The following is a 111468-nucleotide window of genomic DNA, read 5'->3' as shown; positions in this document are numbered from 1 at the left end:
GCACGACACGCCGGTCTATGCGCGCGAGAGGCTGCCGCTCGACGCAGCAATCGAGGGACCGGCGATCCTCGAGCAGATGGACGCCACCACCGTGCTTGAGCCCGGCGATCATGCGCGTTCGGACGACGACGGCAACATTATCATCGACATCGGCGAGGCCTAACATGGCAAAGCTCGACACGATCACGCTTTCGGTGCTGCAGGCCGCCTTGCAGCAAGTTTGCGACGAGATGGATTTGACGTTTTCCCGCGCCGCCTTCTCGCCGGTCATCGCCGAGGCCAATGACCGCTCCGACGGCATCTATTCCGCCGCCGACGGCTCGCTCATCGCGCAAGGCAGCCAGGGCCTGCCGGTATTCGTCGGCGTCATGCAGTATTCGACCAAGACGGTGATCGAGATGATCGCCGACGGGCGCTGCCTGGCCCCCGAGCCCGGCGACATCTACATCGTCAACGACCCCTATCTCGGCGGCACGCATCTGATGGACGTGCGCTTCGTCATGCCGGTCTACCGCGACGGCAAAATCTTCTGCTGGCTGTCCAACACCGGCCATTGGCCGGATATCGGCGGCGCGGTGCCTGGCGGCTTCTCGGCCTCGGCCACCGCCGTCGAGCAGGAAGGTCTGCGGCTGCCACCGGTGAAGCTGTTCAAGAGGGGCGTGCTCGATCCCGAGATCTACGCTATCATCTGCTCCAACATTCGCGTCGCCGACCAGCGCATCGGCGACATCCGCGCCCAGGCTGCGGCGCTGCTGATCGGCCAGGACAGGCTCAATGAAATACTGGATCGTTACGGCGACGAAACCGTCGTCGAGGCGATCGCCGAATTGCGCCGCCGCGCCGCCGAACAGATGCGCGCCTCGATCGCCGTTATCCCGGACGGCGTCTACCGCTCGCAGGCTTTTGTCGATTCCGACGGCGTGGTGAACGAGCCGCTGACCATCAATCTCGCCGTCGAGAAGAAGGGCGACAGCCTGACCTTCGATTTCGCCGGCTCGTCAAAGCCCTGCGCAGGCCCGATGAACAGCGTGCTGGCGACGACGCTGTCGTCGGTCTATCTCGCCATGCGCCACATCTTCCCCGAAGTGCCGATCAGCGCCGGCGCGTTCGAGCCGCTCAATGTCAAGCGGCCGGAAGATACCTTCCTCGACGCCAAGTATCCGCGGCCGGTCTCGGGCTGCGCGGCGGAGGTTTCGCAGCGTATTGCGGAGGCCGTGTTCGCGGCGATGGTGCAGGCATTGCCGGAGAAAGTGACGGCAGCGCCCGCCGGTTCCAGCGGCAATTTCGCGCTCGGCGGCAACGACCCGGCACGCGGCCGCGACTATGTCATGTACCAGATTTCGGGCGGCGGCTATGGCGGCAATGCGGGCCATGACGGCTTGAGCAATGGCTGCTCGACGATCGGCATTTCGAAGTCGCCGCCGGTCGAGATCATGGAGCAGGCGTTCCCGGTGCTCTACCGCCATTACGCGCTGCGCGAAGGCTCCGGCGGTGCCGGCAAACATCGCGGCGGCTTCGGGCTCGCCTATGAAGTCGAGATCCTGCGCGGCGAGGCGCGCGCGTCCTTCGTTATGGACCATGGCCGTTTCGGGCCGCAAGGCGCGCTTGGCGGCAGGGACGGCGCGCCGAACAGCGTGACCGTGTTTCGGGGCGGCGAAGCGCATGTGCCGCCGCATCTGTCGAAGGAGCAGGATATCGCGCTCAAGGCCGGCGACCGCGTGCGCGTCGGCACGCCCGGCGGCGGCGGCTATGGCGATCCGCGCGAGCGCGATCCGAAACAGATCGCCGAGGATGTCCGGCTCGGCTATTATACGCCTGAGCAGGCCAAGGAGATGTTCGGGGTCGATCCGGAGGTTTGATCAGGCCAGCTTCGCCAGCAGCCGCAAGAAGGTCGCGGCCTCCTTGGCCGTGAGCGGCGCCAGCGTTTCCTCGGTGATGGTGCGCGCAAGCGGGATCAACCGCTCGATCGCCTCGCGGCCTTCAGCCGTCAGATTGACCAGCAGCCGCCTCTTGTCGATCTCGTGCTTGGAAAGCTCGACCAGCCCGCGCGCCTTCAGCCGGTCGATGACGCCCTTTACGGTCGCGGCATCCATGGCGATCAGCGTGCCGAGCTGGTTCTGCGAGGTCTCGCCGATGTCGTAGAGCTTGGCGAGAGCGGCGAATTGCGGCGGCGTCAGATCGCCAATGTGGGAGGCGAAGATCGCCACATGGCGCTGATGCGCCTTGCGCAGGATGAAGCCGACCTGGTCCTGCAGATGGTAGTTGTTCTCGTCCAGCTCTTCGGCCTCGACCAGCCGCAGCAGATTGTCCTCGCCGCTCATCTCAAGCCGTCCCAAGCCTTGATGTCTCCGGCCGCAAGGCCGCCCATGCGGTTGTGGACGCGCGGGCCGCAGGTCATGGCGAGGCAGAACAAGATCTCGTCGAGACGCGGGCCGTCGCTGATGCCGACTTCCATCGCGTCGAAATGGCTGCGCACATAGGCAGCGTTGATGTGGCCGAGCGGAACATCGAGCCGTGCGCCGAAGGCGCCGACCTTCTTCGCCGACGGCACGATCGCCTTGGCGTCGCCGAGCCGCTCGCGCATGGCGTAGCCGCCGGGCACGTGCCAGAGCGCGCCGTGCTCCAGTTCGCCGGCACTGCCGACGATGGCGCCCTTGCCGTAACCGTCGATCTTTTTCACATCGCCGCCAAGCGCGGCGATCAGCCTGTCGGAAAGCAACAGCCCGAGCGGCTTCAGGTCCTCCATCGCGCCCTGCAGGTCCTCGACATAGCGACCGGCAAACGGGTTCTTGACCACGGCGAGAGCCGCGGCGCGCAGGCGCGGCTCCTTCGCCGCTGGGCCGCCGTCGTGGAAGATCTCTTCGGTCAGCACCGCGACCTTGCGGATCGGGAATTCAGGCATGGGCAGTTTCCTTCGCTTTATGCTTGTTGGGCGCAGCGAGCGCCACGGAGCCACTGATGCGGGTTTGGCCGGCAAGGAACAGCGCCGACGCGGCGATCAGGCCGCGCCGACGAAAATCTTCGGCGACGGCAAGGCCGTTATCCAGCGCCCGGGCCGCCTCGCCGGGCGCTAGCCCGCCGACGTCCTGCGTCACCAGCCGTTCGCCGAGATCGCTGTCGGGCGAAAGGTCCCGCGCGGGCACGCGATGAACCGCTGGATGCCCAGGCAGGTCGACCGCGTTGGCAATCAGCGTCGCCGCGGCATCCGCCTCGGCGCCGGTCCGCGCCAGCACGGTTACCGCGTCGGCGATGCCCAGCGAAAAGGAGCGGCCGCGCCAGCCACTGGTGGCGACACCGCGCACGCCGTCTTCGGCGCGGATCGTGATGCGGTCGGCCATGCCGTGCCCGGTGCCGGCGATCGCCAGCGTTATCGTGCCGCCCTTGCCGAGATGAATGGCGCTGTCGCCGCCATTGTTGACGTAGGCGCGCTCGAGCCGGCGTCCGGCGAGAAGCGCGGCCAGAACTTCGTCGGCTACCGAACCCGCAACGGCGGCCATCGGCGTGATGAAGCTTTCCGCGAGCGGTGAGACCGCGGCCTCCATGCGCCGCGCGGTCGGACCTGCAAAAACGCTCGGCGTCAAAGACGCCGGACGGCGCAATTCGGGAAGCTCCTCGACCAGTTCGGTCAGGATCGTCTGGAAGCGCGCGACGGCCTGCACGCAGCCGGCGCGGCGTTCAGCTGCATCGCCAAAGGCCTCGACGATGAGGTCGATCGGCCCGTGATTGAGATGAAGCCGCCTGCCGTCGGCGAGCCAATGCGCCTGCGGGCCGTTCATCAGTCGGCCCCATTGGCCGGGGTGCGGCGCAATTGCGCCAACGGCGGCCAGGGATTGCCGGCCGGCGCGCCGACATTGCTGCGCGGATTAAGGTATTCGCCGCCTTTGGCAAGAATGTCCTCGACGCTGCGGATCTCGTCCTCGTAACCGCCGAGCCGGACGTAGTCGTCGCGGCGCATGGTGAATTCGATCGGCGCGACCAGCGCCGGCGTCGGCACATAACCGAATGCGCCTTCCGGCACGCGGGTGACATCGACCATCAGGGTGATGCCGCCGCCCGGCCAGACATAGACCGGCGCGCCGCCGACCGTGACATAGGTCTTCAGGCCCTGAACCGAGCGGGTGAGATTGACCGGGTTTTCGGTGACGCCGGCGCGCAGCGAGCCGCCCGCGCCGCCGATGAAGAGCACAGTGCACAGGGCCGGCTCGCAATTGTCCTCGATCAGGCCGACGGATTTCTGCAGCCGCTCCGGGAACGGTTTCTCGACCGGTTTCAACTGATCGTCCAGTTCGTAGTAAGCGAACTGTTCGCCCGTGGTCGAGACCATCAGCAGCGACAGGCCGGGGCGAGCACCCTTCTTGGCGTTCCAATCGCCCAGGATCGACAGCGGATCGGAGATCGTCGTGCCGCCCCAGCCGAGACCGGGCTCCGAAACCTTGAAGTAGCGGCCGGGCGTCGAGCGGCGGCCGATGATCTTTATCCCGGTATCCTCCCAGCCCAATACCTTGCCGGCCTGATGTTCCGACACGACGCCGGTGATATGGTCGTCAACCACCACAACCTCGTCGACGAGCCCGCGCCATTGCGTGGCGAACATGCCGATGGTGGCCGAACCGCAGCCGACGCGCATGCGATGCTCGATCTTGCCGTCGATGACCGGCGCCTTGCCAGCCTCGACAATGACCGTCGCACCGCCGTCGATGGTGAGCTCGACCGGCTTCCTGTTGCAGAGGTTGAGAAGCGCGTCGCAAGTCGCGCGGCCTTCAGCCTTGGAGCCGCCGGTCAAGTGATGCACGCCGCCAAGCGACAGCATCTGCGAGCCATATTCGCCAGTGGTGACGTGGCCGATCGCCTCGCCTTCCGAGCGCACGGTCGCCGTCTCGTCGCCGATGTGGCGGTCCGTATCGATCTTCACCTTGACGCCGCAATAGGAGAAGATGCCCTCGGTGACGACGGTGACGAGATCGACGCCCTCGACCTCCTGGCTGACGATGAAAGGTGCGGGCTTGTAATCCGGGTAGGTGGTGCCGGCCCCGATCGCGGTGACGAAGCGGCGGCCGGTGTTGACCAGCTCACCACCCCACTCCTCGCCCTCGGCGACGAATGGCACGACCGCGCCGCCGGTCTCGGCCGCGTGGTCGAGGATGGTCAGGGGATCCATGCGCACGATGCGCCCGCCGACATTGCCGTAGCGGTCGCAGGCGCCGGTGCGGCCGTCGGCGATGTAGCACATCACCGGACAGGCATCGCAGCGGATCTTCTCCGCCACCTGCTTCTCACCGGGATCGTGGGTTTCGAAACGTTCGGCAAGCTCGCTCATCGGCGCGCCTCCTTTTCGCGGATCGCCGCCAGGATGCGGCTCGGCGTCGCCGGGACTTTAGTGACCAGCACGCCGGTGGCATGTCGGATGGCGTTGAGGATCGCGGGCGCGGTCGGGATCAGCACATGCTCCCCCAAACCCTTGGCGCCGAAAGGTCCTTCCGGGTCCGGAACTTCCACCAATATGTGCTCGACCGGCGGCACGTCGCCGATGGTCGGGATGAGGTAGTCGTGCAGGTTCTCGGTGCGGCCGGGGATATATTCCTCCGTCAGTGCCATGCCGATGCCTTGCGCGATGCCGCCCTCGATCTGCCCCTCGACCAGTACCGGGTTGATGGCCTTGCCGACATCATGCGCGGCGGTGATCTTGAGCAGCTTCACCGTGCCCAGCTTGAGATCGACCTCGAGCTCGGCGATCTGAGCGCCATAGCCATAGACGGCGTAGGGCTTGCCCTGGCCCTTGGCGTCGAGCGGCAGCGTGGGCGGATCGTAGGTCTCTTCGGCGACGAACACCAAGCCATCGGCATCGACCTTCAGTGTTGACAGATCGATGCGCCGCGTCGCGTCCCCCTCGCGGATTGAGATGCTTGCGCCGTCGAGCGCGATCGTCGCCTTCTCGGAAACATTGGCGAAACGCAGGATCTTTTCGCGCAGCGCTCGGCCTGCCTTTTCGGCCGCCTTGCCGGTCACAAAAGTCTGGCGCGAGGCGGATGTTTTGCCGGCGTCCGGCGTGATGGCGGTGTCGGCGCTCTTCAGCCGGAATTTCGCCAACGGCAAGCCGAGCGCATCGGCACAGATCTGGGTGATGACCGTGTTCGAGCCTTGGCCGATGTCGACGGCGCCCTGGTGGAGCACGACATCTCCGGAGGCAGAGATGCCGACCTTGATCGTCGAAGGATTGGGCAGCGAAGTGTTGCCGCAGCCATACCAGCAAGAGGCGACGCCGACGCCGCGCTTGCTTGCCGTGTTGACGGCGTTGAAGGCTTCCGCCTCGCCAAGCGCGCGCGCCCAATGCGGTTGAAGCAACTCCAGGCATTCACCGATGCCCACGCCCGATTCCAGGCGCTGGCCTGTGACCGTTTCGCACCCGTTCCGAAGGCAGTTCTTTAGCCGGAAATCGAGCCGATCCATGCCAAGCTTGCCGGCGAGCTCGTCGTAGAGGGTTTCCTGCATGATGGTCGCTTGCGGCACGCCGAAGCCGCGGAAGGCGCCGGCGATCGGGCCGTTGGTGTGGATGGCCCTGCCCGTCGCCCGGTAGTGCGGCGTCTGATAGGGACCGGAGGCGTGCACCGGCACGCGGTTGGCGACCGTCGGGCCCCAGCTTGCATAGGGGCCGGTGTTGAAGTCGCCCTCAAAGATCATGCCGGTCACGCGGCCCTCGGAATCGGCACCGATGGTCGCCTCCATTTCGGCCGGATGGCGCTTGGTGGTCGACATCATGGATTCGTTGCGCGTGTAGGCGAGTGCCGCCGGCCTGCCGGTCTTCATCGCCACAAGGCCGATCAGAGGCTGCAGCGAGACATCGAGCTTCGAGCCGAAGCCGCCGCCGGTGGCGGTCGGCACGATGCGCACCTTTTCGACCGGGAGGCCGAGCACCTTGGCCGTGTCGTCGCGATCCATGTAAGGCGCCTGCGTGCAGGCGACGATGACGAGCGTGTCGCCATCCATGTAAGCGAAGCCCGCCTCCGGCTCGATATAGGCATGCTCGACGAAGGAAGTCTCGATGGCGCCGGAGACGGTGACAGCAGCGGCGGCAAGGGCACCGTCGGGATCGCCACGCTCGACATAGCCGGAGGTGAGCAGGTTCGCCGGGCGATGCCGGTGGATCAGCGCCGCGCCGTCGGCTTTCGCCTCACGGGGCTGCAGCACATGCGGCAGCTCCGTCCAGGCGATCGGAAAATCCGTCAGGTCGAGGTCGAGGATGGCTTCGCGCTCGCCCGCCACCAGCGCGACCGCCTCGCCGCGCAGCCGGGCGAAACCTTCGGCAAGGGCCGGCTGATCGGCAAAGGGGCCGATGACCCCGAAGCAGTTCCTGCCCGGAATGTCGGCGGCGGTGAAGACGCCGGCAATGCCGGGAAGCGCGTTGGCCCAGGCGTCGAGATCCCCGAAGCTGAAACCGGCATGATAGTAGGGCGAGCGGACGACCAGCACCGACAGCGCGTCGTGCGGAAAGGAATCGCCGCCGAATTTTTCGTCGCCGGTAACCTTCGGCACGCCGTCGAGCCGGATCGGCGAGGCGCCGACGGCGCGGCCGACCTCCGGCAGGCGACGGTCGAAACCGTCCATATGCTGCGAGGCATGCATCACCGCCGCGACGATTTTCCGGTACCCCGTGCAGCGGCAGAGCACGCCGCCCAGCGCATCCTGCGTCTCGGCCTCACTCGGCGTTGGGTTGCGCTCCAGCAGCGCGGTAGCCGCCACCAGCAGGCCCGGCGTGCAGATGCCGCATTGCGCGGCGCCGTGTTCGAGGAAGGACGCCTGCAAGGCCGACAGCCTGCCGTTGGCGAGGCCCTCGACCGTCGTGACGGCCGCGCCGGAGACCGAGGCCGCCGGCACAAGGCAGGCGCAGACGGGATTGCCGTCGACCAGCACGGTGCAGGCGCCGCAATCGCCGGCGTCGCAGCCGACCTTGGTGCCGGTCAGCCGCAACTCGTCGCGCAGAACCTGCGAGAGCCGCCGCACCGGCGGCACCGACACGCTGACAGCCGCGTCGTTGACCTCGAAGGCAATGTCGGTGCGCTCCATTGTCATGCGGCCACCTTGCCTTCGCCAAGGCTGGTCGCAGCGCACACCGCTCGGACAACGATCTCACGCGCCGCATGCTCCCGGTATTCGGCGCTGCCGCGCACATCGGCGATTGGCGACAGCTCGTCGGTCGGCGCGGACAGCACCGCATCGGCGAGCGCGGCGGTAACCGGCTGGCCGCGCAGGGCCGCCTCGACGCCGGCAAGACGACGGGCGACGGCGGAGCAGGCGCCGACAGCGATAGCAGCATCGGCGACCACGCCATCTTCGATCACGAGACGCGCCGCCGCCATGGCGATCGAGATCACGAGATAGCGCCGCGCGCCAAGCTTGACGAAGGCGGACGAGCCGACAGCCGAACGTTTCGGCACACGAATGGCGGTAACCATCTCGTCTGGCTGCAGCGCCGTGCGGCGATTGCCGAGAATGAACCCGCCAAGCGGCAGGTAGCGCGTGGCTTTCGCCGACCGCAATTCGACTTCGGCATCGACCACCTGCAGCGCCGGCACGCCGTCGGCGGCGGGCGAAGCGTTGCAGAGATTACCGGCGACCGACGCGACGTTCTGGATCTGGACCGAGCCGACTTCGCACGCGGCCGCCTTCAGCGCATCGAACGCCCTGGGCAGGTTGTGGCGCACAACGTCGGTCCAGGTGGTGCGGGCGCCGATCCGCCAATAGTCGTCCGTCTCGGCGATGCCGCGCAGCGCGGCGAGACCATTGATGTCGAGAATGTTGTCGCGGAAAGGTTTCGCGCCCTGCGCCGGATAGAAATCGGTGCCGCCGGCCAGAATGCGCCAGCGGTCCTCGCCAAGCAGAGCGAGCGCCTCGTCGACCGTGGTGGGTTTCGCGTAACGGATCACGCTTTGCCTTCCCAGAAAGGGGCCTTTCCGAGGGAATCTGCCGCCGTCCAGCCGGGCAAATTCATTCGTATGCAAATGATATCAACTTCGCCGCGATTGTCAAAGCGAAGTGGTCGGCCACGGCTTTGTTATGCCTGTGGAGGTTGACGCAGCCGGCCATCTGGTCAAGGTTCCGTGTCCGGTCGCGTCAACTGGAGCCCAAGCCGAGAAAGAAGGGAGGCCGCATGGCCGACGAAGCGCTCATCGTCATCGACCTGCAGAACGACTTTTGCCCCGGCGGCGCGTTGGCCGTGGCCGGCGGCGACGAGATCGTGCCGCTGGTCAACGACCTGATCCGGCGGACCGATCACGTGATCCTGACGCAGGACTGGCATCCGGCCGGCCATTCGAGCTTCGCTTCCAGCCATCCAGGCAAGCAGCCCTTCGAAGCGATCGAGATGCCCTACGGGCCGCAGACGCTTTGGCCGGATCACTGCATCCAGGGCAGCCTTGGGTCCGATTTCCATTCCGGGCTCGCCTGGACCAAAGCGGAACTGGTCATCCGCAAGGGTTTCCGCACCGCGATCGACTCGTATTCGGCTTTCTTCGAGAACGACCACACGACCCCAACCGGCCTTGCCGGCTATCTCAAGGAGCGCGGCATCGACACCATCACCTTGGCCGGCCTGGCCACAGACTTCTGCGTCGCCTTTTCGGCACTCGATGCCGCCAAGCAAGGCTTCAAGACGACGGTGCGGCTGGATGCCTGCCGCGGCATCGATCTCAACGGCTCGGTCGGCACGATGCTGAAACGGATGCGCGAGGCCGGGGTGGTGCTCGAAGATCACCTTTCGGACTGACCGCGCCGTGAGGCATCGAGGGGGCTTTGCGACATTGGCGAAGGCGCTGGCGGCAACCATGACGGCCGCACTCCTTCTCGCCTTTCCAAAACCGGTTTTCGCAGCCGAGGCGCATGAGCTGCCCGGCGCGGCGATGTCGCTCTGGTGGGCGCTGCCCTTTGCCGGCTTGTTGCTGTCGATCGCGACCGGGCCGCTCCTGTTCCATCATGTCTGGGAGCATCATTACGGCAAGATCGCCGCCGCGTGGGCGGCACTTGCAGTGGTTCCGCTGGCGATCGCTTTCGGCATGCCGGCGGCAAGCGAGGCGGTGCTGCACACGTTGCTCACAGAATATCTGTCCTTCATCATCCTTTTGTTCGCGCTGTTCACCATTTCGGGCGGCATCCTGGTCGCCGGCAACATCCACGGCACGCCGCTGGTCAATTCCGGCTTGCTGCTGATCGGCGCAATCCTCGCCTCGGTCATCGGCACGACGGGCGCCTCGATGATCCTGATCCGGCCGGTGCTGCGCGCCAATGACAACCGCCCGTTCAACGCGCATGTGGTGATCTTCTTCATCTTCCTGGTTTCGAACATCGGCGGCTCGCTGACCCCGCTCGGCGACCCGCCGCTCTTCGTCGGCTTCCTGCGGGGGGTCGACTTCTTCTGGACGACCGCGAACCTCTGGCGCGAGACGCTGTTCACCGGCGGGCTGGTGCTCATCATCTTCCTGGCGCTCGACATCGTGCTGCATCGCCGCGAGGGCGGCTTGCCGAAGATCAAGGACCCGACACCGGACACGAAGGTGCGCCTGCGCGGCCTCGCCAACCTGCCGCTGCTGGCCGGCGTGATCGGTGCGATCCTGCTTTCCGCCAGCTGGAAGCCGGGCATCAGCATCCCGATCCTCGGCATCGGCCTGGAACTGCAGAACCTGGTCCGCGACGCGATCATCCTGGCGCTGGCCTTTCTGTCGCTCAAAGTCTCGTACAAAAACCACAGGGAAGCGAACGGCTTCAGTTGGGGGCCCATCGCCGAGGTGGCGAAACTGTTTGCCGGCATCTTCATCTGTATCGTGCCGGTTATCGCCATCCTGAGAGCCGGGCACGATGGCGCGCTGGCGCCGCTGGTTTCGCTGGTCACCTCGGCGGACGGCCAGCCCGACGATCTCGCCTATTTCTGGCTGACCGGAGCGCTGTCGTCCTTCCTCGACAACGCGCCGACCTATCTGGTGTTCTTCGAGCTTGCCGGCGGCGACGCCAGGCACCTGATGACGGAGGCGGCCTCCACGCTCGCCGCGATCTCGGCCGGCGCCGTGTTCATGGGCGCCAACACTTATATCGGCAATGCGCCGAACTTCATGGTCTTTGCTATCGCCAGACATCGCGGCTTCAAGGTGCCGGGCTTCTTCGGCTACATGGCGTGGTCCGGCCTGGTGCTGATCCCGACGTTTTTGATCGCGGGGTTTTTGTTTTTTAGGTGAAGCGGTGCAGAGCTTTACCTCCCCTTGTGGGGAGGTCGGGCCAGGTCCGGGTGGGGGTCGGCGCCAGCTCCCGCTGCTTCGCAGTGACCTTCAGCCCACGCCCACATAGCGCCGAACCGCGGAGGGGTCGGCGCGCAGTTCCTCGACATCGACGGTCTCGCGGTTGCGGCCGTTCTCGATGAATGAGATGCGGTCGGCGACCGACAGCACGGCGTCGACGCGCTGCTCGACCAGGATCGTCGAGACGCCCAGATCGCGCAGCTTCGCCACCGTCTCGCGGATCTTGGCGATCATCGAGGGCATCAGCCCTTCGGTGGGCTCGTCGAGAAGAAGCACCTGCGGCTCGAGGCAGAGCGCACGCGCCATGGCAAGCATTTGCTGCTCGCCTCCGGAAAGCGTGCCGGAGCGTTGCTTCAAGCGCTCTCGCAACAGCGGGAAAAGGTCGAGGACGCGTTCCCGCGTCGCCTTGCCCTTGCCGCGGGTCATCAGGCCGATCTCGACGTTTTCCGCCACCGTCATGTCGGCGAATAATCGCCGGCCCTGCGGCACATAAGCGACGCCCGTCTTCGGCACGTCATGTGCGGCAAGTCCGGTCAGCTCCTTGCCGGCCAGTCTGATCGAACCGGCAGCGGCCGGAACCAGCCCCATGATCGCCTTCAGCGTCGTCGTCTTGCCGGCGCCGTTGCGGCCGAATAGGCAAAGCACTTCGCCCTTGTTGAGGACAAGGTCGAGCCCGTAGAGCACCTGCACCTCGCCGTAAAAACAGTCGAGGCCGGAAATGGCGAGCAGCCCGCTCTCGGTGCCGGGGAGATCAGCCATGGGTCGCTCCGAGATAGGCATCCTGCACCTCGGCATTGGCGCGGATCTGCTCGGGCGTGCCCTCAGCGAGAATCTTTCCCGAATTGAAGACGGTGATGCGGTCGGCAAGCTGCATGACCACCGGCATGTTGTGCTCGATGAGCAGCACGGTGGCATGCTTGGCGATCTCGCGCACCAGTAGGACGAAATTGTCGATCTCGCTGTCGGCCAGCCCTTGCGTCGGCTCGTCGAGGATCAGCAGGCGCGGCCTCAGCGCCAGGCCCATTGCCACCTCCAGCAGGCGCTGGTGGCCGTAGGAAAGCTGGCCGGCCGGGGTGCCGGCGCGGTCGGCGAGGCCGGTGCGTTCCAGCGCCGCCATGACGCCGCTCCTCACCTGCCCCTTCGAGCGGCCGTCGGTCAGCGTGCGCTGCACCGGCAACGCGACATTGTCGTAGGCCGTGAGATTGGCGAAGACGCTGGTGATCTGGAAGGTGTAGGCAACGCCGAGGCGAACCCTTTTGTAAGCCGGCATGGTCGTGATGTCGGCGCCGTCGAAGACGATCATGCCGGAGGAGGGTTGGATGCGGCCGCTGAGCAGACTGACGAAAGTTGTCTTACCGGCGCCATTGGGGCCGATGATGGCGCGGATTTCGCCCGGCATCAGCGCGAAATCGACGCCGTCGACGGCGCGCAAGCCCCCGAAACGGCGCGAAAGACCCTTGGTGGTGAGCAGCGGCATCACGGCAACCATCCGAGCCAGCGCTGGCGGACGCTGCCCAGGACGCCCTTCGGAAAGAAGAGCACCAGCAGGATCAGCGCCACGCCGACGATCAAAAGATAGGCGGAGGTGAAGCCGCTGGTGATGTCGGTGACATAATACATGAACAGCGTGCCGATGAGCGGCCCGAGAATGGTCGCGGCGCCGCCGAGCAGCACCCAGAGCAGTGGCAGGATCGAATACTGCACCGACGCGAAGCTCGATCCAATATAGCCGAACAGCAGCGCATAAGCCGCACCGGACGCGGCGCAGATGGCGCCTGAGGCAATGACGGCGACGAGCTTGTTGGCGACGGTGTCGTAGCCCAGCATCTTCGTGCGCTCCTCATTCTCGCGAATGGCGACCAGCACGCGGCCGAAGCGGGAGCGAACGATAACAAGCGTGATGAGCAGCACGACCGAGAACAGCGCCAGAGCGCTCATGTAGCGCACAGTCGGATTGGTCAGGTCGAGCGATGCGCCGCCGATCGCGATTATTCTCGACGGCTGCTGGATGACAAGGCCCTGGTCGCCGCCGGTCCAGGCGGCGAAATAAAGGATGAGCAGATAGAAGACCTGCGCGAACATCATGGTGACGATCATGAAGGCCACACCCGATGTGCGCAGCGCGAGCAGGCCGATGACCAAGGCAAGCAGGGCGCCGCAGGCAACCCCGGCGACGAAGGCTTCCGGCACGCCCCAGCCCAATTGATAGACAGCCAGCCCGGCACCATAGAGGCCGGCCGAGAAGAACATGGCGTGACCGAGGCTGAGCAGGCCGACATAGCCGAAGAGCAGGTTGTAGCCCATGGCGAAGACGGCAAGCGCCATGATGCGCGCGAACAGGCCCTGATGATAATCGGGCAGGACGAAATTCAGCGCGAACAGGAGCGCGATGACGCCGATATGCAGCGCGTAGGTCTTCGCGGGGGAAGCATCCTTCATCGCGCCGCCGTCCCGAACAGGCCTTGCGGCCGGGACACCAGCACCATGGCGACCACCAGCGTGGCGATGATCTTGGCCAAGGTCGGCGAGAAGAACACCGAGACGATGCCGTCGGAGAGGCCGATCAGGATGGCGGCGACCACCGTGCCGCGCAATGAGCCGAGGCCGCCGATGATGACGACGATGAAGGACAACAGCAGCGGGTCCTGCCCCATCAGGTAATGCGCCTGGCTGATCGGCACGATCAGCACCGCCGCGATTGCCGCCAGCATGGCGCCGATGGCGAACACGCCGGCATAGACGCGCTCGACCGGGATGCCGAAGGCCTGCGCCGTCTCGCGGTCATACTGGGTGGCGCGCATGATCAGGCCGATTTTCGTCCGTGTCAGCACCAGCCAGGTGATCACCAGCAGAACCGCGGAGGCGGCAATGACCGAGAGCTTGTAGCCTGAATAGCCGAACCACGGCAGCAGGATGCGGTAGTTGAAGGGCGGCTCGACCGGGCGCGCTTCCGGGCCGTAGAAGGTCAGCGCCAGCTGCTGGATGATATAGAGCATGCCGATGGTGGCGACGATGGTGCCTTCTGGATTGTAGTTCAGCCGGCGCAGCACCAGCCATTCGGCAAGAAACGCGACCAGCCCGACCAGCAAGGGCGCAATCACCAGCGCGACGACGAAGCCGACCGCGGGATGGCCGGAAATCGCCGTCGAGATCGCCCAGGCAAGCACGGCGCCCAACATGAAGAACTCGCCATGCGCGACATTGACGATGCGCATGACGCCGAACACCAGCGACAGGCCAAGCGCCGTCAGCGCCAGCACGGCGGACGTGACGAGGCCTTCCAGGGCGGCAAGCAGGAGGTGGGGTCCGAAGTGCATGGGCTAGCCACCGGCGGATGCGCGAGGCACCCCCCACTGCCCTGCCGGACTGTCCGGCAGGACAGAGGGGGGTGGCTTGGCGCTCACGCTCGGTGAAACGTCGAAGCTCACAGCGCTTGCTTCGTGTAATCCCCTTCCGGCTCGTAGAGGCCGTCCTCGATCTTGGTCTTGTGGACGACCTTCAGCTTGCCGCCTTCGACCTTGGAGATGTTCTGGATGCCGAAGCATTGGTGGATCTTGCCGTTAAAGGTTTTCGGACCCTGCGGATGCTCCGGCCCTTCGGCGAATTCCTTCAGCGCTTCGGTTGCCTCGACCAGCTTGGCGCGGTCTTCCGGCCCCTTGTAGCCGGCATCCTCCATCGCCTTCTTGACGACATAGAGCGTCTCCCAGCAGCCGAACATGTGGGCAGCGGTGGAGACGTCCTTGGGGTCGCCGACGGCGGCGCCATTGTCGTCGATGCCGACGGCGGCGCGATAGGCCTTCTGCGCGGCCGAGTCATCGGGCTGCGCGTAGCGCGGCGAGCCTTCCCAGAAATGGCTGCCGTCGAGGAATTCGAGGCCGGGGCTGTTGATGTCGACGGCCTCGAGGGAGTCGATGAAGCCGAAGAGCTGCGGCCTTTGCGAGCCGTAGAACTCGCCGAGTTCCTTGACGAAGGTGAGCACGGCCGGACCGACCATGACGTGGTAGATCACCTCGGTCTCGGCCGGGATCTGCGGGAAGTATTTGGTGAAGGACGACTCCGTCGGGGGGATGGCGATCTGCGCGATCACGTCGGCGCCTTGCGCCTTCAACGCCGGCGGCAGGTAGTCGCGATGGTCGTAGCCGAAGGCGAAGTCGGGGAAGATCTGCGTCACCTTCTTGCCGGCATTCGCCGCGATCCACGGCGCCATCGACTGGATCTGGCTCTTCACGTCGGTGATGCCGGGCTGGAAGACGTAGCGGTTGAGCTTGGTCGAGGCGACGTGGTGGCCTTCGCTGACCACGAAATAGGGGATCTTGTTTTCGCCGGCGGCGGGCGCCGAGCCGATCACCACATGCGAGAACAGCGTGCCGAAAACGATGTCGGTCTTATGCTGCGTGGCGAACTTGCCGACCACCTCGGCGCCGCGGGCAGGATCGGTGCCATCATCTTCGATCACCAGCTCGACCTTGCGGCCGCTGATACCGCCGGCATCGTTGATCGCCTTGACGGCGGCAGCGCTCGTCTTCTCGTACCAGCGGCCGTAGGCGGCGCCGATGCCGGTGCGGTGCGACTGGAAGCCGATCTTGATCGGCGCCGAACTCTGCGCCTGGCTGTAGCGAACGAAGCCGGGCGCGAGCGCCAGGCCGGCGCCGGCGGCGATGCCTTTCAGCGCTGTGCGGCGGGAAAGCGTGCTTTTGGAGAGGTCGAAAAATCCGTTCTTGTCAGCCATGTCCGTTCCCCTGTTTTCAGTTTTTTGACCAGCAATAAGGCGGCTCGATCCTCCGCGCTCGGAGGACGCGAAAATTGCATGTGTACAAACTAAATCACCAAAGCTGTGACGTGGCAAGCGAGCTTCCACTCCAGCGCCGCCGCGCGTCCTCTAGGGGACGCGCAAAGGACGCTGGAGCACTTTCATTTTGCGCATGATCCTTTCCGAAAATCGAACCCGATTTTCGGGGTCATGCGCGCGTCATGACGGGCCCTTGTCTCATCCCGCCGTCGGCGTAGCAAGCAGCCATAGGCCGAATATGGTGTAGGCGATCATCAGAAGCGCATGCGGCAGCTGGCTGAGCGCCGCGCGCGACGGCTGCGGGTGGAGTCGCCAGGCTAGGCCGTGTGCGATCAAGACCGCCAGCACATGGCCGACGATGATGACGCCGGCCTGCAGATTCCAGAGCCACCAGGCCGACTCGGCGCCGGCGACAACGCCCGCCTCGACCATCCTGTCGGCGGTGCCGAACAGGTTCCAGCCGAGCGCGAACGGGTCGGACAAAGCGACCAGCGCGTATTGGCCGTCGACGAGCAGCGCCGTGAGGTAGTGGGCGATGTGGTAGGCGAGCGCGATCGGCACGATCGACCAAACCAGGAGGCCGGCGGCTTTCTCGAAGGCTTGCCCGTCGCCGGCAAGGCGCTGGCCGAGTGAAACGGCAAGCGCGAACACGGCCGCCAACAAGATGAATGTCAGCACCAAGCCAAAGCTGCCGATGCCAATCAACGCGGTGCGGCCGGGAAATTCCAGCGGATTGACGCCGAACAGGCCGAGCCAGAAGAAGGTTTTGGAAAGACCGTCGAAGGATACGGACGAGAGCGCCAGCAGCAGGAACGCCGTGCCGCTTGCCGGCAGCGACGAGGCGGAAAGCAGCTTCGCACCGGGCCAGCCGAGGTCGAGCCGGCCTTTTTCGCGCTGGACCGGCGCGAAGCGGGCGACGATGGAGAAAAAGACGGTCAGGAATTCGCCGCGCCGACTCCAGTCTTCGTAGCCGAAGACGCATATGGCGGCGAAACTGAGCAGCCAGTAGATGCCGGCGGCGAAGGCCAGGCGCGACGGATCGTCGGGCGCGGGATCGATGAGCTCGAACCAGGCGAAGCCGAAGAACAGGACGAACGCCGGCCAGTAGCCGAGCCATTTGGGAAGGCGCGATGGCTCGGCTTCGTCAGTGCGAAGGTTGAAGACGCGAGATGCAACGCGCCAGGGGCCGTACCACGGGTTGAGCCAGGACCAGAGATCGCCGAATACCCCCTGCAGCAGCGTGAAACCGGCCCAGAGCAGCGTCCAGATCACCAGAGGCAAGGGGTTGGAGAGTGGATCACGGCTGCCGAACAGGCCGGTGGCGATGAGAAGCACGAAGCCGGCAAAGGAAAGCAAGCTGAGGACGGTGCGCGGGTGGTCGCTGACAGTGAACAAAGAGAGGCGTCGGCGCCAGAAGCGGTCAAGAGCGGCGGGCGGCAGCAGCGCCAGCGTCAGAAAGCTGACAGCCACCGCAAGCGCGCCACCAGCGATGTAGTAGCCCGTGGGAAGAAGCAGGACATGGCCGCGGTCAGAGGCGTGGGCGAAGGCGGGGGTGGGGAGGAGAGGTATGAATGAGGCCGCCATTGCGAAGGACGTATTTCGAAGCCGTCGATTTCCACCGACGTGCTCCTTCGCACCCCCCTCTGTCCTGCCGGACATCTCCCCCGCAAGGGGGGAGTTCGGATGTCGCGCGCGATTTCGCCAATTTTGACCGCCGCAGAAAGAGGCAGATTGCGCGAAACTGCCAATCTCCCTCCTTGCGGGGGAGATGTCCGGCAGGACAGAGGGGGGTGGGCGGGAACTCAAGTTATCCGGTTATCCGAAATTCTATTCGAGCAGTCCTCACACCTTGACCAGCTGCTCCACCCGCCCCTTCTCGCCGAAGATGCGCAAATAACGCTTGATCTCCTTCTCATCGCCGGTCGACTTGGCGGGGTTGTCGGAGAGCTTGACCGCCGGCCGGCCATTGGCTTCGCTGACCTTGCAGACCAGCGAGATGGCGTCGAGGCTGTTGGTCTCGGTCGGCGCGCAGCCTTCGAAATCATTGGTGAGGTTGGTGCCCCAGCCGAAGGACATGCGCACCTTGCCGCGGAAATGCTTGTAGGTCTCCTCGATGGTCTCGACCTCGAGCCCGTCGGAGAAGATGAGCAGCTTCTGTTTCGGATCCTTGCCCTTCTCGCGCCACCAGGCGAGGATCTTCTCGCCGCCTTCGATGGGCGGCGCGCTGTCGGGGCGGAAGCCGGTCCAGTCGGCGATCCAGTCCGGCGCGTCGCGCAGGAAAGCGGACGTGCCGAACGTGTCGGGCAGCACGATCAGCAGATTGCCGCCATAATAGCGCTGCCAGTCCTGCAGCACCTTGTAGGGCGCCTGCCTCAGCTCCTCAACGGAGTTGGCGAGTGCCGCAAACACCATAGGCAGTTCGTGCGCATTGGTGCCGAGCGCCTCGAGGTCGTTGTCCATGGCCAGAAGCACGTTCGACGTGCCGGTGAAAGCCTCGCCGATGCCTTCCTTCAGCGCCTCGACGCACCAGCGCTGCCACAGGAAGGAGTGGCGGCGGCGGGTGCCGAAATCGGAAATGCGGATGCCGGGCAGTGCCTTCAGCCGCTCGGTCTTGGCCCACATCTTGGCCTTGGCGCGGGCGTAGAGCACGTCGAGCGCAAACTGGCCGAAGGAGCGCATGGCGGCGCGCGAGCGCAGCTCGTTGATGATGGCGAGCGCCGGTATCTCCCACAGCGTGGTGTACATCCAGGGACCGGGGAAGGACAGTTCGTACTGGCCGTCGCGCTTGGTGAGTTCATAGTCGGGAAGGCGGAAATCCTCCAGCCAGGCGAGGAATTCCGGCTCGAAGATCTGCTTACGGCCATAGAAGGTGTTGCCGCCGAGCCAGATCATCTCCTTCTTGGTGAAGCGCAAGGTGCGAGCGTGGTCGAGCTGCTCGCGCAGTTCGCCTTCGTCGATCTCGTCGGCGAGCCGCACCGAGGTCGTGCGATTGATCAGCGTGAAGGTGGCGTCGACCTTGGGGTACATGCCCCAGATCATCTGCAGCATCAGCAGCTTGTAGAAATCGGTGTCCAGCAGGCTGCGGACGATGGGGTCCAGCTTCCAGGTGTGGTTGTAGACGCGCCGCGCTATATCGGTTCGTGCCATATCTGCTCACCCAAAAAGCGCGTCGCGCTTGCGTGATTCCAAGCGCGGCGCCTCAAGTCCCTGTTATGAAGCACTCCGGACGGAAAACCGCCGCGCAGCTCCCAGAATTGTTAACCAGCTGCGGTCTTAGCATTGTATTTTTGAAAGCGCTTCCTGCTTTGCAAGCTGGCCCGACAAAAACCAGCTATGCAAGTCCAGCGATCATGACGCTGCGCCAGAGCATTCCACCGTTGCACGGCAACCGCGAAATGCTCTTGGCTTTTTTTGACGGGAATTTCCGGACGGAAAACCGCTCACACTTTTCCTGGAATCGCTCCAGCCCCGATCACCTTGAGCGCCGGGCGCTTCCTGCGGCTCGGCACACGGCCGGCGACCGGCGCATCGGCGCGGCCCTCGTCCTGCTCCTTTTCGGCAAAGAGCCAGTCGATGAAAAGCTGGACGATCGGCGCCGAGCGCATCTCGTTGCGGCAGACGACATAGAAGTCATCGACCGCCGGCACCGACAAAGCGAAGGGCGCGACGAGCATGCCCCTGGCGAGCAGGGCGCGCGCGGTCACGGAATCGCCGAGCGCCACGCCGTGGCCGTGGACGGCGGCCTCCACCGCTATGCGCGCGTCGCCGAGGTGATGGCGGCGGCCGCGCTCCAGATCGAGCGCGTCGGCGGCGGCCAGCCAGGTGTGCCACTCGCGGCCGTCGTCGCCATGCAGGAAAACGTGGTCGGCAAGGTCGCGCACGCTGCGGATCGGGCGGTTGTTGATCAGCGTCGGGCTGACCACCGGAAACAGCTCGAGACCCGACCATTTGCGTATCCAGCAGTCGCTCCAGCTGCCATCGCCATAATGCACGCAGACGTCGATGTGCGGCGCGCGGATGTCCCTGGCGTCGTTGGAGGGGATCAGCGTCAGCTGGATGTCGGGATATTGCGCGGTGAAGGAGCCGAGCCGCGGCGTCATCCACAACAAGAGCAGCGCCGGCACGCAGGACACCGACAGCACACCGGTGCTTGCGGGGCGTGTCATGCGCTGCGTGGCCGCGGCGATGCCGTCGAAGGCCGCCGAAACCGCCGGCAGGAACTCAGCGCCGTGCGGCGAAAGCTTCACGCGCTGACCCGCGCGCTGGAAAAGCTTTACGCCGAGCGATTGCTCGAGCGCCTTGATCTGGTGGCTGACCGCGCCATGCGTGACATTGAGCTCGCCCGCCGCCTTGGTCAACGAGGCATGTCGCGCCGTCGCCTCGAAGGCGCGCAGCGGGTTCAACGGCGGCAAGCGCTTGGCCAAGGACAGCTCCCGACTTTGTGAGATTTTCTCACAGCAAAGACCCTAACAATATCAATTGATTTTTCAATACAGTTGCCCGACACTTTTGGCCGGAACAGCTCAACAGACGTAGATTTCGCAGGCGCCAGCGGGCAACGATCAGCCGGATGACTGCTGGCTTGGCAGCCGTCGGTGCAGCCGCCGCGCTGCAAGCAGTCTCGGAGGAGTACCGGACATGGGTTACGATCGCGGCAAGCTCGAAGCGTTGCGCCGCAAATATGGCGAGAGCCATGGCGGCGAGATGTTCGACCCGAAATTCCGCAAGGTCGCCGACAAGATCTTCAGTAAAAGCGGCACCCGGCTGGCGCCCTATTCCGGCATCCCGACCTTCCTTGCCGCGCCGTACCGGCAGGTGGCGGCCGACAATCCGGATTTCGGCGACTTGCAAGTGGCGATGATCGGCGTGCCGATGGACCTTGGCGTCACCAACCGGCCGGGCTCACGCTTCGGGCCGCGGGCGCTGCGCGCCATCGAGCGCATCGGCCCCTACAATCACGTGCTGGAATGCGCGCCGACGCATGAGCTGCGCGTTGCCGACATCGGCGACACGCCGTTCCGCAGCCGTTACCGGCTGGAGATCAGCCACGAGGACATCGAAAAGCGCACCAACCAGATCGTCGACGCCGGTGTGCTGCCGCTTTCGGTCGGCGGCGACCACTCGATCAGCCATCCGATCCTGAAAGCGGTCGGTAAGCAGGCTCCGGTCGGCATGATCCATATCGACGCCCATTGCGACACCAGCGGGCTGTTCGACATGACCAAGTTCCATCACGGCGGACCGTTCCGCAACGCGGTCCTGGACGGCGTGCTCGATCCCACCCGCACGATCCAGATCGGCATTCGCGGCTCGGCCGAGTATCTGTGGGAGTTCACTTATGAATCCGGCATGACGGTGGTCCATGCCGAGGAGGTGACCGGCGTCGGCATACCCGCCATCATCGAGAAGGCGCGGAAGATCGTCGGCGACGGCCCGACCTACATCTCCTTCGACGTCGACAGCATCGATCCGGCCTTCGCCCCGGGCACCGGCACGCCTGAGGTCGGCGGGCTGACGACGCGCGAGGTGCTCGAGCTGCTGCGCGGCCTGAAGGGCCTCAACATCGTCGGCGGCGACGTCGTCGAGGTGGCGCCGCAATATGACGCGACCACCAACACCGCCCATGTCGGCGCGCAAGTCCTGTTCGAGATCCTGAGCCTGATGGTGTTCAGCCCGGCAATCAAGAAGGGCTGACACGAGAGCGTTTCACCGCTTCATGGAAACGGCGAACCGCTTCGTTTTTACGCAATTCCGGACGGAAGCTATGCGAAGTCGCCAAGCGTAGACCGCTTCCCGCTTTTCCTGGAATTGCTAACCAGTACGGCCGTCGCGCTGGAGCCGGCGGCCGGTTTCAACAACAAGCTTCCAGCAGGGGAACTAAAATGACTCTTCGCAACACACTGAAATCCGCACTTGCGGCACTCATCATGCTCGGCGCCGCCGGTCTTGCCTCGCAGGCCAAGGCCGACGCCATCGACGACATCACCAAGGCCGGGGCCATCAATGTCGGCATCTTCTCCGACTTCCCGCCTTTTTCCTCGGCCAGCGCCGACATGAGCATCAAGGGCTATGACATCGACGTCGCGCAGGCGATCGCCGATTCCTTGAAGGTGAAGCTGAACCTCGTCAGCGTCACCGGCCAGAATCGCATCCCGTATCTCACCGACAAGCGCGTCGATATCTTGATGAGCGTCGGCTATTCGAAGGAGCGCGAGCAGGTGATCGATTTCGCCGCCGCCTACGCGCCCTATTACATCGCCGTCATCGGCCCGGCCGAGCTTGCCGTCAAAGGCAAGGACGACCTTGCCGACAAGTCGATCGCCGTCAATCGCGGCACGCTGGAGGATACCTCGCTCACCCAGGCGGCGCCCGCCTCGGCCGACATCCGCCGCTTCGACAACTACAATTCCGTCATCCAGGCCTTCATCTCCGGACAGACGCAGCTCATGGTGGTCGGCAATGATGTCGGCGCGCAGGTGCTGGCCAAGCAGGTTGCATTGAAGCCCGAGCAGAAGTTCCAGCTGCTGACCTCGCCCTCGCATATCGGCCTCAACAAGAACGAGGACAGGCTGAAGAAGGCGGTGAACGATGCGGTCGCCAAGATGCTGGCGGACGGCAAGCTGGACGAGAGCTCGAAGGCCTGGCTGAAGACGCCGCTCAATCCCGACAACCTCAAGGATTGATCCCCGGAGCGGTTCAGCGCGCATGAAGCGCTGAACCGCTCCCGTACTTGCTTCTTGCGCTACACGCTTTCCAACAGGGCCAATCGCGATGGGCTACAGCCTCGACTTCGGCTGGCTTGCGGGTGCAGCGGGCGCGATCGCGCGCGGCGCGGCGATGACGCTGCTTCTGATCGTCGTCACCACGCTCGCCGGCACTTTCCTCAGCATCCTGGGCGCCGCCGGCCGCCGGAACGGCCCGAGGCCGCTCAAGCTGGCGATCGGCTGGTATGTCGAGGTGATGCGCAACACGCCGTTCCTGGTGCAGCTGTTCTTCATCTTCTTCGGCCTGCCCAGCCTCGGCATCCGACTCGATCCGATCCTGGCCGCCATGCTGGCGATGACGCTCAACATGGCGGCCTACACGATCGAGATCGTCGGCGCGGGTCTGGACGCGGTGCCGCGCGGGCAGACGGAGGCAGCGCTTGCGCTCGGGCTCAGGCCCAGACAGGTGTTCATCAAGATCGTGCTGCCGCAGGCGCTGACAGTGATCTATCCGGCGCTGACCAGCCAGATCGTCATCATGATGCTGGAATCGGCGGTGGTGTCGCAGATCGCGGTGCGTGAACTGACCTACGAGGCCGACATGCTGCAGGCGCGCACCTTCCGCGCCTTTGAAACCTATCTGGTGGTGACCATGGTCTATCTCGGCCTGTCGATGGGGCTGCGCCGGCTGCTGGTCAGCGGCGGACGCCGCGCACTCGGAGCCGGCGTGTCATGATCGAATTCACCCTCTGGGACATATTGCGCAACCTTCTGCTCGCCGCGCGCTGGACAGTGCTGCTGTCGCTTGCGGCCTTCGTCGGCGGCGCGCTGGTCGGGCTGGTCGTGCTGTTCTTCCGCATAGCCAAGAACAAATGGATCAAGCGGATCGCTTCCGGCTATATCGCGCTGTTCCAGGGCACGCCGCTCCTCATGCAGCTTTTCCTGATGTTCTTCGGCCTGCCGATGTTGGGGCTGCGTATCGAGCCATGGACCGCCGCGGCGCTCGGCCTCACCTTCTTTGCCAGCGCCTATCTCGCCGAGATCTGGCGCAGCGGTGTCGATGCGCTGCCGCGCGGCCAGTGGGACGCCGGCGCCAGTCTCGGACTGCATTATCTGCAGGAACTCAGGCTGATCATCCTGCCGCAGGCCTTCGCCATCACGCGCGCCCCGACCGTCGGCTTCCTGGTGCAGCTGATCAAATCGACGGCGCTGACCTCGATCATCGGTTTCGAGGAGTTGGTCAGGACCTCCAACGCCATCAACAACGCGACCTTCGAGCCGTTCACCGTCTACGGGCTAGTGGCGCTGATCTTCTTCGTCATGTGCTTCCCGCTGACGCAATATGCGCGGCGGCTCGAGCGTGTCGCCGCACACTGAAGGTTGACGAGGGCCGCGCCTGACCGGCGGCCGCTCGTCTCAATGGCTGAACGACAGCGCCGGCGCGATGCGATCGCGCCGCAGCCAACGGACGAGCAGGAGGACCGCCACCACCGCCAGGCCTGACGACAGGCCGATCCAGATGCCGACGCCGTCAAAGCCGAAATGGAAGGCGAGCAGAACGCCGAGCGGCAGGCCGACCCCCCAATAGCCGATCGCGGCATAGATCATCGGCACCTTGGTATCGTGCAGGCCGCGCAGCATGCCGGCGGCCACCGCCTGCGCGCCGTCGAAGATCTGGAACAGCGCGGCAAACACCAGGAAGGACACGGCAAGCGTGATCACCCTGGCATTGGCCGGATCGGCGAGATCGATGAAGGCGCTGATCAAAAGATGCGGCCACAGGATCATCACCAGCCCCATCAGCGCCATGAAGGAGACGCCGATGACAAAGCTGGTCCAGCCGGCGCGCGAGACGCCCTCGGGATTGCCGGCGCCATGTGCCAGGCCGACGCGCACGGTGACCGCCTGGTTGAGGCCGAGCGGCACCATGAAGGAGATCGAGGCGATCTGGATGGCAATCGCGTGGGCTGCCAGCGAATCCGCGTCGATCAGACCCATCAGCAGGGCTGCCGCATTGAAGATCGTCACCTCGAAGGCGAGGATGCCGGCGATCGGCAGGCCGAGCCTCAGCAGGCCGCGGAAGCGCGGCCAGTCGGAGCGCCAGAAGCGGCCGAAGAGGTGATAGCGGCGGAATTTTTTCTCCAGCACCACCACGGCCGCCAAGCCGACGAACATCAGCATGCTGGAAAGCGAGGTGGCGAGGCCCGAGCCGGCGATGCCCATCGGGCGGACGCCGAGGTTGCCGAACATGAAGACCCAGTTGAAGAAGGCGTTGCAGGCGACTGCGACGAAAACGATGATCAGCGCCCAGCCGGGCCGCTCCAGCGCCGAGATGAAGGAGCGCAGCACGATATAACCGTAAAAAGGCAGCACCGCCCATTGCAGCCAGTGCAGGTAGATGCCTGCCTGGTGCGCGAGGTCCGGCTTCTGCCCCATGGCCAAAAGCACTTCTTCGCCATGCCAGAGGAACAGCCAGATCGGGATCGAGACGAGGACCGCCAGCCAGAGTCCCTGGCGCACGGTGCGGCGCAGGTCGCGCACCGAATGGCGGCGGCGGCCGAGCTCGGTCGCCATCATCGGCGAGGTGGCGAGCATCAGGCCAAGCCCGAAGATCAGCGGCATGAAATAGAGGTTGGAGCCGAGCGCGCCGGCGGCCAGCGTGTCGGGTCCCAAACGGCCCATCATCATGACGTCGGTCGCGGTCATGGCGGTCTGGCCGAGATTGGTGAGCACCATCGGCCAGGCAAGCGACAATGTCGCCCTGATTTCCTGACGCCAAAAATTTTCCGGCGCGCGAGCGCCGGCTTCGATCGCAGACATTTTCCGCTCTTCAGACCACGGCGCGTCGGGACAACGCCCGGAAGCCGCACGCAAACGGCGCAAAATGGCGCCGTTTGCGCCGTCTTGTGAACGAAATGCGACATATTGGCAAGGAGGAGGAGCGGCGACCTATTGAGCCAGCGGGAAGCGCAGGAGCCGGGCCTTCTATTGGATGGCGTCGAGCGCCTGCCGCTGGCGGTGCATTTCGAGGAAGATGCGATAGTCGCGGTCGAAGCGAGCGCCGGCGGCCGGATTTGGGGGCCGCGTCCTGCCGCCCTGCTGCATGGCCACGCAAGCGGCGTTGAGGTCGGCGTAAAGCCCAGCGGCGGTCGCCGCGACCATGGCGGTGCCGAGCAGCACTGCCTCGTCGGCCAGCGGCTCGATGACGGTGCAGCCGGTGGCATCGGCATAGAGTTCCATCAAGAGCGGGTTCTTGGTGTGGCCGCCGGTGACGTGCAGCGTGTCGATCAAATAGCCGTTCTCGTTCAGCGCCTCGAGCACATGGCGCACGCCGAGCGCGATGCCGACGGCGGTGCGCCAGTAGAGCTTGCACAGGCTGTCGAAGGAGGAATCGAGTGTCAGCCCGCTGACGACGCCAACCGCGTGCGGGTCGGCGAGCGGCGAGCGATTGCCGTGGAAATCCGGCAGCACATGCAGCCGCGCCGCCAGCGCGTCGCCCTCGGCGGCGCGCAGTTCGGCGACGCGCTTGGCGATCCTGGCATGCATTGCCGCATCCGGCTCGCCGCCGGCGCCGTGCCAGCGGATGATGTGGTCGAGCAGAGCGCCGGTCGCCGACTGACCGCCTTCGGACAGCCAGAGCTTTGGCAACGCCGCGCCATAATACGGTCCCCAGACGCCGGCGAGGGGCTGCGGATCCTGCGACATCGCCATGACGCAGGACGAGGTGCCGGCAATCAGCGCCAGGTGCCGGCTGATGTCCTTCTCGTCGCCGGCAAAGCCGCCGAGCACGCCGAGCGCGCCGGCATAGGCGTCGATGACCCCGGCGCCGACCCGGCATTTCTGCGTCAGGCCGAGATCTGCCGCTGCATCGGCCGTGAGTTGCCCGATATCGGTGCCGACGGGGCTCGCCTTGTCCGGGAGATTGCCATGCTCGAAGAGATCGCCGATGCCGACGAGCTTGAAGAAATCGCGCCGCCAGCCCGTCTCCTCATGCGCGAGATAGGTCCATTTGGCCGTCAGCGTGCATTGCGAGCGGGCGAGCGATCCGGTCGCTTTCCAGGTCAGGAAATCGGCGAGATCGAACAGATAGCCGGCTTCATTCCAGGTTGCGGGCAGGTTGCGCTTCAGCCACATCAGCTTCGGCGTTTCCATTTCCGGCGACATCACCCCGCCGATATAGTCGAGCACCGCATGGCCGCTTCTGGTGCATTCGTCAGCTTCGGCGATGGCGCGATGGTCGAGCCAGACAATGGTGTCCCAGCGCTTCTCGCCGGTGACCGAGACGCTCAGCTGATCGCCCCGCCTGCCGCGCACCACCAGCGAGCAGGTGGCGTCAAAAGAGATGCCGACAATATCCGATGCGGCGACGTTCGTCTTCTCGCGCGCGGCCCGCACGGCGGCGCAGACTGCCGACCAGATATTTTCCGAGTCGTGCTCCGCGTGATCGGGCTTAGGCTGGTGCATGGCGATAGGCCGCTCGGCGCGGCCGAGCAGGTTGCCATGCGAGTCGAGAATGCCCGCGCGAGCGCTACCGGTGCCGACATCGACCGCGCAAACGAAACTCGTCAAGATGCTTTTACTCTCGCTCCCAGGTCTGCAATCAGGTCGGGCAATTGCAGCATGTCAGCGAATATAAAGTCCGGTTCGGTCGACGCAAGCCGCGCCTTGAGCGCAGGGTTGTTTGCATGCGATCCGCCGGTGAAGGCAAAGACACGCATCCCCGCCGCTCGCGCCGCGGCGATGCCGGCCGGGCTGTCCTCGATGACAAGGCATTTGCCCGGATCAGCGCGCATCGCGGCGGCGGCATGGAGAAACAGGTCCGGCGCCGGCTTGCCGCGCTTGACCATGGCGGCGCTGAAGAGGTGCGGCTCCAGCAGGCCCAGCAGGCCGGTGACCTCGAGCGCGTAGCGGATGCGCTCCAGCGTGCTGGAAGAGGCGACGCAATGGGGCAGGCCAAGCTTCGGCAGGATCTCCTTGATGCCGGGGATCGGCTTCAGCTCCTCGCGGAACTTGCGCATCAGCTCGACGCGCATGGCGGTGAGATGCTGGTCGCTGATCTCCAGGCCGAAATCGCTGCCGAGGATCTCGCGCACGCTCTTCATGCTCTTGCCGAGGAAATGCTCGTAGGCGGCGTCCTCCGAAACCGTGCCGCCGGCGAGCTCGATCGTGCCCAGCAACGCGGAAACCGAAAGCGCCTCGCTGTCGACCAGCACGCCGTCACAGTCGAAGATGACCAGCTCGGGCGTCATTGCGGCTGCGTCCAAAGAGCTTCAGAGCTTGCCGGCGAGATAGCGCGTCAAGGTTTCGCGCGCGCCGTTCGCCCACAATTCGTTCAGCGCATGGGCGAAAGCTTCGGCAAAGACGGCGGAGCGGCCGACATCGCCATAGATGTCGTCCATCGCCAGCCAGGCCTCGGGCGAATTCTTCGCGGCTTTGGCGGTCGCCTGCATCCGGTCCCAGCTCGGATCGTTCGGCTCGATGACGGCGCCGCTGTCGGTGGTGCCGAAGCAGTAGCGGCACCAGAGCGCGGACTCCAGAGCCAGGCCGGCAACACCTTTCCCCGCCATCAGCCGGTCCGCAGCGGTCGGAATGATGAATTTCGGCTGGCGGTTGGAACCGTCGAGGCAAAGCCTTCGGATGGTGTCGCCGATCTTGGGGTTGGAGAAGCGGCGCTCGATGAGCTGGTAGTAATCCTCGAGCACCGTGTCCGGCACCGGCGGCACGGTCGGGATGATCTCGTCGCGCTCCAGCTTAGCGAGGAAGCCGCGCACCAGCGGCTCCTGCATCGCCTCATGCACGAAATGGATGTCCATCAGGCCCGCCGGATAGGCGATCGCTGCGTGGCCGCCGTTCAAGATGCGGATCTTCATCAGCTCGTAAGGCGAGACATCCTTGACGAACTGGACGCCGGCCCGTTCCAGCGGCGGCCGGCCGGCGGTGAAATGATCTTCCAGCACCCACTGTTTGAACGGTTCGCAGAAGACCGGCCAATTGTCCTCCAGCCCGAAATCATTGGCCAGAATGCTGCGCTCGCGATCGGTGGTGGCCGGCGTGATGCGGTCGACCATGCCGTTCGGGAAAGCGACGTTGTCCCTCACCCAGTTGGCCAGAGCCTCGTCGATCAGCCGGGCAAGGCCGATGACGCCGTCGGAGGTGACGTGGCCATTGTGGGGGATGTTGTCGCAGGACATGACCGTGAACGGCACGATGCCGTCGGCGCGCCGGCGCACCAGTCCGGCAAGAATGATGCCGAAGACCGTCTTCGGTGCCGCACCGGGCTGGGCATCGGCAACAATGTCGGGATGGGCCGGATTGAACTTTCCGGAGGCCGGATCGATGAAATAGCCGCCCTCGGTGATGGTCAGCGACACAATCTTGATCGCGGGGTCGGCGAGTTGCTCGACGATCGCCTCAGCATCGCCCGGCATCAGGAAATCGACCATGGCGCCGGTGACGCGGGCGCTCATATGGCCCTGGTCCTGCTCGACCACGGTGGTCAGCCAGCCCTGCTCCTGCAGCCTGGCGCGGCCGGCCTTCTCGCCCTCGAACACGCCGGCGCCGATCAGCGCCCAGTCATGGCCGAGGCCGGAATTGAACAGGTCGTCGAGATAGACAGCCTGGTGCGAGCGGTGGAAGTTGCCGACGCCGAAATGCACGATGCCGGCCTTCAGCGCGGCGCGATCGTATTTCGGACCGGAAACCTTCGACGGAAGCTTGGCGAGGTTCGAGAAAGAGAGTTTCACGGTCATCTTACTTACCCTTTGGCCGATATGCAGCCCGACAATCCAACCCCCAATTCACCCGCTTGGGGCGAGCGGTGAGGGGCAGCGTCCGTTTGCCGGTATGCGCCCCTCACCTGCCCCGCGACGCGTCCTCCCCGGAGGAAGAGAGGCGCGCTTCCCCCTCAACTCATCCATTGACCGCCATCGACGTTGTAGGTTTGGGCGACAATGTATTCGGCTTCGTCACTGGCGAGGAAAACCGCCATGCCAGTCAAATCTTCGGCTCGACCCATGCGGCCATAGGGCACGCTTTCGCCGACGAGCCTCTTCTTCTCGCCCTTCGGCCGGTTCTCATATTTGGCGAACAGCGAATCGACGTGATCCCAATGCTCGCCGTCGACGACACCCGGTGCGATGGCGTTGACGTTGATGCGGTGCTTGATCAGGTCGAGTCCGGCCGACTGGGTAAGCGAGATGACGGCGGCCTTGGTGGCGCAATAGACCGCGACCAGCGGCTCGCCGCGGCGCCCGGCTTGGCTCGCCATGTTGATGATCTTGCCGCCCCGGCCAGCAGCGATCATCGAGCGGGCCGCCGCCTGCAGCATGAACAGCGTGCCGGCGACATTGACGGAGAAGAGCTTGTCGTAGCTCGCGCGGCTGATCTCGACGATGGGCGCAAGGTCGAACAAGGCGGCATTGTTGATCAGGATGTCGAGGCCGCCGGCGTTCGCTTCGACGGCTTTCACGCCGGCCTCGATCGAGGACTGGTCGGTGACGTCGAGCCGGATCGCGTAAGCGGCAGAGCCGATATCCTTTGCCGTCGCTTCCGCCGCTTCGAGATTGATGTCGGCAATCGCCACCCTGGCGCCTTCGCGAACATAGGCTTCGGCGAAGGCCCTGCCGATGCCGCGCGCCGATCCGGTGATCAGCGCCGATTTGCCTTTGAGCCTCACTGCGCCAGCGCCTTGCCGTCGGCGCCGAAGCGATGGAGCTTGGCCTTGTCGGGCGTCAGGTAGACGGTGTCGCCGTGCTTGACGGCAACCTCGCCGTCGGCGCGCACATTGATCGTGCCGATGCCATCGGTCTGGACATGCAGGAAGGTGTCGGAGCCGAGATGCTCGGCAACGCCGACCGTCGCCTTCCAGTCGCCGGCCGTGGTCGAGATGTTGATGTGCTCGGGCCGGATGCCGATGGTCTTGGCGCCATATTTGTCGGCCGGCGCGCCTTCGATCAAGTTCATCTTCGGCGAGCCGATGAAGCCGGCGACGAACAGGTTCTTCGGCGTTTTGTAGAGTTCCATCGGCGAGCCGACCTGCTCGATGTTGCCGGCATTGAGCACGACGATCTTGTCGGCCATGGTCATGGCCTCGACCTGGTCGTGGGTGACATAGATCATCGTCGTCTTCAGCTGATGATGCAGTTCGCTGATCTCCAGCCGCATGGTGCCGCGAAGGGCTGCGTCGAGGTTGGACAGCGGCTCGTCGAACAGGAAGGCCGATGGCTGGCGCACGATGGCGCGGCCGATGGCGACGCGCTGGCGCTGGCCGCCGGAGAGCTGGCCCGGGCGCCGCTCGAGATAGTTGGTGAGGTTCAAGACGCGCGCCGCGTCCTTGACCTTCTTGTCGATGGTCGCCTGGTCCTCGCCGGCCATCTTCAGCGGGAAGGCGATGTTCTTGGCGACCGTCATATGCGGGTAGAGCGCGTAGGATTGGAAGACCATGGCAAGCTTGCGCTTGGCCGGCGCCTCGCGGGTGACGTCGCGGCCATCGATGCTGATGGTGCCGCCGCTGGTGTCCTCCAGCCCGGCGATCAGCCTGAGCAGCGTTGACTTGCCGCAACCCGAGGGGCCGACGAACACGACGAACTCGCCGTCCTCGATGGCGAGGTCGATGTTCGGAATGATCGTCGTCGACCCGAAGGACTTGGAGACGTTCTTGAGCGTGATGTTTCCCATGGTTTCCTCCCCGGATTTCGCCCGCCGCTTACGGTTTACTTCACGGCGCCAAAGGTCAGGCCGCGCACCAGCTGCTTCTGGCTGAACCAGCCCATGATCAGAATCGGCGCGATCGCCAATGTCGAGGCGGCCGAGAGCTTGGCCCAGAACAGGCCCTGCGGACTGGAGAAGGAGCTGATGAAGGCGGTGAGCGGTGCGGCCTCGGTGGTGGTCAGGCGGATCGTCCAGAACGCCTCGTTCCAGGCCAGGATGATGTTCAAGAGCATGGTCGAGGCAATGCCGGGAACGGCCATGGGCGTCAGCACATAGATGATCTCGTTCCACAGCGAGGCGCCGTCCATGCGCGCCGCTTCGAGGATCTCGCCCGGGATCTCGCGGAAATAGGTGTAGAGCATCCAGACCACGATCGGCAGGTTGATCAGCATCAGCATGATGGTGAGGCCGATGCGGCTGTCGAGCAGGCCGGTGTCGCGGAAGATCAGATAGATCGGGAACAGCACGGCGACGGCCGGCATCATCTTGGTGGAGAGCATCCACATCAGGATGTCCTTGGTCCGCTTGGTCGGCGAGAAGGCCATCGACCAGGCCGCCGGCACGGCGACGATGAGCGCAAGGACGGTCGAGCCGACCGACAGGATCACCGAATTGAGGAAGAACTTGAAATAGCCGCTCTGCGCCTGCACCTCGGAGTAGCTTTCGGTGGTGCCCGACGGGATCAGGGCGAAGCCCTGGATCGCCTCCTGCTCCGACTTGAAGGATGTGATGATCGTATAAAGGATCGGGAAGAAGATCAGCAGGGCGACGACCCAGGCCGCGACTGTTGCGATCGTCTTGTGCTGGGTGGTGACTGCGCGTGCCATGTCAGGTCCTCCCGTATCGGCGATGTTGGCGGCAGGGTCGACCCCCACTCCGGTTTGCTGCGCAAACCACCTCTCCCCCGATCGACGGGGTAGAGGAAGCGCGGGGCTTCGATGCAGGCGTTTCCTCTCCCCCGGGCAGGGGGAGAGGTGTCCCGCGCAGCGGGACGGAGTGGGGGTGGTTCAGCGCAAGTGGCATCGTCTTGCCCCTACTTGTCCAGGTTCCTGCCGACCGCGCGCATGACGAAGAAGGCGACGATGTTGGCGAGAATGACCGCGATGACGCCGCCTGCCGACGCCTGGCCGATTTTGAATTCCAAGAGCGCCTTCTGGTAGACGAGGAACGGCAGGTTGGTGGAGGCGTAGCCGGGACCGCCATTGGTGGTGACCAGGATCTCGGCATAGACCGAGAGCAGGAAGATGGTCTGGATCAGGATGACGACGGTGATGGCGCGCGACATGTGCGGCAGCGTCAGATACCAGAAGCGGCTGAGGAAGCCGGCGCCATCCATCTCGGCCGCCTCTTTCTGCTCACCGTCAAGCGATTGGAGCGAGGTGAGCAGGATCAGCGTCGCGAAGGGCAGCCATTGCCAGGCGACGATCAGGATGACGGCGGTCAGCGGGTGCTGACCGAACCAGTCGATCGGGTTGGCGCCGAAGAAGCGGGCAATATCGGCAAAGACGCCGTATTGCGGGTGCATGATCATGTTCTTCCAGACAAGCGCCGCCACCGGCGGCATGACGAAGAACGGCGAGATGACCAGGATGCGCACGAAGCCCTGACCCCAGATCGGCTGGTCGAGCAGCAGCGCCAAAAGGATGCCGCCAATCACGGTGATGGCCAGGACACTGACGACGATGGTCAGTGTGTTGATGATCGACTGCAGGAAGGCGGGGTTGGAGTAGAAGAGCTTGTAATTGGCGAACCAGACGAACCCATCGCGGATCGGATTGAGCGGGTTGTACTGGAGGAACGAGAACCACAGCGTAAAGACCAGTGGCACGATCATCCAGACGAACAACAGGATCACCGACGGCGCCATCATGAAACGGGCAAGCGAACGGGTTTGCTGAGTAGCCATGACGGTCACCCTCCCAAGGTCAGCCGGATTTAGACTTGTGCCAGAATTCCTGATTGCAGAGGTGGCCGCCCGAACTGGGTTTCGGGCGGCCTATGCCGGTCATGATCCGCTACCGGCGTTCGGCACCGGGAGGAGCCTTACTTGAGGTAGCCGCCTTCGGTCATCGCGGCAGTCGCCGCGTCCTGGGCCTGCTTCAGCGCATCATCGACGCTCGACTGGCCGGCAAGGGCGGCGGAGAAGAGCTGGCCGACGGTGGTGCCGAGGCCCTGGAATTCCGGAATGGCCACGAACTGCACGCCGACATAGGGCACCGGCTTGACGGTCGGATGCGTCGGGTCGGCGGCATTGATGGAGTCCAGCGTCATCTTCGCGAAGGGCGCTGCCTTCTGGTACTCCGGATTGTTGTAGAGCGAGGTCCGCGTTCCGGGCGGAACGTTGGCCCAGCCTTCCTTCGAAGCCACCAGTTCGAGGTAGTGTTTCGAGGTCGCCCAGGAGACGAACTTCTCGGCGGCGTCCGCCTTCTTGGTGCCGGCGGGGATAGCGAGAGACCATGCCCACAGCCAGTTGCCGCGCTTGCCGAGACCCTTGTCGGGCGCCAGCGCATAGCCGACCTTGTCGGCGACCTGCGAGGCCTTCGGGTCGGAGACGAAGGACGCGGCGACGGTGGCATCGATCCACATGCCGCACTTGCCCTGCTGGAAGAGCGCAAGATTCTCGTTGAAGCCGTTGGAGGACGCGCCCTCAGGACCGTCTGCCTTCATCAGGTCGACATAGAACTGCAGCGTGTTCTTCCATTCCGGCTGGTCGAATTGCGGCTTCCAGTTCTCATCGAACCAGCGGGCGCCGAAGGAGTTCGACATGGCGGTCAGGAAGGCCATGTTCTCGCCCCAGCCGGCCTTGCCGCGCAGGCAGATGCCGTTCACGCCATTGGCCCGATCGGTCATCTTGTCGGCGGCCTCCTTGATGAAGTCCCAGGTCGGCGCGTCGGGCATTTTGAGCCCCGCCTTCTCCATCAGGTCCTTGCGGTACATGACGAAGGAGCTCTCGCCGTAGAAGGGCGCGGCATAGAGCTTGCCGTCGACCGAAAGGCCGCCGGCAATGGCCGGGATGATGTCCTTGACGTCGTAGTCGTCGCCGAGCTTCTCGAGCGGCAAGAGCCAGCTCTGCTTGGCCCAGATCGGAACCTCGTAAGTGCCGATGGTCAAGACGTCGTACTGGCCACCCTTGGTGGCGATGTCGGTGGTGACGCGCTCGCGCAGCACGTTCTCTTCGAGCGTGACCCAGTTGAGCTGGATGTCGGGATTGGCCTTCGTGAAGTCGTCCGTCAGCTTCTGCATGCGGACCATGTCGCCATTGTTGACGGTGGCGATGGTGATGGATTCGGCATGCGCGGCGAATGCAAGGGCGCTGGCCGACAACAGGCCCAGGGTGAGCGTGCGAAGTTTCATCAATTCCTCCCTAAAACCAAGATGAGCATTTGCTTTGGCTGTGGGCAATTACTCACTAAGTGTGAATTATGTCAAGCCGGAATCGATGCTGCAGCGCAGCACAAATCGATGTCGCGCCCGTCTGGGCGATGCGTAGCGGAGGCGGCAGGTGTAATGCCGTCCTACCGACAGGCGATCTCGGCGAGAATCCAATCGCGGAAGGCGCGGATCTTCGGCACGTTGCGCCGGGCCGTGGGATAGACCAGCCAGTAGGCGTGGCCGTCGTCGCCGACGAGGTCGAAGGGCTGGATCAGCCTGCCGTCGGCAAGCTCGTTCTTGAACAGGGCGCTGGTGACGATCGCAACACCTTGCCCGGCCATCGCGGCATTGGCCTCATAGGCCTGCGCGCCCATGCTGGTGCCGGGACGGCTGGCGAGTTCCTCCGCGGGCAGGCCGGCGAGCGCGAACCATTCCTGCCACCAGATGTCGCCGGGATCGAGGATGGGGAGCTTGAGCAGGTCGGCGGGCTCCTTGACGCCGCCGATGCTCGCCGCAAGCCTGGGGCTGAGCACCGGGGTGAAGTCGGCCCTGAACAGCATATGCGTTTCCACGCCGGGCCATTTGCCGCCGCCGGAGCGGATGGCGATGTCGACGTCCTCACGCGCGAAATCGACGACTCGGTTCGAGGTGTCGACACGCACGGCAAGCGAGGGGTGCGCGACCTGAAAGGATCCCAGATGCTGCGCCAGCCAGTTCGAGGCGAAGGTGAGCAGGGTGGAAACGCAAAGCACGCCGTCGGCGCCGGCTCGGGCGGCCGCATAGGCGCCGCTCAGCAGCGCGAATGCCTCGCTGACAGCCGGCGCAAGACGCTGGCCGGGTTCGGTCAGCTCGATCTGCCGTGGACGGCGCAGGAACAGCGGCGCGCCGATGCGCTCTTCCAGAAGCTTGATCTGATAGCTCGCGGCGGCCTGGGTCATGCCGAGCTCCTCGGCAGCCTTGGTGAAGGAGAGGTGTCTGGCCACGGCCTCGAACACCCGAATCGCCTGCAGGGGCGGGAGCTGGACATTCTGCCGGGAGCTCAGATCGGGCATAAGGCCTCTTTATGGGTCATGATCGACGTTTGATTGGAAGCACGTGCCGATCAGCCCGATATTTGGGGTCGACGATCACTCCAGTTCAAGCATAGCGAAGGCTGACGATCATGACCCCGATGCAGGAAAAATTCGATTCGACCCCAATACATGGATGGATTTCGCTGCTGGCGCGGGAATTCTCGTGGTTCGCCAGCCGCAGGCGCGGCTATGTCGATGTGCGAGAACTGTCGGAGCACCTGCAGCGGGACATGGGCTTCCTCGATGGCAATGATCCGCATGGACGCTACAAATAGCCGGGTTTCTTTTTATCGCCAACGGCTCGTCGCGTCAGATTCGGCCCGAGCCCAGGATCACGATCACGCGCCGCCGAGCAGGGCGGTGGCTGTCCGTTCGTCGGTGATGAGGCCGTTGACCAAACGCCGGTTCACGGCGGCGAGGATGCCCGGCAGCTTGCGCTCGCCCATGGCAAGCGCGATGACCAAGGACTTCTCGCGTGACGGCAAGGCGGCGGACGAAACGCGGTCGTTGGTGATGCCTTCGATCATGCGGCCTTCGCGGTCGAAAACCCAGCCGACAATCTCGGCGACGCCGCCGGCTTTCTGCAGCGCCTTCAGTTCCCCTTCCGAGATGAAGCCGTCCTCGTAGAGCGGCGCCTTCGGGCCGAGATCGCCGATGCCGACGAAGGTGACGTCGGCTTCCGCGGCCAGCGCCAGCGTCGGCTGGATCATTGGCTGGCTGAGCAGCATGTCGCGCTCTTCCGGCGAGGAGGCGATGACCGGCAGCGGCATCGGGAAGGAGCGCGCCTTGACCCGATCGGCCATGGTGAAGATGACGTTGTAGAAGGCGGCCGAGCCGTCGGGCGAGATGTTGCCGGTCAAGGACACCACCTTGTGCTGCGGGCACTCCATCGGCGGCAACAGCTCGATCGCCGCCTTCAGGGTGCGCCCGGTGCCGATGGCCATGACGATGGGGGCGGCGGAGCGCAGCCGCCGCTCGATTTCGGCAGCCGCCGCCTCGGCGACACCGATCGTCGTCGAGGACGAGGTCGGATCGCTCGGCACCACCTCGACGAGATCGAGCGCGAAACGCGACTTCAGCCGCGCGGCAAGGTCGAGACAATTGGCGATCGGATGATCGACGCGGACCTTGATCAGCCCTTCCGACATCGCTAGCGAGACGAGCCGCTGCGCCGTCTGCCTGGAAATACCGAGCTTGGCGGCGATCTGATCCTGGGTATTGCCGGCAACATAGTAGAGCCAGCCGGCGCGCGCGGCGTCGTCCAACCTGGTGCTGCCGGTTTCCTGTCGCGCGTTCACATTCTGCCTCCCCAAGCCCGACAATAGCGGGCCCTCTAGATTACAGCGAAAGCGGCCCTGCGCAATTGTCAATTGAAAGAGCAATTGCTTGCGCCCCTGCCGACCAAGGATGGCACCATTCGCGCTCGCCTCAACCATTTGCCGGGAGAGCGGTTTATCTCTGACCGGAAACCCATTAAGGGATCGGCAAAAGGAGCCTTGCATGACGCCGAAAGCGGTTTTCTGGGACATGGACGGCACGCTGGTCAACAGCGAGCCGCTGCACGAGGCAGCACTTGTGGCGGCTTTGCGCAGCGTCGGCATCACGCCGCCGACCGACCTGCACGAACGGGTGCTGGGCGTCGCGGCATGGCCGGTCTACGAAATGCTGCGCGACCAGTTCGGCCTCGACCTGCACTTCGATGACTGGATCGTGCGCAAATACGACCACTATCTGCCGATGGCCGAGACGCTCAAGCCGCGGCCCGGCGCGATCGAGGTGTTCAACGAATTGCGCGCGCTAGGCGTCGAGCAGGCGGTGGTGTCCAATTCGGACCGGCTGATCGTCGACGCCAATCTCGGCGCGGTCGGTCTCGTCTATCCCGGCATGCACACGGTGAGCCGAAACGACGTACGCCAAGGCAAGCCGCATGCGGAACCCTTCCTGCGCGCGGCTTATCTCGCCGGCGTCGATCCGGCCGACGCGGTCGCGGTCGACGACAGCCGCACCGGCTCGATGGCCGGCCTGGCTGCCGGCATGAAGACCATTTTCTGGCCGGAAGCGCCGATGGAAGGACCGCCCGGCGCAATCGTCATCAACAGCGCCGAGGAACTGCGGGCGCAATTGGGTCTCTAAGAAGACGTGCCAACGCCGGCGCTGCCCCTCATCCGCCTGCCAGCACCTTCTCCCCGTGACTACGGGGAGAAGGGACACGCTCCGACGCTGGCGATCCCCCTCTCACCGCCCTTCACGGGGAGGGTAAGGGTGGGGGCAGCGCCCGGCTTCGAAAATAGGCGAAGCCAAGCCTCCAGTGTCACCCACAACCGCGGGGCTCAGTTCCTGTAGACCGGCTCTTCCTCGTCGAGGATTGCCTTCAGCTCCGCAAGGTGGCGCTCGGCCTGGCCGGGATAGTCGTCCATCTCGCTCGCCGTCTTTTCCGCGATCTCATCGGAGAGCGTGCGCAGCGGCCGACCGGTCCACAGCGCCTTGATGTAGGTCTCGGCGGCACGCTCGAAATAGAACATGCGATTGAAGGTGTCGGCGACAGAATCCCCGATGACCATCACGCCGTGATTGCCCATGACCATCACCTTGACCTTGGGATCGACGAGCAGTCTCGAGCAGCGCTCGCCCTCCTCTTCGAAGGCCAGCCCGCCATAATGAGGGTCCACGACATGGCGGTTGAAGAACATGGCCGAGTTCTGGTCGATCGGCGGCAAGGTGGAGTCGGCCAGCGAGGCAAGCACGGTGGCGTGGATCGAATGCACATGCATGGCGCAGCGCGCATGCGGCACGTTGCGGTGGATGGCGCCGTGCAGGCCCCAAGCCGTCGGGTCGGGCGCGTTGGGGCCGGAGAGCGTTTCGGGATCGTTGGCGTCGATCAAAAGCAGATCGCTCGCCTTGATACGCGAGAAATGCACCTGGTTCGGGTTCATCAGGAACTTCGTGCCGTCCTCGTTGACCGACAGCGAGAAATGATTGGCGACCGCCTCATGCATGTTGAGCCGCGCCGTCCAGCGGAAGGCGGCGGCGAGATCGACCCGCTCCTGGTAATAAGGCAGGTTGGTCAGCGTTTCCTTCTGCAGACGGGCAAGGCTCATCGAAAATCCTCCGGTTTGGCCGAGCATGCCGCGCATGGCGGCTGCCAGCAACCGCAAACTGATGGGTCAGACGGCAGGCCGCGCCGTTTGCAGCCCGCCCAACTCGACGATGAACTCGATCACTTCCTGCAAACCCTTGCCGCGCGACAGATCGGTGAAGCCGAAAGGCCGCTTGCCGCGCATGCGGGCGGCGTCCGCCTGCATGACGTCCAGGTTGACGTTCACATAGGGCGCCAGATCGCTCTTGTTGATGACGAGGAAGTCTGAGCGGGTGATGGCCGGGCCGCCCTTGCGCGGTATCTCCTCGCCCTGGCAAACGGAAATGACATAGAGGGTCAGATCGGCAAGGTCCGGCGAGAAGGTGGCGGCGAGATTGTCGCCGCCGGATTCGATGAAGACGATGTCGAGGTCGGGGAATTTGCGGTGCAGCTCGGCGATCGCCCGCAAATTGATCGAGGCGTCCTCGCGGATGGCCGTGTGCGGACAGCCGCCGGTCTCCACGCCGACGATGCGCTCCTCCGGCAGCGCCTGCAGGCGCGCCAGCATCATGGCGTCTTCCTTGGTGTAGATGTCGTTGGTGACGACGGCGATCGAGAACCTGTCGCGCAGCGCCTTGCAGAGCTTTTCGGTGAGCGTCGTCTTGCCGGAACCGACGGGACCGCCGATACCGATGCGCAGGGGACCATTGGCTTGGCTCATGCCGGAAACTCCGTGATGGCGAGGATTGCGAAGCCCAGCCCGATCAACAGGCAGAGCGGCGAGTAGAGGCGCTGGTCGAGCAGTGCGAAAGGCTGCTCCGGCGTCAGCCCGCGCCACCAGGGCGTGAAGCCGGCGATGCCTCGCCCGAAGAAGACGATGCCGAAGAGCAGCGCGGTAGCGGCAAGGCCCTGCCTGGGAAAGGGCGAGGCGAAGACGCCTTCAAGGGCCAGCGGCCATAGCGTCGCGAGCGCCAGGCACGCGGCGACGGCAAAGCTCGCGACGGGCGAGGGCATGTCATCCACGCCGCGAAAGCCGACGACGGCGCGGGCGCAGGATTTCGCGTCCTTTCCCGGCCAGATGCCGCCTATGCCCCAATAGACATGCAGCGTGGTGATCAGCAGCAGGATGAGGGAGAGGACAAAGGCAAGTATGATCATGAGCGGAACAGACGCGAATATTGGGTTTCGTGCTTCATCGCCGCAATGTCGGATATCAAGGCCGAGCCGCCGAGGTCATCGAGCGTGGAGTTCGCGGCGCGAGCAGCTGTCGCGAGCGCCAACGGTTCGAAGCCGGCTAACAAAGCGGTGGCATCGACCTGTCCTACAACGCCGAGCCGGATAGCGGCCTGCACGAGGTTGGAGAAGAAGGCCTGCAGGAAGGCCGACAGCGCGTCCGCCAAGGCGATGCCATCGCTGCCAGCGATCGCGCCGACAGCGACGCAATAGGGGCGCTCCGCAGGCAGCCGCTCGAGCGCATGACAAGGCCAGGCAGAGGCGGCTTTTTGGAAGGCGGCGCCTTGGAGCATGGTTTCCACGTGACGCTGCTGCGATCCGGCAAGCGCCTCGGCAAGCGCGGCAACTTCGGCGATATCGCCGCCGTCACGCGCACGCCGCCAGCTTTCGGCAAACAGCACCGCATCGTTCCAGCCCGAGCCCATCTCGACCAGCGTCCCCAGCCACTCGGCGAGATCCCGGCGATCGGCGACTAGTCCGTCATGCACGGCGCGCTCGAGACCGTGACTGTAGGAGAAGCCGCCGACCGGAAAGGACGGCGACAGCCAGGCCATCAGCCGCAGCAGTGCGGTACCGGACGGCTGGTCAGTCATGATGATGATGGTGATCGTGGTCGTGGTCATGATGGCCATGCGCGTGATCATGATCGTGATGGTCGTGGCCGTGATGATCATGCGCATGGCCATGGTCGTGGCCATGTCCGGAATAGGCGCCGCGCACGGGACTGAACGGTTCCAGCACCTCGCGGACCCTGGCGCCGAGCCCCTCCAGCATCGCTTTGATGACATGGTCGCGCAGGATGAGGATACGGTCCGCCTCGATTGCCGCCGCGAGGTGGCGGTTGCCGATATGCCAGGCAAGCTCGGTGAGATGCACGGTGTCGCGGGCGCGGATGTCGTAGACCTCTTCGGGCGCGGCGACGATCTCGAGCTGGCGGCCGTCCTCCAGCACCAGCCGGTCGCCATTGCCGAGCGCCACCGGCTCGGGCAGATCGACCAACACCCTGTCGCCGCCGGCGGTTTCGATGGCGCGGCGGCGCAGATGCCGCTCGTCATGCGTCAAGATAGCCTTGTCGAAAGGTGTCGCCGCTCCGCCCTCGCCGGCCGGGAGCACCGAGACGGCGCGCGGAAATTTGGTGAAATCGGTGTTGATGTTGAGCTTCATTTCATGGCTCCGCCATTGGCTTGCGCCCGCGCCCGGGCGGGTCGCGACAGCACGCGATCGAAATAGGCGTTGACGCGATCTGAGTCGACCGGGAACCGGCCGGCGCGCGCCCAACCACCCATATCGCCGAGCAGAACGTCGACGGCGGAAAAGCGGTCGCCGAGCGCAAAAGGCTTGTCGCCGAGCCGGCGGTCCAGCGCCTTGACTTCCGAAGCGAAATCATGGGCGGCGGCAGGGCCGACATCGACGCGCAGCTCCCTGGGCAGGATGAAGCGGTGGCGCAGCTTGTTCCACAGCGGCGCCTCGAACTCGCTCTGAGCAAAATGCATCCAGGAATCCATCTCGGCGCGGCCGGCGAGCCCGGGATCGGCGCCCATTCCCTTATCGGCATGCTTGTCCGCTAAATAGACGCAGATCGCCGCCGAATCAGTGATCGTCAGCTCGCCGTCGATCAGGATCGGCACCTTGCCGGAAGGGTTCAGTGCATAGGCCTCGAGCGAGCGCAGCTTCACCTCTACGAACTCATAGGATTGCCCGAGCTCCTCGAGCATCCAGAGCACGCGGCTGACCCGGGAACCTCGTGATCCGACGGCCTTGTACATGGTTCAAATCCTGCCTCTTCCCGGAGCCTAGACCATCCAAGCCATCAGCCCAATGGCGATCAGGCGATGAGGTCGAAGAGCCGCAGGACGAATGAAATGCGGTAGCGCTAAAACAGAAAATACCGTTGCGCCATCGGCAGCACGGTCGCCGGCGCGCAGGTCAAGTGCTCGCCGTCGGCGCGCACCTCATAGGTTTCCGGGTCGACCTCGACGTGCGGCGTGGCGTCGTTGAGCACCATCGAATGCTTGCCGATGCCGCCGCGCGTGTTCTCGACCGCGACCATCGCCTTCTCTACGCCAAGCCTGCCCTGCAAGCCGGCATCAAAAGCCGCCTTGGAGACGAAGGTGACCGCGGAGTTGGTCAGCGCCTTGCCGTAGGCGCCGAACATCGGCCGGTAGTGCATCGGCTGCGGCGTCGGGATCGATGCGTTGGGATCGCCCATCGGGGCGGCGGCGATTGTGCCGCCTACCAGCACCATCTCCGGCTTGACGCCGAAGAAGGCCGGGTTCCACAGCACGAGATCAGCGCGTTTCCCGGCCGTCACGGAGCCGATCTCCTTCGACAGGCCATGCGCGATGGCCGGATTGATGGTGTATTTGGCGATATAGCGGCGGACCCGGAAATTGTCGTTGTCGCCCGTCTCCTCAGCCAGCGCACCGCGCTGGCGCTTCATCTTGTCGGCGGTCTGCCAGCAGCGGATGGCCACCTCGCCGACGCGGCCCATGGCCTGGCTGTCGGACGAGATGATCGAGAAGGCGCCGATGTCGTGCAGGATGTCCTCGGCCGCGATCGTCTCCTTGCGGATGCGGCTTTCGGCAAAGGCGATGTCCTCGGGAATCGACGGCGACAAATGATGGCAAACCATCAGCATGTCGAGATGCTCGGCCAGGGTGTTGACCGTGTAAGGCCGCGTCGGGTTGGTCGATGACGGGATGACGTTGGGCAGGCCGCAGACCTTGATGATATCGGGCGCATGGCCGCCGCCGGCGCCCTCGGTATGGAAGGCGTGGATGGTGCGGCCCTTGATCGCGGCAACCGTGTTCTCGACAAACCCGGACTCGTTCAGCGTGTCGGTGTGGATCATCACCTGCACGTCATAGTCGTCGGCGACCGAAAGGCAGCAGTCGATCGCGGCCGGCGTCGTGCCCCAATCCTCATGCAGCTTCAGCGAGCAGGCGCCGGCGAGCACCATTTCCTCCAGCGCTGCCGGCTTTGAGGCATTGCCCTTGCCGGACAGCCCGATATTCATCGGGAAAGCGTCGAAAGACTGGATCATGCGCGCCATGTGCCAGGGGCCGGGAGTGCAGGTGGTGGCCAAGGTGCCATGCGCCGGACCGGTGCCGCCGCCGAGCATCGTGGTGATGCCGCTCATCAGCGCTTCCTCGATCTGCTGCGGGCAGATGAAGTGGATATGCGCGTCGAAGCCGCCGGCCGTCAGGATCTTGCCTTCGCCGGCGATGATCTCAGTGCCGGGACCGATGATGATGGTGACGCCATCCTGGGTGTCCGGATTGCCTGCCTTGCCGATCGCGGCGATGCGACCGTCCTTCAGGCCGATATCGGCCTTGACGATCCCGGCGAGCGCGTCGACGACCAGCGCGTTGGTGATGACGGTGTCGACGGCGCCGCCCGCCCTAGATACCTGGCTCTGGCCCATGCCGTCGCGGATGACCTTGCCGCCGCCGAATTTCACTTCCTCGCCATGGACGGTAAAATCCTTCTCGACCTCGATAAAGAGCTGGGTGTCGGCAAGCCGCACCTTGTCGCCGACCGTGGGGCCGTACATCTGCGCATAGGCGGCACGGGAAATTCTTGCCATCAGCGATTGCTCCCAAAAGCGAGTTTGTGTGGGCGCGGAGCGCACATTGTCGCCATCCAATGGTCATGCAATGACCCGCTCGACGACACCTTCCGATCCCATTTGGCGGTTGAGGTGACCGAGTCAGCCCAAAACGACCGTTTTCCAAACCGAGGGAAGGAATATCCATGCGAAGGACGATACTTTTCGCGGCCGCCGCCAGCTTGATGATGGCGGGTGCGGCTGGCGCGCAGCAGCAGCCCGCGCCGCAGCCGAGCCCGGCGCCTGCGGCACCTGCTGCCGCCGCGCCCAAGGCGCCAACGATCGAGAGCGTCAGCATCGTCGATATTACGGAACTGCCAAAGGACACGCAGACGCAGGTCAATCAGATCGTGGCGCAACGCGGCGACGCCGGCCTGCAGACCTTGCGCAAATCGATCGACGCGACACCCAAGGTGAAGTCCGCGCTCGAAGCCAAGGGGATGAGCTCGGCGCAGGTGATCGCCGCCAGCCTGCAACCCAATGGCGCGCTGACGCTGATCACCAAGAAGGCGAGCTGACGACCAATGCTGGCGGGCCGGTTGCAGGCCCGTCAGCATCATCGCAAACGGAACCTCCCGCAAACAAGACTCGTTTCGCCTTTTTCGCCCCGCCAAAAGTTCAACCAGGAGCGAGCGATGGCGAGCGCCGCGTGCCCCGGAACAGGATTTCCAGCCCTTCTCGTGGCCATTCTTCTCGTGGCCGCCGCCCCAGCGTTCCCCGCGCAGCCGGCGGACGGCAAGCCGCCACTGGACAGCACCAAGCGGGGCGCGACGATCGTCGATTCCGACGTGCGGCAGGAGGAGGCGCTGTCGAAGACGGAGGCCGGCAAGGTCATCACCGCCATTGACCGCACGCGCGACAATATCGGCACCGTGCGCAAGACGACCAAGCTGGATACCGTCGATATCGTTTTCCTGACGGATGCCGCGCGCAGCGAAGGCGGGCCGCCGCCTGCGATCGAGAACAAGGTGAAGCAGCATCAGGAAGACGTCGCGGAGCTGCGGCAGGAGATCGAAGCGAACGCCCTGCTCTTCAACGCCATCGATTCGCGGCGCGTGCAGGCCGAGGACGTGCTTGCCGTCGAGTTCGACAATCCCGGGAAGGTCGTTATTTACGCGGCCGCCAAGCCGCCGAAGTGATTTGAGCGCGCCGCCACGCCTCACAGCTTGCCCATAACCTTCTGTTGAAATCCATAGACCTCGCGCCTGCCGCCGAGCGGCACCAGCGTGACGTCCCGTTCCTGGCCCGGCTCGAAGCGCATGGCCGTGCCGGCGGCGATGTCGAGCCGCATGCCGCGGGCGCGTTCGCGGGCGAATTTCAGTCCCTCGTTGGTCTCGAAGAAATGATAGTGGCTGCCGACCTGGATCGGACGGTCGCCGCTGTTGGCGACCTTGAGCGTCACCGTCGGCAGGCCCTTGTTCAACTCGATGTCGCCCTTTGCCGTAATGATTTCGCCGGGGATCATCGCGGCCTCACATCACGCCGAAGGCAAGGCCAGCGCCGACCGTCGCGCAGGCGGCGCCGGCAAGACGCGCCAGGGCGCGGAAGCGCAGCCCAAGTCCGAGCGCGGCTGCGATGCCGATGCCATGAAGAAGCGCCGTCGCCACGGCGAAACCCGCCATATATTCGAGGCCGCCGGCATTCTCCGGCACTTCAGTGCCATGCGCATGGCCGTGGAATAGGGCGAACAGGCCGATGATGGCCACACCCGCCGAGACCGGCAGGTCGACCGCCAGCGCCACCAGCAACCCGAGGGCCACGACCGAAGCGAGGATACCAGGCTCGACGAAAGGCACCGGCACCTGCAGCATGCCGAGTGCTGCGCCCGCCACCATCACGCCTACGAAGGCGAGCGGCCATGCCCACACCGCCTTGCTGCCTTTCATCGCCGCCCACAGGCCGACCGCGATCATGACGGTCATATGGTCGAGGCCCGACAGCGGGTGCATGAAGCCCGTCGTGAAGGACGAGGTCGTGCCGACGCCGACATGGGCGTAAGCCGGCATCGCCGCCGCCAGGAAAAGAATCGTGGCAAGTGCGGTGCGTTTCGTCGAAGCGGAAATCATGGGCGGGTCCTCTTCAAATTGCCGACTCATGCGGCCTTGCGGGGGCCGCAGCCCCCGGCCTTGAGCACGCGCTTGGTCGAGGCCGGGTATTTTTTCAACTTTGCCGCCGGCCGAATCGGCCGCGGCGCGAAATTGCCGCCGCAGTTCGGGCAGACACCGCCGAGAACATTTTGCGCACAATCGGCGCAGAAGGTGCATTCGAAGGTGCAGATCAGCGCATCCGCCGCCTCCGGCGGCAGATCCTTGTCGCAGCATTCGCAATTGGGTCTGAGTTCCAGCATTGGATCCTCCTCACCGGATCGGTTCGTGCACGGTCACCAGCTTGGTGCCGTCGGGAAATGTCGCCTCGACCTGGACGTCGTGGATCATCTCGGCAATGCCGTCCATGACCTGGGCGCGCGTGACGACATGGGCGCCGGCCTCCATCAGCTCGGCCACCGAGCGGCCGTCGCGGGCGCCCTCGACGACGAAATCGGTGATCAGCGCGATCGCCTCGGGGTGGTTGAGCTTGACGCCGCGTTCCAGTCGTCTGCGCGCCACGATCGCCGCCATGGCGATCAGCAGCTTATCCTTTTCACGCGGCGTCAGGTTCATGCGTCTTCTCGGTACTCAAGATCAAAGTATTCGAAGGTCAAAGTGACCATAATTTGGGCAGGCCAGCCCGTCCGTTGAGCAGCTCGACGAGCGGAATCAGCCGCTTGCGGAGCTGGTAGCCGTCGCCGGCGGTGAGCCTCGCAAGAAGCTTGCCAGATTGCCCGACGCTCCAGAAACTGGCGCCACCCTGATCACCGATGATCGCGCGGGCAGGTTCCAGCAGGGTTTCCGCACGCGGGGAGACGAGAAGCATCGTTGCACTTGCAAGCGCGCCGCCGGTCACGGCCTGGCGCTGGAGGCCGGCCGCGATATCCGGGCCGATGCGAAAGTCCTCGGCGTGGATGAGCCTGCCACCCTGGCAAACCCGCCAGCGGTCATGGAAATTGCCCAGGACCGTCCGTTCGCCCATCGCAAGCCGGCCGAACAGCGTCGCCTCCAGGAGCAGCGCCTCGGCGCCGACCGCCAGCTCGACATGCAGCGCGCGGGCAAAGGCCGCGCGGTTGAAAACGATGGTTTCCTGCGGCAGCCAGGCAATGCTGCCGCCGGCGCCAACCGTGAGGCTGACCTTCGTCTCGGCCCGGTCGGATGCGGCGCGATAGATCTTCTCGCAGGCCTGGGTGGTGATCGATGCCGAGGCGCCCTCGCCGACCTCGATCTCCCAGCCAAGCCGGTCGCCGCCGGTCAGCCCACCGGCCGTGTTGATCAGCACGGCCTCGAGCGGGTCGCCTTGCACCGCCGGCATGCGAATCTTCGCCGATCCGTCCTGATAGAGACGTTGAAGGCGGGTCCTGCCGCCGCTCTTGCCGCAGAAAAGCCTGCCTCGCCCGGCAACACGTTGCGCGGCAGGCAGCGAAATCAGGATATCCTCGATCATGTCCACGGCGCCAACGTTAAGCACTCCACCGGCTTTGTCGATATATAGCTTGTTGCTTGACATCGTTTCGGTTTCTATAGAGGGAGCCACCTTGGAGCGGTCACACGGATTCCTGGCGAGGTAAGGGGCGACGACGTTTGTGAATCCGGGGACACAGGGGCGCTGATCAGTTGGCGTCGGAAAACGACAGGGGAAGGAACCGAATGGCTGACCAGCTGACGACCGAAATCATCGAAAAGATCAAAGCGCATGCCGAACCTGGCGGCGAAGAAATCACGCCGAGCACGGATCTCAACACGCTGGGGATCCATTCGCTGGAATTGACCGAGATCATCTTCGATCTCGAGGAGAAGTACGGCATCGAGATCGAGATGAACACGGTCGACGCCTGGAGCAACCTCAAGAACGTCGGCGACATGGTCGAGGCGGTTCGCGAACTGATCGCGAAAAAAGCCTGACTGCATGCTCAAGCGCGTCGTCATCACCGGCATTGGCGGAATATGCGGGCTCGGCACCGATGTGCCGGCGATCTGGGACGCCATGCGCGCCGGCCGCTCGGCAATCGGCCCGATCGACAATCCTTCGCTGCATGACCTGAAGGTCAAGGTCGGCTCCGAAATCAAGGCGTTGCCCGATCACGGCATCGACCGCAAGCAGGTGGTGTCGATGGACCGCTTCAGCCTGCTGGCGGTGATCGCGGCGCGCGAAGCGATGCGGCAGTCCGGACTGGTCGCGCATACCGACAACACCTATCGGATGGGTGCCGTTGTCGGCGTCGGCGTCGCCGGCTTCGAGACGATCGAGGAAAATTACCGCGCGATCCTGATCGAGGGGCGCAACCGCGCCGCTATCTTCACCGTGCCGAAGGTTATGCCGGGCGCGGCCGCCGGCCAGGTCAGCATGAGTCTCGGCCTGCGCGGACCCGTGTTCGGCGTCACTTCGGCCTGCGCGTCGGCCAATCATGCCATCGCCTCGGCCGTCGACCAGATCCGGCTTGGCCGCGCCGACGTCATGGTCGCCGGCGGCACCGAGGCGCCGCTGGTCTGGGGCGTGCTCAAGGGCTGGGAGGCGCTGCGCGTGCTCTCGCCCGACACCTGCCGGCCGTTCTCTGCCGACCGCCAGGGCCTGTCGCTCGGCGAAGGCGCCGGCATGGCGGTGCTGGAAAGCTACGACCACGCAATGGCGCGCGGCGCCACCATCCTTGCCGAGATCGCCGGCGCGGGCCTCTCGGCCGACGCCTCCGACATCGTCGCGCCGACCGTCGAGGGACCGGAAGCGGCGATGCGCTTCTGCCTGGTGGATGCAGGGCTCAATCCCGAGGACGTCGACTATCTCAACGCGCATGGCACCGGCACCAAGGCCAACGACCAGATCGAGACCGCGGCGATCAAACGCGTCTTCGGCGAGCATGTGAGCGCACTCTCGGTCTCCTCGACCAAGTCGATGCATGCGCATTGCCTTGGCGCCTCGGGCGGGCTGGAGATGATCGCCTGTGTCATGGCGATCCGCGACGCCATCGTGCCGCCGACTGCCAATTTCCGCGAGCCAGACCCTGAATGCGATCTCGACGTGACGCCGAATGTGGCGCGCGAGCGCAAGGTGCGCGCAGCGCTGAGCAACAGTTTTGCCTTCGGCGGCACGAATGCCGTGCTGGCCTTCAAGGCGATCTGAGACGGGCGATCTGAGACGGGCGACCCGGCACGGGCTTTCGCCGGCGCCGGACGCGTTCTCATCCTTGCGGGTGCTTTGGTTGACTGACCGTGCACGGCAGGTCGATTGGCGGCCATATTGATCCCAGAGGGCCGGGGTCCTAAGTCTTGCCCACCCGCCACGCGCGCCGCCACGCGCCCATCCGCATCCGGAGCCCCGATGACCGACCTGTCCGCCTTTCCGATCGCCAAGCGCTGGCCGGCCAAGCATCCCGATCGCCTGCAGCTCTATGCATGGCCGACGCCCAACGGCGTGAAGATTTCGATCGCGCTGGAGGAGATCGGCCTGGCTTATGAGCCGCATCCGGTCGACATCGGCAAGAACGAGAGCTGGACGCCGGAATTCCTGTCGCTCAACCCGAACGGCAAGATACCGGCGATCATCGATCCGAACGGGCCCGGCGGCAAGCCGATCGGGCTGTTCGAATCCGGCGCCATCCTGCTCTACCTCAGCGACAAGACCGGCAAGCTGATCCCGGCCGATCCCATCCGGCGCTACGAGACGATCCAGTGGGTGTTCTTCCAGATGGCCGCGATCGGCCCGATCTTCGGACAGGTCGGCTTCTTCAACAAATTCGCCGGGCGCGAGATCGCCGACAAGCGCCCGCTGGAGCGGTATCGCGACGAGTCGCGGCGCCTCATCGGCGTCCTGGAAACGCGGCTCAAGGGCCGGCAATGGATCATGGATGACGAGTTCACCATCGCCGACGTCGCGACGCTGGGCTGGGTGCGCAATCTGATCGGCTTCTACGAAGCGCGCGATCTGGTCGGCTTCGACGATTTCCCCGGTGTCGCGGCATGGCTGGAGCGCGGCCTCGCACGGCCCGCCGTGCAGAGGGGCCTGACTATCCCGGTCAGGAGCTGAGTCGCTCTATTTGGGCTTGGCCTTGGCGCCGCCTCGGCCGAGCACGGATGCGGCAAGCCGCGCGGTGGCCACCACCGCGCCGGTCGCCACGCTTGCCACAGTGCGGATCGGCCCCGACCTTGCCGCTGGCTTATGAGGTTTGGCGGCCTTCGCGGGGGCCTTGTGCGCCGTGCCGGGCACGACCTTCTTGGGCGCCGCCTTGCCGAAGCTTGGCTTGGCGTCCTTGGAGCGCTCGGCGGTCGCCGGAGCGGCACCAGCTCTGGATTGATTGGCTCTGCTTCTTGCAGGCGCGGGTTTTCTGGTCTTGGTTGCCATAAGACGGTTCCCTGTTATCGCGCAATTCCGGAAAACGTTACACACTTTCCTGGAATCGCGTCAGTGCCGGACAATTCGGGTCATGGAGATAACGACCTGTAAATCTTAAGGTTCCCGCCCGAAAATGGTGAAAATTGAGCAGGTTAACCAATCACCAGGTCGGCCTCCCGGCGACGCGCCAGCACGCGCTCGATATTGGGCATGTCGTTGGAGGCGATCCAGGCGCGGGCGTCCTCGTCGGACTTGCCATGGCCGCGCCAGCGCTCCATCAGCCGGCGCTCGAGCTCGTCGCGCGGGACATCGACGAAAATGGTGAAATCGAACAGCTCTGCCAGCCGCGACCACGGCTCCTCGTCGAGCAGCAGATAGTTGCCCTCGACCAGGATGAACTTGGTGTCGGCGGAAATGATCTCGGCGGCGGCGCGCGAGAGTTCGATGCTGCGGTCGAAGACCGGAATTGCAATGTCCGGCTCGCCGGAGCGGATCCGCTTCAAAAGCGTCTCGAAGCCGGCAAAATCGAAGGTTTCCGGCGCCCCTTTTCGCGCGCGCAGGCCGCGCCGGTTGAGCACGATGTCGTCATAGTGGAAGCCGTCCATCGGCACGACTTCGGACGTGCCCTCCGGCAGCAATTCATGCAGCCTGCCCGATATGGTCGACTTGCCGGCTCCCGGCGGGCCGGCAATGGCAACGACGAAACGCTTGGCCTTGCCGGCGCGCTTGAAGATGGCGGCAGTGATATGGGCTAAGTCAGACATCAGCGCCTCTTCGCTAGCGACTCCGGCCGCATCTTGGCGGCACCGGGGAGAAATTTCAAACGGTTATAAGGCTCTGCCGCGCGCCCTTGAGATCGGTCGGCATCCTCTGGCGGAGCAAGGGTTTCAGGCGGGTACGGAACGGCTGATGCGCAGGAAGTCGCCGTCGAACGGTATCTCCTTCGCTGAGCCATTCTGGGCAAGGATGCGCAGTCGATCGGTCGCTTGTTCCAGGCCGCTTGGCGGTTCGACGTCGGCTGCCGGAACCGCGCCGATGACGTGGCGGAAGGAGACGCTGCGCCCTTCGGCAAGCGCGAAGGCCGTCGCCACGCCTTCATGCTTCAGCCAGTTGTCGCCGAGCGAGGCGGCGTGGCCGACCGCGGCGCGGCCGTCCTCGATGCCAAGCACGCCGACATGGCGGCCGCTCCAGGGCGCATAGTCGCGCCCGCCATTGCTGAACCACAGCATGGTGACCGGCAGCTCGGCCGGGTTCTTCAGCACCAGCACCAGATCCTGCTCGGCGCGGCGGGCGAGCGCCGTCCAGCCCGGCCCGCCATGATCGGCCTCGACCAGGGTGATGAAATCCTCGCGCCGGTCTTCCATGCGGTAGTCGGCGAGATCGGCGGTGCCGCCGGCCGCGAGCGGGAAACGGGTTAGGTCGGTGGCGCGGGCGGGATAGGCCAGACGAAACCGGCCGCGCGCCGGATCGGGCTCCAGAGGGGTCTCAGGCGTGACCGCCAGACGTTTCGGCGAGAAGGCGAGCCGGCCGCCGTCCTGCATCGCCGTCATCGGATGGTGGGCGACGGAAATGGCGCCGGAACCGCCGGAGAAGATGTGTTCCTGGTAGAGGAAGGGATGGTTGTCGCGGAGCGTGAAGACCTTGTCGACGGAAGCACCCATCACCTTGCGGCGCAAGCGGAAGACGGCGCGCCAGCCGCCGGCGATGGCACTGCTTTCGACGACATCCCACTCGCTGTTGGCCGTCCAACCGTGGAGGGGAGCAGCTTCGACATCGCTGGTGGAGAACGGCGCGCAGAGGAAGTCGCCGGACAGGCGCACCGTGCCTTCGGGGAGCTTTTGCGGCAACGTCGCGCGCGGCGAGCCGACCCAGGGCGCGCGGTGCAGCGGTTTTAGGCGGCGGCCATCGGCCTCGATTTCCAGGGCGGCGATGTGGCCGACGGCGAGATCGAGGGAGACCGAGATGCCTTTTGCGTTGATGCTGAGGGTGTCCATTGCCAAACCTCGAATCTTCGGTGACAACAAAACCTGACCGGCGGCAGCGGCGCAAGCGGGGCGATAGGCATTTTGCATCAGGCGAATGCCACCAATTGTCGAACTCGGCGCTGCCGACCTCGAAGGCAATTCAACCTCCTGCAAACTGCCAAAAGCTGGGCAAATGCCTCATTCCCGCCGTTAACCAGTTGGACGGAGCGGATGCGGTACGCTAGCTTCGCCGCATCTCAGCAACCGTTTTTGAACAATCTTGTCCACTCCGCTTTCGCTCCTCCAGAAATTGATGACCGCGCTGGTGCTGCTGCTCCTCATTGCCGGCTGCACCACCGCCGCGCCGCCGGAAACCGTGCTGGCCGTGCCGGCGCAGCCGCAGAAATATGCCGCGATCGTGGTCGACGCTTCGACCGGCAAGACGCTGTTCGAGGTCAATTCGACGGCGCAGCGCTATCCCGCGTCGCTGACCAAGATGATGACGCTCTACATGCTGTTCGAGGCGCTGGAGAGCGGCCGGGTGAGCAAGGAAACGCAGATCCCGGTATCCAACCACGCCGCCTCGCAGCCGCCGACGAAGCTGCGCTTCAGGCGCGGCGAGACGATCGACGTCGATTCCGCCATCCGCGCCATGGTGGTGAAGTCGGCTAACGACGTGGCGGTGGCGGTGGGCGAATATCTCGGCGGCGGCAGCGAGGAGCAGTTCGCCGCCATGATGACCGCCAAGGCGCGCCAGCTCGGCATGACCAGCACCAATTTCCGCAACGCCTGCGGCCTGCCCGACGACGGCCAGGTGACGACGGCGCGCGACATGGCGGTGCTGGGCATCGCGCTCCAGCGCCGCTTCCCGCAGCATTTCCACTATTTCTCCGAAAGCGATTTCATGTTCCGCGGCCGGCTGGTGCGCGGCCATAACGACATGCTGGGACGGGTGCGCGGCGTCGACGGCATCAAGACCGGCTATATCCGCGCTTCCGGCTACAACATCGTCACCTCCTACAATGCCGACGGCAGGCATCTGATCGTGGTGGTGATGGGCGCCCAAAGCGCGCGCCAGCGCAACGACCATGTCGAGGCGCTGATCCAGCGCAGCTTGTCGCCGATGAGCGCCGATGCCCAGACGCGGCTGATGTATGCCGGCCAGCAGCCGGCCGCTTCGGCACTTCCGGGTTTGCCGGCGCCAAGTTCGTCGATGCCGCGTTTGCCGGCGCAGTAGCGAAGCCCGAGTGGCGGCGCTTGTTCAAGCGACCGCCTTGGCCCTGATGCGGTTTGGCGGGGCGGCCGCCCACAGGGCCAGGATAGGCCAGCCGGCGGTGACCATTGGCGCCAGTGAGGCAGGATTAATGCTTTCGACGGTGGCGCTGCCCCTCACCTGCCTGCCGGCATCCTCTCCCCGTAAGTGACGGGGAGAGGGGCGCTCTCATCGCTGGTTTCGCCAATCGCCGGCGTTGCAGGAAAGGCGCCGAGCATGCGGCCAGCCTCTTTCTCCCCGTGACTTACGGGGAGAAGGTACCGGCAGGTGGATGAGGGGCGGCGCTGCCCCGAGAGATTTGCTGTTGCTCAGCAAGCCCTTTCAGCCAAATCTTCCCAGAATTGGATCTATGTCTTTGCGCGCCAAAAGCACATCCATCCATCACAACAACTTGTTCGGTCACACCAGCTTCACAGTCGCGATGGATATGCCGCGCCGGCTCGGCGTATCGTATCGAAGCCCGAGAAGAGGAGCACTGAGCATGGCCGGCGACCCAAAGGCATCCGCGCAGACAATAGCCGACAACGAAAACGACTCGGGCGGCGAATATCTCGAGGCGGCCACCGTGCCGGAAGATCAGCATGAGGCGGCGGACGAGATCCTCGAAGCGCCGGAGGTGCCGGATTCCGAGCCGCACCTGCCCGGCACGGCGCGTGCAAAGCCCAAGAAAAAACCGTCGGCGATCAGCGGCCGGAAGTTCCGCAAGCGCGACCTGGTGCGCGTCGACGACCTGAGGCCGAGCCTCGCCGACCGCATCCGCTCCGACCATCCCGACCTGCCGCGCGGCGCCCGCATCAGCCGCGAGGAGCTCGCCCGCTACCGCATGCGCTACATGGAGGAATTGCTGCAGCAGGAGCATGGCGAATTCTCCGAGCTCGACCGCCAGGTGGTGGAATCGATCGCCAGACAGGACACGATCTCGGAGAACTCGGAAGAAGAGTTCGAGGAGCGCCGCTCCTTCGCCGACCGCGTCTCGGACGACATGGCGGCCTTCGGCGGCAGCTGGTGGTTCCTGATCTCGTTCGCGGCGGTGCTTCTGATCTGGATCGGCCTCAACCTCTTCGAGGGCGCGGCCGCCGCCTTCGATCCCTACCCATTCATCCTGCTCAACCTGCTCCTATCCTGCATCGCCGCCATCCAGGCGCCGATCATCATGATGAGCCAGAAGCGGCAGGAGGCGAAGGACCGGCTGCGCTCCTTCAACGACTACCGGGTGAACCTCAAGGCCGAGCTCGAAGTGCGGCACCTGCACGAAAAGCTCGACTACCTGATCTCACGCCAATGGCAGCGCCTGGCCGAGATGCAGCAGATGCAGCTTGATGCCATGCACGAGCTGACCGCGAAGAAGCAGAAGCGGGCGACGCGCGGGGTGCAGCGGAGGGTGGCGAAGAGCGAGGTGGAGGGGTGAGGGCTGGCGAGAGCTTGCGCCTGAACAACGCTCGGAAGTCGCGATGCATTGCCGAAGTGGGGCCGCCGGCCTCCGAGCCTACATCAGTTGGGACCGCTCGCTCTCGACTCCAGCACCTCCATCGGACGAATGCGAGCCTGCCCGCTACGGCGAATATTCCGCCAAGCCAATTGCCCGTTGAAGCCGGCACGCGCTTCCGCTAAGAAGCCGTGGCTGGCCGGCTCACCGGCTGGTTCGTTTTCCGGTTTCCCGGGAAGCACCCGTAGCTCAGCTGGATAGAGCGCTGCCCTCCGAAGGCAGAGGTCACAGGTTCGAATCCTGTCGGGTGCGCCATCTATTGGCACCGCTGGCTGCTGGCACTGGCCGGCTAGGCGACCGCAGTTCCCGCGACGCCGTCCGCGCGCAGCTCAGATGGCGCTGAAGGTCAGGGCACGATGCCGCGGCAGGCCCAGGCGACGCTGGCGAAAGACCTCGGCCCATCGGCACGACCGGCCTCATAGGCATCGCGTACTGCAGCCTCCGTGCGGGTCCGCTCGGCTGCGTCGAGCGTGGTCATATATTTGCCGAGCGGGCCTTCGCCGGCGGCAATCGGCGCCCAGTAGTCGTCGAAATTCTGGTAATCCATGCGGATCATCAGCTCGGTTTCGGTGACGTCGGTCAGGCCCTGTTCGACAAAGGTCCGCTTCATTTCGCCGGGCTGCATCATCGGCTGGAAACAGTAGCGATTGCGCATCTGGCGGCCGCTTTCGCTGAGCGCGGCAACGGTGTCAATCATCATGCGCATGGCCGGCATGCCGCCAAGATGGTCCCACACAACGGCGGCGACCACGCCGCCCGGCCGCGTCACGCGGCGCATCTCGGCCACCGCCTTGCCGGTCTCCGGCACGAAGTGAAGGACCAGCAGCGCCAGCGCACGGTCGAACACATTGTCCTCGAAAGGCAGCGCCGTGGCGTCCGCCTGCTCAATAGTGATGCGCGGATCGGTGTTCCTCTCCTTGGCCGCCGCGACGAAGACGGCTGAGAAGTCGATGGCCTGGATTTCGGCGAGATCGCGCGACTTCGCCAGTTCGAAGGTCAGGCTGCCGGTACCGCAGCCGACGTCGAGGATCTTCTCGCCGCCGGCCAGGCCGACGAAGTCGATGAACTTGGGCGCGAGCCTGCGGCTCCAGCGGCCCATGAGCTGCTCATAGCCGGATGCGGCGTGAACGGTGAAGCTTGATGTCATCCCGTCCTCCCTTGCTGGTTTCAGCCTAGACCCACGCGGGGACTATGCCAAGCAACGAAACCAGCCGATCGTCCCGAGATCGCACAGGTGGCGTTGGCAGGAGCATACGATGCCGAGACCGAGCGCCAGGTTGGTCTATCGCAACCAGATTGCCGCCGAGCGAGCCCGGATCGCCGAGATGAACGCGCTGGTGAGGGCCTTCCTGTTCCGCCGCCGAATCCAGTCATGGCCCGGCTTTTCGCCGCCGCAAGCGAGGATGCCGCCGTGTTCCGCGGCGTGATCGGATCGCCATGTGCGTTTCGCAGCCGCAGATTACCCAGACCGCATATCGCGGCAAAACTGGCCGAGCTGGGCGGTCGCCCCTTGCCGCCGAATGCCGGCATCTCGATCGCGCGGATGGCATGCCTGCCTGCCGGCTGATCTTGTCGCAGTCCGGATTGCAACCTGTCCGCGACGTCTACGAGTGGAGACTTCGCTCACGCAGGCGTCGTTTTGCCGGTCGAAAGCGCTTCGAACACCTCGCCGGTTTCGGCCACGAGCGTCTGCATCAATTCGCCGGCAGGAAGCTCCCGGTTCAAGGCGGCCGCCTGCCCATAGAGATGGAAGGCGAAATCTCCTTTTGCACCGGCCTCGCCGAGCGGAGCGCTGAGCGCAACCATTTGCGGGAAGTCGGGGAGGTGCGCCCGGTTCACCTCCATCTCCAAGGCGAAGCGGGTGCGTCTCGCCCGCGCCGCGCGGCCGGTGAAGGCATCGGTGACCATCGTGTCCATGTCCGTGGCGGCGCGGATCAGGGCTCGGCGCGGTCCGTCGGTGCCGGCCTCGTCGCAAGACAGGAAGCCGGTGCCGATCTGCACGCCGCTGGCGCCAAGCGCGAAGGCGGCCGCTATGCCGCGGCCGTCGGCTATGCCTCCGGCGGCAATGACCGGCAGCTTGACGGCATCCACGACCTGGGGAACCAGCGCCAACGTTCCCACGCCGTCACCGGGACGGTTGGGGGCGTGCGATCCCCTGTGGCCACCTGCCTCCCAGCCCTGAGCTATGACCGCGTCGGCTCCGCCGTCGGCGAGTTGGCGCGCCTCGGCGACATTCGTCGCGGTGCTGAGAACCACGATCCCCGCCTGCTTCAACTTGGCGACCGCGGCCGCGTCCGGAATGCCGAAATGGAAGCTGACGACCGGTGGGCGGATCTCGAGCAGCAGTTCAAGCTTTTCTTCGTCGAAACCCGGGCCGATCGGCGGAAGCCTCCGCGAGGGTTCGTCGAGCGACAGCTCCTTGTAGTAGGGCCGCAACCTGTCGATGACCTGGGTCAGTACGGCGTCGCTGGTGTCCGGTCTGGGAAAAACAAAGAAATTGAGGTTGAAAGGACGCTCGGTCGAGGCGCGCAGCTGGCGCGCAGCGGTGCGCAAGCCGTCCGGCAGCATCGATGCGCAGCCGAGCGATCCCAGCCCGCCGGCATTGCTCACCGCGGCGGCGAGTTCCGGAGTCGCCGAGCCGGCCATCGGAGCCTGGATGATGGGATGTTCGATCTTTAGGAGATCGCATAAACGACGGTTCGGCCACACGAGCGTTTTTCCTGTGTCGGGAAAGGAACACGCGCAGTCCATCATAGGCCTGGATCAAGACGGGGTCACCGGAATTGTGCGAGGCACGCTCCCACGCTCTCCCGCTCCACCAAGGGGCATTCAAGCTTGGTGATGGGATAGCGGCCGCGGCCGGGCGTCGGCGGTGCCTCCAATTGCTCGATCGCCCACTGGCCCATCGCCAGATGCGGCAGGATCGATGTGGTCAGCGGCGGGAAGAGGTGGCGGGCGATCTCCTCGTCGTCATAGCCGATCACGGAAATGTCGCCGGGGATATGCAGGCCCGCCTCCTTCAGCGCTTCGTAACAGCCGATTGCCGTGCGGTCGTTCTGGCAGAAGATGGCGGTCGGGCGGTCCTTCAGCGCAAGCAGCTTCACCGTCGCGGCATAACCGGCGCTGGCCGACCAGTCGCCCTCCACCACCAGGTCCGGATCGAAGGGGATGTCGGCGGTGGCCAAAGCGCGGCGATAGCCCTTCAGCCGATCCTGCGCCGCCTGCATCCAGGGCTCGCCGGTGATGGTGGCGATGCGACGGTGGCCGCGGCTGATCAGATGCCGGGTGGAGCTCTGGCCGCCGGCGATCTCGGAAGGCACCACGGCCGGGAAGGCATAATCGGCGGTGTAGCAGTTGAGCAGGATGACCGGAATGTCGAGGCTGTAGAGGAACTCCGGCGCGGTGATCTCGCGGGTGAAGATGGTCATGTAGATCAGCGCCGAGAGGCCGCGCCGGGTGAGCGCCTGGATGGCACGCGGCTCCATGACGGCGTCACCCATGGTCTGCGCCACCAAGAGCACGTTGCCGGCATTCCACGAGGCCTGGCGCGCGCCCTCGATGGCCACAACCGCCTCGGGGCTGGTGGCGAGCTGGTCGACGGCAAAGCCGATGACGCCATCCAGCCCTTCGAAGGGCGTGACGGGCGGACGCAACGCTGAAAAGACCGGCGGCGAATAGCCCAGCGCTCTAGCTGCCTCGATCACGCGGTCGCGCGTCTGCTGCGACAGCCTGATGCCCGGCGAATTGTTGAGCACGAAAGAGACCGTCGCCTGCGAGCAGCCGGCGGCTCTCGCTATATCGGTCATGGTGACCCGGCCCTTGGGCTTGGCCGATGGCTTGCGGCGTCTGGACGTTTGCCGTGGATCGCGCAGTTGCGTCGGTTCGCTCATGGTCGTTCCCAAACCTGCCGGGCTGTTCCGCAAAGCCCGCCACCGAGCGGGCATGCTTATAACTATTATCACTAAAAAGGGCGTTGGCACCAGCCACGGCACGCGGCGACAAAATGGCCAAAAAGGTCAGCAAAGCTGTCAGTTTTCCCGAGTTTTGCCGACCCGACCAGCGCAAATCCTGCTTCCGCCGGCGCCCACCGCGGCACCCGGTTCGCCGTGGCTGGGGCGCCGGTCCGATCCCGCGACTAATACTATTTACTAATATCGGTAAGCGATCTACTGTCAACGCGTCGCCGGGCGAGCCGCGGCGACGGCATCTGGGAGGAGCGCAGGTTCGCTGCCCGGCAATTTGCCGGAAGAGGGCTGCCCTCATCCTCACGAAAATGTCAGACAAATCGGACTATTTACGAACGTCAAATCTGTGTCTAGTGTTTCGGTCGCGGCTGGATCGGCCCCGGACTTAGGTGCCAGACCCTTGAGGAGGAGGGCGTCCAGGCCGCAGCCGAGACAGCAGCGATGAGTTTCAAAAGGGAGGTTGAAGCATGAAATCCATGATACGCAACGCGTCCGTCGCCGCGGCGGCATTGGCTATTGGCCTGACGGCCAGCGCAGCCGTGCGCGCCGACGACAAGCCGACGCTGGCCTTCGTCGTCAACGGCGCGTCAGACTTCTGGAAGGCGGCGGAAGCCGGCGTGAAGAAGGCGCAGGGCGAACTGCCCGACTACAATCTCGAGCTGAAATATCCCGAGCAGTCGTCGGTCGCCATCCAGCAGCGGCTGATGGACGACCTGGTGACGGCCGGCGTGAAGGGCATCATGGTGTCGGCAGTCGACCCCAAGACCTCGACCGACGGGCTGAACAAGATCGCGTCCCAGACCGCTCTGTTCACCACCGATAGCGACGCCCCGCAGACCAAGCGCGTCGCTTATATCGGCTCGTCCAACGTCGATGCCGGCAAGCAGGCGGCCGAGATCGCCAAGAAGGCGATGCCGAACGGCGGCAAGTGCCTGGGCTTCGTCGGCCTGCTCGGCGCCGACAATGCCAAGGAGCGCATCGAGGGCATGAAGGAGGGGCTTGCCGGCAGCAAGATCGAGCTGGTGGACGTGCGGGGCGACGACATCGACCAGGCACGGGCCAAGAAGAATGTCGAGGACGCGCTGGTCGCCAGCCCCGACATCACCTGCATGGTCGGCTTCTACTCATACAATACGCCGCGCATCTATGAGGCGCTTCGCGACGCCGGCAAGCTCGGCCAGATCACCGTCGTCGGCTTCGACGACGATCCGATCACGCTGGGCGGCGTCAAGGAAGGCACGGTGGCCGCGACCGTGGTGCAGCAGCCCTTCGAATGGGCCTATCAGGGCATGAAGCTGATGGCCGCCTACCTCAAGGGCGACAAGTCGGGCATTCCGGCCAACGGCCTGATCATCGTGCCGACCAAGATCATCGGCAAGGACGATGTCGACGCCTATGCCGCCAACCTGAAGGCGATGGCCGGCAAGTAATCGATGCACAGTTGCGCCGGCCCAAGCTTCGCCTTGAGCCGGCGTCCGTATTGACGGGCCGCATGCGGCCCGTCAGTCTGCAGCCCACCGGCTGCCGATAAGCGCGATGAACAATGGCGTGATGAACTATTCCGACCCATCCATCGTCCAGTCCGCTCCGTTCCTGAGCCTCGCGGCCGTGCGCAAGACCTATCCCGGCGTCGTGGCGCTGGACGGGTTCTCGATGGAGGTCAGGCCGGGCGAGGTGATCGGGCTGGTCGGCGAGAACGGCGCCGGCAAATCGACATTGATGAAGATCCTCGGCGGCGTGACGCGGCCGGACAGCGGCACCGTCACCGTCGACGGCGTCGCGCATGACGGCTTGACCGTGGAAGCCAGCATCGGCTCCGGCATCGCCTTCGTGCATCAGGAACTCAACCTGTTCGAAAACCTCGACGTCGCCGCCAACATCTTCTTCGGCCGCGAGCCGCTGAAGGCCGGGCCGCTGAGGCTGGTCGACCGCGCCAAGCTGCGCGAGATGGTGGCGCCGCTCCTGAAACGCGTCGGCGCCAATTTCTCGGCCGACGCGCCGGTCGCCTCGCTGTCGCTGGCGCAGCAGCAGATGGTCGAGATCGCCAAGGCGCTGTCGATCAAGGCGCGGCTGGTGATCCTCGACGAGCCGACCTCCAGCCTGCCGATCGCCGAGACCGAAAAGCTGCTCGACGTGATCAAGGGACTGCGGGCGGAAGGCATCAGCGTCATCTTCATCTCGCACCGCCTGCACGAGGTCGAGCGCGTCGCCGACCGCGTCGTGGTGCTGCGCGACGGCATGCTGGCCGGCACGCTGCCGAAGAGCGACATCAATCACGACCAGATGGTCAAGCTGATGATCGGGCGCATGCTTAAGCAGCGCGAGAAAGCAGCGGAGGCGGGGCGCGCGCCCGGCGGCGTCGCGCTTTCGGCGACAGCGGTGCGCACCAGCGTCTATCCCGACCACCCGGTCGACCTGGAGCTTCGGCGCGGCGAAATCCTCGGCCTTGCCGGGCTGGTCGGCTCCGGCCGCACGGAGCTCGCGCGCGTCCTGTTCGGCATCGACGAGCGGCTCGGCGGCAGTGTCGCGCTGGACGGCAAGGCGCTCAATGTCGGATCGGCCGCCGATGCGGTGGCGAGCGGCATCTTCCTGGTACCCGAAGACCGCAAGCTGACCGGCATCCTGCTCGACCTCTCGATCGCGCAAAACATTTCGCTGCCCAATATGCCGGCGCATGCGAAGCGCTCGCTGGTGTCGACCAGCGCGGAGCTCGCCACCGCCGAGAAGCAGAAGAAGGATCTCGGCATCAAGGCGCCGTCGGTCCTGAGCCGCACCGGCACGCTGTCCGGCGGCAACCAGCAGAAGGTGGTTCTGGCCAAATGGCTGGCGATGAACCCCAAGGTGATGATCCTCGACGAGCCGACGCGCGGCATCGATATCGGTGCCAAGGCCGAGATCTACGCGCTGATGCGGGCGCTGGCCGATGCCGGCGTCGCGGTGCTGATGATCTCCAGCGACATGGAAGAGGTGATCGGCGTCTCGGACCGCATCGCGGTCATGCATGAGGGGAAGATCTCCGGCATTCTCGACCGGGACGATTTCAGCCAGGAGAACGTGCTGTTGCTGGCGGTGGGCAAGAAGCCGAAGCTGGCGCAAGCCGCGGGAGGAGCGTAATGAGCAAGAAAGACCTCGGCCTGCTGGTCCTGATCCTGGTGGTCGGCGCGGTGGTCACGGCTATAAATCCGCGCTTCCTGTCGACGATCAATCTCGCCAACACCTCCAACCTGGTCGCGCTGTTCGGCATCCTTTCGATCGGCCAGGCCTTCGTCATCATCACCGGCGGCATCGAGCTTTCGGTCGGTTCGCTGATCGCGCTGCTCGGCACGCTGTTCATCGACTTCATCGCCGTGCGCGAGATGGACTGGCCGTTGGCCTTCGTGCTGATCATCGTGCTCGGCGCCATCATCGGCTTCGTGCATGGCTGGCTGATCACGCGGCTCAAGATGCAGCCCTTCGTGGTGACGCTTTGCGGCCTGCTGATCTACCGCGGCGTCGCCCGTTTCTACACCGCCGACGGCACGGCGGGCTTCGCTTTCGGCCAGAATTTCCCGGATCTGGAATTCCTGACCGCCGGCCGCTCCGGCGGGTTGCCGAATTCCTTCATCGCGCTGATCGTGATCGCCATCGTCATGTGGGTGGTGCTGCACCGCTCGGTGTTCGGGCGCTATCTCTATGCCATCGGCAAGAATGAGGAAGCGGCGAAGTATTCGGGCATCCGCACCGGACGCGTGGTGATCGCGGCATACGTGATCTGCGGTGTGCTGACGGCGCTGTCGGCGATCTACTTCGCCATGTACACGCGCTCGATCTCGCCGGCGAGCCACGGCCAGTTCTATGAGCTCTACGCCATCGCCGCGGCGGTGCTCGGCGGCTTCTCGCTGCGCGGCGGCGAGGGCTCGCTGGTAGGCGTCATCCTCGGCACCGTGCTGCTGCAGGAACTGCAAAACCTCGTCAATCTGCTCGGCATCCCGTCCTCACTGAACTTCGCGGTGATGGGCGGCGTCATCCTGATCGGCGTGCTGGTCGACCAGCAGTGGGGCGTGTTCCGCGCCCGGCGCCGGATGATGGAGGCGTCGCGCCGGAACGTCGCCGGCGCGCCGGCGGAGTAGCTTCCCTCGTCCGATCTCGGTAGGCAGCGGGGCAAATTCCAACTTCGCGTGCTGCACACATTTTTTTGGCGTTGGCGCCGCCCCTTACCTGCCTGCCGGCATCGTCTCCCCGTATATTGACGGGAAGAGGCGCGCTCTCGCCGATGATTTCGCCAATTTCGAACGTTGCAAGAAAGGCGCCGAGACTGCGGTCAGCCCTTTCTCCCGTCACTACGGGGAGAAATGCCCGGCAGGGCAATGAGGGGCGGTGCCGACACCAACAAGTCTCGGCTCAACCTCCCACTCGCAAGCCGGCATCACCTGAATCAATACACCTCAGATCATGTCCGAAAGGTCCGAGAACGCCATCGCCTTGCGCAGCACCTCGGCGAAACGCTCGCCGGCGATCTCCCTGGCGCCGCTGTTGTCGATCGAGGTGACGTCCGGCCCGGAAAGCGTCACGCTGGTGCTGCGCGCCAGACGCGCCAGCACCTCGCCGCGCGATTCACGGCCGCGCGCCGCCAGCCGCTCGGCGAGGATCTCCGGCGCCGCGGTGATCTCGACCACCGCCAGGTTGGCATAGCGCTCACGCAGCGCCGGGATGACGGCACGGGAAACGTTGGCCACCGCGACATGACCATTGGCGATCGCCCAATCGACATCGGCCGGCAGGCCATAGCGCAGGCCATGCGCGTCCCAGCAGATGGCGAAGGCGCCGTCCGCTTCCGCCTCGGCGAAGGCGGCGTCGGCCAGCGTATCGTGGTCCTCGCTGGCGGAGTCGCTCGGACGGGTGATGATGCGGCGCACGAACCCCAGCCGCGTCTCGCCGGCAAAATGCGCCTTGGCGTAGCCGATCACCGTGTCCTTGCCGGCGCCGCTCGGCCCGACCACCGCGACGAAGACGCCGTTGCGGATCGGAAGGGTTTCGGTGAGCTCGCGTTCGATCAGCGCAGAAACCATCATGCGACGCGCCTGCCCTGACGCCAGACGTTGCGCACGACCGGCACATGCTGGTCGACGCGCACGCGCACGAGGTCGGCGCGCCGGCCGGGCTCGATGACACCGCGATCGCTAAGGCCGACCGCTTCCGCCGGGTTCTTCGAGACCATGGCGACCGCCTGCGGCAGCGAAATGCCTTCCACGACATCGCCGAGGAAGAAGGCGGACTGGATCAGGCTGAAGGGGATATAGTCGGACGACAGGATGTCGAGCAAACCGTCGCCGGCAAGCGAGCGCGCCGACACATTGCCCGAATGCGAGGAGCCGCGCATGACGTTGGGCGCGCCCATCAGCACGCCGAGGCCTGCCGCCTTCGAGGCCCTCGCCGCCTCCTCGGTGGTCGGGAATTCGGCAACGCGCACGCCCTGCTCCACCGCCTCGTCGACATGGCCGGCCGTCGCATCGTCGTGGCTGGCAAGAACGATGCCGCGCTCGCGACAGGCGGCGGAAATGAAGACGCGGTTTGGCCCGGAATTCTTGGCCGATTCCGCCATACGCTTCTCGCAGAATTTCTGGAAGTCGCGGTCGGTGAGCTTCAGTTTGCGCTGGTAGTAGTAGGCGTAGGTCTCGAGATTGACGAACTGGCGCTGGCCCGGCGCGTGGTCCATCAGCGAGGCGAGCTTCACCCTGTCGTCGGTCTCGAAATTGGCGAAGGCCTCGAGGCAGTCCGGCGCCGAGACCTCGCAGCGCAGATGGATGAAGTGGTCGGCCCTGAGCCGATCCTGGCGCACGCTGTCCTCGATCGCGTCGGCGAGCTTGCGCACGTCGTCGGACTTCAGGTCGGCATCCTCGTCCATGCCGACACGCAAGGCGTCGAGCACCGTGGTGATGCCGGCGGTGGCCACCTGCGCATCGTGGGCGAGCACGGCGGCGATCGGGTTCCAGCGCACTTTCGGACGCGGCGCGTAATGGCCTTCGAGGTGATCGGTGTGCAGTTCTACGAGACCCGGGATGATGTAGTCGCCGCCCATGTCCTCGCCGGTGCGGACCGCACCCGGCTCGATCGCGGCGATCAGCCCGTCGCGCAGCAGCAGCGAGCCCGCGACGATCTCGTCGGGCAGCACGATGCGGGCATTGTTCAAAACGGTCTCGGCGGTCATTTCAGCAGTCCTATCTCAGGCGGGCGGACATCAGGCGGTTTTTCTGGCCGGGCCGCGTCCAAGCACGTGGTGCGAGAGCACCATGAAGGGCGCGCCCGGTTCGGTTTCGACGAACAGCGTCAGCGCATCCACCGGCACCGGACGCTGCAGCACATCCGCGAACAGGCTGTCGATTGCAGCGCGAAGGCGCGGGCTTTCCTGTGGCCCGACCCGTCCGGAGAGCGTCATGTGGAAGCGGAACGTCTCGAAGACGTAGGGATAACCCCACTGGCAGAGGTTGCGGAACTCATCCGGCTTCAGCGAGTCTGGGCTGCGGCGCTCGATCTCGGCCTCGGTCAGCGGCGCGCGGAAGCGGTCGAAAGCGCGCACGACCTCGCCGGCGAAACTGTTGAGCGGCTCGAAAGGACTTTCCGGCACCAGCGCGAAAAAGCCGTCGATCTGGCCGACGACCAAACGCGGGATGACGACTGGCGGCGTGACCTCGGCGAAATCGTCGAGCGCCGCCCGCAGCGAGGCTTCCGATTCGCTGGGCGCCAGCCGGAACGGCGCCTTCAGCGTCGCGTGGAAGCCGTAGCGCCGAGCCGAGGCGGTGTGGAAGGCAACTTCGGCCGCCGACAGGGCACCCACACCCTCGACCGGCCGCGTCGGCGCGCCGAACGGGTCGCGCCCCAGCCAGTTGGCGGCGATCCGCGCCAACGGCTCATCCTGCCGCGGGGTAAAGTAAATGGCATAGCGCATCGAAAATCCTCGTCAGACCCGCTGCCATAGGTGATTTCCATGACGGATTGACGAAGCTTTCATGGGTTTTCGAAGGCAACCCAGGCTCCGGCGGTCCTTAGCCGACGATTTTCCCGAACTGGACCAACAGGTTGAGGGCTATGAAAAATCTCACGCCTTCATCAGCCACTCATGCTCGGCGGCGTTGTGGAATTTCCACGTCCGCTTCGGGCCGGCCATGACGTTGAGATAATAGAGATCATAGCCGTGGCAGGCCGCACACGGGTGGTAGCCCTTCGGCACCAGCACGACATCGCCGTCCTCGATCGCCATCGCCTCGTCCAGATCGCGCACGCCATTTCTGTCGGCGTCGGTGTAGACGCGCTGGAAGGCGAAACCCTGCGGCGGGTCGAGGCGGTGGTAGTAGGTCTCCTCAAGATAAGACTCGGCCGGCAGATTGTCCTGGTCGTGTTTGTGCGGCGGATAGCTGGAGGTATGGCCGCCGGGCGTGATGACCTCGACCACCAGCAGCGAGTCGGCCGGCTTGCCCTCGGGCAGGATGTTGGTGACGTAACGGGTATTGGTACCCTTGCCGCGCACTTCCTGACCGAGATCGTCGGGCGCAATGACGCGGGCGGGCAGGCCGCCGCCAAGACCGGGCGCCGAGCAGACCGCAAGCTCCAGTTCGGTGTCGGCGGTCACCGACCAGTCGGAGCCTTGCGGCACATAGACTGACCAGGGTTTGCCCTTGAAGGGCGACATGCGCTCGCCGAGCAGGCCGAGATCCTTGCCGGCGGCCGCAGCCTTGCCCTTGCCGGTGACGAACACCAGGCAGACCTCGCGCTCGCCCGTCTCGCCGGCGGCCGTCTCGCCCGGCCGCAAGCGGTGGAGATCGAAACCCACGTAAGTCCAGCCCGCGCTTTGCGGGGTGACGTGGGCGACGTGGCCGTGGCCCTTGTCGGCCTTGACGAGCAGTTTCGACATTTTTGTCTCCTGGGTCATTCCTTCGGCTCGGCCGGAGGCTTGGGCTCCTCGGCCGGCTTGTAGAGGTAGAAGAACTGCCACACCGCGTAACCGGCGAAGCCGAGCGCGATTACCCCCCAGAACGGCGTGCCGGAGGCGAATTCGATCACCGACCAGATTAGGCAGACGGCGACGACGGCAATGCGCCGCCACAGCGGTCGGAAGAAGGGGTGTTCATAGTCTTTCATCGCGCCAATCCGGGACTTGTCCAAACGCATCAGATAGAGCGAGCGGCCGGACGAATCCACCGCTTACGCCGGGAAGCCCTGCGTCTCGACCGTATAACCGGCGGCCGTCATCACCCGCATCAGCTCCTTGTGGCCGACCTCAGCCATCCTCAGCGGCGGGTTCTTTTTCGGATCCTGCTCGGCCTCGACCACGAACCAGCCTTCATAGCCGTAGTCGGCGAAGCGCTGGACGATCGCGCCGAAATCGAGCGAGCCGTCGCCGGGCACGGTGAAGGCGCCGAGCGCGACGGCATCGAGGAAGGACTGTTTCGTGCGGTCGAGCCCGTCGATCACGTTCATGCGCACGTCCTTCACATGGACGTGGTTGATGCGCTTGTGGTGGTTGTCGATGGCGCGCAGCACATCGCCGCCGGCGAAGGCGAGATGGCCGGCATCGAGCAGCAGCGGGATGCCTTCGCCGGAATGATGCATGAAGGAATCGAGTTCCGGCTCGGTCTCGACCACGGCCGCCATGTGATGATGGTAAGAAAGCGGCATACCCTGGTCGGCGCACCATTCGCCGAATTCGGTGACGCGGCGGCCATAGGCCTTCATCTCGTCGGCCGGAAGCTTTGGCTTGGTGGCAAGAGGCTTGGAGCGGTCGCCCTGGATGGAGCGGCCGACCTCGCCATAGACGATGCAGGGCGCGTTGACCGCCTTGAACAGCTCGATCATCGGCTGGATGCGATCCTTGTTCTTCGACATGTCCTCATCGACCAGCGTGCCGGAGAACCAGCCGCCGCAGAGCGTGACGTCGGCCTCTTTCAGGATCGGCAGCATCACCTTCGGGTCGTGGGGGAAGCGGCGGCCCATCTCCATGCCGGTGAAGCCGGCCGAGCGCGACTGGCGCAAACACTCCTCCAGCGACACATCATCGCTCAATTCCACGAGATCGTCGTTCCACCACGCGATGGGAGACATGCCCAGTTTGGCTTTCAAGTCGTCACTCCAGGTTCGGATCGTTCAACTTTCGCTCGTCGGCGCTGCCCTCATCCGCCTACCGGCACCTTCTCCCCGTGAATGACGGGGAGAAGGGACAGGCTTCGGCGCTGGCGGCCCCCTCTCCCCGTTCTTCACGGGGAGAGGGCAAGGGTGAGGGGCAGCGCCAGCTTCAATCACCTAAGCTCCGCATGAGCTTTTTCTCGTCATACGCCTTGCGCGCCGCGTTCACCTGCGGCCGCGACGAGACTTCCGGCACGGCAACATCCCACCAGTGGCCGCCGGCCTCGGTCGACACCAGCGGATCGGTGTCGATGACCAGCACGGTGGTCTTGTCGTTGCCCTTCGCCTTGGCGAGCGCCGTCTCGAGTTCAGCAATCGAGGCCACCTTCTCGGCGACGGCGCCGAGGCTGGCCGCATGGGCGGCGAAGTCGACGTCGGGCATCACCTCGTGGCGAGCGTCCTTCAAGAGATTGTTGAAGTTGGCGCCGCCGGTCGCCATCTGCAGCCGGTTGATGCAGCCATAGCCGCGATTGTCGAGCAACACGATGGTGAGCTTCAGGCCGAGCATCACCGACGTCGCGATCTCGGAATTGAGCATCAGATAGGAGCCGTCGCCGACCATGACGACGACTTCCTGGTCGGGTTTCGCCATCTTGACGCCGAGCCCGCCGGCGATCTCGTAGCCCATGGTCGAGAAGCCGTATTCGGCGTGATAGGAACCGGGCGCGCCCGCTTGCCAGAGCTTGTGCAATTCGCCGGGCAGCCCGCCGGCGGCATGCAAAAGCGTGACGCCCGAGCCCTTCGCCCGCTGCACGGCGCCGATCACCTGCGCGTCGGAGGGATAGGCGGCGTTGGTCGAGGCCGTCACCTTGGCGGCGGCAGCCTGCCATTCCGTCTTGCCCTTCAGCGCATTGTCGGTCCAGGCGGTCGGCGCCTTCCAGCCCTTCAGCGCGGCGGACAGCTCGGCGAGCCCTTCGGTGGCGTCGGCAACCAGCGGCAGCGCCCAGTGCTTTCCGGCATCGAAGACCTGGGTATTGAGCCCGATAATGGTGCGGCCGGCATTCTTGAACAGCGCCCAGGAGCCGGTGGTGAAGTCCTGCAGCCTGGTGCCGACGGCAAGAACCACATCGGCCTCTTCCGCCAGCCGGTTGGCCGCTGATGTGCCGGTGACGCCGACGGCCGCCATGTTGAGCGGATGATCGTCGGGCAGCGAGGATTTGCCGCCTTGCGTCTCGCAAACCGGAATGCCGGCGCCCTGCACCAGCTTGGCCAGCTCTCCGGAAGCCTGCGAATAGAGGACGCCGCCGCCGGCGATCACCAGCGGCTTCTTGGCGTTCTTCAGCGCCGCCACGGCGACGGCCAGCTCGTTGCGATCCGGGCGCGGCCGGCGCGGCGTCCAGACGCGCTCGGCAAACAGCCTTTCCGGATAATCATAGGCCTCCGCCTGCACGTCCTGGCAGAGCGAAAGCGTGACCGGGCCGCATTCGGCGGGATCGGTCAAGACCTGCATGGCGCGGTTCAGCGCCGGGATGATCTGCTCCGGCCGCGTGATGCGGTCGAAATAGCGCGAGACGGGGCGGAAGCAGTCGTTGACGCTCGCCGTGCCGTCGGAGAAATCTTCGGCCTGCTGCAGCACCGGGTCGGGCAAGCGGTTGGCGAAGACATCGCCGGGAAGCAGCAGCACCGGCAGCCGATTGACGTGAGCGAGCGCCGCAGCCGTCACCATGTTGAGCGCGCCGGGGCCGATCGAGGTGGTCGCGGCCATGAAGCGGCGGCGGAAATTCGCCTTGCCGTAAGCAATCGCCGCATGCGCCATCGCCTGCTCGTTATGGGCGCGGAAGGTCGGCAGCTCGTCGCGGACCTGGTAGAGCGCCTCGCCGATGCCGGCGACATTGCCGTGGCCGAAGATCGCCCAGACGCCGCCGAAGATCGGCGCCTTCTTGCCGTCGATCTCGGTCATCTGGCGGCTGAGAAAGCGGGTCAGCGCCTGCGCCATCGTCAGGCGAACGGTCTTGGTCATTGTCGTTTCCTCCGGCTTTCCCTGTGCCGCCTAATATGCTGCCCGTTCTTCTTATGCTGCTTTGCGGCCGCGCGCTGCAAGCCATGCCTCGGTCAATTGCTCGAAGCGCGAGGCCATGTCGGCGACAGCCTCGTCATCCGAGATCTTGCCGGCCAGCCATTGTTCGGCGGCATTGACAAAGATGGTGCGACCGACGGCAAATCCCTTGACGATCGGCGCATTGGCGGTGGCGGCAAAGGCGGCGACCAGCTCGTCCTGCGGCGCCTCCAGACCGAGCAGCACGACGCCTCGGCACCACGGATCGTGCTTGACGATCACCTGCTCTATCCTGGCCCAGGCGCCTGCCGAGGCCTGCGGCTCGAGCTTCCACCAGTCGGGCTTGATGCCCAGCGCATAGAGTTCTTCAAGGGCGCGCGGAATGGTGGCGTCGTCCAGCGTGCCGTGCTTGCCGGCGATGATCTCGACGAGCAGTTCCCTGCCGACTTTCCGCGCCGCCTCGAACAGGGCTCGCAGTTTTTGCTGCTGCTCTGTCTTCAGCGCCTCCGGATCATCCGGATGATAGAAGCAGAGGCACTTGATGCAATGGTCGACCGGCCATTCGGTGAGCTGCGAGCCGATGTCCTGCGAAAACTCGAAGCGCAGCGGCCGCGATCCGGGCAATTCGACCGGCCGACCGAGCCAGGCAAAGGGATGGCGGGCGAATTCGAACATGGCGTCGCGGCCGTATTTCTCATCGATCAGCATGCCGTAGCCGTCGCGGCCGGCGGCGACCTTGGCCGCCGCCTTGACGGTGAGCACCTTGAAGTCGGGGACGCGCGAGACATCTGCACCGACCCTGGCGGCGACATCTTCCAGCTGGACGCGATGGTCGCAAGCGAGCGCCATCAGCGAAGGGATGTCGCGCCGGCGCGTCGTCGCCCAGTGGATGTGGTTGATCGCCTCGTCCTTGCGCAGCGCCAGATGCTTGCTGCCGTGCTTCAGAAAGAACTGCAGCTCTTCGAAGGTGGGATATTCCGGCGCGCACAGCAGGCGCGACACGGCGAAGGCGCCGCAGGCATTGGCCCAGGTCGCCGCCGTGGCAAAGCTTTCGCCGCCGAGCCAGCCGCGCAGGAAGCCCGACATGAAGGCGTCGCCGGCGCCGAGCACGTTGTAGATCTCGATCGGGAAGCCCTCGCCGACGACGCCATCCTCGAGGTCGTCGCTGATCGGCCCGTCATAGACGATGCAGCCTTTGGCACCGCGCTTGAGCACGATGGTAGCGGCCGACAGCGTGCGGATCGTCTTAAGCGCGCTCAGACAATCGTCGGCGCCGGAGGCGATCATGATTTCCTCCTCGGTGCCGACGATGAGGTCGCAATCGGGCAGCACCGTCTTCAGCTGCGCCGAGACCCGGTCCGACTTGACGTAGCGCTCGAAGCCCTCGGCATGGCCGGCGAGCCCCCAGAGGTTCGGGCGGTAGTCGATGTCGAACACGACCTTGCCGCCCTTGGCCTTCACCAAACGGATCGCCTTGCGCTGTGCGGCATCCGAGTTGGGACGCGAGAAATGGGTGCCGGTGACGACCACGGCGCGCGCCGAGGCGATGAAAGCCTCGTCGATGTCCGCTTCGGCGAGCGCCATATCAGCGCAATCCGAACGATAAAAAATCATCGGCGAGACGCCTTCGTCCTCGACGGAAAGCAGCACCAGCGCCGTCAGCCGTTCCTTGTCGGTCTTCAGGCCGTCGACCGAGACGCCCTCACGCCTGAGCTGCTCGCGGATGAAACGGCCCATCTGCTCGTCGCCGACGCGAGTGAGCAGCGCCGAGCGCAGGCCGAGCCTTGCCGTGCCGACGGAGATATTGGCCGGGCAGCCGCCGACCGACTTGGCGAAGGAGGTTATGTCCTCCAGACGCGAGCCGATCTGCTGGCCGTAGAGATCGACAGAGGCGCGGCCGATCGTGATGACGTCGAGCGGCGGATATTTCGCTTCCACGGCTTCGCCCATTCGAACCTCCCATCGGCTTTGTTGTGCAGAGCAGCGTCGTTTTGGGCAGCACGCGCGAACGGCGGCGTGACACCGTCAATATGAAATAATAATTCCAATCCATAGTCAATATGGAATGAGTGTTCCCTGATGGAAAAACGCCCGTTCGGGGCCGCTCAGGCCTTGCGCTTGCGGCCGGCGTCGCGCCGCTTTTCGCCGACGGCAACGGTCAGCGCCATGGCAAGCGCCATCGTTGCCGACAAAGAGCGGAAGCCGCCGAAATCGGATTCGGCCACCTCGAACCAGACCTTGGCGAATTGGGCGAGCGGCGAGAACGAGCTGTCGGTGATGGCGACGATGGGCACGCCCTGCTCGGCGATCGAGCGCGTCTCCTCGATGGTCGCAGGCGCGTAAGGCGAGAAGCTGATGGCGATGACGGCGTCGCGCGGCGTGGCGAAGCCGATCATCTCGGCATTCAAGCCCGCGGCCGACTCGATCAGTTGGTTGCGGATCTTGAGCTTGCCAAGCGCGTAGGCGATGTAGGAGGCGACCGGATAGGAGCGGCGCTTGGCCAGCACATAGATTGTCTCGGCCTTTGCCAGCAGCGTGATCGCCTGTTCGAAATGCGCATCGTTCAGCGCGCGCGAAATGTCGCTGAGCGAGGTGCTGGCGGCAGCCACGAAGCCGTCGAAGATCGCCCGGTGTCCGGCGCCTTCCTCGGCCTTGGCGCGCAGCGCCGCCAGCCGCTCGTCATAAGACGAATTGCGTTCGCGCAGCCGCTCGCGAAACACCTGCTGCAGGCTGGTGAAACCGTCGAAGCCGAGCTGCTGGGCGAAGCGGATCAGCGTCGAGGGCTGGACGCCGGCGGAAGCCGCGATACTCGCCGCCGTGCCGAAGGCGATGTCGTCGGGATTGTCCAGCGCATAGGCGGCGATCTGCGCGATGCGCTTGGGCAGACTGGTGCGCCGCTCCAGGATCGTCGTGCGCAAGGTCTCGAAATCGCGAGGCACCCGTCCGTCCATCGTCGCTCCGCCCACGGCCATGCTGGTGTTCCCTCTCCTGCCTCATCATAGCGGTTTCGCGCAAGAACACCATAAAAAATGATTTGGACGTTCCATTCTCGACTGAAATGGATTAATTCATCCATGCGAATTCTTCCCCTTCAGCGGAGACAATCGACATGGTCGGAGTGGGCCTCATCGGCACGGGCTTCATGGGCAAGTGCCACGCCATTGCCTGGAACGCGGTCGGCACCGTCTTTCCCGATGTCGAGAAGGCGAGGCTGGTGCATCTGGGTGAGGTCAATGACGAGCTTGCAAAGCGCAAAGCGGCCGAGTTCGGCTTCACTCGAGGCTCGGGCGACTGGCGTGCCGTCGTCAACGATCCGGAGGTCGATGTCGTGTCGCTGACCACGCCGAACCAGTTCCATCCGGAAATGGCGATCGCCATCCTCGAAGCCGGCAAGCACCTGTGGTGCGAGAAGCCGATGGCACCGAGTTTTGCCGAGGCCGAGGCGATGGCGAAGGCAGCGACCAAATCCGGCAAGGCTGCCGTGCTCGGCTACAACTACATTCAGAACCCGGCCATCCGCCACATCGGCGCGCTGCTTGAGGAAAAGATCATCGGCGATGTCAATCTCGTGCGCATCGAGATGGACGAGGATTTCATGGCCGATCCCGAGGCGCTGTTCTTCTGGAAGCATGAGGCGGCTTCCGGTTATGGCGCGCTCGACGATTTCGCCGTGCATCCGCTGTCGCTGATCAAAGTGCTGTTCGGCCGCGTCGCTCGCGTCATGTGCGACATGGCGAAACCCTATGCCGACCGGCGCGTCGCCTCCGGCGGCCGCCGTGCGGTCGAGACCTACGATATCGCCAGTGTTCTGATGCATCTGGAGAACGGTGTCGCCGGTACGCTGCTGGTCAACCGCTCGGCCTGGGGCCGCAAGGGCCGTATCGCCCTCCAGATCTTCGGCTCGAAAGGCTCGATCCTCTACGACCAGGAGCGAATGAACGAGTTCCAACTTTATCTGACCGCCGACCGGCCGACCGAGCAGGGCTACCGCACGATCCTGCTGGCGCCGCACCACAAGCCCTACGATTCCTTCGTGCCGGCGCCCGGCCACGGCCTCGGCTTCAACGACCTTAAGATCATCGAATGCCGCGAGCTTTTGATGCGGATCGCCGGCAAGCCGGCGCGGACCATCGACTTCGACGAGGGGCTGGAGATCGAGCGGACCGTGCATGCGATGGCGCGTTCGTTCCAGGAACAGCGCTGGGTGGATGTGAGGTGAGCTGGCTCCCCTTCAGGTGCCGGCGGCGGCTGCTGCATTGATCTCCCAGCCGTCCACCCAAACCTGCCGCAGTTGATCGCCTTCGCCTTTGAACCATAGGCCGGTCGGCTGGCAATCCTCGATGCGGTCGCTGCGGAAATTGCGGATGGCCTGGCGCAGTTCGCACCAAGCGACGATGTTGGCGGTCTCGGCGTAGTAGATCAGCGCGATCGGACGGACGATACGCTGTGTGTCGCGGCCGGCTTCGTCGCGGTAGGCAAGGTCGAGCTTCTCCTCGTCGCGGATGGCGCGGCGCACCAGAGCCAGATCGACCGCCGCGGCCGCAGGCGCAAAACCCCAGGCATGAAGTGCGTTGGCGTCGAGCGTCTGGCGCAAGGGCGGCGGCACCGCGCCGGAGATCTTGGCGCCGACGCGCTTTGCCGCCTGCTTGAGCTCGTCATCGCCGGTGCGTTCCAGCAGCGCCAGCGACAGCACGATCGCCTCCATCTCCTCGATCGAAAACATCAGCGGCGGCAGGTCGAAGCCGGGGCGCAGGATATAGCCGATGCCGCGCCCGCCCTCGATCGGCACGCGCATCGCCTGCAGGGCTGCGATGTCGCGATAGACGGAGCGCACCGTCACTTCCAGTTGCTCGGCAATCGTCGCCGCGGTCACCGGCTTCTTGGCCAGCCGCAGGATCTGGATAATTTCGAACAGACGCGAGGCCTTGCGCATTTTTCCACTCGATCGTAACGCAACTGACACACCCCCGTCAGTTGGGACGACCTATAGGGCCGCGCATCGGTTTGAAAATCAACAGATTCCTCAGCGTCCTTGGCGGGCGCTGCGACAGGCAACTGACATGAGTTACACGGAAAATCTCTGGCTATTCTTCATCCTGCTGTTCGGCATCATCGCCGTTCCAGGCATGGACATGCTGTTCGTGCTGGCCAATGCGCTGACCGGGGGGCGCGACAGGGGGCTGGCGGCGACCGGCGGCATTATGCTCGGCGGCGTAGTGCATACGTTGAACGGGGCGATCGGCGTCGGGCTGCTGATTCATTTCGTGCCGGTCCTGTTCAAACCGCTGCTGATCGCCGGCGCCGCTTATATGGCCTATATCGGAATTTCGCTGATGCGCAGCTCGATCACCATCAGCGATGACGGGCCCGCCGGCAGCCGCTCCGCCTGGAAAGCCTTTCGCCAGGGATTGGCCACCTGCCTGATCAACCCCAAGGCCTATCTGTTTATCCTTGCCGTCTATCCGCAGTTCCTGAAGCCGGTTTACGGTCCGATCTGGATGCAGGCGACCATCATGGGACTGCTGACTGTCGTCACACAAGCAGGAATCTACGGCGGCCTCGCCATCACCGCCGGGCGCAGCCGGGCGCTTCTGGTCGGCAATCCGCGGGCAACGGTCATTGCCGGCCGTGCGGCCGGGCTGCTTCTATTCGCGGTCTCGGTATTCACCGCATGGGAAGGGCTGAGGGCGGCGTGAACGCCGCCCTCGCCAGGGTTGTCAGGCGGCGCCCTGACGGGTGGCGAGCAGTTCGCGCTTCACCGACCGGCGCCACTCGACGGCGCCGGCAAGTCCGTGCAGCACCGTTTCGGTGGTCGCCCAATCGATGCAGCCGTCGGTGATGCTCTGGCCGTAGGTGAGCTGCTTGCTGGGCACGACGTCCTGACGGCCGGCGACGAGATTGCTCTCGATCATGACTCCGATGATGCGCTCGTCGCCCGCTGCGACCTGGCCCGCCACGTCGTGCGCGACTTTCGGCTGGTTCTCCGGCTTCTTGCCGCTGTTGGCGTGGCTGACATCGATCATCAGGCGCGGCGCGATGCCGATGCGGCCGAGCTCCGCGGCGGCCGCGTCGACGCTTGCCGCGTCGTAGTTCGGCGCCACGCCGCCACGCAGAATGACATGGCAGTCTTCGTTGCCGGTCGTCGCCGCGATCGCGCTGCGGCCGCCCTTGGTCACCGCCATGAAATGATGCGGCTGGGCGGCGGACTTCACCGCCTCGCCGGCGATTCTCAGATTGCCGTCGGTGCCGTTCTTGAAACCGACCGGGCAAGAGAGGCCCGACGCCAGCTCGCGGTGGATCTGGCTTTCGGTCGTGCGCGCGCCGATGGCGCCCCAGGCGACGAGGTCGGCGATGTATTGCGGCGTCGTCATGTCGAGGAATTCCGTCGCCGCCGGCAGGCCGAGATTGTTGACGGCGGAAAGCACGTTGCGCGCCATCCGCAAACCTTTGTCGATGTTGAAGCTGCCGTCGAGATCGGGATCGTTGATCAGGCCCTTCCAGCCGACCGTGGTGCGCGGCTTCTCGAAATAGACGCGCATGACGATCTCGAGCCGGTCGGCCAGGGCCTCGCGCAGCGCCGCCAGACGGCTGGCGTAGTCCACGGCGGCGACCGGATCGTGGATGGAACAAGGGCCGACGATGACGACCAGTCGATCGTCGGCCCCGGTCAGGATGGAATGGATGGCGTTGCGCGAGGCGGCAACGGTGCGCGTCGCCGTGAGCGAGCGCGGTATCTCGCGCATCACGTCGTCCGGCGTGCTCAGGACTTTGAGTTCCTTGACCCGTAGGTCGTCTGTGGTGGTCAACACGGCTTTCTGCTCCTGGTTAGGAGACCTGCCGGCTGAAACGAAAAAGCCGCCAGGTCTGGCGGCTTTTCGGATTAGATGCTGCAATCTTCAGATCGAGCGCAATCCTCCCGCCGCCAGCGAGCTACCGTAGCTAAAGTACCAAAACGAGGCGGTCAGGTGGATCATGCGGCTCATATAGTCGATGCCGCGGCGCTTGTCACGTCCTCATGAAGCTAAGCATTTGCTTGGTTTGCGCCGTGCTCCGTGGCCTCGGGAAAAATAGAGCATCATGCAGCGGTTCACGGTTCATGCAGACCATGGATCGAAAAGTTCGATTGCAAAGCCTTCGAAATCCTTCGAATTACGCGTTGCCAAGGTGAGCTGCTTCGCAATCGCGGTGGCGGCGATCAGACCGTCCATCGACGACAGACCGTGACCGCGGCGCTTGGCAATGCCCATCAGGTCGCCCCAGGCCAAGGCAACGGCTTCGTCCACCGGCAAAACCCTTTGCTCGAAGCGCTGCGGCAAATCTCGAGCGAGCCATTCGGCCAGTGCCTCTCGTTTGCGGCCCTCATCCATGAGGGAAACGCCGCGCCGGATCTCGGCGATCGATACGACGCTGATGAATGATCGATCCTCATCAAGCCCGTCCAGCCACTTTAGAACGCCTACATCCGGCGCCGGCCTCGTCACCTCTGACAGGACATTGGTATCGAGCAGAAGCCTCAAAGCGGCTGATCACGCGGTTCGTCGGGTTGACGCTCAAGGTCGAGATCGGCGCCGCGCAGCGGCGACTCCAGGAGGAACTCCGCAAGCGTTCCTTTGCGGGCGGTCTTCCGCCGCCATTCCTCTGCGGACACGACGACAACGCTTGGTTTGCCGTTACGGGTGATCGTCTGAGGCGAAGATTGCGCCCGATCTATTACCTCCGAGAGCCGGGCCTTTGCCCCAGCGACCGTCCAGCTCGTATCTTCTTTCGGTCCGGGCAGCATCTCAATCTCATGACTACTCTGACCATCTTGACTATACCGGAATAGCGATGCTGCGGCAACAGGGGCTCTCAGGGGCCGCGTACCTTTGGGCGCACGAGGCTGATCACATCTCCACCCATAGCTGGCCGGCTTCTGGCGTAAGGCTACTCGTGTCACTACTCCCCGATCACGCCAGCTATGTTTTGATCATAATCGACCAGCGAGCCGGTCATGACGCCGGCCTGCGGGCTGAGCATATAGGTGATCAGCCGGGCAAGCTGCGCCGGCTTGACCAACTGGCCCATCGGCTGCGCGGCCTCGGCCTTTTCCAGCCAGTCGTCCGGCGCATCGTGCCACTTCTTCTGCACGATCGCCTCGCCCTCGGTATCCATCCAGCCGGGCAGCACCGCGTTGCAGCGGATGCGGTTTTTCCGGTAGGAGCTGGCGACATTCTTGGTCAGCGTCATCAGCGCGCCCTTGCTGGTCGAATAGGGCGTCAGGAAGGACTGGCCGGCATGCGCCGACATCGACAGCACGTTGACGATCGAGCCCGGCACCCTGCGCTCCAGGAGATGCGCGACGAGGCCTTGCATCAGGAAAAAGGGGCCGCGCACATTGGTGTCGAAGATCTGGTCGAAAAGCTCTTCCGATGTCTCGACCAACGAGCCGCGGGCCGAAGTGGCGGCGGCGTTGACCAGCGCGTTCAAAGTGCCGAAATGCGCGAGCGCCGTTGCGACGGCGCGCTTGCAGTCGGCGACCTTGGCGACATCGGCGCTGATGAAGATGGCATCGACACCGTTCTTCTTGAGCGCTGCGACCGCCTTGTCACCTTTGTCCTGCGAGCGGCCGACCAGCGCCAGCGCGCGGCAACCCTCGTCGGCCAAGGCTTCCGCCACGGCGAAGCCGATGCCCTGCGCGCCGCCGGTGACGATGGCGCGCGTTTCTGAATTGCGACCGGCTAGACCGTTCATCGCTCTGGCTCCTGTAATCGAGTTTCAAACCTTCAGGCGACGCGGACGGTCTTGCCTGTCTTGGCAGACTCCAAGGCGGCATCAGCCAGCTTCAAGGCGACCAGCCCGTCCTTGCCGCTCGGCGCCGCCTTCTTGCCGGCAGTCGCGGCGGCGATGAAGGAAGCGATCTCGTTGGCGTAGGCGTCGATGTAGCGGGTCATGAAGAAATCGTGCAGCGGCGGGCGCGTGTAGCCCTTGTCGTTGGCGAGTTCGATCGACACCGGCCGCTGATTCTCGGCCGCAACCATGCCCTTCGAGCCGTGCGCCTCGATGCGCTGGTCGTAGCCATAGGTGGCGCGGCGCGAGTTGGAGATGACGGCCTGCTTGCCGGACGCGGTTTCCAGAATGACGCTGACGGAGTCGAAATCGCCCGCTTCGCCGATCTTCTTGTCGACCAGCACCGAGGCGTGCGCGCTGACGGCAACCGGCTCTTCGCCGAGCAGGAAGCGCGCCATGTCGAAATCATGGATGGTCATGTCGCGAAAAATGCCGCCGGATCGCGCGATGTAGTCGAGCGGCGGCGCGCCCGGATCGCGCGAGGTGATGGTGACCATCTCGACATCGCCGATGGCGCCGTCGTCGATCGCCTTGCGGACGGCGGCGAAATGCGGGTCGAAGCGGCGGTTGAAGCCGACCATCAGCGTAGCGCCGGCCTTGTCGACCACGGCCAGGCACTGCTCGACGCGCTTGACGTCGAGGTCGATCGGCTTCTCGCAGAAGATCGCCTTGCCGGCCCTGGCGAAGCGCTCGATGAGGTCGGCGTGAGTGTCGGTCGGCGTGCAGATGATGACGGCGTCGATGTCCTTGGCCTGCTCGATGGCGTCGATGCTGCGCACCTCGGCCCCATAGGCGGAGGCAAGCTCCGTCGCCGCTTTCTCGAAGGCGTCCGCCACGGCCACCAGCTTGGCCTGCGGGTTTGAGGCTACGGCGCGGGCATGCACCTTGCCGATACGGCCGGCGCCGAGAAGAGCGAAGCGGAGAGTCATGGAATGTCCTTTGAGGGTGGCTCTAAAACGTGTCCGCGCCGGCCGGCGCGGACGATTTGGTCTGGTCCCGTCGTGGCGCCTGGTCAGGCGGCCTGAAGCTCCGCCTGCCCGGTCTTGGCGCCGGTGATGTAAGCGACGATGTCGTTGCCGTCGGTGTCCTGCTTGCGCAAATTGGCGACGATGCGGCCGCGCCGGAAGACGACGATGCGGTCGACCAGGTCGAAGACCTGGCGCATGTTGTGGCTGATCAGGATCAGCGGCTCGCCGTTCTCCTTCAGCGTGCGGATGATGTTTTCGACCTGCGCCGTTTCCTGCACGCCAAGCGCTGCGGTCGGCTCGTCCATGATGATCAGCTTGGAGGCGAAGGTTGCGGTCCTGGCGATCGCCACGCATTGGCGCTGGCCGCCCGACATGTGGCGGATGGTGCTGGAAAGGTTCGGGATCTTCACCGCGGTGCGGATCAGCGCCGCCTCCGTCGCCCTGCGCATCGCCTTGCGGTCGAGAATCGAGAAGGGGCCGAGGTTGAAAAGCACCTTCTCCCGGCCGAGGAAGAGGTTCGACGGCACGTCGAGGTCGTCGGCCAGAGCCAGGTTCTGGAACACGGTCTCGATGCCGGCCTCGCGCGCCTCGATCGGGCCGGCGAAGTTCACTTCCTTGCCGTCGAACCAGATCTTGCCGTCGGTGCGCTGCTCGACGCCGGTGATCTGGCGCACGAAGGTCGACTTGCCGGCGCCGTTGTCGCCCATGATGGCGACATGCTCGCCCTTGCGCAGCTCGAAATTCGCCTCCTGCAGCGCGTGAACGCCGCCATAATGCTTGGTGAGGTTTTCGGTCTTCAGAACGATATCGGACATGGTCAAGCTCCTATCGCCCGGCGGCGCTGGCGCCATTGATCAAGAACGACTGCGCCGACAATGATCACGCCCTTGACCATCTCCTGGTAGTAGGCGTCGAGGCGCAGGAAGGTGAAGCCGGAAATGATAACGCCGAAGATCAGCGAGCCGATCACCGTGCCTATGATAGACCCGCGGCCGCCCGAGAGCGAGACGCCGCCGATGACCGCCATGGCGATGGCGTCGAGCTCGTACATCACGCCCATGCCGGCCTGGGCGGTGAGGTTCTTGGAGGAAAGCACCACCGCGGCGATCGAGGCGAGGATGCCGGCAATCACATAGACCAGCACCTTGTGGTTGGCGATCTTGATGCCGGACATGCGCGCGGCGTCCTCGTTGGAGCCAATGGCGTAACAATGCTTGCCGTATCGGGTGTAGCTCAGGACGAGCTGGAACAGGATCGCCAGTGAAATGAAGATGATGACCGGCATCAGCCCCTTGCCGATGGCCGCGAAGCTGTCGGTCGGGAACGAGATCGGCTGGCCCTTCGACCACCATTTGGCGATGCCGCGCGCCGTGACCATCATGCCGAGCGTGGCGATGAACGGCGGAATGCGCGTGTAGGCGATCAGGGCGCCGTTGATCAGGCCGGCAATCAGCCCGCAGCCGATCGCGACCAGAAGCGGCACGATGACCGGCAGGTCGGTCCATCCGTAGTCAATGAACATCGCCTTCGGGTTGGGATTGCCGTTGACGGTCGCAACCTGCGCGAAACTCATGGCGATCATGGCGGTGGCGCCTACGATCGAGCCCGAGGACAGGTCGATGCCGCCGCAGATGATCACCTGCGTGACGCCGATGGCGATGATGCCGACGATCGACACCTGCAGGATGATGATCTGCAGCCGCTGCTCGTTGAAAATAGCATCGACGTTATCGCGGGTGTTGAAGAGGAAGCTGTCGCCGAGGAAGACGCGGCCGATCAGCTCGAATGCGCCGACCAGGATGACCAGCGCCAGAAACACGTTGAACTCGGCAGGCCAGGGGCGCTTCTTGGCGTCATAGCTCAGCCCGCCAATGCCATGCGATGTCTGTGACACGTCTTCTTCCTCCGAATGACCGCGCCCGCTCTCCCGCCCGGTCGGGCGGGAGAAGGAAGGGAGCGACGCTGCTCTGTCTGCAGCCGATTTCAGCCAACTCGATGCGTCGGAGCGCCGCTCCAGGGTTTGTCCTCACGCAAGTCCGTACGGAAAACTTCCTGGAATTGCGTTGGCGCGGCGTCAGTTCTTCTTCAGGAACTTGTCGATGTTCGCCGGCGTCACGAGCTGGAAGGGGATGTAGACCTTGCGCTCCACCTTCTCGCCCTTGGCGAGCTTCAGCGCCGCATCGAGCGCGCCCGCGCCTTGGCCAGCCGCATCCTGGAAGACCGTGACGTCGAGATCGCCCGCCTGCATCGCGGCCAGCGCGTCCTGGGTTGCGTCGACGCCGCCGACCACGACCGACTTCATGTCGATATTGGCGGCCTTCATCGCCTGGATGGCGCCGATGGCGCTTTCGTCATTGTTGGCGATGACGCCGTCGAACGGCTTGCCGGACGACAGCCAGTTGGTCATCAGGTTCTGCGCTTCGTCACGCTTCCAGTTCGAGGTCTGCTTGTCGATGATCTTGATGAAGTTGCAGTCGGGCGTGGCAATCACTTCATCGATATCCTTCGTGCGCTGCACCGCCGCCTGATTGGATAGCTCGCCCATGATCACATAGACATTGGCTTCCTTCTTGCCGGCTTCCTTGAACAGGCGGCAGATTTCCTTGGTCTCGAGCGTGCCGGACTCGGCCTCATTGGACGCGACGAAAGCCTGGTTGTCGGGCAGCTTGTCGACATTGACCGGCTCGCGGTTGACATAGACCAGCGGGATCTTGGCCGCGGCCGCCGCATCCGACATCGCCTGGGTGGCCGAAGTGTCGACCGGGTTGACGATGATCGCGTCGACGCCCGAAGCGGCGAAGTTCTTGATCTGGTCGAGCTGCTTGGCCACGTCGTTCTGCGCGTCCTCGACCTGCAGTTCGACGCCGTCCATGCCCTTGGCCTGGGCGATCATGCCGTTGCGCAGCACGGTCAGGAAATTGTCGTCGAAAAGAGCCATCGAGACGCCGATCTTGGCGGCGAAGGCGGACGAACACATCAGCGCCGAAAGCGCGACGCCCAAAAGCAGTTTCTTCATTTTAGTTTCTCCTCCACTTGGTGTCCGGCTGCACCGATTGAACCGGAATCCCCGATGTTACCGGGGAATCTCTCCCATGGCCCTTCCGGCGGCGTTTTCCTCGCATGATGGAACGCCTGGTCCTCTGTTTGAAACAGACGTTCCGGAACGAAAGAACCAAAATACCCAGTTGGTGAAATATTTATTCCATTTCGCTTACAGCCGTCAAGGGTGATTCGAAATGGACGTGCCGGTTTTTCGATGGAGGCAAGCGTGCAGCGCCCTCGCGGCCGGGCATGCAAACGTTCTGCGGCGGAATCCCCGGGCGATTTCACGTCGCGAAAGAATTCCATCAGCCTGATGGATCACATCATTCCGACGGGAGACGGCTTAGATGTTTTCCGGCAGATAGATGTCGAAGGGGAGAAAGGTCTGCCCGGGCGCATTGGCGGCGCCGGTCTCGATGGCATGCGCCATCAGGCCGACAAGCTCGCGGCAGAGCGCCGCCAGCGGGGTCGAGATCACCATGGTCAGGATGTTGTCGGCAAGTGCCGCGCGCGACTCCGCATTGATCTCGTTGCAGACGACCACCGGCATATGCGCCGGTCTCGCCGCCCTCAGCGCCGCGACCGCGCCCTCCATGCCGCCGCCGGCGACGTAGCAGCCGGCAAGGTCGGGATGCCGAGCCAGAAGCTCGAGCATCGCATCATGCGTCACCTGGTTGGCCTCCAGGTTGACCAGCGTCTCCATCACAGTGAAATCCGGCGCATGCTCGCGAAAATAGGAGCGGAAGCCGATCTCGCGCAGCTCGTGACCATGAAAACGGTGGCTGCCGACGAAAAGCGCGACCTTGCCTGGCTTGCTGGCGGCCTTGGCGATCATCCAGGCCGCGGTGCGTCCGACCTTGCGGTTGTCGAGCCCGACATAGCCTTCACGGATGCCGGCGGCGAAGTCGGAGAGCAGCGAAAAGACCGGCTGCCCTCGCGCCTTCAGCGCCTCGACCACCGCCGTCAGGGTGGGATGGTCCGGACCGACCACGGCGATGGCCCTGGATTTCGCCGCCAGCTTGCGCATCTGGGCGGCGATCTCATCTGGCGCCAGCGAAGCGGCGAAGTCGATCGTCGCAGTGCCCCGGAAACGTTGCGATTGCGAGACGGCAAGCTCCAGCTCGCGGGCGAAATCGCCGTAGAAAACGTCATTGCCGCGTAGCAGCAGGAAGCCGAGACGATATTCGGGCAACTCCTGGCGCATGCGCTGCCTGATCAGGCCGGCGGCGTGATAGCCGATGTCGGTCGCCGCCTCGTAGACGCGACGCGCCGTCTCCTCGCGCACCGGCAGGCGATTGTTCAACACCCGGTCGACCGTGGCGACGCTGAAGCCTGAAACGCGCGCGAGATCGGTGATTGTCGGCCGCTTTGCCATGAGTGCTCCATCGCTTGCCCGACTCAGATTAGCCCAATCTGATAGAAAATGATAGAATCTATCTTTGTGACATTGAGGCTATCATGACTTGGCGCTATGGTGAAGTCGAAGCCAGCCATGGGCGAGGCGCGGCATTGCCGAGGGCCGTTCGCCAGGTGCTGATGGAGGACCCCGCAATGACGGCAATCACGTCTCCGGCGCCGTCCGGACGCGACTACAGCCTGACCGGCCGCGACGCCAAGCGCGCGGTCGAGAACGGTCTTTCGGCGGCCCAGTGGTACCACACCGAGATCCCGCGCAAGCAGATGAAGGAGCTGATGCAGCGCTCCGACCAGCCCGCTATCCGAGACACCATCGTCTGGCTCGGTGCGCTGTTCCTCAGTGGCGCGGGCGGCGCTTGGTTCTGGGGCAGCTGGTGGTGCGTGCCGTTCTTCTTTGCCTATGGCACGCTCTACGGTTCCTCGACCGACTCCCGCTGGCACGAATGCGGTCACGGCACCGCCTTCCGCACCCAATGGATGAACGATGCGGTCTACCAGCTCGCCTGCTTCATGATCATGCGCAATCCGGTGACCTGGCGCTGGAGCCATACACGCCACCACACCGATACCATCATCGTCGGCCGCGACCCGGAGATCGCCGTCATGCGACCGCCGGACCTTTTGCGCGTTGTGCTGAATTTTTTCGGCGTGCTCGATGCTTGGCATGCGATGACCGACATGGTGCGCAATGCCGCCGGCGTCATCAGCGCCGCAGAACAGACCTTCATCCCGGAACAGGAGCAGCCCAAGGCCATCCGCATCGCCCGTATTTGGCTCGCCATCTATGTCGCGACCATCGCGCTGGCGCTCTATCTGCATTCATGGCTGCCGCTGATGCTCGTCGGCCTGCCCCGCCTCTACGGCGCCTGGCATCACGTCATGACCGGGCTGCTGCAGCATGGCGGGCTGGCCGACAATGTCATCGACCATCGGCTGAACAGCCGCACCGTCTACATGAACCCGATCAGCCGGTTCATCTACTGGAACATGAACTACCATGTGGAGCACCACATGTTCCCGATGGTGCCCTACCACGCGCTGCCCAAGCTGCATGAGCTGATCAAGCACGATTTGCCGGCGCCGACGCCGTCGATCCTGGCCGGCTACCGCGAGATGATCCCGGCCTTCCTGCGCCAGCTGCGCAACGAGGATTACTTCCTCAAGCGCGAGCTGCCGCCGACGGCAAAGCCCTACCGGGAAGAGCTCCACAACGACAATCCGGTAGCGGCCGCGGCCGAGTGACCGGATCCGACACAACCGACAACGAAGAATTTCGCCGGAGGACGACATGAGCGACTGGGTCGAGGCCTGCGCGGCCGGAGACATCGACGAGGAGGACGTAATGCGGTTCGATCATGCCGGCCGCACCTACGCCATCTATCGCAGCCCGGAGGACGAGTATTACGCGACCGACGGCCTGTGCTCGCATGAGAAAGTGCATCTGGCCGATGGGCTGGTGATGGACGACATCATCGAGTGTCCAAAACACAATGGCCGCTTCAACTACAAGACCGGCGACGCGCGCGGGGCGCCGGTCTGCGTCAATCTCAAGACCTATCCGGTCAAGGTCGACGCTGGCAAAGTTCTCATTCAGCTTGGGTGACGGGATGGCGGGAGGAATGGTCATCATCGGCTCCGGCGAGTGCGGCGGTCGTGCCGCGCTTACCCTGCGCGACCTTGGTCATGAAGGGCCGGTGACGCTGGTCGGCGACGAGCCGCATCTGCCCTATGAACGGCCGCCGCTGTCGAAGGAGGCGATGACCAGCGAGGCGCCCCTCATTAAGGCGATCGCCAGCGACGAGCTTTTGGCCGAACGCTCGATCCGCCACATCCATTCCGTTCGGGCCGTCGCGATCGACCGCGCCGCGCATCTCGTGCGCCTCTCCGACGGCTCTTCGCTTGGCTATGGCAAGCTGCTGCTCGCGACCGGGTCCGTGCCGCGCAAGCTGCCGATGCCTGGTCTGGGCGGCCGCTGCGTTTATCTCAGGACCTTCAACGACGCGCTCGCGATCCGCGCCCATCTTAAGCCGGAGAACCGCGTCGCCATCATCGGCGGCGGTTTCATCGGCCTCGAGCTTGCCGCTTCGGCGCGCAAGCTAGGCGCCACGGTCACGGTGCTCGAGGCGCAGCCGCGCATCCTGATGCGTGGCGTGCCGGCCGAGGTCGCGGAAATCATTCATAAGGCTCATCAGGCCGAAGGCGTGAAGGTGCTTACCGGCCAAGGCATCACGGCGATTGCCGATGACGGCACGCAAGTTCGCATCACGCTTGCCGACAGGCAGGACATCGTCGCCGATCTTGCCGTGATCGGCATCGGCGCGGTGCCGGTGACGGCGCTCGCTGCCGAAGCAGGACTTGCGATCGACAATGGTATCGCCGTCGATGAGAACCTTTGCACCGCGGATCCGGATGTTTTTGCCGCCGGCGACTGCTGCTCGTTCCCGCTCGCCGTCTATGGCGGCCGGCGCGTGCGGCTGGAAGCCTGGCGCAACGCGCAGGAGCAGGGCGCGCTCGCCGCGAAGAACATGCTGGGCGCCAACGAGGCGCATGCCGCGGTGCCGTGGTTCTGGTCGGATCAATATGGGCTCACGCTGCAGATCGCCGGGCTTTCGGACGAAGGCCGCTCGACCGTACGGCGCGACCTCTACGACGGCGCCTTCATTCTGTTCCACCTGGCCGAGGACGGCAGGCTGGTCGCCGCCAGCGGCATCGGGCCCGGCAATGCGGTGGCGCGCGACATACGGTTGGCCGAGATGCTGATCGCGAAGCGGGCGACGCCCGCGCCTGAGGCGCTCGGCTCGCAATCGGTCAAGCTGAAGTCGCTGCTGGCGGCATAGGCCCGAGTAATCGCTGGAAACGAGGGGATCCACGGACATGGCACGCAACAGACCGACCGTCGCCGATTTGCAATTGCTGAAGGGCAAGCGCCAGCTTTCGAAGCTGCGCGTTTTCTCGCTGGAGGAGGCCGAGGCCGCCGAGCGTGCCGGCATCGACATCATCTCGGTCCCCTATGATCTTATCTTCGATCCGCGTTTTCGCGACGCCGCACCCACTTGCTTTGCCATTCCCGGCGACGAACGCATCAAGCTGGGCGCAACCACCGACGAGATCCTGCGCATGGCGGTGAAGCTGCGCGCGGCCAGCGCCGACGCCATGTATTGCGCGGCCAGCCTGCAGACCATCCGCCGGCTGCGCGACGAGCATATTCCGGTCTGCGGTCACGTCGGGCTGATCCCGGCGCATGCGACCTGGACGGGCGGCTTCAAGGCGGTCGGCAAGACGGCCGAAAGTGCTGCCTTCGTCTGGAAGCAGGTCAAGGACCTTGAAGCCGCCGGCGCCTTCGCCGCCGAGATCGAAGTTGTGCCGGCCCCGGTTGCAAGCGCGATCTCGCGGCGTACATCGCTGATCATGATCTCGATGGGCGCCGGCGCCGGCTGCGATGCGCAATATCTGTTCTCCGAAGACGTGCTCGGCAGCAATCGCGGCCATTATCCGCGCCATGCCAAGCGCTACCGCGACTTCGCGGCGGAGTTCGACCGCCTGCAGAGCGAGCGCATCGCGGCCTTCCGCGAATATGCAGACGATATCCAGGCGGGCGCCTATCCAGAGCCGCGGCACATGGTCGAGGCGGATGCCGACGAAATGCGCAAGTTCGAGGCGTTTCTCGCCTCGGAAGGCTACTGAACCACCCGGCTCAGCCGGCTAGAACAGCGTCTTCAGCTCGTCCAGCTTGTCGTTGACCAGCCAGCCGTAATAATTCTCCTCGGGCAGCTTTTCCGGTTCCCCGGCGGCGCGACGCTTCTCGTTCTCCTCCTCCAACGCATAGGCGCGCTGCTCGGGGTTGCCGACATTGTAGAGCGTGGCGGTCAGGCCCGGATTGTGCGAGATGTCGAAGCCGGCGATGCTGTTGTAGGCGTCGATCGACTTCCTGATGGTCGCAGCGACGTAAGGCAGCGTGAGGTCGGGATCCATGATGGTCTTGTAGACCGTGTTCGGATCATTGACGTCGAGCTCGGGCAGGCCGGAGACCTTGTGCACGAGATCGCTCATCTGCAGCGCCGTCAGCGGGTTGAGCTGGCCGAGTCCGAAAGTCTGGCCGGCATAGTAGGGTTGGAAGAAAGTGGCTCCGAAGCGGTCGTTGGGGAAGCTGGTCCCGCCGACGGTCTTGCCGCGGAAGGAATGGTTCCACACCTGCTCGCGGCATTCCCAGAGATCGTAGCTGTCGGTTATGCCGGCGCATTTCTGGAATTGCGGCCGCTCAACGAAATCGCTGACGTCCTCCCCTTCATAAGCAAAGGTGAGCTTGCTCGACAGGTAGGACATTGCCTTGACGTAATAGGTCTGCAGCCGATCATAGGCGTCGACATTGTAGGTGTGCTCGCCGACGATGGCGCCGACGATGTGCATCGGATCGATGTCGTAGGCGGCCGCCACTTTCCTGATCTTGGCGCGCAGCTCGGCATCGTTCTGCAAGAGCGCGTAGACCTTGCGATACTTGGCCTGGAAGCTGGTGTTGGTGGCCTGAGTGCGCCGGCTGGAAGCGCCGGGAATATCCGGCTGCACGCTGTTGCGATTGCCCGGCGGCACCATGGTCGCCGCGTTCGCCGTTGCCATCGCCGCGGCCAATGCCAGGCCAACAAAAAGAAGTATGCGTTTCTTCATCCACCGCCGCCTTCAAGTCGGCGGCAAACTAGGTAAAGCGCGTGGGAGAGTCGAGACGAGGCAAGCTTCCGACGGGACGAAAGGTGGCCAGATGGTACCATCTGGCCACACATCGCCGGGCTTCGCCCGTTAGAGGATGAACCGCGACAGGTCGGTGTTGCGCGAGAGATCGCCGACATGCTTCTGCACGTAGTCGGCATCGATGGTGACCGCCGTGCCGTGGCGGTCCGGCGCGTCGTAGGAAATCTCGTCCAGCACCCGTTCCATCACCGTCTGCAGGCGTCTGGCGCCGATGTTCTCGACATTGGCGTTGAGGTCGACGGCAATGCCGGCGAGCGAATCGATCGCGTCGTCGGTGAAGGCCAACTCGACGCCTTCGGTCTTCATCAGCGCAATATACTGCTTGATGAGGCTGGCCTCCGTTTCGGTGAGGATGCGGACGAAATCCTGCTTCTCCAGGGCACGCAATTCGACCCGGATCGGCAAGCGGCCCTGCAGCTCCGGAAGCAGGTCCGAAGGCTTGGAGACGTGGAACGCGCCCGAGGCGATGAAAAGAATATGGTCCGTCTTGATCGGCCCGTATTTCGTCGCAACGGTGGTGCCTTCAACCAGCGGCAGCAGATCGCGCTGAACGCCTTCACGCGAGGGACCGCCCGAAATGTCGCTCCTGGCCGCGATCTTGTCGATCTCGTCGAGGAACACGATGCCGTCATTCTCCGTCGATTCCAGCGCCTGGCGAACCACCTCGTCCTGGTCGAGCAGCTTGTCGGACTCGTCATTGATCAGTAGCGCGTAGGATTCCTTCACCGTCGTCTTGCGGGTCTTGGTCTTCCTGCCGCCCATCGCCTTCGACAGCATGTCGTTGATGTTGAGCACGCCGATATTGGCGCCCGGCATGCCGGGGATCTCGAAGCCCGGCATACCGCCGGTGCCGGTGTCCGCCACCTCGATCTCGATCTCCTTGTCGTCGAGCTCACCGTCGCGCAGCCGCTTGCGGAAGCTGTCGCGCGTGGCCGGGCTCGCGGTCTTGCCGACCAAAGCTTCGAGCACGCGCTCTTCGGCATTGATGTGAGCGCGCGCCTTGACGTCCTCACGCATCTTCTCGCGCGTCAGCCCGATGGCGACCTCGACGAGATCGCGCACGATCTGCTCGACGTCGCGGCCGACATAGCCGACCTCGGTGAACTTGGTGGCCTCGACCTTGACGAAAGGCGCGCCGGCCAGCCGCGCCAGCCGGCGCGAGATCTCGGTCTTGCCGACGCCGGTCGGGCCGATCATCAGGATGTTCTTGGGCATCACCTCTTCGCGCATCTGGCCCTCCAGCTGCTGGCGGCGCCAGCGGTTGCGCAAGGCGATCGCCACGGCGCGCTTGGCGTCTTTCTGGCCGATGATGAAGCGGTCGAGTTCCGAAACGATTTCGCGGGGAGAAAAGGTGCTCATGTTACTCAAATTCCACTTTGCCACTGCCTGATGGACTCGAACGGATGCAGCAGCATGATCACGTTGAGCGTCAGATTGTCCCGGATGATGTAGCCCGTGCCGAATTCGAAAATGAGCGCCAGAGCCACGATCACCCATATAGGGAGCTTTCGCGCCATCACAAATCCGAGCGCCATGAACAGCGTGTCGGACACCGAATTGATGATGCTGTCGCCGTAGTAGTTGAGGGAGATGGTGCCGGCGCGGTAGCGGTCGATGATGAAGGGGCTGTTCTCCAGGAGTTCCCAGCCGCCTTCGATGAGGACGGCGAAAGCCAGCCTCAGCCCGACGGGCGAGCGCGGGAACAGAGCCCAGGCCAGCGCATAGAACAGGAAGCCGTGGATGATGTGCGAGAAGGTGTACCAGTCGGCGATGTGCTGGGAATTCTCCGAGCTGTTCACCACACCGTGCCAGAGCTTGACGTAGCCGCAGGTGCAGATCGGCGGATGGCCCATGCCGTAGAGAATGCCGGCCTGGAAAACGACGAGAGCCAGCACCAGCAGCAGCCCCATGCGCCAGCTGTCTTCATAGGCCGACAGCGTCTTGTCTCCCCCGGATGCGGTCATTGTGATCAGTCCCCCTCTTGTTGGTCGATTTCGGCCGCATCGACGGCCATCAGCACGACGTCCCCATATTCCGAATGCCTGCGGCCGATCGGCCTGAAGCCGGCCTTTTCATAGGCGCGGATGGCGCGGCCATTGCCGGGATGCGGATCGATGACGACGCGCGGCGCGCCTTCCTCGAACAGTTCCGCGACGAACTGGCGGACGATGGCCGAGCCGTGGCCGATGCCGACCAGGTCCGGCGGCCCGATCGACAGATCGATACCCAGCGTGCCGAATGGCTGGTCGGCGTAAGGATGGTTGTCCTCGAGATGCGGATCGTAGCTCTGCAGATAGGCGATCGGCTTGCCGCCCAATTCGACGATCAGCGGCTCCACCGAAACCGACCCGATATGCTCGCGTATCTCGGCGATCTCCTTTTCCGGATCGCCCCACCATTCGGCGATATGCGGCTCGGCAAGCCAGCGGGCGATCATCGGCAGATCCTTTTGGGTGACCGGCCGAAAATCGTAGCTGTCTTCCTGTTCGACCATGATCTGTTCCAGAAGCCGATTCCCATTTTTCGGGATCATGGCCGGCCGCCTAGGCGGCATCGAGCGTTTCGACGACGAAGCTGCTGTTGGTGTAGACGCAGATATCGGCGGCGATCTGCATCGCCCTGCGGGCGATCTCCTCGGCGTCCTTGTCGGTGTCCATCAGCGCGCGGGCGGCGGCGAGCGCGTAGTTGCCGCCGGAGCCGATGGCCATGACGCCATGTTCTGGCTCGAGCACGTCACCGGTGCCGGTCAGCGCCAGCGAGACCGACTTGTCGGCGACCAGCATCATCGCTTCTAGGCGGCGCAGATAGCGGTCGGTGCGCCAGTCCTTGGCGAGCTCGACGCAGGCGCGGGTCAGTTGGTCAGGATATTGTTCGAGCTTGGCTTCGAGGCGTTCGAGGAGGGTGAAGGCGTCGGCGGTGGCGCCGGCAAAACCGGCAATGACACTGCCGCCCTTGCCGATGCGGCGCACCTTGCGGGCGTTGCCCTTCATGATGGTCTGGCCAAGACTGACCTGGCCGTCGCCGGCGATGACAACCTTGCTGCCCTTGCGCACGGTGACGATGGTCGTGGCGTGCATGGTCAGTTCATTCGACATTTCCTGCTCCGAGTCGCGCTATCCCTCAAAGGCGATTGGCGCGGTACGAGTGACTTTGATCGGCCATATGTATGCATAGGGCGAGTGATTGCAAACCGTCCGCGGCAAGGCCGATACAGTCCGGAATGGCAACTGGCAATCGCCGGATCATGCTGATAGAAGGCTCTCGTTTTCAAGCCCGCGCCTCTGAACAGGACAGACTGATGCCGCCCCGTTCCGCAGAAATCAGCCGCAAGACCAAGGAAACCGAGATTTCCGTATCGGTCCATGTCGACGGCACGGGTAAATCCGACATTTCGACGGGTGTCGGCTTCTTCGACCACATGCTCGATCAGCTGTCGCGCCATTCGCTGATCGACATGACGATCGAGGCCAAAGGCGATCTTCACATCGACGACCATCACACGGTCGAGGATACCGGCATTGCCATCGGCCAGGCGCTGAGCAAGGCTTTGGGGGAGCGGCGCGGCATCATGCGCTATGCCTCGATCGAGCTGGCTATGGACGAGACGCTGACCCGGGCGGCGATCGACGTTTCCGGCAGGCCGTTCCTGGTCTGGAACGTTTCCTTCTCGTCGCCGAAGATCGGCACATTCGACACCGAGCTGGTGCGCGAATTCTTCCAGGCGCTGGCGCAGAATGCCGGCATAGCGCTGCATGTGACCAACCACTACGGCGCCAATAACCATCATATTGCGGAAACCTGCTTCAAGGCCGTGGCCAGGGCGCTGCGCGTGGCGCTGGAGCCTGACCCGCGCCAGCCCGATGCGGTGCCGTCCACCAAGGGATCCCTGAAAGGATAACCCTATGGCCATCTATGTCGTGATGGAGCCGCCTGCGGGGGGCAACGAGGAGGACGCCGCCCTGGTGCGCGACAGCTTCACCTGGCTCGGCTTCCTGTTCTCGCCGATCTGGCTCGCCTGGCACCGCCTCTGGATCGAGGCCCTGCTCACCTTCGCGGCCATGGCCGCGTTGTCCATGCTCGGCGAGAAACTAAGGCTTGAATGGGCTGGATCGGCGCTCTCGCTGCTGGTGTCGCTCTATATCGGCTTCGAAGGCCAAGCCCTGCGGATCGCGGCGCTCCGCCGCCGCGGCTGGCGGGAATGGGGCGTCGTCGAGGCCGGCAGGCTCGGCGATGCCGAGGTCCGTCACGCGCTCGAAGCCAGCGAGCGCACGCAGGAACAGGCGCCGATGCCGCACATCGTGCCCGACACCAGCCTGGCGCGGCCGGCGCAGACGGGCATGGCGCTGGGGCTGACCCATACGCCGGGAAGGCCCTGACATGCGGGTAGCGATCATCGACTATGGGTCGGGCAATCTGCGCTCGGCCACCAAGGCCTTCGAGCGCGCCGCGCATGAGGCGGGCATCGCCGCGACCATCGATCTCACGGCCGACGCCGAGCGGGTGCGCAGCGCCGACCGCATCGTCCTGCCGGGCGTCGGCGCCTATGCAGACTGCGCGGCCGGCCTGCATGCCGTCACCGGCATGTGGGAAGCGGTGGAAGAGGCGGCGCTTCGCAAAGGGCGGCCGTTCCTCGGCATCTGCGTCGGCATGCAATTGATGTCGGAACGCGGGCTGGAAAAGACCGTCACTAAGGGTTTTGGCTGGATTGCCGGCAACGTCAAGGAAATCACGCCGAAGGATCCGGCACTGAAGATCCCGCAGATCGGCTGGAACACGATCGAGCTCGCGCGCAAGCATCCGCTGTTTTCGGGCATCGAGACCGGTCCGAAAGGGCTGCACGCCTATTTCGTCCATTCCTACCACCTGGAGGCGAGGAACCCGGCCGAGGTGCTGGCGACGGCCGACTATGGCGGGCCGGTGACGGCGGCCGTTGCCCGCGACAACTTTGCCGGCACGCAGTTCCATCCCGAGAAAAGCCAGGCGCTCGGCCTGGCGCTGATCACCAATTTCCTGAATTGGAGGCCCTGAATGACCAAGAAGGGCTACTGGATCGCCATGATCGATGTCCGCGACCCGGACACCTACAAGAAATACATCGAGGCCAACGCGAAGGCCTTCGCCAAATTTGGCGCGAAGTTTGCTGTTCGGGCCGGCCGCCATACCGACCCGGAGGGAGCAACGGGAAACCGCCATGTCGTGGTGGAGTTCGATTCTTACGACAGGGCGCTCGCCTGCTATCAGTCGCCCGAGTACCAGGAAGCCTTGAAATTCCGGCTGGCGGCATCGACCGGCCACTTCGCCATCGTCGAGGGCGCCTGGTCGTGATCCTGTTTCCGGCAATAGACCTCAAGGACGGCAAATGCGTGCGCCTGAAGCACGGCGACATGGCGACCGCCACCATCTACAACGATGACCCGGCGGCCCAGGCACGAGCCTTCGAAGAGCAAGGCTTCGAATGGCTGCACGTCGTCGACCTCAACGGCGCCTTCAAGGGCCAGAGCGTCAATTCCGCCGCGGTCGGCGCCATCCTCGAGGCGACGAAGAACCCGGTGCAGCTCGGCGGGGGCATCCGCACGCTGGCGCAGATCGAGGACTGGCTGGACCGCGGGCTGGCGCGAGTCATCCTCGGGACCGTGGCGGTGCGGGAGCCCGAACTGGTGAAGGAGGCATGCAGGACCTTTCCCGGCAAGGTAGCAGTCGGCATCGACGCCAAGGGCGGCAAGGTGGCGGTCGAGGGCTGGGCCGAAGCCTCGGAACTCGGCGTCATCGAATTGGCGAGGAAGTTCGAAGGTGCGGGCGTGGCGGCCATCATTTACACCGACATCGACCGCGACGGCGTGCTCTCCGGCATCAACTGGGATGCCACCATCGACCTTGCCGAGGCGGTGTCGATCCCGGTGATCGCTTCCGGCGGATTGGCCTCCATCGCCGACATCGTGCGCATGACCATGCCCGATGCGAAGCGCCTGGAGGGTGCGATCTCCGGTCGCGCGCTCTATGACGGGCGCATCGACCCGGCGGAGGCGCTCGCCATCCTGCGCGGCAACAACGCGGAGGCACGAGCGTGAACATCTCGATCATCCTGGCGTCCTATGACAGCGGCCACTTTCACGGCCGCTGTGGCCAAGGCCCCGATGCGCTGATCTCCGGCGGGCTGGCCGAGGCGCTGAAGCTTGCCGGTCACGACGTCGAGGTGCGCGACATCGGCAAGGTCGTCGAGGACGAGCAGGAGCGCGAGATCGGCACCGGATTTGCCGTCTGCAACGTCGTTTCGGGCGAGGTCCGCATCGCGCTGGACAATGGGCGCTTTCCCATCGTTCTGGCCGGCAATTGCCTGACCAGCGCGGGCGCGGTGGCCGGTGAAGGCGCGGACGCCATCATCTGGGCCGACCAGCATGGCGACCTCAACACGCCGGAAACCTCCACCTCCGGCTTTCTCGACGGCATGGCGCTGGCAACGGCGATTGGATTGTGCTGGCGGCGCATGGCGGCGCAGATTCCCGGCTTCAAGCCGATCGAGCCGGCCCGCTGTGTCCTGGTCAACGCACGCGACCTCGATACGGCCGAGAAAGAGCTTTTGGAGAAGCTGCCGATCATTCGCACCGAGTGTCCGGACTGGGCAGCCGCCGCGGCGAAGCTGAAGGCCACGGGTGCCGAGCGCATTCATATGCATGTCGACCTCGACGTGCATGATCCGGAAAAGCTGAAGGCCAATCGTTACGCAACGCCTGGCGGCCCGGCGCCGGAGCAGGTCCGCACCGCGATGTGCGGCCTTGCCGGCCCGCTCAGCATCGCCGGACTTACCATTTCCGCCTACGATCCGGCGTTCGACCCGAAGGGCGAGGTGCCGCCGCAGGTCGGCGAGCTGGTGGTCGACCTTTTGTCGACCATGGAGGGGCGCTGATGCTGAAAGCCCGCGTCATTCCCTGTCTCGACGTCAAGAACGGCCGCGTGGTCAAGGGCGTCAATTTCGTCGACCTGGTCGATGCCGGCGATCCGGTCGAGGCGGCCAAGGCCTATGACGCGGCGGGCGCCGACGAGCTCTGCTTCCTCGACATCACCGCATCGTCCGACAATCGCGAGACGATCTTCGACGTGGTCGCCCGCACGGCCGAACAATGTTTCATGCCGCTCACCGTCGGCGGCGGCGTGCGCCAGGTGGCCGACATACGAAGGCTGCTTCTGGCCGGCGCCGACAAGGTATCGATCAACACGGCGGCGGTGAAGAACCCGGATTTCGTCGCGGAGGCTGCCGACAAGTTCGGCAACCAGTGCATCGTCGTCGCCATCGACGCCAAGAAAGTATCGGCTGCCGGCGAGGCCAACCGCTGGGAGATCTTCACGCATGGCGGGCGCGAGAAGACCGGCATCGACGCGGTCGAGTTCGCCAAGAAGATGGTCGATCGCGGCGCCGGCGAGATCCTGCTGACCTCGATGGACCGCGACGGCACCAAGGCCGGCTACGATATCGCGCTGACCCGCGCGATCGCCGATGCCGTGCGTGTGCCGGTCATCGCTTCGGGCGGCGTCGGCACGCTTGATCACATGGTGGAAGGCATCCGCGATGGCCATGCCGCCGCCGTGCTTGCCGCCTCGATCTTTCATTTCGGCACCTACACCATCGCCCAGGCCAAGGCGCATATGGCGGGCGCCGGCCTGCCGATGCGGCTGGACTCGACCGTTCATCGGACTTAAACCACTGCTATGGCTCAATTTTCACTCGCCGAGCTGGAAACGATAATTCATCAGCGCGCCCATTCCGGTGATCCGGAGTCATGGACGGCGAAATTGTTCGCCAAGGGCATGGACAAGGCGGCGCAGAAGCTCGGCGAGGAAGCGGTCGAGGCTGTGATCGCCGCCGTTCGCGGCGACCGGCAGGCCCTCGTTTCGGAAAGCGCCGATCTTCTATATCATTGGCTGGTCGTCCTCGCGATCGCGGGCATTCCGCTGGAGGACGTGCTGAAGGAGCTCGAGGGCCGCACCGGCCGCTCGGGCGTCGCTGAAAAGGCGTCCCGGCCCCGGGGCTGACCGCTAAAGACGGATAGAGCATGATGTCGTCCGAAAACCGCTCCACACTTTTCGGCATCATGCTCTAGGAGCGCAGGAGACTCGATGGACCAGCTTGCTCCGACCGAGAAATACTCCCCCTTTCGTTTCTTCTCGGCCGAGCAATGGTCGCAGTTCCGCGCCGACACGCCGCTCACGCTGACCGAGGACGAGATCGACCGGCTGCGTTCGCTCAATGACCCGGTCGACCTCGAAGAGGTCAAGCGCATCTACCTCTCGCTTTCCCGTCTGCTTTCGGCGCATGTCGAGGCGAGCCAGCTGCTGTTCAGGCAGCGCCAGGCCTTCTTCAACGCGCAGGACGTCGTCAAGACGCCGTTCATCATCGGCATCGCCGGCTCGGTCGCCGTCGGCAAATCGACCACCGCTCGCGTGCTTAAGGAATTGCTGGCGCGCTGGCCGTCGAGCCCGAAGGTCGATCTCATCACCACCGACGGCTTCCTCTTGCCGAACGAGATCCTGCGCCGCAACAATCTGATGGAGCGCAAGGGCTTTCCAGAAAGCTACGACGTCGGCGCCCTGCTCCGCTTCCTTTCCGGCATCAAGTCGGCGCAGCGCGATGTCCGGGCCCCGGTCTACTCGCACCTGACCTACGACGTCATTCCGGGCGAGTTCGTCACCATCGACAGGCCGGACATTTTGATCTTCGAAGGCATCAATGTTTTGCAGCCGGGCAAGCTGCCGAAGGACGGCAAGATCGTGCCGTTCCTGTCGGATTTCTTCGACTTCGCCATCTATATCGATGCCGACGAGAAGCTGATTCACCAGTGGTACACCCAGCGCTTCATGCGACTGCGCGAGACTGCCTTCCGCAACCCGGACTCCTTCTTCCACCGCTATTCGCAGCTGTCGGAGGATGCCGCCCGCGCCATCGCCGAGGGCCTGTGGAGCAACATCAACCTGAAGAATTTGCGCGAGAACATCCTGCCGACCAGGGCGCGCGCCGACCTCATCCTGCGCAAAGGCGCCAACCACCTGGTCGAAGAGGTGGCATTGCGGAAACTCTGATAGAATCCGGCGGACCGGCGCCTAAAGCGCATGGCCCTGGCGTCGATTCAGGCGACGCGCTTTCAAATTAGTCTTTGTTCTTAGTCGGCGGCAGCTTCGATAAGGAGCCGGGTCTCAGCAGACCGTAGCGGCGGCCACGGGACGGTTGACGGCTCCGATCGGCATGTTCGGCACGAGGCGACGGTCCGCGGGGATCAGCTTGCGAGCGACGATGTAAATCACAGACACGACGATGACGGCGACATAGCTGTCTATTGCATAGTGCCATGCCAGATAGACCGAGCTGACAGCAACAAAGGCCACGTAGAGCAGAGCGAAGGCGCCGAGGAGGCGGCTGTATTCGCGCACGAACAATGCATTGAGCATTGCAAGGCCGACGTGAACGCTGGGAAACGCCGAGATACCCGTGGCAAAACCGGTCTGCTTGGCCTCATACAGCGACCATAGATACTGCTGGTAGGCGGCCGCGGAGTTGCTTGACCCAGCCCCGCGGGCCAGGAATGCAAGCTGTTCACCAAATCGCGCCGTGTCTCCCGTGACCGCGCCGTAAAATGCCGGACCCGCCGAGAGGAACAGCGCCGCCAGGATGTTCCCGACCAGAATCCAGACTGCCATAAAGCAGGCGAGATAGCGCGTTCGGACCGATGCCACCATGGGCGATGTGGCGACGAAGAACAAGCCGACGAAATTCAGCAGAAACCAGAAGACGTTGTAGTTCCATTCTATTATGGCGCGCACCAGATCACTTTCGGCCACGGAGTAGAGCCAGCGCCACGGATCGGCGCCCAAATGGAGGAAAGCGTCGATGTCCGCGTGCAGGACATCGAATTGAAAACCGCCTTGCCAGGCCGACATTCCGTTTTTCACGGAAGTGAAATTGCCCTGAAAGATCATGAGCGCCATCAGAAGGCACAATCCCGATAGCGAATATGCCAACCGCCCGGTCGAAAACACTCTTTTCGCAACCAAACGTCGCCGGGAATTGAAGCGATGCATAATGAGAATTGCGTCGGCAAGGATTGCTATTGTGGGCAGTGCGAAGCCGTTGAGGGAGATCCAGGACCCGAAATATATCGAGAACGCGAGGCGGTCGGCCGCGCCAATCGCGTTCAGAAAGATCAGCCCGGCCAAAACATAAATGACGATGGCCAGATAGAGGCCCGAATCCCTCCGAACGAGTTGGGCTGCCTCCGTGACGATTGCCCACAGGCCGCGGAGGACCGAATAGCTTTGCGTCATTGCCGAGCCCCAAGCTGCAATAGCTGCCCGTCTTTATGAGGAAAACTTCTAGATTTCGTTAGCTTGCGGGCACCGTTACCCGCCGCAGCGTCAGATTGATACGGCCGCCACTCCTCAACAGCGCCGAGGTCGCTGGGTAGATGCGGTCAACGCCGTGGAAACAGAGGCGTCCCTCCCCGCCAAGCACGACGACATCGCCGCTCTTCAGCCTGAACGACTTGGTGCCGCCTTCGCGCGTGGTGTGACCGACCCGAAACAGGCAGTCGTCGCCGAGCGACACCGAAACGACGGGTGCTGCGAAATCCTGCTCGTCGCGGTCCTGGTGCAGACCCATCTTGGCCTCGCTCGAATAGAAATTGACGAGGCAGGCTTCCGGCGCGTGCGAATAGGCCGACACCTCGCACCACACTTTTATCAGGGCTTCGGGGATCGGCGGCCAGGGCTCGCCTGTCACCGGGTGCATCGGCTGGTAGCGATAGCCGCGCTCGCGGTCGGTCACCCAACCGAGCGTCCCGCAATTGGTCATGCGCACGCTCATCTCCTTGCCGGTGCGCGGCATGGCAGGCACGTAAAGCGGCGCCGCCTGCACGACGCGCCTGATCTCCTCGACCAGCGCTTCCTGCTCCGTGCGCGACAGATAGCCCGGCATATGGCGAACGCCCTTGGGCAGAACGAGCATGGGATTCGATCCGATCAGTCCGTCCGAGCATGCCACCGGCAGAACGGCTTCGCGACCCGAAAGCGGCCGTCGTCGGATCTCGGCCCCTAGTCGCTTTCGACCCGGCCGCGCAGCTTCTTCACCGTCGAGCGCCCGGCCTTGGTCTTGAGGCGCCGCTCGACGGCGCCCTTCGAAGGCTTCGTCTTCTTGCGCGGCGGCGGCGGCGGCTCGGCCGCCTTGGCGACCAGTGCCGTCAACCTGGCTCGCGCGTCGGCGCGATTCTGTTCCTGAGTGCGGAAGCGCCCGGCCTCGATGACGATGACGCCATCCTTGGTTGCGCGCTGGCCGGCGAGCTTGATGGCGCGCTCCCGCACCCGCTCCGACAGGCCCGGCGCATTGGCGGCGTCGAAGCGCAGCTGGACGGCGGTCGCCACCTTGTTGACGTTCTGGCCGCCCGGGCCGGAAGAGCGGATGAAGTCCTCGTGCAGGTCATCCGGATGGATGACCGCATCACTGGCGATGATGATCCTGTCGTCGGCATTCATGCGCACAGTCATGGCGCGGCGGCGGGAAAAAGAAAAGGCCCGGCCAAAGCCGGGCCCTGGAGGAAGATGTTGGAGCGGCAGCTATTCCGCCGCCTCCTGCAGGCGCGGTGCCGCGCCGCGGATGGCCGCGTCGACATGTGTTTCGAATTTCTCGAAGTTGGCGGCGAACATGTTGACCAGCTTGGAGGCCTGCCTGTCATAGGCCGCCTTGTCGGCCCAGGTCGAGCGCGGATCGAGAATGGCGCCGTCGACGCCCGGCACCGCCACCGGCACCTCGAAGCCGAAATTGGCATCGGTGCGGAATTCGGCGGCATTGAGCGAGCCGTCGAGCGCCGCGCCGAGCAGGGCGCGCGTCACCTTGATCGGCATGCGACGCCCGGTGCCATAGGCGCCGCCGGTCCAGCCGGTGTTGACCAGCCAGCAATCGACGCCATGGCCGGCGATCAGCTCGCGCAGCAGATTGCCGTATTCTGACGGATGGCGCGGCATGAAGGGCGCGCCGAAGCAGGTCGAGAAGGTCGCCTCGGGTTCAGTTATGCCCTTTTCGGTTCCGGCGACCTTGGCGGTATAGCCGGAGAGGAAGTGATACATCGCCTGCGCCGGCGTCAGCCGGGCGATCGGCGGCATGACGCCGAAGGCGTCGGCCGTCAGCATGATGATGTTCTTCGGATGGCCGGCGCGGCCGGTCCGCGAGGCATTGGGAATGTAGTCCAGCGGATAGGCGCAGCGCGTGTTCTCGGTGAGGCGGCCGTCGTCGAAATCCGGCGCGCGCGCAGCGTCGAGAATCACATTCTCCAGCACCGTGCCGAAGCGCTGCGTGGTGGCGAATATCTCGGGCTCCGCCTCGGCCGAAAGCCTGATCGTCTTGGCGTAGCAGCCACCTTCGAAGTTGAAGATGCCGTGCGGCCCCCAGCCGTGCTCGTCGTCGCCGATCAGCGTGCGCGATGGATCGGCCGACAGTGTCGTCTTGCCTGTGCCGGAAAGGCCGAAGAAGACGGCCGCGTCGCCGGCGGGTCCTTCGTTGGCCGAGCAATGCATCGGCATGACGCCTTTTTGCGGCAGCAGGTAGTTCAGCACGGTGAACACCGATTTCTTCATCTCGCCGGCATAGGACGTGCCGCCGATCAGCACGATCTTGCGGGTGAGGTCGACCGCGATAACCGTCGCCGCGCGGGTGCCGTGGCGGGCCGGGTCGGCGCGGAAGGACGGCAGGTCGATGATCGTCATCTGCGGCACGAAGCGGTCGAGCTCGGCGGCTTGCGGGCGGATCAGGAGATTGCGGATGAACAGCGAGTGCCAGGCGAATTCCGTCACGACGCGAACCGGCAGCTGGAACTCGGCGTCGGCGCCGCCGACGAGATCCTGCACATAGAGATCCTTGGCCGCAGCATGGGCGCGGAAATCGGCGAGGAGCGTCTCGAACTGCGCCGGCGAGATCGCCTTGTTGTTTTCCCACCAGACATGCGGGGCGGTGCTGTCGTCACGCACGACGAACTTGTCCTTCGGCGAGCGTCCGGTGTGCTGGCCGGTCTCGGCAACCAGCGCGCCCTGCGCGGTCAATTTCGCCTCGCCGCGGCGGATCGCTTCCTCATAGAGCTCGGCAGCGCCGAAATTATATCGCACCGTGCCCGTGGTCTTCAGGCCGATCGCGTCAATGGCGCAGTCGGGGTTGCGTTTGCCGGCTTCCGACATCAAATTTCCTCTCCGGATTTTGGCCGCGTCTGACCGGTCATTGCCGGAACGCGCAAGGGACTAATTAGGGTCAGAACCAGAAAAGGCGAATGATATCAAATCATTAATCGATTTAAAAATTTTGAAAGTTGTTTAAATCGTTTATATGTGCAAAAAATCACAGAGGTTGCCCAAAGGATTGGCAGGCTTCGTTCGTCCAATCCGGTTATGGGTGCGATCGTGTGTAGCGGCAGGCCGCCCGTGACTTCGGACAAGGCCCGTGCCACATTTTGTACCCAATTTGTCCTGCAAAAGCCCTTTCTCGACGACAGAAGGGACAGCTCATGAGGGAGCCGCTTGAAATGGCAACAATCGCGCTTGTCGACGACGACCGAAATATTTTGACTTCGGTGTCGATCGCGCTCGAATCCGAGGGCTACCGCGTCGAAACCTACACCGACGGCGCGTCGGCACTCGAAGGCCTGGCGGCGCGGCCGCCCAATCTCGCCATCCTCGACATCAAGATGCCGCGCATGGACGGCATGGAGCTGTTGCGCCGGATGCGGCAAAAATCCGACTTGCCGGTGATCTTCCTGACGTCGAAGGACGACGAGATCGACGAATTGTTCGGCCTCAAGATGGGGGCCGACGACTTCATCCGCAAACCGTTCTCGCAGCGCTTGCTTGTCGAGCGGGTGCGCGCGGTGCTGCGCCGCACCAGCGCCCGCGAGGCGGCCGCCAAGGCGCCCAGCCAGCAGGCGCGCTCGCTCGAGCGCGGCCAACTGGTGATGGACCAGGAGCGGCACACCTGCACCTGGAAGGGCGAGCCGGTGACGCTGACGGTAACCGAGTTCCTGATCCTGCATTCGCTTGCGCAGCGCCCCGGCGTGGTAAAAAGCCGTGATGCGCTGATGGACTCGGCCTATGATGAGCAGGTCTATGTCGACGACCGCACCATCGACAGCCACATCAAGCGGCTGCGCAAGAAGTTCAAGGCCGTCGATGACGACTTCGAGATGATCGAAACCCTTTACGGAGTCGGGTACCGGTTTCGGGAAGCTTGATATAGTGAATAGTCAATGGTGAATGGTGGATGGTGCGAGCGGCCCACTGGGCTCTATCTAAGCGCCCCATTTTTCCATCCGCCATGCACCATTCACCGGACAGGGACTGCTAGTTGATGGCAGTGGACGCAGAGCGAGGCAGGCGGGCGGGCGCGGCGAAGCGCCCGTCGCGTATCGTGCCTGCATTCCTGTCGAAGATCACGGTGCCGATGCGCCGCTTCCTCGGCCACCACATCTTCTCCAGCCTGACGCGGCGCATCCTGTTTCTCAACCTGGCCGGCCTTGCCGTGCTGGTCACGGGCATCCTCTACCTCAACACCTTCCGCGACGGGCTGATCGACGCCCGCGTCGAAAGCCTGATGACGCAAGGCGAGATCATCGCCGGCGCCATCGCGGCCTCGGCGACGGTCGAGACCGACTCGATCAGCATCGATCCGGAAAAGCTGCTCGAGCTGCAGGCCGGCGAAAGCCTGGGGCCAGGCTCCGACCAGCTCGACAATCTCGACTTCCCGATCAATCCCGAGCGCGTGGCGCCGGTGCTGCGGCGGCTGATCTCGCCGACCCGCACGCGCGCCCGCATCTACGACCGCGACGCGAACCTGCTGCTCGATTCGCGGCATCTCTATTCGCGCGGCCAGATCCTGCGCTACGACCTCCCGCCTGTCGACGACGAGCAGCCCGGCCTTTTGGAGCGCGTCGAGAAATTCGTCTTCGACTTCTTCCGCAACAAGGACCTGCCCGTCTATCACGAACAGCCCGGCGGCAATGGCGCGGCCTTCCCCGAAGTGGTCAAGGCGCTGACCGGCAGTCCCTCGACCATCGTGCGGGTAAGCGAGCAGGGCGAACAGATCGTCTCGGTAGCGGTGCCGATCCAGCGCTTCCGCGCCGTGCTCGGGGTCTTGATGCTGTCCACCGAAGGCGGCGACATCGACAAGATCGTCGCGGCCGAACGCAAGGCGATCCTGCGCGTGTTCGGCATCGCGGCGCTCGTCACGGCCATCCTCTCGCTGCTGTTGGCCTCCACGATCGCCAATCCGCTGCGGCGGCTGTCGGCTGCTGCCGTACGGGTGCGGCGCGGCGTCAAGAACCGCGAGGAGATCCCTGACTTCTCCGACCGTCAGGACGAGATCGGCAATCTGTCGATCGCGGTGCGCGACATGACAAACGCGCTCTATGCGCGCATCGAGGCGATCGAAAGCTTCGCTGCCGATGTCTCGCACGAGCTCAAGAATCCGCTGACCTCGCTGCGCAGCGCGGTCGAAACGCTGCCTCTGGCCAAGAACGACACCTCACGCGAGCGTTTGATGGAAATCATCCAGCACGACGTGAAGCGGCTCGACCGGCTGATCACCGACATTTCCGATGCCTCGCGGCTCGATGCCGAATTGGCGCGCGAGGATGCCTCGACGGTCGACCTGAAGAAGTTCATCACCGATCTTGTCGCGGTCTCGCGCGAGACGACGCGCAACAAGAAGTCGGTCGAGATCGAGCTCAAGGTCGCCAAGCTGCCGCAGGGCGTCAAAGGCTATGTCGTCGTCGGCCATGATCTGAGGATCGGCCAGGTCATCACCAACCTGATCGAGAACGCGCGTTCCTTCGTTCCCGAGGAACACGGCCATATCACCATCTCGCTGGCGCGCGCCGGCAAGTTCAACATCGTCACCGTCGACGACAACGGTCCGGGCATCAGAGCCGAAAAGATCGATCGCATCTTCGAGCGCTTCTATACCGACCGGCCCGCCGGTGAGGCCTTCGGCCAGAACTCCGGCCTGGGCCTGTCGATCAGCCGCCAGATCGTCGAAGCGCATGGCGGCACGCTGACGGCGGAAAACATCCCCGGCACCAAGCCGGGCGAGATCAAGGGCGCGCGCTTCGTGGTGACCCTGCCGGCCGAAGGCTGATCTCCGTTCCCAGACAGAAACGATCATGTCCGAACTTGCCGTGAAGCCCGAAAATATCCACGCAACGGCGATCCTGATCGGCGATCGCGGCGTCCTCATCACCGGGCCGTCCGGCGCCGGCAAGACCACGCTGGCGCTGACGCTCATCGATCATTGCCGGGTGCGCGGGCTGTTTTCGCGACTGATCGGCGACGACAGGCTGCTTGCCGCCCCGCGTCACGGGCGGCTGGTCTGCCGGGCGCCGGCCACCATCGCCGGTCTCGCCGAAGTGCCCGGCTTCATTCCGAGCCCGCTGCCGTTCGAGCCGGGCGGCGTGATCGACCTGCACGTCCGGCTGGTGCCGAAAGAGGAAATGGCCCGCTTCCAGGAAGAAATCAGCGAGCCGGTCGCGGGCTGCCTGGTGCCGCGCATCGATCTTGCGGAGCGCAATGTTGTCACAGGCGTGCCGGCCGTGATGGCGCGGCTGTCGATAGCGCCTTTTTCATGATCCGGGTCCGGATTTTTTGCTGCAATGCGTCAAAATGGACCGGGCCGTCGCAATTTTGGGCTTGTCAACCGGCCGTGCGTCGACAAGATAGCGCTCCCGCCGCCTGGAATGGTTGGCGAACATAAAATACGCCAGTAAAGCGGCGATGACGGGAGCCACCAAAGAATGATCGGACTCGTGCTCGTGACGCACGGTCAACTCGCCACCGAGTTCCGGCATGCCGTCGAACACGTGGTGGGGCCACAGGACAATTTCGAAACGGTCGCGATCGGCGCCGACGACGACATGGAGAAACGCCGGGCCGACATCGTCGACGCGGTGGCACGCGTCGACACCGGGGCCGGCGTCATCGTGCTCACCGACATGTTCGGCGGCACGCCTTCCAACCTCGCCATCTCGGTGATGGAATCGGGCCGCACCGAGGTCATCGCCGGCATGAACCTGCCGATGCTGATCAAGCTCTCCTCGGTCCGCAAGGGCGACAACATGGCCGCCGCGCTCGACGAGGCGCAGGCCGCAGGGCGCAAGTACATCAACGTCGCCAGCCAGCTTCTGAGCAGCAAATGAACGCCCATGCGCCGGAAAAAGACGAGGTTGTGCGTGAGTTCCCGATCGTCAACCAGCGCGGCCTGCATGCCCGCGCCTCGGCCAAGTTCGTCCAGGTCGCCAGCGGCTTCGACGCAACCATCCATGTCGAGAAGGACGGCGTGAAGGTCGGCGGCACCTCGATCATGGGCCTGATGATGCTGGCGGCAAGCCCCGGCTACTCGATCCGCGTCACCGCCACCGGTCCGCAAGCCGGTCCGGCCATGGACGCGCTGGAGCAATTGGTCGCCTCGCGCTTCGGCGAGGAAATCTGAAGGCCGCCGATCGCTGCTCGCATTGTCTCGAAAGACATGCACGAATAAAGATTTCTTTATATCCCATTGTCGTTTGGCAGCCGATCTGCTAGTCAGGCCGGCAATCCGCGCCCTCCATGCGCCGTCCCGGCGCCGGCGCGCTTTTGAAGACAATCACACCGGAGCACTGCCATGACGGGTAGCAAGGACTATGTGGTCGCCGACATTTCGCTTGCCGGCTGGGGCCGCAAGGAGATCGAGATCGCCGAAACCGAAATGCCGGGCCTGATGGCCTGCCGCGAGGAATTCGGCGACAAGAAGCCGCTCAAGGGCGCGCGCATCACCGGCTCGCTGCATATGACGATCCAGACCGCGGTGCTGATCGAGACGCTGAGAGCGCTGGGCGCCGATATACGCTGGGCCTCCTGCAACATCTTCTCCACCCAGGATCACGCCGCCGCGGCGATCGCCGAGGCCGGCATTCCGGTCTTCGCCATCAAGGGCGAGTCGCTGGAGGACTACTGGGATTACACCGACCGGATCTTCCAGTGGGCCGACGGCGGCACGTCCAACATGATCCTCGACGACGGCGGCGACGCCACCATGTACATCCTGCTCGGCGCGCGCGCCGAGGCGGGTGAGGACGTGCTGTCCAATCCGGGCAGCGAAGAGGAAGAGATCCTGTTCGCCCAGATCAAGAAGCGCATGAAGGCTTCGCCGGGCTTCTTCGCCAAGCAGAAGGAAGCGATACGCGGCGTCACAGAGGAGACGACCACCGGCGTCAACCGCCTCTACCAGCTGCAGAAGAAAGGCCTGCTGCCCTTCCCGGCGATCAACGTCAACGACTCCGTCACCAAGTCGAAGTTCGACAATAAATACGGCTGCAAGGAATCGCTGGTCGACGGTATCCGCCGCGGCACCGACACGATGATGGCCGGCAAGGTCGCCGTGGTCTGCGGCTATGGCGACGTCGGCAAAGGCTCTTCGGCCTCGCTGCGCGGCGCCGGCGCTCGCGTCAAGGTGACCGAGGTCGACCCGATCTGCGCGCTGCAGGCGGCGATGGACGGCTACGAAGTGGTCACGCTGGAAGACGCAGCCCCCACCGCCGACATCGTCATCACCACCACCGGCAACAAGGACGTCGTCACGCTCGACCATATGCGGGCGATGAAGGACATGGTGATTGTCGGCAACATCGGCCACTTCGACAACGAGATCCAGGTGGCGTCTCTGCGCAACCTGAAATGGACCAACGTCAAGCCGCAGGTGGACATGATCACCTTCCCGGATGGCAAGCGGATGATCCTTCTGTCCGAAGGCCGCCTGCTCAACCTGGGCAACGCCACGGGCCATCCGAGCTTCGTCATGTCGGCTTCGTTCACCAACCAGGTGCTGGCTCAGATCGAGCTCTTCACCAAGCACGGCCAGTACCAGAACCAGGTCTATGTGCTGCCCAAGCACCTCGATGAGAAGGTGGCGCGGCTGCATCTCGACAAGCTTGGCGCGCGCCTCACCGAGCTCTCTTCCGAGCAGGCGGCCTATATCGGCGTGACGCCGCAGGGCCCGTTCAAGCCTGATCACTACCGCTATTAACCAAAACGAAAATATCTACAACATATTGAAGCCGGGTGTTGACTTTCTGCCCGGCTTCATTTTTTGCACCTGTGATTCTTCACGCCGATTCCGGCAGGCGTTATTGTTGTGATTCGCGGTCCGGGGACAGTTGGGCCGGGGACGCATTCAGGGCGGTCTTGCATTCAAGCGGCGAAGAGGACCAAGACATGCCGGGGGATAACCCGCCACGCGCGGGAAAGGCCGTTTCCGGCGGCCACGAGGATTCGATCACGACCGGCTCCGCCGCGGCGGGCGGAGCTCTCTCATGGCGTGCCGGCGCCCGTCTCGGCACGCTCCTTGCCACCGCCATGTCTGCCGCCCCATTGCTTAGCATTGCGGCGCATGCCGATACCGGCGTGGCCGCGGCGGTCAGCACGGTCGAGGTGATGCAACTTGCGATGTTTGCCGGCGTCATGGGGGCAGCCCTTGTCTCGGCCATCTTCCTGATCCGCGAGCGGGCACGGACGGCGTCGCAAAATGTCCAGCTCAGGGCGCGAATCGCCGACGTCAACGCGGCCCTGCAGCGCTCCGAGGCGCTGCTCAATTTGCGCGACCAGCGCGTCGTCGTGTGGAGTTCCGAGATCAAGAAACCGGAGCTGATCGGCAGCCTGCCGCTCGAAAGCGGCGCACCGGACGAGCGGTCCGCCTTCCTCGCTTTCGGCCGCTGGCTGATGCCGCGCTCCGCCGCGGCGCTCGAGAACGCCATAGCGGCGCTGCGCGACCAAGCGAAAACTTTCGATCTCGTCATCGAAACGCAAGCGGGCATGCCGCTGGAGGTGCATGGCCGCAAGAGCGCCGCGCATGTCTTGGTCCGCTTCATATCGCTGTCGGAAACGCTGCGCAGCCAGGCCCGGCTGAAGGTCGAGAATCAGCGGCTCAGCGCCGACTACGATACCATGCTCGGCTTGCTCGACGCGCTGAAGATGCCGACATGGCTGCGGGCGGCCGACGGGCGGCTGAAATGGGTCAACCGCGCCTATGCCGAGGCGGTCGAAGCGGAAAGCGCGGAGGCCGCCGTGCGCGAAGCCAAGGAGTTCCTCGGCGGACAGGCGCGCGAGCAGATTGCCGAACAGCACAAGTCGCGCCCCGTCTTCGAGCAGACATTGTCGACGGTCATCGAGGGTGATCGCCACATGTTTTCGGTCACCGACTTTGCGAGCGCCGACGGCTCGGCGGGGCTCGCCTGCGACATCAGCGCGATCGAGACGATCCGCGCCGAATATGAGCGCACCGTGCGCAGCCATGCCGACACGCTCGACCAGCTCAACACGGCGGTGGCGATCTTCGATACCGACGAAAACCTGCGCTTTTTCAACCAGGCATTCCAGAAACTGTGGGGCCTGGACGGCGGCTTTCTGCACAGCGCCCCCTCCAACGCGCTGCTGCTCGACCGGCTGCGCAGCGAAGGCAAGATCGCCGAACAGCCGGAATGGCGGCGCTGGAAAGAGAACCTGCTCGGCGCCTATCGCGCCGTCGAATCGCAGGAGCATTGGTGGCACCTGCCGGACGGCAAGACGATCCGCGTGGTGGCCAACCCGCAGCCCAAGGGCGGCGTCACCTGGGTGTTCGAGAATCTGACCGAGAAGATGGACCTCGAAAGCCGCTACCAGACCGCCGTGCGTGTGCAAGGCGAGACGCTGGACAATCTGGCGGAGGGCGTGGCGGTGTTCGGCCCGGACGGACGGCTGCGCCTGTCCAACCCCGCCTTTATCGCGCTGTGGGGGCTGGCGCCGGATGCGATCAAGGCTAACGTGCATGTCTCGGCGATCCGCGACCTTTGCGATCAACGCGCGGCCGACAGTCCGTGGGGCGGCTTCGTCGCCGCCATCACCGGCTTCGACGACGAACGCCGCGACCGCCACGGCCAGGCGGAACTCGTCAACGGCACGGTGCTGAGCTATGCCGTGATCCACCTGCCCAATGGGCAAGTGATGATGACCTTTGTCGACGTCACCGACACCGTCAATGTCGAGCGGGCGCTGAAGGACAGGAACGAGGCGCTGGAGAAGTCAGACCAGTTGAAGAACGAGTTCGTGCAGCACGTCTCCTACGAACTGCGCTCGCCGCTGACCAACATCATCGGCTTCACCGAACTGCTGTCGCTGCCGACGACGGGACCGCTGACGCCGAAGCAGCGCGAATATGTCGAGCATGTCGGCTCGTCGTCCTCGGTCCTGCTCACCATCGTCAACGACATACTGGATCTCGCGACGGTCGATGCCGGCATCATGCAGCTCGACATTTCCGAGATGAGTATCGACAGGACGATCGCTGCGGCCGCCGAGCTGGTCGCGGACCGGCTGGAGGAGCATCAGATCAAGCTCAAGGTCGACGCTGCATCGGCGCCGAAGAGCTTCCACGGCGACGAGATCCGGGTCCGCCAGATCCTCTACAATCTCTTGAGCAATGCCGCAAATTATGCGCCAGCGGCGAGCACGATCACGCTCGCTTGCCGTCAAATGGCAGACGGCGTCGAATTCTCGGTGCATGACGACGGGCCGGGCATGCCGCCGGACGTGCTGGAATCGGTCTTCCGACGCTTCGAGCCGCGCGCCAATGGCGGCCGCCGACGCGGCGCCGGGTTGGGACTGTCGATCGTCAAGAGCTTCGTCGAATTGCACGGCGGAACGGTGCGTATAGAGACCGGAGCGGACAAGGGCACGACCGTGATCTGCACCTTCCCGGAGACGCCCTCCGGCGGCATCCGCGAAGCGGCCGAGTAACGCGCTTTGGCAGAAACGGTGTTGGAACGATTTCTCGCCGACGAGGCGGCGACCGCAAGGCTTGGCGAAGACGTTGCCATGGCGCTGCGGGCTGGCGACGCAATTGCGCTGAAAGGCGATCTCGGCGCCGGCAAGTCGACGCTCGCCCGCGCGCTCATCCGGGCGCTTGCCGACGACGCCGGCCTCGAAGTGCCGAGCCCGACCTTCACGCTGGTGCAGAGCTATGAGACGCGGATACCCGTGCACCATTTCGACCTCTACCGCCTGTCCTCGCCGGACGAGCTCGACGAGCTCGGCCTCGACGACGCGCTGGCGCAGGGCGCGGCACTGATCGAATGGCCGGACCGAGCCGGCGACCAGCTGCCGGCAAATGCGCTTCAGGTCGAGCTTATCGAGCATGGCGCGGGCCGGTCGGCAAGGATTTCCGGACAGGGAGCCGCCTTCGAGCGCGCGGTGCGCTCGCTGGCGATGCGTGATTTCCTGGCCTCCGCCGGCTGGGGCGAAGCGAGCCGCCGACATTTCGTCGGCGATGCGTCCGCCCGTTCCTACGAGATCGTCTCGCTT

115 protein-coding genes and 1 tRNA gene (2 of these 116 cut by a window edge) are annotated in these 111468 nt (G+C 64.5%); 45 read left to right on the top strand and 71 right to left on the bottom strand.

What is annotated here, in order from left to right; translation table 11 throughout:
* On the top strand, positions 1 to 163 hold the final stretch of the coding sequence (locus A9K66_RS12845) for a hydantoinase/oxoprolinase family protein (RefSeq protein ID WP_067324026.1). 1910 nt of this gene lie to the left of the window's left edge; the window shows 163 of its 2073 coding nt (coding positions 1911-2073); its start codon lies beyond the left edge, outside the window; it ends in the stop codon at positions 161 to 163.
* A 1-nt stretch (position 164) separates the two neighbouring features.
* On the top strand, positions 165 to 1859 hold the full coding sequence (locus A9K66_RS12840; RefSeq protein ID WP_067324024.1) for a hydantoinase B/oxoprolinase family protein: 1695 nt from the start codon (positions 165 to 167) through the stop codon (positions 1857 to 1859).
* Here the strand turns inward: A9K66_RS12840 and A9K66_RS12835 are convergent, their stop codons facing one another.
* Genes A9K66_RS12835 through A9K66_RS12810 form a run of 6 tightly spaced genes read right to left on the bottom strand, consistent with a single transcriptional unit; the run spans position 1860 to position 8921 of the window.
* Complete coding sequence (locus tag A9K66_RS12835) at positions 1860 to 2321, bottom strand: MarR family transcriptional regulator (RefSeq protein ID WP_067324022.1); 462 nt, start codon at positions 2319 to 2321, stop codon at positions 1860 to 1862.
* Positions 2318 to 2902, bottom strand: coding sequence for an amino acid synthesis family protein (locus A9K66_RS12830; RefSeq protein ID WP_067324021.1), 585 nt, complete (start codon positions 2900 to 2902; stop codon positions 2318 to 2320). Before A9K66_RS12830 ends, A9K66_RS12835 begins: the two co-directional genes overlap by 4 nt.
* Positions 2895 to 3776, bottom strand: a complete 882-nt coding sequence (locus A9K66_RS12825) for a thiamine biosynthesis protein ApbE (RefSeq protein WP_067324019.1) — start codon at positions 3774 to 3776, stop codon at positions 2895 to 2897. Before A9K66_RS12825 ends, A9K66_RS12830 begins: the two co-directional genes overlap by 8 nt.
* The gene (locus tag A9K66_RS12820) at positions 3776 to 5317 is read right to left on the bottom strand and encodes a 6-hydroxynicotinate reductase (RefSeq protein WP_067324017.1); all 1542 of its coding nucleotides are present in this window, start codon (positions 5315 to 5317) and stop codon (positions 3776 to 3778) included. The genes A9K66_RS12825 and A9K66_RS12820 overlap by 1 nt, the downstream gene beginning before the upstream one ends.
* Complete coding sequence (locus A9K66_RS12815; protein WP_067324015.1) at positions 5314 to 8067, bottom strand: molybdopterin-dependent oxidoreductase; 2754 nt, start codon at positions 8065 to 8067, stop codon at positions 5314 to 5316. The genes A9K66_RS12820 and A9K66_RS12815 overlap by 4 nt, the downstream gene beginning before the upstream one ends.
* Complete coding sequence (locus A9K66_RS12810; protein ID WP_067324013.1) at positions 8064 to 8921, bottom strand: xanthine dehydrogenase family protein subunit M; 858 nt, start codon at positions 8919 to 8921, stop codon at positions 8064 to 8066. Before A9K66_RS12810 ends, A9K66_RS12815 begins: the two co-directional genes overlap by 4 nt.
* 224 nt (positions 8922 to 9145) lie before the next feature.
* Here A9K66_RS12810 and pncA point away from each other — a divergent pair, with 224 nt between their 5' ends.
* Positions 9146 to 9760: a bifunctional nicotinamidase/pyrazinamidase gene (pncA, locus tag A9K66_RS12805; RefSeq protein ID WP_067324691.1), complete on the top strand. Its 615-nt coding sequence runs from the start codon at positions 9146 to 9148 to the stop codon at positions 9758 to 9760.
* Positions 9761 to 9818: 58 nt separating this feature from the next.
* Entirely contained in the window at positions 9819 to 11219 is a 1401-nt protein-coding gene (locus A9K66_RS12800; RefSeq protein ID WP_067324690.1) for a sodium:proton antiporter, read from the top strand.
* Between the two features lie 90 nt (positions 11220 to 11309).
* On the opposite strand, the gene A9K66_RS12795 is transcribed toward A9K66_RS12800, so the two are convergent.
* From A9K66_RS12795 to gcvA (A9K66_RS12760), 8 genes are all read right to left on the bottom strand, one after another.
* Positions 11310 to 12038, bottom strand: coding sequence for an ABC transporter ATP-binding protein (locus A9K66_RS12795; protein WP_067324011.1), 729 nt, complete (start codon positions 12036 to 12038; stop codon positions 11310 to 11312).
* Complete coding sequence (locus tag A9K66_RS12790; protein ID WP_067324686.1) at positions 12031 to 12759, bottom strand: ABC transporter ATP-binding protein; 729 nt, start codon at positions 12757 to 12759, stop codon at positions 12031 to 12033. The genes A9K66_RS12795 and A9K66_RS12790 overlap by 8 nt, the downstream gene beginning before the upstream one ends.
* On the bottom strand, positions 12756 to 13718 hold the full coding sequence (locus tag A9K66_RS12785; RefSeq protein ID WP_067324009.1) for a branched-chain amino acid ABC transporter permease: 963 nt from the start codon (positions 13716 to 13718) through the stop codon (positions 12756 to 12758). Before A9K66_RS12785 ends, A9K66_RS12790 begins: the two co-directional genes overlap by 4 nt.
* The gene (locus A9K66_RS12780; RefSeq protein ID WP_067324008.1) at positions 13715 to 14596 is read right to left on the bottom strand and encodes a branched-chain amino acid ABC transporter permease; all 882 of its coding nucleotides are present in this window, start codon (positions 14594 to 14596) and stop codon (positions 13715 to 13717) included. Before A9K66_RS12780 ends, A9K66_RS12785 begins: the two co-directional genes overlap by 4 nt.
* A gap of 107 nt (positions 14597 to 14703) precedes the next feature.
* Positions 14704 to 16008: an ABC transporter substrate-binding protein gene (locus A9K66_RS12775; RefSeq protein ID WP_067324006.1), complete on the bottom strand. Its 1305-nt coding sequence runs from the start codon at positions 16006 to 16008 to the stop codon at positions 14704 to 14706.
* A gap of 258 nt (positions 16009 to 16266) precedes the next feature.
* Positions 16267 to 17727 (bottom strand): hypothetical protein, encoded by a 1461-nt coding sequence (locus A9K66_RS12770; RefSeq protein WP_067324004.1) that lies wholly within the window; start codon positions 17725 to 17727, stop codon positions 16267 to 16269.
* Between the two features lie 183 nt (positions 17728 to 17910).
* Positions 17911 to 19215 carry a nicotinate phosphoribosyltransferase gene (gene pncB / locus A9K66_RS12765; protein WP_067324002.1) on the bottom strand — a complete coding sequence of 435 codons (1305 nt, stop codon included), beginning with the start codon at positions 19213 to 19215 and terminating at the stop codon, positions 17911 to 17913.
* Positions 19216 to 19508: 293 nt separating this feature from the next.
* Positions 19509 to 20492, bottom strand: a complete 984-nt coding sequence (gene gcvA, locus A9K66_RS12760) for a transcriptional regulator GcvA (RefSeq protein ID WP_067324000.1) — start codon at positions 20490 to 20492, stop codon at positions 19509 to 19511.
* A 214-nt stretch (positions 20493 to 20706) separates the two neighbouring features.
* Here gcvA (A9K66_RS12760) and speB point away from each other — a divergent pair, with 214 nt between their 5' ends.
* The 4 genes from speB to A9K66_RS12740 all read left to right on the top strand — a co-directional run bounded on the left by speB (position 20707) and on the right by A9K66_RS12740 (position 24149).
* Complete coding sequence (gene speB / locus A9K66_RS12755) at positions 20707 to 21762, top strand: agmatinase (RefSeq protein WP_067323998.1); 1056 nt, start codon at positions 20707 to 20709, stop codon at positions 21760 to 21762.
* 188 nt (positions 21763 to 21950) lie between these two features.
* Positions 21951 to 22751: a transporter substrate-binding domain-containing protein gene (locus A9K66_RS12750; protein WP_067323996.1), complete on the top strand. Its 801-nt coding sequence runs from the start codon at positions 21951 to 21953 to the stop codon at positions 22749 to 22751.
* 88 nt (positions 22752 to 22839) lie between these two features.
* Positions 22840 to 23508 (top strand): amino acid ABC transporter permease, encoded by a 669-nt coding sequence (locus A9K66_RS12745; protein ID WP_067323995.1) that lies wholly within the window; start codon positions 22840 to 22842, stop codon positions 23506 to 23508.
* Positions 23505 to 24149 carry an amino acid ABC transporter permease gene (locus tag A9K66_RS12740; RefSeq protein ID WP_066999193.1) on the top strand — a complete coding sequence of 215 codons (645 nt, stop codon included), beginning with the start codon at positions 23505 to 23507 and terminating at the stop codon, positions 24147 to 24149. Before A9K66_RS12745 ends, A9K66_RS12740 begins: the two co-directional genes overlap by 4 nt.
* A 39-nt stretch (positions 24150 to 24188) precedes the next feature.
* On the opposite strand, the gene A9K66_RS12735 is transcribed toward A9K66_RS12740, so the two are convergent.
* The 10 genes from A9K66_RS12735 to gcvA (A9K66_RS12690) form a co-directional block, all read right to left on the bottom strand.
* Positions 24189 to 25592, bottom strand: a complete 1404-nt coding sequence (locus A9K66_RS12735; protein WP_067323993.1) for an MATE family efflux transporter — start codon at positions 25590 to 25592, stop codon at positions 24189 to 24191.
* Positions 25593 to 25757: 165 nt separating this feature from the next.
* On the bottom strand, positions 25758 to 27344 hold the full coding sequence (locus tag A9K66_RS12730; RefSeq protein ID WP_082953842.1) for an FGGY-family carbohydrate kinase: 1587 nt from the start codon (positions 27342 to 27344) through the stop codon (positions 25758 to 25760).
* The gene (locus tag A9K66_RS12725) at positions 27338 to 28021 is read right to left on the bottom strand and encodes an HAD family hydrolase (RefSeq protein ID WP_067323990.1); all 684 of its coding nucleotides are present in this window, start codon (positions 28019 to 28021) and stop codon (positions 27338 to 27340) included. Before A9K66_RS12725 ends, A9K66_RS12730 begins: the two co-directional genes overlap by 7 nt.
* A 21-nt stretch (positions 28022 to 28042) precedes the next feature.
* Positions 28043 to 29521 (bottom strand): mannitol dehydrogenase family protein, encoded by a 1479-nt coding sequence (locus A9K66_RS12720; protein WP_067323988.1) that lies wholly within the window; start codon positions 29519 to 29521, stop codon positions 28043 to 28045.
* Positions 29522 to 29676: 155 nt separating this feature from the next.
* Positions 29677 to 30447: an L-iditol 2-dehydrogenase gene (locus A9K66_RS12715; RefSeq protein WP_067323986.1), complete on the bottom strand. Its 771-nt coding sequence runs from the start codon at positions 30445 to 30447 to the stop codon at positions 29677 to 29679.
* On the bottom strand, positions 30444 to 31448 hold the full coding sequence (locus tag A9K66_RS12710; protein WP_066999175.1) for an ABC transporter ATP-binding protein: 1005 nt from the start codon (positions 31446 to 31448) through the stop codon (positions 30444 to 30446). Before A9K66_RS12710 ends, A9K66_RS12715 begins: the two co-directional genes overlap by 4 nt.
* A gap of 35 nt (positions 31449 to 31483) precedes the next feature.
* The gene (locus tag A9K66_RS12705) at positions 31484 to 32308 is read right to left on the bottom strand and encodes a carbohydrate ABC transporter permease (RefSeq protein ID WP_067323984.1); all 825 of its coding nucleotides are present in this window, start codon (positions 32306 to 32308) and stop codon (positions 31484 to 31486) included.
* Between the two features lie 206 nt (positions 32309 to 32514).
* Positions 32515 to 33387, bottom strand: a complete 873-nt coding sequence (locus tag A9K66_RS12700; protein ID WP_067324684.1) for a sugar ABC transporter permease — start codon at positions 33385 to 33387, stop codon at positions 32515 to 32517.
* 137 nt (positions 33388 to 33524) lie between these two features.
* Complete coding sequence (locus tag A9K66_RS12695; protein WP_066999167.1) at positions 33525 to 34835, bottom strand: sugar ABC transporter substrate-binding protein; 1311 nt, start codon at positions 34833 to 34835, stop codon at positions 33525 to 33527.
* 161 nt (positions 34836 to 34996) lie between these two features.
* The gene (gene gcvA / locus A9K66_RS12690) at positions 34997 to 35905 is read right to left on the bottom strand and encodes a transcriptional regulator GcvA (RefSeq protein ID WP_067323982.1); all 909 of its coding nucleotides are present in this window, start codon (positions 35903 to 35905) and stop codon (positions 34997 to 34999) included.
* A gap of 110 nt (positions 35906 to 36015) precedes the next feature.
* On the opposite strand from gcvA (A9K66_RS12690), the gene A9K66_RS12685 reads away from it, so the two are divergent.
* Complete coding sequence (locus A9K66_RS12685) at positions 36016 to 36201, top strand: hypothetical protein (protein ID WP_067323980.1); 186 nt, start codon at positions 36016 to 36018, stop codon at positions 36199 to 36201.
* Between the two features lie 63 nt (positions 36202 to 36264).
* Here the strand turns inward: A9K66_RS12685 and A9K66_RS12680 are convergent, their stop codons facing one another.
* On the bottom strand, positions 36265 to 37224 hold the full coding sequence (locus tag A9K66_RS12680; protein WP_066999158.1) for a sugar-binding transcriptional regulator: 960 nt from the start codon (positions 37222 to 37224) through the stop codon (positions 36265 to 36267).
* A gap of 202 nt (positions 37225 to 37426) precedes the next feature.
* Here A9K66_RS12680 and A9K66_RS12675 point away from each other — a divergent pair, with 202 nt between their 5' ends.
* Positions 37427 to 38059 carry an HAD family phosphatase gene (locus A9K66_RS12675; RefSeq protein ID WP_067323978.1) on the top strand — a complete coding sequence of 211 codons (633 nt, stop codon included), beginning with the start codon at positions 37427 to 37429 and terminating at the stop codon, positions 38057 to 38059.
* 197 nt (positions 38060 to 38256) lie between these two features.
* On the opposite strand, the gene A9K66_RS12670 is transcribed toward A9K66_RS12675, so the two are convergent.
* From A9K66_RS12670 to ureC, 7 genes are all read right to left on the bottom strand, one after another.
* Positions 38257 to 39024: a class II aldolase and adducin N-terminal domain-containing protein gene (locus tag A9K66_RS12670; RefSeq protein ID WP_067324682.1), complete on the bottom strand. Its 768-nt coding sequence runs from the start codon at positions 39022 to 39024 to the stop codon at positions 38257 to 38259.
* Between the two features lie 66 nt (positions 39025 to 39090).
* Positions 39091 to 39723, bottom strand: a complete 633-nt coding sequence (gene ureG / locus A9K66_RS12665) for an urease accessory protein UreG (RefSeq protein ID WP_067323976.1) — start codon at positions 39721 to 39723, stop codon at positions 39091 to 39093.
* The gene (locus tag A9K66_RS12660; protein WP_067323975.1) at positions 39720 to 40160 is read right to left on the bottom strand and encodes a DUF3995 domain-containing protein; all 441 of its coding nucleotides are present in this window, start codon (positions 40158 to 40160) and stop codon (positions 39720 to 39722) included. Before A9K66_RS12660 ends, ureG begins: the two co-directional genes overlap by 4 nt.
* Positions 40157 to 40828, bottom strand: a complete 672-nt coding sequence (locus A9K66_RS12655; RefSeq protein ID WP_067324680.1) for an urease accessory protein UreF — start codon at positions 40826 to 40828, stop codon at positions 40157 to 40159. Before A9K66_RS12655 ends, A9K66_RS12660 begins: the two co-directional genes overlap by 4 nt.
* A complete protein-coding gene (gene ureE / locus A9K66_RS12650) occupies positions 40821 to 41399 on the bottom strand; it encodes an urease accessory protein UreE (RefSeq protein ID WP_067323973.1) in 579 nt (192 codons plus the stop codon). Before ureE ends, A9K66_RS12655 begins: the two co-directional genes overlap by 8 nt.
* On the bottom strand, positions 41396 to 42001 hold the full coding sequence (locus A9K66_RS12645) for a glutathione S-transferase family protein (protein WP_067323971.1): 606 nt from the start codon (positions 41999 to 42001) through the stop codon (positions 41396 to 41398). The genes ureE and A9K66_RS12645 overlap by 4 nt, the downstream gene beginning before the upstream one ends.
* 107 nt (positions 42002 to 42108) lie before the next feature.
* Positions 42109 to 43824 carry an urease subunit alpha gene (ureC, locus tag A9K66_RS12640; RefSeq protein ID WP_197507470.1) on the bottom strand — a complete coding sequence of 572 codons (1716 nt, stop codon included), beginning with the start codon at positions 43822 to 43824 and terminating at the stop codon, positions 42109 to 42111.
* Between the two features lie 164 nt (positions 43825 to 43988).
* Between ureC and A9K66_RS12635 the strand changes: the two genes are divergently transcribed.
* Together A9K66_RS12635 and A9K66_RS12630 are read left to right on the top strand one after the other, a co-directional pair.
* Positions 43989 to 44360 (top strand): hypothetical protein, encoded by a 372-nt coding sequence (locus tag A9K66_RS12635; protein WP_067323967.1) that lies wholly within the window; start codon positions 43989 to 43991, stop codon positions 44358 to 44360.
* A gap of 117 nt (positions 44361 to 44477) precedes the next feature.
* Positions 44478 to 44981: a hypothetical protein gene (locus A9K66_RS12630; RefSeq protein WP_067323965.1), complete on the top strand. Its 504-nt coding sequence runs from the start codon at positions 44478 to 44480 to the stop codon at positions 44979 to 44981.
* A 20-nt stretch (positions 44982 to 45001) separates the two neighbouring features.
* Here A9K66_RS12630 and A9K66_RS12625 read toward each other — a convergent pair whose 3' ends face one another.
* The 5 genes from A9K66_RS12625 to A9K66_RS12605 are packed head-to-tail and all read right to left on the bottom strand — an operon-like array spanning position 45002 to position 47382.
* Positions 45002 to 45307 carry an urease subunit beta gene (locus A9K66_RS12625; protein WP_067323963.1) on the bottom strand — a complete coding sequence of 102 codons (306 nt, stop codon included), beginning with the start codon at positions 45305 to 45307 and terminating at the stop codon, positions 45002 to 45004.
* Between the two features lie 7 nt (positions 45308 to 45314).
* On the bottom strand, positions 45315 to 45908 hold the full coding sequence (locus tag A9K66_RS12620; protein ID WP_067323961.1) for a HupE/UreJ family protein: 594 nt from the start codon (positions 45906 to 45908) through the stop codon (positions 45315 to 45317).
* A gap of 26 nt (positions 45909 to 45934) precedes the next feature.
* The gene (locus A9K66_RS12615; RefSeq protein ID WP_067323959.1) at positions 45935 to 46189 is read right to left on the bottom strand and encodes a DUF1272 domain-containing protein; all 255 of its coding nucleotides are present in this window, start codon (positions 46187 to 46189) and stop codon (positions 45935 to 45937) included.
* A 10-nt stretch (positions 46190 to 46199) separates the two neighbouring features.
* Positions 46200 to 46502: an urease subunit gamma gene (locus A9K66_RS12610; protein ID WP_067323957.1), complete on the bottom strand. Its 303-nt coding sequence runs from the start codon at positions 46500 to 46502 to the stop codon at positions 46200 to 46202.
* A 37-nt stretch (positions 46503 to 46539) separates the two neighbouring features.
* Positions 46540 to 47382: an urease accessory protein UreD gene (locus A9K66_RS12605; protein WP_067324678.1), complete on the bottom strand. Its 843-nt coding sequence runs from the start codon at positions 47380 to 47382 to the stop codon at positions 46540 to 46542.
* A 197-nt stretch (positions 47383 to 47579) separates the two neighbouring features.
* Between A9K66_RS12605 and A9K66_RS12600 the strand changes: the two genes are divergently transcribed.
* The 3 genes from A9K66_RS12600 (at position 47580) to A9K66_RS12590 (ending at position 49950) form a co-directional block, all read left to right on the top strand.
* Positions 47580 to 47834, top strand: a complete 255-nt coding sequence (locus A9K66_RS12600; protein ID WP_040975089.1) for an acyl carrier protein — start codon at positions 47580 to 47582, stop codon at positions 47832 to 47834.
* Positions 47835 to 47838: 4 nt separating this feature from the next.
* Positions 47839 to 49047, top strand: coding sequence for a beta-ketoacyl-[acyl-carrier-protein] synthase family protein (locus A9K66_RS12595; RefSeq protein WP_067323955.1), 1209 nt, complete (start codon positions 47839 to 47841; stop codon positions 49045 to 49047).
* A 198-nt stretch (positions 49048 to 49245) separates the two neighbouring features.
* Entirely contained in the window at positions 49246 to 49950 is a 705-nt protein-coding gene (locus A9K66_RS12590; protein ID WP_067323954.1) for a glutathione binding-like protein, read from the top strand.
* Between the two features lie 6 nt (positions 49951 to 49956).
* On the opposite strand, the gene A9K66_RS12585 is transcribed toward A9K66_RS12590, so the two are convergent.
* The 3 genes from A9K66_RS12585 to A9K66_RS12575 all read right to left on the bottom strand — a co-directional run bounded on the left by A9K66_RS12585 (position 49957) and on the right by A9K66_RS12575 (position 52250).
* A complete protein-coding gene (locus tag A9K66_RS12585) occupies positions 49957 to 50265 on the bottom strand; it encodes a hypothetical protein (protein ID WP_067323952.1) in 309 nt (102 codons plus the stop codon).
* Positions 50266 to 50408: 143 nt separating this feature from the next.
* Entirely contained in the window at positions 50409 to 51020 is a 612-nt protein-coding gene (locus A9K66_RS12580; protein WP_067323950.1) for a nucleoside triphosphate hydrolase, read from the bottom strand.
* A gap of 123 nt (positions 51021 to 51143) precedes the next feature.
* Positions 51144 to 52250: a hypothetical protein gene (locus tag A9K66_RS12575; RefSeq protein WP_067323948.1), complete on the bottom strand. Its 1107-nt coding sequence runs from the start codon at positions 52248 to 52250 to the stop codon at positions 51144 to 51146.
* Between the two features lie 283 nt (positions 52251 to 52533).
* On the opposite strand from A9K66_RS12575, the gene A9K66_RS12570 reads away from it, so the two are divergent.
* From A9K66_RS12570 to A9K66_RS12560, 3 genes are all read left to right on the top strand, one after another.
* Positions 52534 to 53457, top strand: a complete 924-nt coding sequence (locus A9K66_RS12570; RefSeq protein WP_067323946.1) for a D-alanyl-D-alanine carboxypeptidase family protein — start codon at positions 52534 to 52536, stop codon at positions 53455 to 53457.
* A 517-nt stretch (positions 53458 to 53974) separates the two neighbouring features.
* Entirely contained in the window at positions 53975 to 54901 is a 927-nt protein-coding gene (locus tag A9K66_RS12565; RefSeq protein WP_067323944.1) for a DUF1003 domain-containing protein, read from the top strand.
* Between the two features lie 256 nt (positions 54902 to 55157).
* Positions 55158 to 55234: transfer RNA gene (locus A9K66_RS12560), tRNA-Arg, on the top strand.
* A gap of 91 nt (positions 55235 to 55325) precedes the next feature.
* Here the strand turns inward: A9K66_RS12560 and A9K66_RS12555 are convergent.
* On the bottom strand, positions 55326 to 56126 hold the full coding sequence (locus A9K66_RS12555; protein ID WP_067323942.1) for a class I SAM-dependent methyltransferase: 801 nt from the start codon (positions 56124 to 56126) through the stop codon (positions 55326 to 55328).
* A 109-nt stretch (positions 56127 to 56235) separates the two neighbouring features.
* Here A9K66_RS12555 and A9K66_RS30245 point away from each other — a divergent pair, with 109 nt between their 5' ends.
* The gene (locus A9K66_RS30245) at positions 56236 to 56406 is read left to right on the top strand and encodes a hypothetical protein (protein WP_156751060.1); all 171 of its coding nucleotides are present in this window, start codon (positions 56236 to 56238) and stop codon (positions 56404 to 56406) included.
* 196 nt (positions 56407 to 56602) lie between these two features.
* Here A9K66_RS30245 and A9K66_RS12545 read toward each other — a convergent pair whose 3' ends face one another.
* Both A9K66_RS12545 and A9K66_RS12540 read right to left on the bottom strand, forming a co-directional pair.
* Complete coding sequence (locus A9K66_RS12545) at positions 56603 to 57688, bottom strand: nitronate monooxygenase (RefSeq protein WP_245307496.1); 1086 nt, start codon at positions 57686 to 57688, stop codon at positions 56603 to 56605.
* Between the two features lie 65 nt (positions 57689 to 57753).
* Positions 57754 to 58869: a LacI family DNA-binding transcriptional regulator gene (locus A9K66_RS12540; RefSeq protein ID WP_067323938.1), complete on the bottom strand. Its 1116-nt coding sequence runs from the start codon at positions 58867 to 58869 to the stop codon at positions 57754 to 57756.
* A 542-nt stretch (positions 58870 to 59411) separates the two neighbouring features.
* Between A9K66_RS12540 and A9K66_RS12535 the strand changes: the two genes are divergently transcribed.
* The 3 genes from A9K66_RS12535 (at position 59412) to A9K66_RS12525 (ending at position 63053) form a co-directional block, all read left to right on the top strand.
* On the top strand, positions 59412 to 60374 hold the full coding sequence (locus A9K66_RS12535; protein WP_067323936.1) for a sugar-binding protein: 963 nt from the start codon (positions 59412 to 59414) through the stop codon (positions 60372 to 60374).
* A gap of 121 nt (positions 60375 to 60495) precedes the next feature.
* Complete coding sequence (locus A9K66_RS12530; protein WP_067324675.1) at positions 60496 to 62058, top strand: sugar ABC transporter ATP-binding protein; 1563 nt, start codon at positions 60496 to 60498, stop codon at positions 62056 to 62058.
* Entirely contained in the window at positions 62058 to 63053 is a 996-nt protein-coding gene (locus A9K66_RS12525) for an ABC transporter permease (RefSeq protein WP_067323934.1), read from the top strand. Before A9K66_RS12530 ends, A9K66_RS12525 begins: the two co-directional genes overlap by 1 nt.
* A 315-nt stretch (positions 63054 to 63368) precedes the next feature.
* Here the strand turns inward: A9K66_RS12525 and phnN are convergent, their stop codons facing one another.
* From phnN to A9K66_RS12480, 9 genes are all read right to left on the bottom strand, one after another.
* Positions 63369 to 63995, bottom strand: a complete 627-nt coding sequence (gene phnN / locus A9K66_RS12520) for a phosphonate metabolism protein/1,5-bisphosphokinase (PRPP-forming) PhnN (protein WP_067323932.1) — start codon at positions 63993 to 63995, stop codon at positions 63369 to 63371.
* Entirely contained in the window at positions 63992 to 65131 is a 1140-nt protein-coding gene (locus A9K66_RS12515; protein WP_067323930.1) for an alpha-D-ribose 1-methylphosphonate 5-triphosphate diphosphatase, read from the bottom strand. The genes phnN and A9K66_RS12515 overlap by 4 nt, the downstream gene beginning before the upstream one ends.
* Positions 65132 to 65161: 30 nt before the next feature.
* Complete coding sequence (locus A9K66_RS12510) at positions 65162 to 65869, bottom strand: DUF1045 domain-containing protein (RefSeq protein ID WP_067323928.1); 708 nt, start codon at positions 65867 to 65869, stop codon at positions 65162 to 65164.
* A gap of 150 nt (positions 65870 to 66019) precedes the next feature.
* Complete coding sequence (gene iolB, locus A9K66_RS12505; RefSeq protein ID WP_067324673.1) at positions 66020 to 66832, bottom strand: 5-deoxy-glucuronate isomerase; 813 nt, start codon at positions 66830 to 66832, stop codon at positions 66020 to 66022.
* Between the two features lie 14 nt (positions 66833 to 66846).
* Positions 66847 to 67059 (bottom strand): hypothetical protein, encoded by a 213-nt coding sequence (locus tag A9K66_RS12500; RefSeq protein WP_067003268.1) that lies wholly within the window; start codon positions 67057 to 67059, stop codon positions 66847 to 66849.
* A gap of 63 nt (positions 67060 to 67122) precedes the next feature.
* Positions 67123 to 68037: a myo-inosose-2 dehydratase gene (gene iolE / locus A9K66_RS12495; RefSeq protein WP_067323926.1), complete on the bottom strand. Its 915-nt coding sequence runs from the start codon at positions 68035 to 68037 to the stop codon at positions 67123 to 67125.
* A 172-nt stretch (positions 68038 to 68209) separates the two neighbouring features.
* Entirely contained in the window at positions 68210 to 70060 is a 1851-nt protein-coding gene (iolD, locus tag A9K66_RS12490; protein WP_067323924.1) for a 3D-(3,5/4)-trihydroxycyclohexane-1,2-dione acylhydrolase (decyclizing), read from the bottom strand.
* 51 nt (positions 70061 to 70111) lie between these two features.
* Positions 70112 to 72046, bottom strand: a complete 1935-nt coding sequence (gene iolC, locus A9K66_RS12485; protein ID WP_067323923.1) for a 5-dehydro-2-deoxygluconokinase — start codon at positions 72044 to 72046, stop codon at positions 70112 to 70114.
* Positions 72047 to 72201: 155 nt separating this feature from the next.
* Complete coding sequence (locus A9K66_RS12480; protein ID WP_067323921.1) at positions 72202 to 73047, bottom strand: MurR/RpiR family transcriptional regulator; 846 nt, start codon at positions 73045 to 73047, stop codon at positions 72202 to 72204.
* Between the two features lie 158 nt (positions 73048 to 73205).
* Between A9K66_RS12480 and A9K66_RS12475 the strand changes: the two genes are divergently transcribed.
* Positions 73206 to 74315 carry a Gfo/Idh/MocA family oxidoreductase gene (locus tag A9K66_RS12475; RefSeq protein ID WP_067323919.1) on the top strand — a complete coding sequence of 370 codons (1110 nt, stop codon included), beginning with the start codon at positions 73206 to 73208 and terminating at the stop codon, positions 74313 to 74315.
* A 12-nt stretch (positions 74316 to 74327) separates the two neighbouring features.
* Here the strand turns inward: A9K66_RS12475 and A9K66_RS12470 are convergent, their stop codons facing one another.
* Entirely contained in the window at positions 74328 to 75029 is a 702-nt protein-coding gene (locus A9K66_RS12470; protein ID WP_067323916.1) for a YafY family protein, read from the bottom strand.
* Positions 75030 to 75156: 127 nt separating this feature from the next.
* Here A9K66_RS12470 and A9K66_RS12465 point away from each other — a divergent pair, with 127 nt between their 5' ends.
* The gene (locus A9K66_RS12465; RefSeq protein ID WP_067323913.1) at positions 75157 to 75792 is read left to right on the top strand and encodes a LysE family translocator; all 636 of its coding nucleotides are present in this window, start codon (positions 75157 to 75159) and stop codon (positions 75790 to 75792) included.
* 21 nt (positions 75793 to 75813) lie between these two features.
* Here the strand turns inward: A9K66_RS12465 and A9K66_RS12460 are convergent, their stop codons facing one another.
* From A9K66_RS12460 to A9K66_RS12420, 9 genes are all read right to left on the bottom strand, one after another.
* Entirely contained in the window at positions 75814 to 76905 is a 1092-nt protein-coding gene (locus A9K66_RS12460; RefSeq protein WP_067323911.1) for a 3-deoxy-7-phosphoheptulonate synthase, read from the bottom strand.
* A gap of 285 nt (positions 76906 to 77190) precedes the next feature.
* Positions 77191 to 77613, bottom strand: a complete 423-nt coding sequence (locus A9K66_RS12455; RefSeq protein ID WP_067323909.1) for a type II toxin-antitoxin system VapC family toxin — start codon at positions 77611 to 77613, stop codon at positions 77191 to 77193.
* The gene (locus A9K66_RS12450; protein ID WP_067323907.1) at positions 77610 to 77876 is read right to left on the bottom strand and encodes a type II toxin-antitoxin system Phd/YefM family antitoxin; all 267 of its coding nucleotides are present in this window, start codon (positions 77874 to 77876) and stop codon (positions 77610 to 77612) included. The genes A9K66_RS12455 and A9K66_RS12450 overlap by 4 nt, the downstream gene beginning before the upstream one ends.
* 155 nt (positions 77877 to 78031) lie before the next feature.
* Positions 78032 to 78826, bottom strand: a complete 795-nt coding sequence (locus A9K66_RS12445; RefSeq protein WP_067323905.1) for an SDR family oxidoreductase — start codon at positions 78824 to 78826, stop codon at positions 78032 to 78034.
* A 32-nt stretch (positions 78827 to 78858) separates the two neighbouring features.
* Entirely contained in the window at positions 78859 to 79851 is a 993-nt protein-coding gene (iolG, locus tag A9K66_RS12440; protein ID WP_067002875.1) for an inositol 2-dehydrogenase, read from the bottom strand.
* A gap of 83 nt (positions 79852 to 79934) precedes the next feature.
* Positions 79935 to 80705, bottom strand: a complete 771-nt coding sequence (locus A9K66_RS12435; RefSeq protein WP_067003269.1) for an ATP-binding cassette domain-containing protein — start codon at positions 80703 to 80705, stop codon at positions 79935 to 79937.
* Between the two features lie 2 nt (positions 80706 to 80707).
* On the bottom strand, positions 80708 to 81784 hold the full coding sequence (locus A9K66_RS12430) for an ABC transporter permease (protein WP_067323903.1): 1077 nt from the start codon (positions 81782 to 81784) through the stop codon (positions 80708 to 80710).
* A gap of 180 nt (positions 81785 to 81964) precedes the next feature.
* Positions 81965 to 82906, bottom strand: a complete 942-nt coding sequence (locus A9K66_RS12425; RefSeq protein WP_067323901.1) for a sugar ABC transporter substrate-binding protein — start codon at positions 82904 to 82906, stop codon at positions 81965 to 81967.
* Positions 82907 to 83275: 369 nt separating this feature from the next.
* Positions 83276 to 84307 carry a LacI family DNA-binding transcriptional regulator gene (locus A9K66_RS12420; RefSeq protein ID WP_067323899.1) on the bottom strand — a complete coding sequence of 344 codons (1032 nt, stop codon included), beginning with the start codon at positions 84305 to 84307 and terminating at the stop codon, positions 83276 to 83278.
* A gap of 176 nt (positions 84308 to 84483) precedes the next feature.
* Here A9K66_RS12420 and A9K66_RS12415 point away from each other — a divergent pair, with 176 nt between their 5' ends.
* The 4 genes from A9K66_RS12415 to A9K66_RS12400 are packed head-to-tail and all read left to right on the top strand — an operon-like array spanning position 84484 to position 88032.
* Positions 84484 to 85590, top strand: coding sequence for a fatty acid desaturase family protein (locus A9K66_RS12415; protein WP_067324671.1), 1107 nt, complete (start codon positions 84484 to 84486; stop codon positions 85588 to 85590).
* Between the two features lie 46 nt (positions 85591 to 85636).
* A complete protein-coding gene (locus A9K66_RS12410; protein WP_067002880.1) occupies positions 85637 to 85951 on the top strand; it encodes a MocE family 2Fe-2S type ferredoxin in 315 nt (104 codons plus the stop codon).
* A gap of 16 nt (positions 85952 to 85967) precedes the next feature.
* On the top strand, positions 85968 to 87185 hold the full coding sequence (locus A9K66_RS12405; RefSeq protein WP_245307495.1) for an FAD-dependent oxidoreductase: 1218 nt from the start codon (positions 85968 to 85970) through the stop codon (positions 87183 to 87185).
* Between the two features lie 37 nt (positions 87186 to 87222).
* Positions 87223 to 88032 carry a 3-methyl-2-oxobutanoate hydroxymethyltransferase gene (locus A9K66_RS12400; RefSeq protein WP_067323895.1) on the top strand — a complete coding sequence of 270 codons (810 nt, stop codon included), beginning with the start codon at positions 87223 to 87225 and terminating at the stop codon, positions 88030 to 88032.
* Between the two features lie 18 nt (positions 88033 to 88050).
* Here A9K66_RS12400 and A9K66_RS12395 read toward each other — a convergent pair whose 3' ends face one another.
* The 5 genes from A9K66_RS12395 to hslV form a co-directional block, all read right to left on the bottom strand.
* Positions 88051 to 89010 (bottom strand): DUF1402 family protein, encoded by a 960-nt coding sequence (locus tag A9K66_RS12395; protein ID WP_067323893.1) that lies wholly within the window; start codon positions 89008 to 89010, stop codon positions 88051 to 88053.
* A 129-nt stretch (positions 89011 to 89139) separates the two neighbouring features.
* On the bottom strand, positions 89140 to 90450 hold the full coding sequence (gene hslU / locus A9K66_RS12390; protein ID WP_067323891.1) for an ATP-dependent protease ATPase subunit HslU: 1311 nt from the start codon (positions 90448 to 90450) through the stop codon (positions 89140 to 89142).
* Positions 90451 to 90455: 5 nt separating this feature from the next.
* A complete protein-coding gene (locus tag A9K66_RS12385) occupies positions 90456 to 91055 on the bottom strand; it encodes a DUF2585 domain-containing protein (protein WP_067002893.1) in 600 nt (199 codons plus the stop codon).
* Between the two features lie 5 nt (positions 91056 to 91060).
* The gene (locus tag A9K66_RS12380; RefSeq protein WP_067324669.1) at positions 91061 to 91585 is read right to left on the bottom strand and encodes a GNAT family N-acetyltransferase; all 525 of its coding nucleotides are present in this window, start codon (positions 91583 to 91585) and stop codon (positions 91061 to 91063) included.
* A 49-nt stretch (positions 91586 to 91634) separates the two neighbouring features.
* Positions 91635 to 92186, bottom strand: coding sequence for an ATP-dependent protease subunit HslV (gene hslV, locus A9K66_RS12375; RefSeq protein WP_067002895.1), 552 nt, complete (start codon positions 92184 to 92186; stop codon positions 91635 to 91637).
* A 203-nt stretch (positions 92187 to 92389) separates the two neighbouring features.
* On the opposite strand from hslV, the gene hisB reads away from it, so the two are divergent.
* From hisB to coaA, 9 genes are all read left to right on the top strand, one after another.
* The gene (hisB, locus tag A9K66_RS12370) at positions 92390 to 92989 is read left to right on the top strand and encodes an imidazoleglycerol-phosphate dehydratase HisB (protein ID WP_067323889.1); all 600 of its coding nucleotides are present in this window, start codon (positions 92390 to 92392) and stop codon (positions 92987 to 92989) included.
* Between the two features lie 4 nt (positions 92990 to 92993).
* On the top strand, positions 92994 to 93467 hold the full coding sequence (locus tag A9K66_RS12365; RefSeq protein WP_067323887.1) for a DUF2628 domain-containing protein: 474 nt from the start codon (positions 92994 to 92996) through the stop codon (positions 93465 to 93467).
* 1 nt (position 93468) lies between these two features.
* Complete coding sequence (gene hisH / locus A9K66_RS12360) at positions 93469 to 94119, top strand: imidazole glycerol phosphate synthase subunit HisH (RefSeq protein WP_067323885.1); 651 nt, start codon at positions 93469 to 93471, stop codon at positions 94117 to 94119.
* Positions 94120 to 94416, top strand: coding sequence for a DUF1330 domain-containing protein (locus tag A9K66_RS12355; protein ID WP_067323883.1), 297 nt, complete (start codon positions 94120 to 94122; stop codon positions 94414 to 94416).
* Positions 94413 to 95159: a 1-(5-phosphoribosyl)-5-[(5-phosphoribosylamino)methylideneamino]imidazole-4-carboxamide isomerase gene (hisA, locus tag A9K66_RS12350; protein ID WP_067323881.1), complete on the top strand. Its 747-nt coding sequence runs from the start codon at positions 94413 to 94415 to the stop codon at positions 95157 to 95159. The genes A9K66_RS12355 and hisA overlap by 4 nt, the downstream gene beginning before the upstream one ends.
* The gene (locus A9K66_RS12345; RefSeq protein WP_067323879.1) at positions 95156 to 95995 is read left to right on the top strand and encodes an arginase family protein; all 840 of its coding nucleotides are present in this window, start codon (positions 95156 to 95158) and stop codon (positions 95993 to 95995) included. The genes hisA and A9K66_RS12345 overlap by 4 nt, the downstream gene beginning before the upstream one ends.
* Positions 95992 to 96786, top strand: coding sequence for an imidazole glycerol phosphate synthase subunit HisF (gene hisF, locus A9K66_RS12340; RefSeq protein ID WP_067324668.1), 795 nt, complete (start codon positions 95992 to 95994; stop codon positions 96784 to 96786). Before A9K66_RS12345 ends, hisF begins: the two co-directional genes overlap by 4 nt.
* Before the next feature lie 9 nt (positions 96787 to 96795).
* Complete coding sequence (locus A9K66_RS12335; RefSeq protein ID WP_067323877.1) at positions 96796 to 97119, top strand: phosphoribosyl-ATP diphosphatase; 324 nt, start codon at positions 96796 to 96798, stop codon at positions 97117 to 97119.
* 84 nt (positions 97120 to 97203) lie between these two features.
* Positions 97204 to 98163, top strand: coding sequence for a type I pantothenate kinase (gene coaA, locus A9K66_RS12330; RefSeq protein WP_067002907.1), 960 nt, complete (start codon positions 97204 to 97206; stop codon positions 98161 to 98163).
* Positions 98164 to 98277: 114 nt separating this feature from the next.
* Here coaA and A9K66_RS12325 read toward each other — a convergent pair whose 3' ends face one another.
* The 4 genes from A9K66_RS12325 to A9K66_RS12310 all read right to left on the bottom strand — a co-directional run bounded on the left by A9K66_RS12325 (position 98278) and on the right by A9K66_RS12310 (position 102297).
* The gene (locus A9K66_RS12325) at positions 98278 to 99402 is read right to left on the bottom strand and encodes a phosphatase PAP2 family protein (protein WP_067323875.1); all 1125 of its coding nucleotides are present in this window, start codon (positions 99400 to 99402) and stop codon (positions 98278 to 98280) included.
* 58 nt (positions 99403 to 99460) lie between these two features.
* On the bottom strand, positions 99461 to 100081 hold the full coding sequence (locus A9K66_RS12320; RefSeq protein ID WP_067324667.1) for an alpha-ketoglutarate-dependent dioxygenase AlkB: 621 nt from the start codon (positions 100079 to 100081) through the stop codon (positions 99461 to 99463).
* 86 nt (positions 100082 to 100167) lie between these two features.
* A complete protein-coding gene (arfB, locus tag A9K66_RS12315) occupies positions 100168 to 100605 on the bottom strand; it encodes an alternative ribosome rescue aminoacyl-tRNA hydrolase ArfB (RefSeq protein ID WP_067002912.1) in 438 nt (145 codons plus the stop codon).
* A gap of 81 nt (positions 100606 to 100686) precedes the next feature.
* Positions 100687 to 102297 carry a phosphoenolpyruvate carboxykinase gene (locus tag A9K66_RS12310; RefSeq protein ID WP_067323873.1) on the bottom strand — a complete coding sequence of 537 codons (1611 nt, stop codon included), beginning with the start codon at positions 102295 to 102297 and terminating at the stop codon, positions 100687 to 100689.
* 341 nt (positions 102298 to 102638) lie between these two features.
* Between A9K66_RS12310 and A9K66_RS12305 the strand changes: the two genes are divergently transcribed.
* From A9K66_RS12305 to tsaE, 8 genes are all read left to right on the top strand, one after another.
* A complete protein-coding gene (locus tag A9K66_RS12305; RefSeq protein ID WP_006201274.1) occupies positions 102639 to 103340 on the top strand; it encodes a response regulator transcription factor in 702 nt (233 codons plus the stop codon).
* A 116-nt stretch (positions 103341 to 103456) separates the two neighbouring features.
* A complete protein-coding gene (locus tag A9K66_RS12300) occupies positions 103457 to 105241 on the top strand; it encodes a sensor histidine kinase (protein ID WP_067323871.1) in 1785 nt (594 codons plus the stop codon).
* A 25-nt stretch (positions 105242 to 105266) separates the two neighbouring features.
* Positions 105267 to 105728, top strand: a complete 462-nt coding sequence (locus tag A9K66_RS12295; RefSeq protein WP_067323869.1) for a serine kinase — start codon at positions 105267 to 105269, stop codon at positions 105726 to 105728.
* Between the two features lie 165 nt (positions 105729 to 105893).
* A complete protein-coding gene (locus A9K66_RS12290) occupies positions 105894 to 106295 on the top strand; it encodes a PTS sugar transporter subunit IIA (protein WP_067002921.1) in 402 nt (133 codons plus the stop codon).
* Entirely contained in the window at positions 106292 to 106588 is a 297-nt protein-coding gene (locus A9K66_RS12285) for an HPr family phosphocarrier protein (protein WP_067323867.1), read from the top strand. The genes A9K66_RS12290 and A9K66_RS12285 overlap by 4 nt, the downstream gene beginning before the upstream one ends.
* 171 nt (positions 106589 to 106759) lie before the next feature.
* A complete protein-coding gene (gene ahcY, locus A9K66_RS12280) occupies positions 106760 to 108160 on the top strand; it encodes an adenosylhomocysteinase (RefSeq protein WP_067323865.1) in 1401 nt (466 codons plus the stop codon).
* 188 nt (positions 108161 to 108348) lie between these two features.
* On the top strand, positions 108349 to 110904 hold the full coding sequence (locus tag A9K66_RS12275) for a PAS domain-containing sensor histidine kinase (RefSeq protein WP_067324664.1): 2556 nt from the start codon (positions 108349 to 108351) through the stop codon (positions 110902 to 110904).
* 6 nt (positions 110905 to 110910) lie between these two features.
* Positions 110911 to 111468, top strand: partial view of a tRNA (adenosine(37)-N6)-threonylcarbamoyltransferase complex ATPase subunit type 1 TsaE gene (gene tsaE, locus A9K66_RS12270; RefSeq protein ID WP_067323863.1) — the start only. The gene runs 954 nt beyond the window's last position; the window shows 558 of its 1512 coding nt (coding positions 1-558); its start codon is at positions 110911 to 110913; its stop codon lies off the right edge, out of view.

The sequence above is a fragment of the Mesorhizobium sp. AA23 genome (assembly GCF_001672435.1).
Lineage (GTDB): Bacteria > Pseudomonadota > Alphaproteobacteria > Rhizobiales > Rhizobiaceae > Mesorhizobium.
The sequence above is the reverse complement of the archived record's forward strand: the minus strand, read 5'-3'. Positions and strand labels throughout refer to the sequence as shown.

Bases quoted from the DNA above. Each gene is read 5' to 3' on its own strand.
- A9K66_RS12840 (WP_067324024.1), top strand. From the start codon at position 165: ATGGCAAAGCTCGACACGATCACGCTTTCGGTGCTGCAGGCCGCCTTG.
- A9K66_RS12835 (WP_067324022.1), bottom strand. From the start codon at position 2,321: ATGAGCGGCGAGGACAATCTGCTGCGGCTGGTCGAGGCCGAAGAGCTG.
- A9K66_RS12830 (WP_067324021.1), bottom strand. From the start codon at position 2,902: ATGCCTGAATTCCCGATCCGCAAGGTCGCGGTGCTGACCGAAGAGATC.
- A9K66_RS12825 (WP_067324019.1), bottom strand. From the start codon at position 3,776: ATGAACGGCCCGCAGGCGCATTGGCTCGCCGACGGCAGGCGGCTTCAT.
- A9K66_RS12820 (WP_067324017.1), bottom strand. From the start codon at position 5,317: ATGAGCGAGCTTGCCGAACGTTTCGAAACCCACGATCCCGGTGAGAAG.
- A9K66_RS12815 (WP_067324015.1), bottom strand. From the start codon at position 8,067: ATGACAATGGAGCGCACCGACATTGCCTTCGAGGTCAACGACGCGGCT.
- pncA (WP_067324691.1), top strand. From the start codon at position 9,146: ATGGCCGACGAAGCGCTCATCGTCATCGACCTGCAGAACGACTTTTGC.
- A9K66_RS12800 (WP_067324690.1), top strand. From the start codon at position 9,819: ATGACGGCCGCACTCCTTCTCGCCTTTCCAAAACCGGTTTTCGCAGCC.
- A9K66_RS12795 (WP_067324011.1), bottom strand. From the start codon at position 12,038: ATGGCTGATCTCCCCGGCACCGAGAGCGGGCTGCTCGCCATTTCCGGC.
- A9K66_RS12785 (WP_067324009.1), bottom strand. From the start codon at position 13,718: ATGAAGGATGCTTCCCCCGCGAAGACCTACGCGCTGCATATCGGCGTC.
- A9K66_RS12780 (WP_067324008.1), bottom strand. From the start codon at position 14,596: ATGCACTTCGGACCCCACCTCCTGCTTGCCGCCCTGGAAGGCCTCGTC.
- A9K66_RS12775 (WP_067324006.1), bottom strand. From the start codon at position 16,008: ATGGCTGACAAGAACGGATTTTTCGACCTCTCCAAAAGCACGCTTTCC.
- A9K66_RS12770 (WP_067324004.1), bottom strand. From the start codon at position 17,727: ATGTCCGGCAGGACAGAGGGGGGTGCGAAGGAGCACGTCGGTGGAAAT.
- pncB (WP_067324002.1), bottom strand. From the start codon at position 19,215: ATGGCACGAACCGATATAGCGCGGCGCGTCTACAACCACACCTGGAAG.
- speB (WP_067323998.1), top strand. From the start codon at position 20,707: ATGGGTTACGATCGCGGCAAGCTCGAAGCGTTGCGCCGCAAATATGGC.
- A9K66_RS12750 (WP_067323996.1), top strand. From the start codon at position 21,951: ATGACTCTTCGCAACACACTGAAATCCGCACTTGCGGCACTCATCATG.
- A9K66_RS12745 (WP_067323995.1), top strand. From the start codon at position 22,840: ATGGGCTACAGCCTCGACTTCGGCTGGCTTGCGGGTGCAGCGGGCGCG.
- A9K66_RS12740 (WP_066999193.1), top strand. From the start codon at position 23,505: ATGATCGAATTCACCCTCTGGGACATATTGCGCAACCTTCTGCTCGCC.
- A9K66_RS12735 (WP_067323993.1), bottom strand. From the start codon at position 25,592: ATGTCTGCGATCGAAGCCGGCGCTCGCGCGCCGGAAAATTTTTGGCGT.
- A9K66_RS12725 (WP_067323990.1), bottom strand. From the start codon at position 28,021: ATGACGCCCGAGCTGGTCATCTTCGACTGTGACGGCGTGCTGGTCGAC.
- A9K66_RS12720 (WP_067323988.1), bottom strand. From the start codon at position 29,521: ATGACCGTGAAACTCTCTTTCTCGAACCTCGCCAAGCTTCCGTCGAAG.
- A9K66_RS12710 (WP_066999175.1), bottom strand. From the start codon at position 31,448: ATGGGAAACATCACGCTCAAGAACGTCTCCAAGTCCTTCGGGTCGACG.
- A9K66_RS12705 (WP_067323984.1), bottom strand. From the start codon at position 32,308: ATGGCACGCGCAGTCACCACCCAGCACAAGACGATCGCAACAGTCGCG.
- A9K66_RS12700 (WP_067324684.1), bottom strand. From the start codon at position 33,387: ATGGCTACTCAGCAAACCCGTTCGCTTGCCCGTTTCATGATGGCGCCG.
- A9K66_RS12695 (WP_066999167.1), bottom strand. From the start codon at position 34,835: ATGAAACTTCGCACGCTCACCCTGGGCCTGTTGTCGGCCAGCGCCCTT.
- gcvA (WP_067323982.1), bottom strand. From the start codon at position 35,905: ATGCCCGATCTGAGCTCCCGGCAGAATGTCCAGCTCCCGCCCCTGCAG.
- A9K66_RS12685 (WP_067323980.1), top strand. From the start codon at position 36,016: ATGACCCCGATGCAGGAAAAATTCGATTCGACCCCAATACATGGATGG.
- A9K66_RS12675 (WP_067323978.1), top strand. From the start codon at position 37,427: ATGACGCCGAAAGCGGTTTTCTGGGACATGGACGGCACGCTGGTCAAC.
- A9K66_RS12670 (WP_067324682.1), bottom strand. From the start codon at position 39,024: ATGAGCCTTGCCCGTCTGCAGAAGGAAACGCTGACCAACCTGCCTTAT.
- ureG (WP_067323976.1), bottom strand. From the start codon at position 39,723: ATGAGCCAAGCCAATGGTCCCCTGCGCATCGGTATCGGCGGTCCCGTC.
- A9K66_RS12660 (WP_067323975.1), bottom strand. From the start codon at position 40,160: ATGATCATACTTGCCTTTGTCCTCTCCCTCATCCTGCTGCTGATCACC.
- A9K66_RS12655 (WP_067324680.1), bottom strand. From the start codon at position 40,828: ATGACTGACCAGCCGTCCGGTACCGCACTGCTGCGGCTGATGGCCTGG.
- ureE (WP_067323973.1), bottom strand. From the start codon at position 41,399: ATGAAGCTCAACATCAACACCGATTTCACCAAATTTCCGCGCGCCGTC.
- A9K66_RS12645 (WP_067323971.1), bottom strand. From the start codon at position 42,001: ATGTACAAGGCCGTCGGATCACGAGGTTCCCGGGTCAGCCGCGTGCTC.
- A9K66_RS12635 (WP_067323967.1), top strand. From the start codon at position 43,989: ATGCGAAGGACGATACTTTTCGCGGCCGCCGCCAGCTTGATGATGGCG.
- A9K66_RS12630 (WP_067323965.1), top strand. From the start codon at position 44,478: ATGGCGAGCGCCGCGTGCCCCGGAACAGGATTTCCAGCCCTTCTCGTG.
- A9K66_RS12625 (WP_067323963.1), bottom strand. From the start codon at position 45,307: ATGATCCCCGGCGAAATCATTACGGCAAAGGGCGACATCGAGTTGAAC.
- A9K66_RS12620 (WP_067323961.1), bottom strand. From the start codon at position 45,908: ATGATTTCCGCTTCGACGAAACGCACCGCACTTGCCACGATTCTTTTC.
- A9K66_RS12615 (WP_067323959.1), bottom strand. From the start codon at position 46,189: ATGCTGGAACTCAGACCCAATTGCGAATGCTGCGACAAGGATCTGCCG.
- A9K66_RS12610 (WP_067323957.1), bottom strand. From the start codon at position 46,502: ATGAACCTGACGCCGCGTGAAAAGGATAAGCTGCTGATCGCCATGGCG.
- A9K66_RS12600 (WP_040975089.1), top strand. From the start codon at position 47,580: ATGGCTGACCAGCTGACGACCGAAATCATCGAAAAGATCAAAGCGCAT.
- A9K66_RS12595 (WP_067323955.1), top strand. From the start codon at position 47,839: ATGCTCAAGCGCGTCGTCATCACCGGCATTGGCGGAATATGCGGGCTC.
- A9K66_RS12590 (WP_067323954.1), top strand. From the start codon at position 49,246: ATGACCGACCTGTCCGCCTTTCCGATCGCCAAGCGCTGGCCGGCCAAG.
- A9K66_RS12585 (WP_067323952.1), bottom strand. From the start codon at position 50,265: ATGGCAACCAAGACCAGAAAACCCGCGCCTGCAAGAAGCAGAGCCAAT.
- A9K66_RS12580 (WP_067323950.1), bottom strand. From the start codon at position 51,020: ATGTCTGACTTAGCCCATATCACTGCCGCCATCTTCAAGCGCGCCGGC.
- A9K66_RS12575 (WP_067323948.1), bottom strand. From the start codon at position 52,250: ATGGACACCCTCAGCATCAACGCAAAAGGCATCTCGGTCTCCCTCGAT.
- A9K66_RS12570 (WP_067323946.1), top strand. From the start codon at position 52,534: ATGACCGCGCTGGTGCTGCTGCTCCTCATTGCCGGCTGCACCACCGCC.
- A9K66_RS12565 (WP_067323944.1), top strand. From the start codon at position 53,975: ATGGCCGGCGACCCAAAGGCATCCGCGCAGACAATAGCCGACAACGAA.
- A9K66_RS12555 (WP_067323942.1), bottom strand. From the start codon at position 56,126: ATGACATCAAGCTTCACCGTTCACGCCGCATCCGGCTATGAGCAGCTC.
- A9K66_RS30245 (WP_156751060.1), top strand. From the start codon at position 56,236: ATGCCGAGACCGAGCGCCAGGTTGGTCTATCGCAACCAGATTGCCGCC.
- A9K66_RS12540 (WP_067323938.1), bottom strand. From the start codon at position 58,869: ATGAGCGAACCGACGCAACTGCGCGATCCACGGCAAACGTCCAGACGC.
- A9K66_RS12535 (WP_067323936.1), top strand. From the start codon at position 59,412: ATGAAATCCATGATACGCAACGCGTCCGTCGCCGCGGCGGCATTGGCT.
- A9K66_RS12530 (WP_067324675.1), top strand. From the start codon at position 60,496: ATGAACTATTCCGACCCATCCATCGTCCAGTCCGCTCCGTTCCTGAGC.
- A9K66_RS12525 (WP_067323934.1), top strand. From the start codon at position 62,058: ATGAGCAAGAAAGACCTCGGCCTGCTGGTCCTGATCCTGGTGGTCGGC.
- phnN (WP_067323932.1), bottom strand. From the start codon at position 63,995: ATGATGGTTTCTGCGCTGATCGAACGCGAGCTCACCGAAACCCTTCCG.
- A9K66_RS12515 (WP_067323930.1), bottom strand. From the start codon at position 65,131: ATGACCGCCGAGACCGTTTTGAACAATGCCCGCATCGTGCTGCCCGAC.
- A9K66_RS12510 (WP_067323928.1), bottom strand. From the start codon at position 65,869: ATGCGCTATGCCATTTACTTTACCCCGCGGCAGGATGAGCCGTTGGCG.
- iolB (WP_067324673.1), bottom strand. From the start codon at position 66,832: ATGTCGAAACTGCTCGTCAAGGCCGACAAGGGCCACGGCCACGTCGCC.
- A9K66_RS12500 (WP_067003268.1), bottom strand. From the start codon at position 67,059: ATGAAAGACTATGAACACCCCTTCTTCCGACCGCTGTGGCGGCGCATT.
- iolD (WP_067323924.1), bottom strand. From the start codon at position 70,060: ATGACCAAGACCGTTCGCCTGACGATGGCGCAGGCGCTGACCCGCTTT.
- iolC (WP_067323923.1), bottom strand. From the start codon at position 72,046: ATGGGCGAAGCCGTGGAAGCGAAATATCCGCCGCTCGACGTCATCACG.
- A9K66_RS12480 (WP_067323921.1), bottom strand. From the start codon at position 73,047: ATGGACGGACGGGTGCCTCGCGATTTCGAGACCTTGCGCACGACGATC.
- A9K66_RS12475 (WP_067323919.1), top strand. From the start codon at position 73,206: ATGGTCGGAGTGGGCCTCATCGGCACGGGCTTCATGGGCAAGTGCCAC.
- A9K66_RS12470 (WP_067323916.1), bottom strand. From the start codon at position 75,029: ATGCGCAAGGCCTCGCGTCTGTTCGAAATTATCCAGATCCTGCGGCTG.
- A9K66_RS12465 (WP_067323913.1), top strand. From the start codon at position 75,157: ATGAGTTACACGGAAAATCTCTGGCTATTCTTCATCCTGCTGTTCGGC.
- A9K66_RS12450 (WP_067323907.1), bottom strand. From the start codon at position 77,876: ATGCTGCCCGGACCGAAAGAAGATACGAGCTGGACGGTCGCTGGGGCA.
- A9K66_RS12445 (WP_067323905.1), bottom strand. From the start codon at position 78,826: ATGAACGGTCTAGCCGGTCGCAATTCAGAAACGCGCGCCATCGTCACC.
- iolG (WP_067002875.1), bottom strand. From the start codon at position 79,851: ATGACTCTCCGCTTCGCTCTTCTCGGCGCCGGCCGTATCGGCAAGGTG.
- A9K66_RS12435 (WP_067003269.1), bottom strand. From the start codon at position 80,705: ATGTCCGATATCGTTCTGAAGACCGAAAACCTCACCAAGCATTATGGC.
- A9K66_RS12425 (WP_067323901.1), bottom strand. From the start codon at position 82,906: ATGAAGAAACTGCTTTTGGGCGTCGCGCTTTCGGCGCTGATGTGTTCG.
- A9K66_RS12420 (WP_067323899.1), bottom strand. From the start codon at position 84,307: ATGGCAAAGCGGCCGACAATCACCGATCTCGCGCGCGTTTCAGGCTTC.
- A9K66_RS12415 (WP_067324671.1), top strand. From the start codon at position 84,484: ATGACGGCAATCACGTCTCCGGCGCCGTCCGGACGCGACTACAGCCTG.
- A9K66_RS12410 (WP_067002880.1), top strand. From the start codon at position 85,637: ATGAGCGACTGGGTCGAGGCCTGCGCGGCCGGAGACATCGACGAGGAG.
- A9K66_RS12405 (WP_245307495.1), top strand. From the start codon at position 85,968: ATGGTCATCATCGGCTCCGGCGAGTGCGGCGGTCGTGCCGCGCTTACC.
- A9K66_RS12400 (WP_067323895.1), top strand. From the start codon at position 87,223: ATGGCACGCAACAGACCGACCGTCGCCGATTTGCAATTGCTGAAGGGC.
- A9K66_RS12395 (WP_067323893.1), bottom strand. From the start codon at position 89,010: ATGAAGAAACGCATACTTCTTTTTGTTGGCCTGGCATTGGCCGCGGCG.
- hslU (WP_067323891.1), bottom strand. From the start codon at position 90,450: ATGAGCACCTTTTCTCCCCGCGAAATCGTTTCGGAACTCGACCGCTTC.
- A9K66_RS12385 (WP_067002893.1), bottom strand. From the start codon at position 91,055: ATGACCGCATCCGGGGGAGACAAGACGCTGTCGGCCTATGAAGACAGC.
- A9K66_RS12380 (WP_067324669.1), bottom strand. From the start codon at position 91,585: ATGGTCGAACAGGAAGACAGCTACGATTTTCGGCCGGTCACCCAAAAG.
- hslV (WP_067002895.1), bottom strand. From the start codon at position 92,186: ATGTCGAATGAACTGACCATGCACGCCACGACCATCGTCACCGTGCGC.
- hisB (WP_067323889.1), top strand. From the start codon at position 92,390: ATGCCGCCCCGTTCCGCAGAAATCAGCCGCAAGACCAAGGAAACCGAG.
- A9K66_RS12365 (WP_067323887.1), top strand. From the start codon at position 92,994: ATGGCCATCTATGTCGTGATGGAGCCGCCTGCGGGGGGCAACGAGGAG.
- hisH (WP_067323885.1), top strand. From the start codon at position 93,469: ATGCGGGTAGCGATCATCGACTATGGGTCGGGCAATCTGCGCTCGGCC.
- A9K66_RS12355 (WP_067323883.1), top strand. From the start codon at position 94,120: ATGACCAAGAAGGGCTACTGGATCGCCATGATCGATGTCCGCGACCCG.
- A9K66_RS12335 (WP_067323877.1), top strand. From the start codon at position 96,796: ATGGCTCAATTTTCACTCGCCGAGCTGGAAACGATAATTCATCAGCGC.
- coaA (WP_067002907.1), top strand. From the start codon at position 97,204: ATGGACCAGCTTGCTCCGACCGAGAAATACTCCCCCTTTCGTTTCTTC.
- A9K66_RS12325 (WP_067323875.1), bottom strand. From the start codon at position 99,402: ATGACGCAAAGCTATTCGGTCCTCCGCGGCCTGTGGGCAATCGTCACG.
- A9K66_RS12320 (WP_067324667.1), bottom strand. From the start codon at position 100,081: ATGCTCGTTCTGCCCAAGGGCGTTCGCCATATGCCGGGCTATCTGTCG.
- arfB (WP_067002912.1), bottom strand. From the start codon at position 100,605: ATGAATGCCGACGACAGGATCATCATCGCCAGTGATGCGGTCATCCAT.
- A9K66_RS12310 (WP_067323873.1), bottom strand. From the start codon at position 102,297: ATGTCGGAAGCCGGCAAACGCAACCCCGACTGCGCCATTGACGCGATC.
- A9K66_RS12305 (WP_006201274.1), top strand. From the start codon at position 102,639: ATGGCAACAATCGCGCTTGTCGACGACGACCGAAATATTTTGACTTCG.
- A9K66_RS12300 (WP_067323871.1), top strand. From the start codon at position 103,457: ATGGCAGTGGACGCAGAGCGAGGCAGGCGGGCGGGCGCGGCGAAGCGC.
- A9K66_RS12295 (WP_067323869.1), top strand. From the start codon at position 105,267: ATGTCCGAACTTGCCGTGAAGCCCGAAAATATCCACGCAACGGCGATC.
- A9K66_RS12290 (WP_067002921.1), top strand. From the start codon at position 105,894: ATGATCGGACTCGTGCTCGTGACGCACGGTCAACTCGCCACCGAGTTC.
- A9K66_RS12285 (WP_067323867.1), top strand. From the start codon at position 106,292: ATGAACGCCCATGCGCCGGAAAAAGACGAGGTTGTGCGTGAGTTCCCG.
- ahcY (WP_067323865.1), top strand. From the start codon at position 106,760: ATGACGGGTAGCAAGGACTATGTGGTCGCCGACATTTCGCTTGCCGGC.
- A9K66_RS12275 (WP_067324664.1), top strand. From the start codon at position 108,349: ATGCCGGGGGATAACCCGCCACGCGCGGGAAAGGCCGTTTCCGGCGGC.